Origin of the sequence: Stenotrophomonas sp. NPDC077420 (assembly GCF_044543385.1) — a bacterium.
In the GTDB taxonomy this organism is placed as follows: Bacteria; Pseudomonadota; Gammaproteobacteria; order Xanthomonadales; family Xanthomonadaceae; genus Stenotrophomonas.
The window spans coordinates 170,102-285,444 of record NZ_JBITVZ010000001.1; the positions used below are offsets into that span (position 1 = coordinate 170,102).

General features: G+C 67.5%; 93 protein-coding genes, 1 pseudogene and 1 riboswitch (1 of these 95 cut by a window edge). Of the genes and pseudogenes, 48 read left to right on the forward strand and 46 right to left on the reverse strand.

The window, feature by feature from the left end:
* Positions 1-50 precede the first annotated feature (50 nt).
* The 4 genes from ACIGII_RS00750 to ACIGII_RS00765 form a co-directional block, all read right to left on the reverse strand.
* Positions 51-1,412 carry a hypothetical protein gene (locus tag ACIGII_RS00750; protein WP_399637793.1) on the reverse strand — a complete coding sequence of 454 codons (1,362 nt, stop codon included), beginning with the start codon at positions 1,410-1,412 and terminating at the stop codon, positions 51-53.
* A gap of 49 nt (positions 1,413-1,461) precedes the next feature.
* On the reverse strand, positions 1,462-1,743 hold the full coding sequence (locus ACIGII_RS00755; protein ID WP_399637796.1) for a hypothetical protein: 282 nt from the start codon (positions 1,741-1,743) through the stop codon (positions 1,462-1,464).
* Between the two features lie 217 nt (positions 1,744-1,960).
* Complete coding sequence (locus ACIGII_RS00760) at positions 1,961-2,515, reverse strand: hypothetical protein (RefSeq protein ID WP_399637798.1); 555 nt, start codon at positions 2,513-2,515, stop codon at positions 1,961-1,963.
* A gap of 79 nt (positions 2,516-2,594) precedes the next feature.
* Positions 2,595-3,940, reverse strand: a protein-coding gene (locus tag ACIGII_RS00765; RefSeq protein ID WP_399657368.1) for an IS3 family transposase whose coding sequence is annotated in 2 segments (ribosomal slippage) — positions 2,595-3,481 and positions 3,481-3,940 — 1,347 coding nt in all. Because the reading frame shifts where the segments join, the coding sequence is not laid out codon by codon here.
* Between the two features lie 101 nt (positions 3,941-4,041).
* Between ACIGII_RS00765 and gph the strand changes: the two genes are divergently transcribed.
* A complete protein-coding gene (gene gph / locus ACIGII_RS00770; protein ID WP_399635757.1) occupies positions 4,042-4,692 on the forward strand; it encodes a phosphoglycolate phosphatase in 651 nt (216 codons plus the stop codon).
* Positions 4,693-4,850: 158 nt separating this feature from the next.
* Here the strand turns inward: gph and btuB are convergent, their stop codons facing one another.
* On the reverse strand, positions 4,851-6,692 hold the full coding sequence (gene btuB, locus ACIGII_RS00775) for a TonB-dependent vitamin B12 receptor (RefSeq protein WP_399635755.1): 1,842 nt from the start codon (positions 6,690-6,692) through the stop codon (positions 4,851-4,853).
* Positions 6,693-6,810: 118 nt separating this feature from the next.
* Positions 6,811-7,036: riboswitch (cobalamin riboswitch) on the reverse strand.
* Positions 7,037-7,180: 144 nt separating this feature from the next.
* Between btuB and ACIGII_RS00780 the strand changes: the two genes are divergently transcribed.
* Positions 7,181-7,777 (forward strand): histidine phosphatase family protein, encoded by a 597-nt coding sequence (locus ACIGII_RS00780; RefSeq protein WP_399635752.1) that lies wholly within the window; start codon positions 7,181-7,183, stop codon positions 7,775-7,777.
* Between the two features lie 35 nt (positions 7,778-7,812).
* Here ACIGII_RS00780 and ACIGII_RS00785 read toward each other — a convergent pair whose 3' ends face one another.
* Together ACIGII_RS00785 and ACIGII_RS00790 are read right to left on the reverse strand one after the other, a co-directional pair.
* A complete protein-coding gene (locus tag ACIGII_RS00785) occupies positions 7,813-8,178 on the reverse strand; it encodes a TfoX/Sxy family protein (RefSeq protein ID WP_399635750.1) in 366 nt (121 codons plus the stop codon).
* Positions 8,175-8,657: a GAF domain-containing protein gene (locus ACIGII_RS00790; protein ID WP_399635748.1), complete on the reverse strand. Its 483-nt coding sequence runs from the start codon at positions 8,655-8,657 to the stop codon at positions 8,175-8,177. The genes ACIGII_RS00785 and ACIGII_RS00790 overlap by 4 nt, the downstream gene beginning before the upstream one ends.
* Positions 8,658-8,764: 107 nt before the next feature.
* On the opposite strand from ACIGII_RS00790, the gene bioD reads away from it, so the two are divergent.
* Both bioD and ACIGII_RS00800 read left to right on the forward strand, forming a co-directional pair.
* Positions 8,765-9,460: a dethiobiotin synthase gene (gene bioD, locus ACIGII_RS00795; RefSeq protein WP_399635746.1), complete on the forward strand. Its 696-nt coding sequence runs from the start codon at positions 8,765-8,767 to the stop codon at positions 9,458-9,460.
* A gap of 61 nt (positions 9,461-9,521) precedes the next feature.
* Positions 9,522-11,030, forward strand: a complete 1,509-nt coding sequence (locus tag ACIGII_RS00800; protein WP_399635744.1) for a hypothetical protein — start codon at positions 9,522-9,524, stop codon at positions 11,028-11,030.
* A gap of 23 nt (positions 11,031-11,053) precedes the next feature.
* Here the strand turns inward: ACIGII_RS00800 and msrA are convergent, their stop codons facing one another.
* Genes msrA through msrB form a run of 3 tightly spaced genes read right to left on the reverse strand, consistent with a single transcriptional unit; the run spans position 11,054 to position 14,175 of the window.
* Positions 11,054-11,791, reverse strand: coding sequence for a peptide-methionine (S)-S-oxide reductase MsrA (gene msrA / locus ACIGII_RS00805; protein ID WP_399635741.1), 738 nt, complete (start codon positions 11,789-11,791; stop codon positions 11,054-11,056).
* Between the two features lie 14 nt (positions 11,792-11,805).
* Positions 11,806-13,581 carry a cytochrome c biogenesis protein DipZ gene (locus tag ACIGII_RS00810; protein WP_399635738.1) on the reverse strand — a complete coding sequence of 592 codons (1,776 nt, stop codon included), beginning with the start codon at positions 13,579-13,581 and terminating at the stop codon, positions 11,806-11,808.
* A 54-nt stretch (positions 13,582-13,635) separates the two neighbouring features.
* Entirely contained in the window at positions 13,636-14,175 is a 540-nt protein-coding gene (gene msrB, locus ACIGII_RS00815) for a peptide-methionine (R)-S-oxide reductase MsrB (RefSeq protein WP_399635736.1), read from the reverse strand.
* A 147-nt stretch (positions 14,176-14,322) separates the two neighbouring features.
* Here msrB and ACIGII_RS00820 point away from each other — a divergent pair, with 147 nt between their 5' ends.
* From ACIGII_RS00820 to ACIGII_RS00830, 3 genes are read left to right on the forward strand one after another with little or no spacing between them, the layout of a single operon-like run.
* Complete coding sequence (locus ACIGII_RS00820; RefSeq protein WP_399635733.1) at positions 14,323-15,045, forward strand: response regulator transcription factor; 723 nt, start codon at positions 14,323-14,325, stop codon at positions 15,043-15,045.
* Positions 15,042-16,523 (forward strand): sensor histidine kinase, encoded by a 1,482-nt coding sequence (locus ACIGII_RS00825; RefSeq protein ID WP_399635730.1) that lies wholly within the window; start codon positions 15,042-15,044, stop codon positions 16,521-16,523. Before ACIGII_RS00820 ends, ACIGII_RS00825 begins: the two co-directional genes overlap by 4 nt.
* 32 nt (positions 16,524-16,555) lie before the next feature.
* The gene (locus ACIGII_RS00830; RefSeq protein ID WP_399635727.1) at positions 16,556-17,641 is read left to right on the forward strand and encodes an alpha/beta fold hydrolase; all 1,086 of its coding nucleotides are present in this window, start codon (positions 16,556-16,558) and stop codon (positions 17,639-17,641) included.
* Positions 17,642-18,386: 745 nt separating this feature from the next.
* On the opposite strand, the gene queD is transcribed toward ACIGII_RS00830, so the two are convergent.
* Positions 18,387-18,740, reverse strand: a complete 354-nt coding sequence (gene queD / locus ACIGII_RS00835; RefSeq protein ID WP_399635724.1) for a 6-carboxytetrahydropterin synthase QueD — start codon at positions 18,738-18,740, stop codon at positions 18,387-18,389.
* A gap of 187 nt (positions 18,741-18,927) precedes the next feature.
* On the opposite strand from queD, the gene ACIGII_RS00840 reads away from it, so the two are divergent.
* Together ACIGII_RS00840 and ACIGII_RS00845 are read left to right on the forward strand one after the other, a co-directional pair.
* Positions 18,928-21,594, forward strand: coding sequence for a TonB-dependent receptor (locus ACIGII_RS00840; RefSeq protein WP_399635721.1), 2,667 nt, complete (start codon positions 18,928-18,930; stop codon positions 21,592-21,594).
* Positions 21,595-21,649: 55 nt separating this feature from the next.
* Positions 21,650-24,190 (forward strand): M14 family zinc carboxypeptidase, encoded by a 2,541-nt coding sequence (locus tag ACIGII_RS00845; RefSeq protein WP_399635789.1) that lies wholly within the window; start codon positions 21,650-21,652, stop codon positions 24,188-24,190.
* Between the two features lie 144 nt (positions 24,191-24,334).
* On the opposite strand, the gene ACIGII_RS00850 is transcribed toward ACIGII_RS00845, so the two are convergent.
* On the reverse strand, positions 24,335-25,744 hold the full coding sequence (locus ACIGII_RS00850; protein WP_399635719.1) for a DEAD/DEAH box helicase: 1,410 nt from the start codon (positions 25,742-25,744) through the stop codon (positions 24,335-24,337).
* A 478-nt stretch (positions 25,745-26,222) separates the two neighbouring features.
* On the opposite strand from ACIGII_RS00850, the gene ACIGII_RS00855 reads away from it, so the two are divergent.
* Both ACIGII_RS00855 and maiA read left to right on the forward strand, forming a co-directional pair.
* Positions 26,223-27,212, forward strand: coding sequence for a fumarylacetoacetate hydrolase family protein (locus tag ACIGII_RS00855; protein ID WP_399635716.1), 990 nt, complete (start codon positions 26,223-26,225; stop codon positions 27,210-27,212).
* A complete protein-coding gene (gene maiA / locus ACIGII_RS00860; protein ID WP_399635786.1) occupies positions 27,209-27,874 on the forward strand; it encodes a maleylacetoacetate isomerase in 666 nt (221 codons plus the stop codon). The genes ACIGII_RS00855 and maiA overlap by 4 nt, the downstream gene beginning before the upstream one ends.
* 150 nt (positions 27,875-28,024) lie before the next feature.
* Here maiA and ACIGII_RS00865 read toward each other — a convergent pair whose 3' ends face one another.
* Positions 28,025-29,155: a PilT/PilU family type 4a pilus ATPase gene (locus ACIGII_RS00865; protein WP_399635713.1), complete on the reverse strand. Its 1,131-nt coding sequence runs from the start codon at positions 29,153-29,155 to the stop codon at positions 28,025-28,027.
* A 98-nt stretch (positions 29,156-29,253) separates the two neighbouring features.
* On the opposite strand from ACIGII_RS00865, the gene ACIGII_RS00870 reads away from it, so the two are divergent.
* The 13 genes from ACIGII_RS00870 to ACIGII_RS00930 all read left to right on the forward strand — a co-directional run bounded on the left by ACIGII_RS00870 (position 29,254) and on the right by ACIGII_RS00930 (position 46,374).
* Positions 29,254-29,658 carry a DUF4398 domain-containing protein gene (locus ACIGII_RS00870; protein ID WP_399635710.1) on the forward strand — a complete coding sequence of 135 codons (405 nt, stop codon included), beginning with the start codon at positions 29,254-29,256 and terminating at the stop codon, positions 29,656-29,658.
* Positions 29,655-30,548, forward strand: a complete 894-nt coding sequence (locus ACIGII_RS00875) for a hypothetical protein (RefSeq protein ID WP_399635707.1) — start codon at positions 29,655-29,657, stop codon at positions 30,546-30,548. Before ACIGII_RS00870 ends, ACIGII_RS00875 begins: the two co-directional genes overlap by 4 nt.
* 447 nt (positions 30,549-30,995) lie before the next feature.
* On the forward strand, positions 30,996-31,220 hold the full coding sequence (locus tag ACIGII_RS00880; protein ID WP_399635704.1) for a YdcH family protein: 225 nt from the start codon (positions 30,996-30,998) through the stop codon (positions 31,218-31,220).
* Between the two features lie 190 nt (positions 31,221-31,410).
* Complete coding sequence (locus tag ACIGII_RS00885) at positions 31,411-32,781, forward strand: pyridoxal-phosphate dependent enzyme (RefSeq protein ID WP_399635702.1); 1,371 nt, start codon at positions 31,411-31,413, stop codon at positions 32,779-32,781.
* A gap of 130 nt (positions 32,782-32,911) precedes the next feature.
* A complete protein-coding gene (locus ACIGII_RS00890) occupies positions 32,912-34,105 on the forward strand; it encodes a cystathionine gamma-synthase (protein ID WP_399635700.1) in 1,194 nt (397 codons plus the stop codon).
* A 3-nt stretch (positions 34,106-34,108) separates the two neighbouring features.
* Complete coding sequence (locus ACIGII_RS00895; RefSeq protein ID WP_399635697.1) at positions 34,109-34,891, forward strand: ABC transporter permease; 783 nt, start codon at positions 34,109-34,111, stop codon at positions 34,889-34,891.
* A 47-nt stretch (positions 34,892-34,938) separates the two neighbouring features.
* Complete coding sequence (locus tag ACIGII_RS00900; protein WP_399635783.1) at positions 34,939-36,117, forward strand: ABC transporter ATP-binding protein; 1,179 nt, start codon at positions 34,939-34,941, stop codon at positions 36,115-36,117.
* Positions 36,098-37,465: a methyltransferase domain-containing protein gene (locus tag ACIGII_RS00905; protein ID WP_399635694.1), complete on the forward strand. Its 1,368-nt coding sequence runs from the start codon at positions 36,098-36,100 to the stop codon at positions 37,463-37,465. Before ACIGII_RS00900 ends, ACIGII_RS00905 begins: the two co-directional genes overlap by 20 nt.
* Before the next feature lie 52 nt (positions 37,466-37,517).
* Positions 37,518-39,353, forward strand: a complete 1,836-nt coding sequence (locus tag ACIGII_RS00910; protein WP_399635691.1) for a glycosyltransferase family 2 protein — start codon at positions 37,518-37,520, stop codon at positions 39,351-39,353.
* Between the two features lie 140 nt (positions 39,354-39,493).
* Positions 39,494-40,603 carry a hypothetical protein gene (locus ACIGII_RS00915; RefSeq protein WP_399635780.1) on the forward strand — a complete coding sequence of 370 codons (1,110 nt, stop codon included), beginning with the start codon at positions 39,494-39,496 and terminating at the stop codon, positions 40,601-40,603.
* 21 nt (positions 40,604-40,624) lie between these two features.
* On the forward strand, positions 40,625-42,913 hold the full coding sequence (locus tag ACIGII_RS00920) for a hypothetical protein (protein ID WP_399635688.1): 2,289 nt from the start codon (positions 40,625-40,627) through the stop codon (positions 42,911-42,913).
* A 12-nt stretch (positions 42,914-42,925) separates the two neighbouring features.
* Complete coding sequence (locus ACIGII_RS00925) at positions 42,926-43,951, forward strand: glycosyltransferase family 2 protein (protein ID WP_399635685.1); 1,026 nt, start codon at positions 42,926-42,928, stop codon at positions 43,949-43,951.
* Positions 43,948-46,374: a hypothetical protein gene (locus tag ACIGII_RS00930; RefSeq protein ID WP_399635683.1), complete on the forward strand. Its 2,427-nt coding sequence runs from the start codon at positions 43,948-43,950 to the stop codon at positions 46,372-46,374. The genes ACIGII_RS00925 and ACIGII_RS00930 overlap by 4 nt, the downstream gene beginning before the upstream one ends.
* A 43-nt stretch (positions 46,375-46,417) precedes the next feature.
* Here ACIGII_RS00930 and ACIGII_RS00935 read toward each other — a convergent pair whose 3' ends face one another.
* The 13 genes from ACIGII_RS00935 to ACIGII_RS00995 all read right to left on the reverse strand — a co-directional run bounded on the left by ACIGII_RS00935 (position 46,418) and on the right by ACIGII_RS00995 (position 59,956).
* Positions 46,418-46,822, reverse strand: coding sequence for a GtrA family protein (locus ACIGII_RS00935; protein WP_399635680.1), 405 nt, complete (start codon positions 46,820-46,822; stop codon positions 46,418-46,420).
* A 58-nt stretch (positions 46,823-46,880) separates the two neighbouring features.
* The gene (locus tag ACIGII_RS00940) at positions 46,881-48,164 is read right to left on the reverse strand and encodes a hypothetical protein (RefSeq protein WP_399635678.1); all 1,284 of its coding nucleotides are present in this window, start codon (positions 48,162-48,164) and stop codon (positions 46,881-46,883) included.
* Positions 48,165-48,235: 71 nt separating this feature from the next.
* A complete protein-coding gene (locus ACIGII_RS00945; protein WP_399635675.1) occupies positions 48,236-49,546 on the reverse strand; it encodes an NAD(P)/FAD-dependent oxidoreductase in 1,311 nt (436 codons plus the stop codon).
* Between the two features lie 25 nt (positions 49,547-49,571).
* Positions 49,572-50,516, reverse strand: coding sequence for an NAD-dependent epimerase/dehydratase family protein (locus ACIGII_RS00950; protein ID WP_399635672.1), 945 nt, complete (start codon positions 50,514-50,516; stop codon positions 49,572-49,574).
* Between the two features lie 28 nt (positions 50,517-50,544).
* Positions 50,545-51,216: a class I SAM-dependent methyltransferase gene (locus tag ACIGII_RS00955; protein ID WP_399635670.1), complete on the reverse strand. Its 672-nt coding sequence runs from the start codon at positions 51,214-51,216 to the stop codon at positions 50,545-50,547.
* Positions 51,217-51,241: 25 nt separating this feature from the next.
* On the reverse strand, positions 51,242-51,973 hold the full coding sequence (locus ACIGII_RS00960) for an SDR family oxidoreductase (RefSeq protein ID WP_399635667.1): 732 nt from the start codon (positions 51,971-51,973) through the stop codon (positions 51,242-51,244).
* A 2-nt stretch (positions 51,974-51,975) separates the two neighbouring features.
* Positions 51,976-53,283 (reverse strand): FAD-dependent oxidoreductase, encoded by a 1,308-nt coding sequence (locus tag ACIGII_RS00965; protein ID WP_399635664.1) that lies wholly within the window; start codon positions 53,281-53,283, stop codon positions 51,976-51,978.
* Entirely contained in the window at positions 53,280-54,671 is a 1,392-nt protein-coding gene (locus tag ACIGII_RS00970; RefSeq protein WP_399635778.1) for a UbiA family prenyltransferase, read from the reverse strand. Before ACIGII_RS00970 ends, ACIGII_RS00965 begins: the two co-directional genes overlap by 4 nt.
* Before the next feature lie 111 nt (positions 54,672-54,782).
* Positions 54,783-55,772, reverse strand: a complete 990-nt coding sequence (locus ACIGII_RS00975) for a YbhN family protein (RefSeq protein ID WP_399635662.1) — start codon at positions 55,770-55,772, stop codon at positions 54,783-54,785.
* Between the two features lie 70 nt (positions 55,773-55,842).
* Positions 55,843-57,609, reverse strand: a complete 1,767-nt coding sequence (locus ACIGII_RS00980; protein WP_399635660.1) for an LTA synthase family protein — start codon at positions 57,607-57,609, stop codon at positions 55,843-55,845.
* A 226-nt stretch (positions 57,610-57,835) separates the two neighbouring features.
* Positions 57,836-58,216, reverse strand: coding sequence for a GtrA family protein (locus tag ACIGII_RS00985; RefSeq protein ID WP_399635658.1), 381 nt, complete (start codon positions 58,214-58,216; stop codon positions 57,836-57,838).
* 55 nt (positions 58,217-58,271) lie between these two features.
* The gene (locus tag ACIGII_RS00990; protein WP_399635656.1) at positions 58,272-59,210 is read right to left on the reverse strand and encodes an electron transfer flavoprotein subunit alpha/FixB family protein; all 939 of its coding nucleotides are present in this window, start codon (positions 59,208-59,210) and stop codon (positions 58,272-58,274) included.
* Entirely contained in the window at positions 59,210-59,956 is a 747-nt protein-coding gene (locus ACIGII_RS00995) for an electron transfer flavoprotein subunit beta/FixA family protein (RefSeq protein WP_399635653.1), read from the reverse strand. Before ACIGII_RS00995 ends, ACIGII_RS00990 begins: the two co-directional genes overlap by 1 nt.
* Before the next feature lie 267 nt (positions 59,957-60,223).
* Between ACIGII_RS00995 and rfbB the strand changes: the two genes are divergently transcribed.
* From rfbB to rfbD, 4 genes are read left to right on the forward strand one after another with little or no spacing between them, the layout of a single operon-like run.
* Complete coding sequence (rfbB, locus tag ACIGII_RS01000) at positions 60,224-61,279, forward strand: dTDP-glucose 4,6-dehydratase (protein WP_399635651.1); 1,056 nt, start codon at positions 60,224-60,226, stop codon at positions 61,277-61,279.
* A gap of 10 nt (positions 61,280-61,289) precedes the next feature.
* Positions 61,290-62,177, forward strand: a complete 888-nt coding sequence (gene rfbA, locus ACIGII_RS01005; RefSeq protein ID WP_399635646.1) for a glucose-1-phosphate thymidylyltransferase RfbA — start codon at positions 61,290-61,292, stop codon at positions 62,175-62,177.
* Positions 62,174-62,746, forward strand: coding sequence for a dTDP-4-dehydrorhamnose 3,5-epimerase (rfbC, locus tag ACIGII_RS01010; protein ID WP_399635643.1), 573 nt, complete (start codon positions 62,174-62,176; stop codon positions 62,744-62,746). Before rfbA ends, rfbC begins: the two co-directional genes overlap by 4 nt.
* Positions 62,743-63,633 (forward strand): dTDP-4-dehydrorhamnose reductase, encoded by an 891-nt coding sequence (rfbD, locus tag ACIGII_RS01015; RefSeq protein WP_399635640.1) that lies wholly within the window; start codon positions 62,743-62,745, stop codon positions 63,631-63,633. Before rfbC ends, rfbD begins: the two co-directional genes overlap by 4 nt.
* Before the next feature lie 53 nt (positions 63,634-63,686).
* Here rfbD and ACIGII_RS01020 read toward each other — a convergent pair whose 3' ends face one another.
* Entirely contained in the window at positions 63,687-65,087 is a 1,401-nt protein-coding gene (locus ACIGII_RS01020) for a mannose-1-phosphate guanylyltransferase/mannose-6-phosphate isomerase (protein ID WP_399635638.1), read from the reverse strand.
* A gap of 11 nt (positions 65,088-65,098) precedes the next feature.
* A complete protein-coding gene (locus ACIGII_RS01025; protein ID WP_399635635.1) occupies positions 65,099-66,448 on the reverse strand; it encodes a phosphomannomutase in 1,350 nt (449 codons plus the stop codon).
* Positions 66,449-66,572: 124 nt separating this feature from the next.
* Between ACIGII_RS01025 and ACIGII_RS01030 the strand changes: the two genes are divergently transcribed.
* Both ACIGII_RS01030 and ACIGII_RS01035 read left to right on the forward strand, forming a co-directional pair.
* A complete protein-coding gene (locus ACIGII_RS01030) occupies positions 66,573-67,304 on the forward strand; it encodes a CoA transferase subunit A (protein ID WP_399635633.1) in 732 nt (243 codons plus the stop codon).
* A 1-nt stretch (position 67,305) separates the two neighbouring features.
* Positions 67,306-67,932 carry a CoA transferase subunit B gene (locus ACIGII_RS01035; RefSeq protein WP_399635631.1) on the forward strand — a complete coding sequence of 209 codons (627 nt, stop codon included), beginning with the start codon at positions 67,306-67,308 and terminating at the stop codon, positions 67,930-67,932.
* 43 nt (positions 67,933-67,975) lie between these two features.
* Here ACIGII_RS01035 and ACIGII_RS01040 read toward each other — a convergent pair whose 3' ends face one another.
* Positions 67,976-70,030 (reverse strand): glycoside hydrolase family 99-like domain-containing protein, encoded by a 2,055-nt coding sequence (locus ACIGII_RS01040; RefSeq protein WP_399635628.1) that lies wholly within the window; start codon positions 70,028-70,030, stop codon positions 67,976-67,978.
* A 192-nt stretch (positions 70,031-70,222) separates the two neighbouring features.
* Between ACIGII_RS01040 and ACIGII_RS01045 the strand changes: the two genes are divergently transcribed.
* The 5 genes from ACIGII_RS01045 to ACIGII_RS01065 are packed head-to-tail and all read left to right on the forward strand — an operon-like array spanning position 70,223 to position 73,755.
* Positions 70,223-70,639: a hypothetical protein gene (locus ACIGII_RS01045; RefSeq protein ID WP_399635625.1), complete on the forward strand. Its 417-nt coding sequence runs from the start codon at positions 70,223-70,225 to the stop codon at positions 70,637-70,639.
* On the forward strand, positions 70,617-71,831 hold the full coding sequence (locus ACIGII_RS01050; RefSeq protein WP_399635622.1) for a hypothetical protein: 1,215 nt from the start codon (positions 70,617-70,619) through the stop codon (positions 71,829-71,831). The genes ACIGII_RS01045 and ACIGII_RS01050 overlap by 23 nt, the downstream gene beginning before the upstream one ends.
* Positions 71,824-72,786, forward strand: coding sequence for a glycosyltransferase (locus ACIGII_RS01055; protein ID WP_399635618.1), 963 nt, complete (start codon positions 71,824-71,826; stop codon positions 72,784-72,786). Before ACIGII_RS01050 ends, ACIGII_RS01055 begins: the two co-directional genes overlap by 8 nt.
* Positions 72,770-73,162: a GtrA family protein gene (locus ACIGII_RS01060; protein WP_399635616.1), complete on the forward strand. Its 393-nt coding sequence runs from the start codon at positions 72,770-72,772 to the stop codon at positions 73,160-73,162. Before ACIGII_RS01055 ends, ACIGII_RS01060 begins: the two co-directional genes overlap by 17 nt.
* Positions 73,159-73,755: a hypothetical protein gene (locus ACIGII_RS01065; RefSeq protein WP_399635613.1), complete on the forward strand. Its 597-nt coding sequence runs from the start codon at positions 73,159-73,161 to the stop codon at positions 73,753-73,755. The genes ACIGII_RS01060 and ACIGII_RS01065 overlap by 4 nt, the downstream gene beginning before the upstream one ends.
* Before the next feature lie 322 nt (positions 73,756-74,077).
* Here ACIGII_RS01065 and ACIGII_RS01070 read toward each other — a convergent pair whose 3' ends face one another.
* Both ACIGII_RS01070 and ACIGII_RS01075 read right to left on the reverse strand, forming a co-directional pair.
* A complete protein-coding gene (locus ACIGII_RS01070; protein ID WP_399635611.1) occupies positions 74,078-75,043 on the reverse strand; it encodes a UDP-glucuronic acid decarboxylase family protein in 966 nt (321 codons plus the stop codon).
* Positions 75,044-75,204: 161 nt separating this feature from the next.
* The gene (locus ACIGII_RS01075) at positions 75,205-75,522 is read right to left on the reverse strand and encodes a hypothetical protein (RefSeq protein WP_399635608.1); all 318 of its coding nucleotides are present in this window, start codon (positions 75,520-75,522) and stop codon (positions 75,205-75,207) included.
* Positions 75,523-75,975: 453 nt separating this feature from the next.
* Between ACIGII_RS01075 and ACIGII_RS01080 the strand changes: the two genes are divergently transcribed.
* A complete protein-coding gene (locus ACIGII_RS01080) occupies positions 75,976-76,560 on the forward strand; it encodes an alpha-ketoglutarate-dependent dioxygenase AlkB family protein (RefSeq protein WP_399635607.1) in 585 nt (194 codons plus the stop codon).
* A gap of 271 nt (positions 76,561-76,831) precedes the next feature.
* Positions 76,832-77,032: a helix-turn-helix domain-containing protein gene (locus tag ACIGII_RS01085; protein WP_399635605.1), complete on the forward strand. Its 201-nt coding sequence runs from the start codon at positions 76,832-76,834 to the stop codon at positions 77,030-77,032.
* A 221-nt stretch (positions 77,033-77,253) separates the two neighbouring features.
* Here ACIGII_RS01085 and ACIGII_RS01090 read toward each other — a convergent pair whose 3' ends face one another.
* Genes ACIGII_RS01090 through ACIGII_RS01105 form a run of 4 tightly spaced genes read right to left on the reverse strand, consistent with a single transcriptional unit; the run spans position 77,254 to position 80,800 of the window.
* Entirely contained in the window at positions 77,254-77,931 is a 678-nt protein-coding gene (locus tag ACIGII_RS01090) for an ABC-type transport auxiliary lipoprotein family protein (protein WP_399635602.1), read from the reverse strand.
* The gene (locus ACIGII_RS01095; protein WP_399635599.1) at positions 77,928-78,854 is read right to left on the reverse strand and encodes an MlaD family protein; all 927 of its coding nucleotides are present in this window, start codon (positions 78,852-78,854) and stop codon (positions 77,928-77,930) included. The genes ACIGII_RS01090 and ACIGII_RS01095 overlap by 4 nt, the downstream gene beginning before the upstream one ends.
* A gap of 3 nt (positions 78,855-78,857) precedes the next feature.
* Positions 78,858-79,688, reverse strand: coding sequence for an ABC transporter ATP-binding protein (locus ACIGII_RS01100; RefSeq protein WP_399635596.1), 831 nt, complete (start codon positions 79,686-79,688; stop codon positions 78,858-78,860).
* The gene (locus ACIGII_RS01105; RefSeq protein ID WP_399635595.1) at positions 79,688-80,800 is read right to left on the reverse strand and encodes an MlaE family lipid ABC transporter permease subunit; all 1,113 of its coding nucleotides are present in this window, start codon (positions 80,798-80,800) and stop codon (positions 79,688-79,690) included. Before ACIGII_RS01105 ends, ACIGII_RS01100 begins: the two co-directional genes overlap by 1 nt.
* Before the next feature lie 101 nt (positions 80,801-80,901).
* Here ACIGII_RS01105 and ACIGII_RS01110 point away from each other — a divergent pair, with 101 nt between their 5' ends.
* Entirely contained in the window at positions 80,902-82,161 is a 1,260-nt protein-coding gene (locus ACIGII_RS01110) for a threonine/serine exporter ThrE family protein (RefSeq protein WP_399635592.1), read from the forward strand.
* Positions 82,162-82,361: 200 nt separating this feature from the next.
* Here the strand turns inward: ACIGII_RS01110 and ACIGII_RS01115 are convergent.
* The 3 genes and pseudogenes from ACIGII_RS01115 to ACIGII_RS01125 form a co-directional block, all read right to left on the reverse strand.
* A pseudogene (locus tag ACIGII_RS01115) lies at positions 82,362-82,727 on the reverse strand (H-NS family nucleoid-associated regulatory protein); the annotation flags it as partial.
* Positions 82,728-82,888: 161 nt separating this feature from the next.
* On the reverse strand, positions 82,889-84,583 hold the full coding sequence (locus ACIGII_RS01120; protein WP_399635590.1) for a proline--tRNA ligase: 1,695 nt from the start codon (positions 84,581-84,583) through the stop codon (positions 82,889-82,891).
* 340 nt (positions 84,584-84,923) lie between these two features.
* On the reverse strand, positions 84,924-85,304 hold the full coding sequence (locus ACIGII_RS01125; RefSeq protein WP_399635587.1) for a DUF4124 domain-containing protein: 381 nt from the start codon (positions 85,302-85,304) through the stop codon (positions 84,924-84,926).
* 101 nt (positions 85,305-85,405) lie between these two features.
* Here ACIGII_RS01125 and pssA point away from each other — a divergent pair, with 101 nt between their 5' ends.
* The 3 genes from pssA to rimI are packed head-to-tail and all read left to right on the forward strand — an operon-like array spanning position 85,406 to position 87,170.
* On the forward strand, positions 85,406-86,185 hold the full coding sequence (gene pssA, locus ACIGII_RS01130) for a CDP-diacylglycerol--serine O-phosphatidyltransferase (protein WP_399635586.1): 780 nt from the start codon (positions 85,406-85,408) through the stop codon (positions 86,183-86,185).
* Positions 86,182-86,676, forward strand: coding sequence for a hypothetical protein (locus ACIGII_RS01135; protein ID WP_399635583.1), 495 nt, complete (start codon positions 86,182-86,184; stop codon positions 86,674-86,676). Before pssA ends, ACIGII_RS01135 begins: the two co-directional genes overlap by 4 nt.
* Positions 86,673-87,170: a ribosomal protein S18-alanine N-acetyltransferase gene (gene rimI, locus ACIGII_RS01140; protein ID WP_399635582.1), complete on the forward strand. Its 498-nt coding sequence runs from the start codon at positions 86,673-86,675 to the stop codon at positions 87,168-87,170. Before ACIGII_RS01135 ends, rimI begins: the two co-directional genes overlap by 4 nt.
* A 91-nt stretch (positions 87,171-87,261) precedes the next feature.
* Here rimI and ACIGII_RS01145 read toward each other — a convergent pair whose 3' ends face one another.
* The 3 genes from ACIGII_RS01145 to ACIGII_RS01155 form a co-directional block, all read right to left on the reverse strand.
* A complete protein-coding gene (locus ACIGII_RS01145) occupies positions 87,262-90,087 on the reverse strand; it encodes a valine--tRNA ligase (protein WP_399635579.1) in 2,826 nt (941 codons plus the stop codon).
* A 73-nt stretch (positions 90,088-90,160) separates the two neighbouring features.
* Positions 90,161-90,586: a DNA polymerase III subunit chi gene (locus ACIGII_RS01150; RefSeq protein ID WP_399635576.1), complete on the reverse strand. Its 426-nt coding sequence runs from the start codon at positions 90,584-90,586 to the stop codon at positions 90,161-90,163.
* The gene (locus ACIGII_RS01155) at positions 90,586-92,064 is read right to left on the reverse strand and encodes a leucyl aminopeptidase (RefSeq protein WP_399657371.1); all 1,479 of its coding nucleotides are present in this window, start codon (positions 92,062-92,064) and stop codon (positions 90,586-90,588) included. Before ACIGII_RS01155 ends, ACIGII_RS01150 begins: the two co-directional genes overlap by 1 nt.
* A 104-nt stretch (positions 92,065-92,168) precedes the next feature.
* Between ACIGII_RS01155 and lptF the strand changes: the two genes are divergently transcribed.
* The gene (gene lptF / locus ACIGII_RS01160) at positions 92,169-93,248 is read left to right on the forward strand and encodes an LPS export ABC transporter permease LptF (RefSeq protein WP_399635571.1); all 1,080 of its coding nucleotides are present in this window, start codon (positions 92,169-92,171) and stop codon (positions 93,246-93,248) included.
* Complete coding sequence (lptG, locus tag ACIGII_RS01165; RefSeq protein ID WP_399635568.1) at positions 93,245-94,351, forward strand: LPS export ABC transporter permease LptG; 1,107 nt, start codon at positions 93,245-93,247, stop codon at positions 94,349-94,351. The genes lptF and lptG overlap by 4 nt, the downstream gene beginning before the upstream one ends.
* A 78-nt stretch (positions 94,352-94,429) precedes the next feature.
* Here lptG and ACIGII_RS01170 read toward each other — a convergent pair whose 3' ends face one another.
* Complete coding sequence (locus ACIGII_RS01170) at positions 94,430-94,903, reverse strand: RDD family protein (RefSeq protein ID WP_399635565.1); 474 nt, start codon at positions 94,901-94,903, stop codon at positions 94,430-94,432.
* 70 nt (positions 94,904-94,973) lie between these two features.
* Between ACIGII_RS01170 and xerD the strand changes: the two genes are divergently transcribed.
* Positions 94,974-95,948 (forward strand): site-specific tyrosine recombinase XerD, encoded by a 975-nt coding sequence (xerD, locus tag ACIGII_RS01175; protein ID WP_399635562.1) that lies wholly within the window; start codon positions 94,974-94,976, stop codon positions 95,946-95,948.
* Between the two features lie 19 nt (positions 95,949-95,967).
* Here the strand turns inward: xerD and ACIGII_RS01180 are convergent, their stop codons facing one another.
* A complete protein-coding gene (locus tag ACIGII_RS01180) occupies positions 95,968-96,702 on the reverse strand; it encodes a hypothetical protein (protein ID WP_399657374.1) in 735 nt (244 codons plus the stop codon).
* Positions 96,703-96,936: 234 nt separating this feature from the next.
* On the opposite strand from ACIGII_RS01180, the gene ACIGII_RS01185 reads away from it, so the two are divergent.
* Positions 96,937-97,713, forward strand: coding sequence for a DsbC family protein (locus ACIGII_RS01185; protein WP_399635557.1), 777 nt, complete (start codon positions 96,937-96,939; stop codon positions 97,711-97,713).
* A gap of 43 nt (positions 97,714-97,756) precedes the next feature.
* On the opposite strand, the gene ACIGII_RS01190 is transcribed toward ACIGII_RS01185, so the two are convergent.
* From ACIGII_RS01190 to ACIGII_RS01200, 3 genes are all read right to left on the reverse strand, one after another.
* Positions 97,757-98,971, reverse strand: coding sequence for a hypothetical protein (locus ACIGII_RS01190; protein ID WP_399635554.1), 1,215 nt, complete (start codon positions 98,969-98,971; stop codon positions 97,757-97,759).
* 106 nt (positions 98,972-99,077) lie between these two features.
* Positions 99,078-99,257 carry a hypothetical protein gene (locus tag ACIGII_RS01195; protein ID WP_399635551.1) on the reverse strand — a complete coding sequence of 60 codons (180 nt, stop codon included), beginning with the start codon at positions 99,255-99,257 and terminating at the stop codon, positions 99,078-99,080.
* Between the two features lie 341 nt (positions 99,258-99,598).
* Entirely contained in the window at positions 99,599-101,701 is a 2,103-nt protein-coding gene (locus ACIGII_RS01200) for a glycosyl hydrolase family 18 protein (protein WP_399635548.1), read from the reverse strand.
* Positions 101,702-102,005: 304 nt separating this feature from the next.
* Here ACIGII_RS01200 and purL point away from each other — a divergent pair, with 304 nt between their 5' ends.
* The 3 genes from purL to ACIGII_RS01215 all read left to right on the forward strand — a co-directional run.
* Positions 102,006-105,890 carry a phosphoribosylformylglycinamidine synthase gene (gene purL / locus ACIGII_RS01205; protein ID WP_399635545.1) on the forward strand — a complete coding sequence of 1,295 codons (3,885 nt, stop codon included), beginning with the start codon at positions 102,006-102,008 and terminating at the stop codon, positions 105,888-105,890.
* A gap of 459 nt (positions 105,891-106,349) precedes the next feature.
* Positions 106,350-114,983 (forward strand): ESPR-type extended signal peptide-containing protein, encoded by an 8,634-nt coding sequence (locus ACIGII_RS01210; protein ID WP_399635542.1) that lies wholly within the window; start codon positions 106,350-106,352, stop codon positions 114,981-114,983.
* 126 nt (positions 114,984-115,109) lie between these two features.
* Positions 115,110-115,343, forward strand: the 5' end (the start) of a protein-coding gene (locus tag ACIGII_RS01215; RefSeq protein ID WP_399635539.1) for a S8 family peptidase. The gene runs 1,620 nt beyond the window's last position; 234 of the gene's 1,854 nt are visible here — the first part of the coding sequence; its start codon is at positions 115,110-115,112; the stop codon falls past the right edge of the window.

Consider the following 115,343-nt stretch of genomic DNA (forward strand, 5'->3'; position numbering starts at 1 on the left):
AGTGGGGACACCATTGCACACCCGGCGTGGAGGCAATGCCTTGAGCCGGATCAATCGGGCCGGTCCGGGGGACTGCCGAGTACCGCGCGCGTGGCGCTGGCGACCTCCTGCTGGATCCTCAGCGCGCGATCGGGATCGGCCTGCACCCATCCGGCGATCTGCGCCGGATCGAACCGCGCCAGCAGCGCATCGCGCCGCGCAAGCAGCTGCCCGCTCAGGTCCGCTGCCGTCGGCCACCGCTGCCCCGCCCCGTCCGGCAGCACTGGCCAATGGCGCTGGATCACGGCGCTGATCGCCGACACCGGCAGCCGTCCCAGACGATAGGCCATTTCAGTGAGGGTATCGGCCACGTCCGGGTGCGGTGCGACCGGGGGGCGGAACAGCGCGACAACGCTGTCGGACTGGAAACCATAGGGCCATGGGGTGACATCGTGAAGCTCGCCTGGATCATCGGACATCGCGTCGAATTGACCGACGTTGGCGACATATGCCAAAGGAATCGGGAACAGCGACGGCGGCCGCTGGGCGATGGCCACCCCACCGCTGTACCGCTTGGCGAGCATCGCGCCGCTCTGCGGATCGCGGAATCCCAAGGGGCCGCAGGCGCCGAAATCCAGCGACATGCCCACCCGCTTTCCCTCGCGCAGCGTGTAGCCGAAGTTCTCCAGCCGGTAGTTGAGCTGGTCCCAGTTGCACAACCAGCGTGAAGCGATGAAATGACGCAGCTGTTCGCAGCGCAGGGGGCGCGGCAGCAGGCGGTTCATCGCGTCCAGCGCGTTGAACCGGCGCTGGTCGTTGGCGGCATGCTGTTGCGCGCCCTCGCCGCGCAGTGCCCACCACTCGACCCCGGCGTCGTTCAGCAGCCCGGCGTTGTCGGATACGGCCTGCGCATGGTCGGCCCGTAGCGCCTCGTAGGTGCTGCGCGCTGAAGGGTCCGCTGCCGCGACCAGCGCTGCGGCCGCGTCACTCACCAGGAAATCGCCCAGGTCCTGGAAGTCCGCCTCGAAGCGTGAGCCGACATGCCGGGTACCGGTCGGCAGGCCGTCAACGGCCGCCACCAGCCCGGTGTCGGGCGCGACCAGCCCGGTGAGCTGGAACAGGTTGCCCAGCGTGACTTCCATTGCGCTGCAGGAGGCGTCGGCCGTTGCCTTCACCCGCCAGCGCTCGTCGCCCCGGGTGACGATCATGGCCGACTGGCTGCCCGCTCCCTGCCAGGGCCGGGCTGGACAGTCGGCCAGATCAAGCATCTGCGGCACCCGGGCCGGTGCGTTGTGCAGATGCGACACCACCAACGCCGGCAGCGACCTGCGCGGCGTGCGGGCCGGGTCTGGAATGCCAGCAAGGGAAGGGAGCGAAGAGGTCCGCTGGATCGCGCTGGTGATCAAGGCCGGTGCCACTGCTGGAGTGGGCACGGACACTATCAGTGTTCGGCCCGCCCGCCGCTCGGACTGGTTGCAAAGCTCACTGCGGAAGGGATGAACGTCGGCGCGGAGGACGCGTGCGGGTCAGCGCCAGCGCCACCGCCGCGACCGCCGCGGCAGTCACCCAGAAGGCCCAGCCCTGCAGCAGCAGGTCACGCGTGGCACTGGGCGGCGTGCAGCGCATCCGCAGCAGGTCCAGGCTGCCGCCGCTGTCCAGGCAGGCGGCAGCGTGTTCGAACAGGGCAAGCACCGGTGCCGCCCAGCCCGCCGACAGCGTCAGCGCGACCAGTGCCGCCATCAGGTACGGGATTCCCTTGTTCATGTGCGCGCTCCCAGCAGACAGCGCCAGACTCTGGGCGCACGACCGGGGACCGACAAGCGGCACGCGACGAAGCGGGGGAAAACGGGGATGAGTCGCGTTCGAGCGACGGTAGAGCCGACTGTCAGTCGGCTGCTCTCCCGTCGGATGCGCGGCAACCGGGGCGGTTGTCCCATTGCCCGGTGGCTGCGTGGCCGACCAACGGTCGGCGCTACCGGGATCAGGCGATTTTGACTACGCGTGCGCCCTGGCACAGCGGGTAGCTGGCCAGCAGGTCGGCGATGCGCTCGGCCATGGTGTCGAACGAGGCACCATACAGATACAGCGCGGTCTCACTCGGGCCCTGCCACCAGCTGCAGATCTCGCCGTGGCCGTCGATGCGCTCGACGATCTGGTCGAACACGTAGTTCGAGTCGCACTGCTCGTAGACCTCATCGGGCAGGTCGGTGCCGTTGAGGTACAACGCCAGGCCTTCCGTGGTGCCGAAGGCAAGGTCGGCCTCGCCTTCGCGCTGGATCAGCGAACCCTTGGGGGCGCCAAGCTGTTGGAGGGCTTCGATCAGGTTGGGCAGGGCGGCGGCATCGTGCAGCTGGATCTCCAGGTCACCGTATTCGACCTCGCCTTCCTCCGACAGCGCGGTGCCACCCCCCATGATCTCCCCGATGCCGGCGCCCTCCAGCATGGCGTCGAGCGGATCCTCGAACAGCTGCAGGCGGTGTTCGGGCTGCAGGCGGGCGTTGAGTTTGACGTTGATGGCAACAGGGGAGGTGGACATGGGACACGCCTGGAAAGGTGGGTGGGTCATTGTAGAACCACGCCATTGAGCTGACCCCCAAATGTTGGACAGTTGGGGGCTAGGTTGCGGAGGCTTGGGTCCGATATTGAATCGGACTCATGCCACCCAAGCCGAGCTTGATGCGCTTGTGATTGTAGTACCGGATGTAGCGTTCCAGGCCACTCTCCAGCTCTTCGACGCTGGAGAAGTTCTTCAGTCGGAAGAATTCTTCTTTCAGCGTGCCAAAAAAGCTTTCCATTGCAGCGTTATCGAAACAATTTCCCTTGCGGGACATGCTTTGAGAGATGTTCCGCTCGGCCAACTGGCGCTGGTAGCTCGGATGCTGGTACTGCCAGCCCTGGTCGGAGTGCATCAGCGGTGTCTGGCCCGGTTTGAGCCGCCTGAAGGCCTTGCTGAGCATGCTTGTGATCATGTCCAGGTTGGGGCTTGTGCTGATCTGATAGGCCACGATTTCCGCATTGAATAGATCCATGACTGGCGATAGGTAAAGCCTTTTGTCGGCCACTTTGAACTCAGTGACGTCGGTGACCCACTTCTGATTGGGTTGAGAGGCTTGGAAGTCACGGTCAAGATGATTGGGCGCAACCGTACCCGCCATCCCGCGATAGGACCGGTATTTCTTGACGCGCACCACGGATTTCAGACCCATCAGCCCCATCAACCGCTGCACTGCTTTGCGGTTGATCTGCTCGCCGTTGGCCCGAAGCGTCTCGGCAACCCTACGATATCCGTATCGCCCTTCGTGGCGTTGATAGATCGCTTCAATCGCACGCTTCAGCTTCGCCTTCGCGTCGGGACGCTCAGCGGCCTGCACCTGGTGGTAGAACGTGCTGCGAGGAAGGCTTGCCGCTTTGAGCAATAACGGCAGGCGATGCTGATGCCTCAATCCTTGGACGACTTCTGCCTTGCCAGCTCGGCCGCCTGCTCTTCCCGGATCAAGGCATCCATTTTTTTTAGGAATGCATTCTCCGCGCGGAGGTATTCCAACTCCTTATGCAGCTCCTTTGGAGTCATGTCTTCAGGCCGTTTCGGAACGGCAGGCTTCTTCTTCATGCGGGGTCGGACTCGAGCAGGGGTCAAGGCGATCGTACCTCCGAGATCATACTGATCTCGCCACTTCTTGATCACCGTCGAGCTGCCAATCCCGAACCTGACCATCGCCTGGCGCAGCGACAGACCTTCACAGTCCATCCGCTTGAGAACAGCAGCCTTAAAGCTGGGCGAATAGCGCCGCGCTCGCGATCCCTTGAAGCTCTGCTGGCCGTGCTCACGGTAGGTCTCGATCCAGCGATGGACCATCGACCTCTCTAGCCCATATCGTCGGGCCAACGCGGCCACCGGGAGGGCGCCTGCGGCGCCCTCCCGGGCCACCTTCAACTTGAAACGCCTTTCGTATTGGATCATGAACAAATTCCAGAGGTTGGATGGGCGTCCAACTTCTGGGGGTCAGTTCAAGGGCGTGTCGCTACAATCATTCTCCCCACGACGTACAGGCGATTTTTCCTTTGTCCTATCCCTACCCGCTGGTGATTTTTGATCTGGACGGCACGCTGGTCGACAGCGCGGCCGATATCGCCGAGGCGCTCAACCGTACGCTGGAAGACTGGCAGCTGCCGCGCGTGCCCGAAACCACGGTGCTGACCTGGATCGGTGATGGCGTTCGCCGCCTTGTCGAGCAGGCCTTCACCGCGGCCCGCAGTGACATCGATCTGGATCGCGTGATGCCCGGTTTCATGCGCCACTACGAAGCGTGCCTGCTGCGCAGCCCGCGGCTGTATGACGGCGTGGTGCCGGCGCTGGAGGCATTGCGCGCGCGCAAGGTGACGCTGGCCATCTGCACCAACAAGCCGTCAGCCATGGTCGCGCCGCTGCTGGCCCATCTGGGTGTGCAGGACTTCTTCGAGAAGGTACTGGGTGGCGATTCGCTGCCCGAGCGCAAGCCCAGCGGGGTGCCGCTGCGGCATATCGCCGCTGCGTTCGACGTGGCCCCCACGGCCGCGCTGATGGCCGGCGATTCGATCACCGACTACCGCGCCGCGGTGGATGCGGGCATGCCGGTAGCGCTGGTGCGTTACGGGTATCCGCGCGGGTTGGATCTGGACACGGTGGACGCGGTGGCGGTGGTGGACGACCTGCGGGCGTTACCCGGGTTGTAGGGCGGTCGTGGCGCCGTGCCGACCAACGGTCGGCACCTACCGTGCTCGTGGAGCGGCGGTGATGCCGAGCCGTGCTCGTGGAGCAGCTGTGACGCCGAGCCGTGCACCCGGTAGCGCCGGCCGTTGGCCGGCACCTCGCGATGCCGGCCAATCTCGGTTCACTTCGGCTGGTAACGCACGCTCAGGCGGTACTCGCGGCCCGGCTGGTTGTACCAGGCCACCGTTTCGTAGTCGCGGTCGAACAGGTTGCTGACCCGGCCCAGCACCGACCAGTCGCGGCTGATCGCATATTCCAGGCGCAGGTCCACGGTGCCGTACCCGGCCAGGCGCACGGTGTTGTCGGCATTGTCGTAACGCTCGCCGGCAGCGGTCGCGGTCACGCCGGCGCGGAAGCCGCCGAAGCTGCGGTCGATGTCCAGGCGCGCGGTGTCCTGCGCACGGCGGGCCAGCCAGTTGTCGAACTGCGCACTGCCGTCGGTGCGGTTGCGCGGGTCGGTGTGACTGAGCTGCGCGCTGAGATCGAAACCGGCCACGCTCAGCGCGCCGGTCAGCTCGGCGCCGCGGATGCGCGCCTTCTCCACCTGCGACATCATGAAGGTGGTGGCGTCGTAGGTGATCAGGTCATCGATGCGGGTTTCATACACATCCAGGCCCCAGCGCCAGCTGTCGCCCTGCTGGGCGATGCCAAGGTTCGCGCTCTTGGATTTCTCGGGATCCAGCCCGGGCACGCCGCTCCACGGGTCATACAGGTCACTGAAGGTCGGCGCCTTGAACGCGGTGCCGTAGCTGGCATTGAGGCGGAAGCCGCCGCCCAGTTCCATGCCCCAGCCCAGGCTGCCGGTGGTGTGGTTGCCGAACTGCTCGTTGTCGTCGTTGCGCACGCTGGCCTGCAGGTGGTGCGCGCCGAAGCGGCCCTGGTACTGCACGAACACGCCGGTGTTGTCGCGGCTGTCGACCAGATAGCCCGCGCTGCTGCCGTCCAGGTTGTCCTGGCTCCAGTCCACGCCGGCGCTGAGCAGCTGCCCGTCGGCGATGCCCACGTCGGCCTGCACCGAGGCGCTGTCCCGGTGGGTCTGCGCGGCGCCCAGCCAGGTGCTGTCGTTATAGTTGTCCGACTCGTTGTCGGCGCGGCCGACGTTGGCGGTCAGGGTGAAGCGCTCGCTCGGCGCGTAGCGGACCTTGCCGCCCAGCACCTGCTGCAGGGTTTCGGAGTAGTTGTAGTAGCCGTCGTAGTGGTTCTCGCCTTCGGCGCGCAGCGCGGTACCTTCCACGCTCAGTGCATCGGTCAGCGTGTAGCCGCCGCGCAGGCTCATCGACAGGTTGCGGTAGCCGTCGCGGTCGGGTTCGTTGGCGCCGCAGCCGGCGAAGGTGACCGGATCACCGTTGCAGGCATTGATGCCGTCGGTGTGCTGGTAGGCGATGTCGGTGCCGAACCAGCCGCGCGCGCCGGTGCCGCCGAAGCCACCGCTGGCTTCGCGCAGTCCGTTGCTGCCGCCGCCCAGCTGCAGGTGCGGGGCGAAGTCGCCGGCATTGCGGCGGGTGAAGATCTGGATCACGCCACCGATCGCATCGGCGCCGTACAGGCTGGACTGCGGGCCGCGCACGATTTCCACGCGCTCGATCTGCGCCAGCGGCAGGTCCTGCAGCATGGCCAGGCCGAGGTCGCCGGTGTTGATGCGCACGCCATCCACCAGCACCAGGGTGTGGGCCGAGTTGGTGCCGCGCAGGAACAGCGAGCTCTGCTTGCCCAGCCCGCCGCTGTTGTTGAGGTTGATGCCGGCGCGACCGCGCAGCAGGTCCTGCAGCGACGGCGCCTGGCTGCGCTCGATTTCGGCGCGGTCGATCACCTGCGCCGGCGAGATGCTGTCCTGCAGGGCAATCGGGGTGCGCGTGGCGGTGACCAGGATCGGGTCGAGCGCGCGGGCATCGTCCTGCGCGGCGGCCAGCAGGGGCAGCGCGGTCAGCACGGCCAGGGTAAGCGTTTGGATCTGCAGCTTCATCGGTGACTCCATGCACCGCGCACGCCCGCGCGGCAAAGTGGGGGGCGGTGGTCAACGGAGGCACGCGACGGTGGGCAGCGCGCACGGCACTGCTTGCCGTCGCCATGCCCGCCGCATCGCAACCAGTCGTCTTCCGGGCCGGTCTCCGGGCTTGCGGGCCGATGGCGGACCATCGCACCAGGCGCCTTCCCATGCCTGCGCACAGTGACGTATTGCCTGGCGTTCCACGCTTACCGTTGCGGGGGCAGCGCCGGCCTGGCAGCAGGCAGGACCTGTTGCGTCACCGGCTTCCCGTTTCAACCTGCCGGCATGCGCCGCAGGTCACCTGAAAGTGCGCGCAGTGTAGAGCAAAGCCGGGCAGGCGGCGCAGCGCAGGGCGGGGTGATGCGGCGCGAGCGGTTAGAATGCGCCTCGCTTTACAACGTGGTTCCCATGAAAAAGACGCGGTTGCAGCACCTTGGGCGGCGGATCCATTGCGGGACACCGGCATGATCCTGGATCTGATCCGGCATGCCGCCACCGGCCGCGACGACCACCTGGATGGCCGTACCGATCCCCCCGTCGAGGTGGAGGGCGCCGACCTGATCTGTGCGCGCTACGCGGACGTGCCGTGGCAGCGCGTGGTCAGCTCGCCGCGTCAACGGGCCCTGGCCACCGCTGCTGCGCTGGCGCTGCCGCGCGGGCTGGAGGTGATGGCCGACGAGGAATGGGGAGAACTGGATTTCGGCGACTGGGATGGCCAGCCGCTGGATGCGCTGCCGTTGCAGGCGCTGCAGGCGTTCCACCTGGACCCGCATGCGAACCCGCCGCCACACGGCGAAAGCTGGGGCCATTTCGAGCGCCGCATCGCGCGCGCGCTGCACCGCCTGTTGGATGATCCCGATCCGGTGCCGACCGTCATCGTCAGCCACGGCGGGCCGCTGCGCATGGTGCTGTCGCAGGTGTGCGGGCTGCCGATGGCGATGTGCTGGGCGCTGCGGATCGACCACGGGACGCGGCTGCAGCTGCGGGTGGAGCGGGACGAGGGGGCGCTGTGGGGCGAGCTGCTGGAGCTGCGTAGTGCCACGCCCTGCGTGGCTGACTGAACCTGGCACCACGCGCGGCCCCGCAGCGCGTGGCGCTACGTCCGGTCTTCGTTGTCCAATTCGAAGGGTGCGTCGTCGCCTTCGTCATCGTTGACCACGGTGCGGTCGTAGACCGGGCCGGAGGCGGGCGGGGCCTTCTTCAGCGGGTTGTCGGCGATGATCGCGTCGTACTCGGCGACCAGCTCCGCGCGACGCGCCTCCGGCAGCTCCTGCCAGTGGCAGTCCTGCAGCGCGCCTTCCAGCGAGTACAGCAGGTTGAGGCTGGGCTTGAAACCGGCGCGACGCACTTTCACGAACGCGCCTACCGCGCCGGCGGCGGTGAGGTCCTCGGCCGTGCGCAGACCGACCTGGCGCAGCCAGGCCGCGCTCTTGGGGCCGATGTTGCGCAGCTTGGCGCTCATCCCAGTGCCTCGATGAAGACCGCCGCGATCGCTTCCAGGCCCGCCTGGTCGTCGGCATCGAAGCGGGCCAGCACCGGGCTGTCCAGGTCGAACACGCCGATCAGGGTGTCGCCCTTGACCAGCGGCACCACCAGTTCCGAGCGCGAGGCCGAATCGCAGGCGATGTGGCCGGGGAAGGCCTCCACGTCCTCGATGCGCTGGGTCCTGCGCTGCGACGCGGCCGCACCGCACACGCCCTTGCTGAGCGGAATACGCACGCAGGCGGGCAGGCCCTGGAACGGGCCGACCACCAGTTCGGTGCCGTCGAAGAAGTAGAAGCCCACCCAGTTCAGCTGCGGCAGGGCGTGGTAGACCAGCGCCGACAGGTTGGCGGCATTGGCGATGCGGTCGCGTTCACCGTGCACCAGGGCGCGGGCCTGGGCCAGCAGCTGGCCGTACTGTTCCGGCTTGCTGCCGGTGAGCGTGGAGGTATCGAACATGGCCGAAGTCTAGCAAGTGCGGCCGCTGCCGGACCGCCCGGGCGCGGAACGCTGCGGTGCCGGCGTGCCAGGCCCGATAATGGCCGCCCCTGTTCATCGGTACGGCCATGTCGCTCCCTGCCTTCCCCGCGGCCTTCTACGTCACCGGTACCGACACCGGTATCGGCAAGACCTTCAGCAGCTGCGTCCTGCTGCACGCGCTGCGCCAGCGCGGCCGACGCGCGGTGGGCATGAAGCCGGTCGCCAGTGGCTGCGCGTCGACCCCGCAAGGGCTGCGCAATGAAGACGCCACCGCGCTGCTGGCGGCCAGCGACCCGACCCCGGCCTATGAGGACCTGAACCCCTACGCGCTGCCGCTGCCGCTGGCGCCGGAACTGGCCGCCGCCGCCGCGGGCGTGACCCTGTCGCTGGCACCGATCGACGCCGCGTTCGGCCGCTTGCGTGCACAGGCCGACACCGTGGTGGTGGAAGGCGTGGGCGGCTGGCTGGCGCCGCTGTCCACCCATCTGGATCAATCGCATCTGGTCCAGGCGTTGCAGCTGCCGGTGGTGATGGTGGTCGGGCTGCGGCTGGGGTGCCTGAACCACGCGCGGCTGACCGCGCAGGCCATTGCCGCCAGCGGCGCCCGCTGCATCGGCTGGATCGCCAACGAGGTGGACCCGCAGATGCAGTGCATCGACGACAACGTCGCCCTGCTGAAGGCGCGGCTGCCGATGCCGTGCTGGGGGCGCCTGCCGTATGCACCGGGTGCGGACCCGGCGCTGCTGGCCGCCGCCCTGACGTTGCCCATGCAGGAATTCTGAAGGTCGGGCAGACGATAGGCACCTACTATCGCGGGCCGCACAGCCCTGGTGACCCCCCGCGATGCTACGTTCCACACAGGCGGAGCCGAACCCCGCCCACCGGTTCATCACCTCTCCCCGTGCGCCCGCCGCTCGGGGCAACGCAGACGCCCGCGAGGCGGCACCGGTGTCGCCCCGGCTGGCCCTGGATGGCCTGCGCAATGGGCAGGCACCGCGGGCCCCGCGTGACGCCGCCGGCGGCGAATCCATCAACGCCCGCATCAATGACCTGTTCGCGCGCGTGCGCCAGCAGGAGCGCGGCCTGGACGTGAGCCCGCCCAAGGTCACCTCCTGCATCGCCTTCCCGCCGCGCACGGACGCCAACGGTGCGATGGCGCGGGTCGTGCGCTCCCCGGACAACGCCGTGGACTGCCTGGTCCGCCTGCTGGACACGCCGCTGGCCGGCCGGGTCGCGATCATCAACCCGGCCGACAGCCGCCACCGCGGCGGTGGCCTGGGCGTGGACACGTTCCGCCACCAGCGCATGCCCGCCGAGGAAACCCTGTGCGTGCTGGGGCGCGGGGCCAAGGCCAGCCTCGATGCGGCCACGGGCTATCCGCTGGGTCCGGACAAGGTGGGCCAGCGCCAGCTGTATTCGGCCGGCCTGCAGATGCGGTACGACCGCGCCGTGCTGCAGGCCCTGTGCGACGTGAGTGGAACGCCCGGGGCGCGCCTGGAGGCGCAGCGGGATCTGTTGCTGGACGCGTCATTCGCGACGCCGTCGCGCAACGCGCCGCGTTACGACATGATCTCCATCGCCGCGCTTGATCGTCGTGACCAGCCCCAGATCGATGCGAAGGCGCTGTACACCGGCATGCTGCGCCAGTTCGCGCACGCCATGGTCAATGCCAAAGAGCACAAGGTCGAAACCTTCATCCTGGCGCTGCCTGGCAGCGGGCTGTTCTCCAGGACATCGCGCAGGCATGACGCCCCGGCCGATCCGCTTTACCAGCACGTGCTGGCACGCGCCGCGGTCGACGCGATCCGGTTGTTCAGCAGGGGCCTGCAACGGGTGGTGATTCCCTCGCACGGGAAGGAACTGGACGCGCTGATCGAGCTGTACCGGAAACAGCCCGTGCGGGTTCCGCCCCCGGCTGCCGCCGCGCCCGTCGCGCCGCCGCGGCCTGGCCCGCGCATGCCACCGGTACCGGCGCAGCGGCACGCGCAGCCGCGTGCGCCCTTCTTCCGGTTGAGCCGGCCTGCACAGCTGCCGCGCATCATGGGCGGGCTGCATTACCAGGTCGAGCGGGAAAATCTTTCACAGCAGCTCCATCCGGCAGTGGCCCACGCCCTGCAATCGCTGATCGGCGATGGCAGCAAGGTGACCCTGCGGCGCGTGCATGGCGTGCCGGTGCCCACGCAGGGGCGGCAGCCGTACTGGTTCCTCTGCCGTGATCCGGACCCGAACGCCGGGCGCGCGCTGGTGAGCGTGCAGGTATCGCCCAGGCAGCGCCAGGTGTTCGAAGTGGTGTTCAGTCGCCAGGCGTTGCCGCAGCTGGCCAGCAGGGTCGCGCGCGCACCTGCGGCGTAACACCCCCTCCCGCTGCCCACGCGTCAACGCGCCGACAACGTCGACACCAACCGCGGCTTTTCGCGGTACAGCTGCGGGTACATGCGGTGCAGCGCATCCACCTTCGGCTGGTCGTTGATGCGGATGTACAACGACTCGGGGTGCAGCGTGAGGTAGTTCTGGTGGTAGCCCTCGGCGGCGTGGAACGGTTTGCCGCCATCGACCGTGGTCACCACCGGTGCCGCGTACGCGCGTGCCTGCTGCAGCTGGGCGATGTAGGCGCGGGTGGCGTCGCGCTGCGCGGCGTCGTCGGCGTACACCGCCGAGCGGTACTGGGTGCCGTGGTCGGGACCCTGCCGGTTGAGCTGGGTCGGGTCGTGCACCACCGAGAAGAACACCTGCATCAGCTGGCCGTAGCTCACCTGGCTGGGGTCATAGGTCACCTGCACGGCCTCGGCATGGCCGGTGCCACCCGCGCTGACCCGCCCATAGTTGGCATCGCCGGGGCGTCCGCCGATATAGCCGGACACCGCATTGTCCACCCCCTTGATGTGCTGGAACACACCCTGCACGCCCCAGAAGCAGCCGCCGGCGAACACCACCTGGGCGCGCTTGCCCGGCAGCGTCGGATTGGCCGCGCCGCGCGGTGCGGGCACGGCGACCACGGCGTCGGCCGGCGCGGCATGCGCCGGGCGCTCCAGGCTGAGCACCGCGGTGACGGTCAGGGTGGCGATCACGGCGGCAATGCCGCCGGCTACCAGTTTGTCCACGGAAAGTCGCATGGTCCGCTCCTGTTTCATCCGAAGGTAAAGGCGTAGGCGTGCACGCCCGGGTCGAGGAATTCGATCTCGAAGGTCCGTTCGCGCACCTCACCGGACTGGCGGATCAGCTGGTACAGGCGGTGCCCGTCGACCGTGCCGCTGCCATCGGGGGTGGCATCGCCACCGGCCGCGCCCCCCGGTACCTGCCCATCCAGGCGCACGCGGAAGCGCACGGGCTTGCCGTCCGCGCCGGGCGCCAGCACCAGGTGCAGGTCGCGGGCGTGGAAGCGGAACGCGATGCGTCCACCGGCCTGCTGCAGCTGGGCGTCTTCATCGCCCACGGTCCAGCGCCCGCCCAGCGCCCATTGGTTGAGCTGCAGGCGGGCAGGCACCGCGTAGTCGGCGGCCTGGTCGGCGCGCTGCCCGCCGGGCGAGGCGAAGTTTTCCGCACGCGCGTGGCCCAGGTAGGTTTCCGGCGACTTCAGGTTGCGCATGTCGGCCTGGCGCTCCACGCCCTCGCGCGGGTTGGCCGCCGCCATCGCCATCGCCTGCGGTTCGTCGGGCAGGGTGGCGCCGTTCTCGCGCAGCAGCTGGCGGATGATCTGTTCGGACTGCGCGTAGTTGCCCTCACCGAAATGGTGGGCGCGGATCCGGCCCTTGCCGTCGATGAAGTAGTGCGCCGGCCAGTAGCGGTTGTTGAAGCCGCGCCAGATCGCGAAGTCGTTGTCGATCGCCACCGGGTACTCGATCTTCAGGTCGTCCACCGCGCCCATCACGTTGCGCAGGTTGCGTTCGAAGGCGAACTCCGGCGCATGCACGCCGATCACCACCAGTCCCTGGTCGCGGTAGCGCTGTTCCCACTCGCGCACATAGGGCAGGGCGCGCAGGCAGTTGATGCAGGAGTAGGTCCAGAAATCCACCAGCACCACCTTGCCGCGCAGGCCTTCGGCGCTCAGCGGCGGGCTGTTGAGCCAGCCGGTGGCGCCGGCCAGCGAGGGCAGGGTGCCCTCCACCGGCAGTTCGGTGCCGGCCGGTGCATCGGCTGCGCGCATCATCATCGTGCTGCCAGCCTCCGGGGCCTGGCCGGGCAGGGTATCCAGCAGGCCCTGTTCCAGGCGCGCGGTGCTGACCGTGGACAGCCGGGTCAGCACGCCGGTGTCCCAGCCCAGGGCAATGGCCACCACCGCCAGCAATGCGGCCACGCCCAGGCCGCGGCGGATCCACTCGCCCGCGCCCAGGCGCCGCTTGAGCGCGGTGAACACGCGGCCGCCGATCCAGATCGCCAGTGCCAGCGAGGTTGCCGCGCCCAGCGCATACGCCAGCAGCAGGCCGCTGGTGCCCACGCTGGCGCCCTGCAGCGCCGCGCCGGTCAGGATCAGGCCCAGGATCGGCCCGGCACACGGCGCCCACAGCAGGCCGGTGGCCGCGCCGATCAGCAGCGAGGTGCCCACGCCACCCTGGCCGCGGTCACTGGCCGCGTCGGCCGACGCGCTCAGCCGCGCGCCCAGCCGCTGGAACGGCGCCAGCAGATGGTCGGCCAGGCGAGGCCACAGCAGCGCCAGCGCGAACAACGCCATCACCACCAGCGCGATCCAGCGCCCGAACTGGTTGGCCTGGGCGACCCACTGGCTGCCCACCGCGGCCAGGCTGGCCACCACCGCGAACATCAGCGCCATGCCCACCAGCAGCGGCAGGCCACTGCGCAGGAACGGGCGGTCCGAGCGCGCGAACACGAACGGCAGCACCGGCAGGATGCACGGGCTGAGGATGGTCAGGACACCACCGAGGTAGGCCAGGACAAGCAGGAACATGGGTGAATCCTTATGGAAATCCGGGTTGAAGGCGTTGCCGGGCAGGGCCCGGCACTACGTCCGGCTGGGGACCCGCACGCGGGTTTCTTCGTCGGCGGCGATGAAGTACATCGCCACGCCGTTCATGCAGTACCGCAGCCCGGTCGGCCGCGGCCCGTCGTCGAACACGTGCCCCAGGTGCCCGCCGCAGCGGCGGCAGTGCGCTTCCACCCGCAGCATGCCCAGCGTGGTATCCCGGTCTTCGGCCACCGCGTTGTGCAGCGGCGCCCAGAAGCTCGGCCAGCCGGTGCCGCTGTCGAACTTGGTCGAGGACGAGAACAGCGCCAGCCCGCAGCCGGCACAGCTGAAAGTGCCGCGCCGGTGTTCCTTGTTGAGCGGGCTGCTGAACGGTCGCTCGGTGCTCTGCCGACGCAGCACCGCGTACTGCGCCGGGGTCAGCTGCGCCCGCCACTGGTCGTCGGTACGCATGACTTCGAAGCGGCGCGACGGTGCCGGCGCCGCCGGTGCGGTGCCACTGCAGGCAGTGAGCCCGAACAGCCCGGCGGCGGCGCCGATGGCGCCCATGCCAAGCAGCTTGCGACGGGTACAGCGCATGGCCGATCTCCCACTCTGGAAACGATGCGGCCATGCTGCGCCCGGGCCGGTCAACGAATCCTCACGCAGGGTTAAATTTTCCGTGACACATTCAGGTCCGGATCCGACCACAATGCCCGCACCCGCCACTCACCTCCACGCGTGCCGATGAGCAGTGCAAAACAGGTCCTGATCGTCGAGGACGATGTCCACATCGCCAACCTGCTGCGCATGCACCTGCGCGACGAGGGCTACGAGGTCACCCACGCCGCCACCGGCGATGAGGGCCTGGCCCTGCTGGAAGCGCAACCGTGGAGCGCGCTGGTGCTGGACCTGATGCTGCCCGGGGTGGACGGCCTGGAAATCTGCCGGCGCGCGCGCGGCATGGCCCGTTACACGCCGATCATCATCACCAGCGCCCGTGCCAGCGAAGTGCACCGCATCCTGGGCCTGGAGCTGGGCGCGGATGATTACCTGGCCAAGCCGTTCTCCATGCTGGAACTGGTGGCGCGGGTGAAGGCGCTGCTGCGCCGGGTCGAGGCGATGGCGCAGAACGCGCGCATCGATGCCGGTGAGCTGAACGTAGCCGGGCTGCGCATCGACCCGGTGGCGCGCACCGCGCAGGTGGACGGGCGCGCGCTGGAGCTGACCCCGCGCGAATTCGACCTGCTGTACTTCTTCGCCCGCCACCCCGGCCAGGTGTATTCGCGCATGGACCTGCTCAACCAGGTCTGGGGCTACCAGCATGACGGCTACGAGCACACGGTGAACACCCACATCAACCGGCTGCGCAACAAGATCGAACGCGACCCGGCCTCGCCGCAGCGCATCCAGACGGTGTGGGGCCGCGGCTACAAGCTGGTCGATGGCAGCGAAGGCGCGCCGGCATGATCCGCCTGAGTCTGTCGCAACGGTTGTCGGTGGCGTTCTTCGCGCTGCTGCTGGTGTGCTGCGGCGCGTTGATGTGGATCCAGATGCGCAGCACGGCCGTGCACGAGCAGGAAACCGTGCAGCGCTTGTCGCGCGGGCTGGCCGAGCACATCGCGCGCAGTGGCGAGCTGATGGACGGGGCCGGCATGCGCAACGGCGAAGTGCGCGCCCTGTTCGGCAAGCTGATGGCGGTCAACCCCAGCGTGGAGGTCTACCTGCTGGACGACCAGGGCCGCATCCTCGGCCACGACGCGCCCAGCGGGCATCTCAAGCGCGACCGCGTGGACCTGGCGCCGGTGCAGGCGCTGCTGCGTGACGAACCGCTGCCGATCCTCGGCGATGACCCGCGCAGTGCGACCGGGCGCAAGGTGTTCAACGCCGCGCCGCTGTTCGTGCAGGGCCGACAGGCGGGCTACATCTACGTGGTGCTGGTGGGCGAGCAGCGCGAGGCGCTGGCGGCCAACATCGCGGCCAATGCCTCGCTGCGCACCACGCTGTGGTCGCTGGCGATCGTGGCGGTGATCGGCCTGCTGGCCGGTGCGGTGGCGTTCCGCTGGGTCACCCGCCCGCTGCGCCAGCTGACCCGCCGCGTGCAGTCCTTCGACGTAGACGCCGCAGCGCCGGCCCAGGCGCTGCCGCCCACCCCGCTGCGCGCCGGCGAGCGCGACGAACTGGCGATCCTGCAGCACAGCTTCGGGCACATGGGCCAGCGCCTGGGCGAGCAGTGGCAGCAGCTGCGCCAGCAGGACCTGCAGCGGCGCGAGCTGGTGGCCAATATCTCGCACGACCTGCGCACGCCGTTGTCATCGCTGCACGGGTACCTGGAAACGCTGGCGTTGAAGGACGCCACGCTCGGCCCGGAAGAGCGCCAGCGTTACCTGGCCATCGCCCTGTCGCAGAGCCACAAGGTGGGCCGGCTGGCGCAGGCCCTGTTCGAGCTGGCGCGGCTGGAGCACGGTGGCGTGGTGCTGGACCGGCAGGCGTTCTCGCTGCCGGACCTGGTGCAGGACGTCTTCCAGAAGTTCGAACTGGCCGCGCAGGCACGGCGGCAGACCCTGGCGGCAGAGATTCCGCCGGGCCTGCCGGCGGTGGATGCCGACCTGGGCCTGATCGAGCGGGTGCTGACCAACCTGCTCGACAACGCGATCCGGCATACCCCGGAAGGCGGGCGGATCACGGTGACCCTGCAGGCGGTGCAGGGCGAGGTACAGGTCAGCGTGGCCGACACCGGCCCGGGCATTCCCGAGGCGCGCCGCGAGGACCTGTTCCATACCCCGCCAGCGCTGGGCAGCGACCGCCCGGATAGCGGTGGGCTGGGCCTGCTGATCGTGCACAGGATCCTGCAGCTGCACGGCCGCGAGATCCAGCTGCTGGACAGCCGCGAAGGCGCGCTGTTCGTCTTCACCCTCCCCGCCGCCGCGGCCGCCCGCCACCCGTAGCGTGGCAAGATGCCGCCGACCCCGGAGGTTTCATGCGCGCACTCATCTGCCTGGCCCTGTTGTCCACCACGGCATCCGCGGCCGCTCCATCCTGTCCTGACACATCCGCGCTCGAACCCGCCCGCGCGGTAGTGCGCGACCTGCAGCGGATCACCACGCCCAACGGCATCCAGGAGCAGTACGCCACGCCGATCGGCGGAGTGCGGCAGTGGCTCACGATCCGTGGCGAGGACCGGGCCAATCCGGTGATCCTGTTCGTGCACGGCGGCCCTGCCAGCCCGGTGACGCCGAGCCTGTGGCAGTTCCAGCGCCCGCTGGAGGAATACTTCACGGTGGTGGACTGGGACCAGCGCGGTGCCGGCAAGACCTATGCGGAGGCATCGCCGGAGGTGATCGCGCCGACGCTGACGATCGAGCGTTACGTGGGCGATGCGATCGAGGTGGCCGAGCACCTGCGCGCGCACCTGGGCCAGCGCAGGATGATCCTGATGGCGCACAGCTGGGGCACCATCGTGGCGATGCAGGCGGCGTTGAAGCGCCCGGACCTGTTCCACGCCTACGTGGGCATCGGGCAGATCATCAACCAGGTGGAGAACGAGAAGATCAGCTTCGAGTACGGGCTGGCCCAGGCCAAGGCGCACGGCAACGCCAAGGCGGTCGCGGAACTGGAGGCGATCGCGCCGTATCCGGGCGACACGCCGATCACCCGCGAGCGGATCATCACCGCGCGCACCTGGCCGCAGTACTACGGCGGGTTGACCGCGTACCGCGATGATTCGACGTATTACTTCGGCGCAGCGAAGCTGTCACCGGACTACACCGATGCCGACCGCTGCAACATTGACAGGGGCAGCGTGCTGTCGCTGGGGCCGTTGTTGCCGCAGATGTTGAAGGTGGATTTCACCCCGGTCACGCGCTTCCCGATTCCGGTGGTGATGTTCATGGGTCGCCACGATTACACCACGCCGAACGCGCCTACCGAGCGCTGGTTGAACACCGTGCAGGCGCCTTTCAAGCAGGGCGTATGGTTCGAACATTCCGCGCACATGGTGCCGTGGGAAGAGCCCGGCAAAACGTTGATGACGCTGGTGCAGGTGGTGCGCCCGCTGGCGCGGTGACGCGGGCAAAAAAAAAGACCCGACAGAGGGAGGGTTCTGTCGGGTCTTGGGATTGCGTGGGGGGAGGGACCCACGCAAATTCCGTTTGATGCAATGCAGCATACGCCGATTGTGGTGCATTGCAACAAATAGTTGGTCGCGAACGGTCGAAATTATAAAAAAGCAACAAAATCAATAGTTTGGGGCGCCGAGCATCACGGCTCCGGCAGCCTCCGTACCCACCAACGGTGGGTACCTACCGATCATCGCCCCCCACCGGGCGTCACCGCCACCGGTCGTCGCCGACACCGGCCGCCGCCGCCACCGGGCGTCGCGGATACCGGGCGTCGCGGACACCGGCCGCCGCCACCACCGGGCGTCGCCGCCACCGGCCGTCGCGGACACCGGCCGTCACCGCCACCGGCCGCCACCGCCACCGGCCGCCACCGACACCGGTCGTCGCGGACACCGGCCGCCGCCGCCACCGGCCGTCGCCCCCACCGGCCGCCGCCGCCACCGGCCGACGCCGCCACCGGGCGTCACCGCCACCGGGCGTCGCCGACACCGGGTGCCACCGCCACCGGCCGCCACCGCCACCGGTCGTCGCGGACACCGGGCGTCGCGGACACCCGGCCGCCGCCGCCACCGGGCGTCACCGCCACCGGCCGGCAACGACACCGGCTGGCAATGCCATTGGCCCGGTGTACTCCCACGGGCGGCACACGCGCGGTAGCGCACGACCGTTGGTCGTGCGGCTCGAACGCCCTCAACCCCGGTAACGACACCCGGACGTGCAGGTCTCATGCACCGTCACCTCGCTCAGCGCCGGCAGGGTCGGCTTGAGCGCGTTCCAGATCCAGATCGCCAGGCGTTCGCTGGTCGGGTTCTCCAGACCAGGGATGTCATTGAGGTAGTGGTGATCCAGCCGGTCGTAGATCGGCTGGAAGGCCGCTTTGACGTCGCCGAAATCCATGATCCAGCCGGTGTGTTCGCCCGGCTCGCCCTCGACCTTGAGCTCCACCCGGAACGAGTGGCCGTGCAGCCGCGCGCACTTGTGGCCCGGCGGCACGTTGGGCAGGCGGTGAGCCGCTTCGAGGGTAAAGACTTTGAAGATTTCCATGCCCGCATTGTAAGGCCTGCGGCCGCATCGATCGTTCCGCGCCCGGAATGGTTGCAGACAAAAACATATCCATCCGGATGAAGCGATGTTATGTTTCGTTATATCCGCATGAAGCGATGTTATTGGCCCGTTAACGGCCCGGCATGGATTACTGCGGAACTCGTCGTCCACCACCCCCACTGCCTTCATGCCCAAGCACACCCTTCTCGTGGCGGCCCTTGCCGCCGCCCTGGCTACGCCTTTGCCTGCGTTTGCCCTCGATACCGCCGCGGCCGCCGACGTGGCCAGCCCCGATACCGCTGCCGGCGACAGCAAGACCCTCGCCGCCGTCAGGGTGACCGGTTCCAACATCAAGCGCACCGACACCGAAAGCGCCAACCCGGTGCAGGTGATCGGCCGCCAGGAAATCGAAGCCACCGGCAAGGCCACCGTCGCCGACCTGCTGCGCTCCATCTCGGCCAACACCGGCAACGCCAACAACGAAACCACCAACAACGGCTGGGCCTCCGGTTCGGCCGGCATCGGCCTGCGCGGCCTGTCGCAGAAGAACACGCTGGTGCTGCTCAACGGCCGCCGCCTGGCCAACTACGGCTTCCCCGCCGGCGGCCTGTCCGACACCTTCGTCAACCTCAACGCGCTGCCGATGGTCGCCGTGGAGCGCATCGAAGTACTCAAGGACGGTGCCTCGGCCGTGTACGGCTCCGACGCCGTGGCCGGCGTGGTCAACATCATCACCCGGCAGAACTTCCAGGGCGCCGACCTCGGCGCCAGCGCCGGCACGTCCGACCAGGGCGGGCTGGACGAGCAGAACCTGAAATTCATCGGTGGCATCGGCGACCTGGACACCGACGGCTACAACATCCTGGTCAGCCTGGAGGGCTACAACCGCGAGCGCCTCGACCAGGACCAGCGCGACCTCACCAAGTCCGGCATCTACACCGACAAGCCGGGCGGCCGCTGGAACGGCTGGTCGGCCAAGGGCGCGCGCTTCCTGGTCAACGGCACCTCGGTGCCCATGCTCGACGCCAACGGGCAGTGCCCGGACAACACCACGCTGGTGCCCAGCGCGCCGATCGACGGCCTGCCCGGCAATACCTGCGGCTTCAACCTGGCGCCTTACACCACCCTGATTCCGTCGACCAAACGCTACCAGGCCTACGTCAACGGCACCTTCAAGGTGAATGACAACGTGGAAGCCTTCGGTGAAGTGATCTACAGCGAGATCAAGGGCGTGTCCTGGTTCGGCAGCAGCCCCTTCTTCACCCTGGAAAGCGGCCGCTTCGCGCTCAACGCCGATACCGGCCTGGCCGAGCCGGTGTCGTCCAACCTGCCGGCCAGCAGCCCGTTCAACCCGTACGGCCGCGCCATCCCGATCGAATACACCTTCTTCAACCTCGGCCCGACCATCAAGACCAACCGCTCCACCGCTTACCGCGGCGTGGTCGGCCTGCGCGGCAGCCTGCAGGACTGGGACTGGGAAGTGGGCGCGTTCGGCGCACGCAGCAGCGAGCGCGAAACGGTCTCCGGCGGCTTTGCCAACCGCTACACCCTGGCCGACGCGCTGGCCACCGGCAGCTACAACCTGCTCGATCCGTCGGCCACGCCGCAGTCGGTGATCGATGGCATCAACCTGAGCACGCTGCGTCCGGCCGAGTCGGTGCTGCAGGGCGTGGACGCCAGGATCTCCGGCGGCCTGGGCAACACCTGGGCCGGCCCGATCGGCTTCGCCGCCGGGCTGGAATGGCGCCGCGAGAAACTGGATTCGGAAAACCCGTGGCAGATCGACGCCGGGCTGCAGATCCGCCCGGCCATCGCCGAGGTGCACGGCGAGCGCAAGGTCACCGCCGCGTACGCCGAAGTGAACGTGCCGCTGGCCGAGCGCCTGGAGCTGCAGGCCGCGGCGCGTGCCGACCACTACAGCGACTTCGGCGATGCGTTCTCGCCCAAGCTGAGCCTGCGCTGGCAGCCGTTCGACATCCTGCTGGTGCGTGCCGCGGCGTCCAAGGGCTTCCGCGCGCCGTCGCTGTCGGAGAACTCCAACAGCACCAGCATCGCCTACGGCAGCGTGATCGACCCGCGCGACCCGGACGTGCCCGGCTCCCGCCAGAACCCGACCTTCTTCACCGTCGGCAACAGCGACCTGAAGCCGGAGCGCACCAAGAGCTACAACCTGGGCGTGGTGCTGTCGCCGTGGTCCAACACCAGCCTCAGCGTGGACTACTACCGCATCGAACTGGAAAACCTGGTCGGCACCAACAACACCCAGACCCTGGTCACCAACGATGTGCCCGGCGCGGTCACCCGCGATGAGCGCGGCAAGCTGCTGGCGGTATTCAACCGCTACCAGAACCTGAGCGAGCTCAAGACCTCCGGCTTCGACGTGGAACTGCGCCAGCGCTTCCCGACCGAGGCGGCCGGCGACTTCTCGCTCTCCACCGCCTTCACCCACGTACGCGACTACAGCCGCCCCACCGTGGTCGGCGGTCCGCTGGTGGATTACGCCGGCAGCAACCTCGGCGCCACCCTGCCCAAAAACAAGGCCACCACCACGCTGGACTGGTCCTACGCCGATTTCCGCACCGCGTTGACCTGGTACTACACCAGCGGCTACGACCAGAAGGCCAGTGCCGCGGCAACCGCCGTGCAGGACCGGGTGGATTCCTACAGCCAGTTCGATCTGTACCTGGCCTACACCGGGCTGGAGAAGCTGACCCTGTACGCGAAGATCCAGAACCTGGCCGACGAGGAACCGCCGTACGACGCCTCGTTCCCGGGCATCCGTGCGCCGTACGACTTCAGCCAGTACGACCTGCGTGGCCGCTACTTCACCGTCGGTTTCGATTACCGTTTCTGAGAAAGGGGTTGCCGTGTCCTTGTTCCGTGTTTTCCCGCGCCGCCTCACCTGGCTGGTGGGCGCGCTGTGGCTGCTGGCCGCACCGGCGTTCGCACAGAGCGCGTATTTCTTCCCGAAGGGCGGCGATTTCGATCCGGCCATTCCCACCCCGCAGCAGTTCCTGGGCTACGAGATCGGCAGCCGCTACACCCGGCACGACCAGCTGGTGGCCTACTTCAATGAGCTGGCCAGACACTCCGACAAGATCAAGGTGGAGCAGATCGGCACCAGCTACGAAGGCCGCCCGCTGCTCATCGCCACGGTCACCTCGGCGCAGAACCTGCAGCAGCTGGAGACCCTGCGTCGCCAGCACGTGACCCTGGCCGATCCGGCGCAACCGCTGTCGGCGGCGGGCAACAGCCCGGTGGTGGTATGGCTGGGCTACAGCGTGCACGGCAATGAAACCTCCAGCGGCGAAGCCGCGCTGCTCACCGCTTACTACCTGGTGGCCAACCGCAGCCCGGAAACCGCGCAGTGGCTGCAGCACGCGGTGGTGCTGTTCGACCCGGCGCAGAACCCGGACGGGCGCGACCGCGCGGCCAGCTGGCACAACGCGTATGCGTCCTCGCCGGCCTCGCCCGACCCGGCCGACAAGGAACACGTTGAACCGTTCCCGCAGGGGCGTACCAACCACTACTTCACCGACCTCAACCGCGACTGGCTGGCGCTGACCCAGCAGGACACGCGGCCGAAAATTGCCTACTTCCACCAGTGGTATCCCAACGTCCAGATCGATTTCCACGAGATGGGCAAGGACAGCACCTACTACTTCGAACCGTCACCGGCGAGCATGCACAGCCCGCTGCTGCCGGCTTCGTCGTACGAATGGAACAAGACCCTGGCGAAGTACCACGCGCAGTCGCTGGATGCGCTGGGCTCGCTGTACTACACCGGGGAAAACTTCGACAACTTCTCGCCGGTGTACGGGTCGAGCTACCCGGACTTCCACGGCGCGGTCGGCGTCACGGTGGAACAGGCCAGCTCACGCGGCCGCGTGCAGGAGTCGGTCAATGGCCTGCTCACCTTCCCGTTCACCATCCGCAACCAGGTCGCCACCGGCCTGGGCACCGTGCGCGGGGCGGTTGCCGAACGCGACGGGCTGCTGAAGCTGCAGAAGGAATTCTTCCAGTCCGCCGTGAAGCAGGCCAACCAGCAGCCGGTCAAGGCGTTCGTGTTCGGCGATGCCAACGACCCGGGCCTGACCCGGCGCCTGCTCGACCTGCTGCTGCAGCACCGGATCACCGTGCAGGCGTTGACCGCGCCGGTCACCGTGGACGGCCAGCGCTTCGAGCCGGGCAGCGCCTACGTGGTGCCCACCGCGCAGCCGCAGTTCCGCCTGGTCCATTCGATCTTCGCCGACACCCCGCCGATCAAGGGCGATGTGTTCTACGGCAGCACCTCCTATGCGATCGCACCGGCCTACGGCGTCGCGTTTGCCGGCAGCCGCAGCCGCATCGAGGGCGGCGAGCGCATTGCCAGCCTGCCGCCCACGCGCGGCGGGGTGAGCGGTGGCCAGGCCGGCTATGCCTACGTGTTCGACTGGCGCGACTACAACGCCAGCCGCGCGCTGTATGCCCTGCAGGCCAAGGGCGTGCTGGCGCGCACCGCGTTCCAGCCGTTCACCGCGGCTACCGCGTCGGGTGAGCAGGCGTTCGCGCGCGGCAGCGTGGTGATTCCGGTGGCCGGGCAGGCGTTGTCCGGTGAGGCGCTGCTGGCGGCGGTCGACGAGGCGGCGCGCAGCAGCGGCGTGCAGGTACAGGCCCTGGCCAGCGGCCAGAGCCGCGGCGGCATCGACCTGGGCAGCGACAGCGTCAAATCGCTGCGCAAGCCGGCGGTGGCGCTGGTGATGGGCGAAGGCGTGAGCGCCACCGAGATCGGCTCGGCGTGGTTCGTGCTGGACCAGCAGGTGCAGTTGCCGGCCAGCAAGCTGGACCCGGCGCAGCTGGGCAAGGCCAACCTGGACCGGTACACCACCCTCGTGCTCGCCGGTGGCACCTACACCAGCGTGGATGCCGCGGCGGTGGCCGCGCTCAAGCGCTGGATCAACGCCGGTGGTTCGCTGGTGACCTATGGCACGGCGGCGAAGTGGGCGATCGAGCAGAAGCTCAGCGACGACGTGCTGGGCGCGGAAGAAAAGGAACCGGACGGCGCGCGCCGCGCATTCGGCGACCAGCGCGACATCGCCGCGATCGAGCGGGTCAGCGGCAACATCCTCAGCGCGGAGGTGGACACCAGCCACCCGCTGGGCTTCGGGCTGCCGCGCACCCAGCTGGCGGTGAACAAGGAGAACGGCATCAGCTTCAAGCCGAGCCGCAATGCGTTTTCCACCGTGGTGCGGATCGACGACAGCCCACGCGTGAACGGCTACCTGTCCGAGAACAACCGCAGCCGCGTGGCCGGTGCGGCCTGGCTGCTGGTGTCGCCGCAGGGGCAGGGCAACGTGGTGCTGTTCGCCGATGACCCGGCGCACCGCAAGTACTGGCACGGTACCGAGCGGATCCTGTTGAACGCGGTGTTCTTCGGCAACCTGCTCAACCCGACCAAGGCGAGGGGGTAACGTAGCGACACGCCATGCGTGTCCATCGCACGCCCCGACCGTTACGCAGGACACGCATGGCGTGTCGCTACGTGGGGCGGTCCAACAAAAAAGGGCGACGCAATGCGTCGCCCTTTTCATGTTCCCGGTATCGCAACCGATGGATCAGCTGGCGCGCGCGCCGCCGCCCTGGCCGCGGCCACCGCCACGACGCTGGCCCTGCGGCTGGCCGCCGCGCGGCGCACCGTTGCCGGCGCCACGGCTTGCACCGCGGGCGGCACCGTCACGCTGGCCGCCACCGGTCTTGGCACCGGCATGGGCATGACGCGGCGCATCGCCGTGCGGACGACGCGCGTGCGCGCCGCGGCGCGGTGCGCGATCGCCACCCGGCACTTCAGCCTTGCCCGGCGCGCTGTTGCCCCAGCGGATCGGGGTCTGCGGCTCGAAGCCCGGCACGTCGCGGATGTCCATGTCCTTGTCTAGCAGGCGCACGATCTGGCGCAGCAGCTTGGCCTCGTCCTGCGCCACCAGCGAAATCGCCTGGCCGGTCGAGCCGTTACGGCCGGTACGGCCGATACGGTGCACGTAGTCTTCCGGCACCATCGGCAGGTCGTAATTGATGACCTTCGGCAGCTCGTTGATGTCGATGCCGCGCGCGGCGATGTCGGTGGCCACCAGCACGGTCACCCGGCCGGCCTTGAAATCGCCCAGCGCACGCAGGCGCTGGCCCTGGCTCTTGTTGCCGTGGATCGCCGCGGTCTTGATGCCGGACTTCTCCAGGAACGTGGCCAGCTTGTCGCAGCCGTGCTTGGTACGGCCGAACACCAGGGTCTGCTCACGGCTGTCCTGCGACAGCAGGTGCAGCAGCAGCTCGCGCTTGCGCGCGCCATCGACCGGGTGCACGCGGTGGGTGATGGTTTCGGCCACGGTGTTCTTCGGCGTCACCTGGATCTGCGCCGGATCGCGCATGAACTCCAGCGCCAGCTGCTTGATGCTCTCTTCGAAGGTCGCCGAGAACAGCAGGGTCTGGCGGTTCTGGCGCGGCAGCTTGGCCAGGATCTTCTTGATCGACGGCAGGAAGCCCATGTCCAGCATGCGGTCGGCTTCGTCCAGCACCAGGATCTCGATGCCGGACAGGTCGACGCTGCGACGCTCCAGGTGATCGATCAGGCGGCCCGGGCAGGCCACCAGCAGGTCCACGCCACGGCGCAGTACGTCGAACTGGTTGCCCATGCCGACGCCGCCGTAGATGCAGGCGCTGGGGATGCGCAGGTACTTGCTGTAGCCGCGCAGGCTGTCATGCACCTGGGTGGCCAGTTCGCGGGTCGGGGCCAGCACCAGCGCACGCGGCTTGCGCGGGCCGTTCACGGCCTGCGGGTTGGTGCCCAGGTGCTGCAGCAGCGGCAGGCCGAACGCGGCGGTCTTGCCGGTACCGGTCTGCGCGCCGGCCAGCAGGTCGCGGCCTTCCAGGGCCAGCGGGATCGCCTGTTCCTGGATCGGAGTGGGGGAATCGTAGCCCTGCTCGGACAACGCGCGCAGCAGGAACGGGGCCAGGCCCAGGTTTTCAAAAGACATCGGGTGGAAACTCCAAAGACAAAGTAACGCCAGGCCGACTGGCCGGACGCGAGGCAGATCGAAGAGATCGGCTTGACTCGGAGCGTTCCCGTGAACCGCGCTGCGAGAATTGGGTGCAGCCGGCGCGGTGCGCAGACTGGAATGCATGACGAATGGCGTCGGAGTGGGGGCGGGCGAGGGACGGAAATCCCGATCGCCGGCGATCCCGAAGGGAAACGGACGGCCGCTGCAGACCCCGGCATTGTAGCTGAACTGCGACAGCCATAACAAATGCCCCGTTCAGGTTGGCCAGCCGGCCCCGAACCATGCCGGTGTTCCCGGCGCCCGCAGCAACGCGGGGCGGCCGACGACCTGGGCGAGCGACCACGCCGCCCTCATTCGGATCGTTTATGGTCGCTCTGCGGCACTGCGACTTGGATTGACCGCGCATTTGGTTACACTCGAAACCTATTTTTCTGCGATCCCGGATACCCCACCCATGAAGCTTGGTTCTTTGAAGGAAGGCGGCCGCGACGGCACCCTGATCGTGGTCTCGCGCGACCTGCGCCATGGCGTGCGCGCCACCGGGATCGCCGCCACCCTGCAGCAGGCGCTGGAAGGCTGGAGCCAGCTCGCCCCGCGCCTGAACGCGTTGTCCGAGTCGCTCAACGACGGCAGTGCCGACGGCGTGTTCGACCTTGACCTGCAGGCGCTGGCTGCGCCGCTGCCGCGTGCCTACGAGTTCGTCGATGGCAGCGCCTACCTGCCGCATGTGGAACGGGTGCGCCGTGCACGCGGCGCCGAGGTGCCGGAAAGCTTCTACACCGACCCGTTGATGTACCAGGCCACCAGCGCCGGCTTCTACGGCCCGCGCGACCCGGTCAAGGTGGTCAGCGAGGACCAGGGCATCGACCTGGAAGCCGAGCTGGTGGTCATCACCGACGACGTGCCGATGGCGGTCACCCCGGAACAGGCCGCCGGCCACATCCAGCTGATCGGCCTGGTCAACGACGTCTCGCTGCGCAACCTGATTCCCGGTGAGCTGGCCAAGGGCTTCGGCTTCCTGCAGTCCAAGCCGCGCTCGGCGCTGTCGCCGGTGTTCGTGACCCCCGACGAGCTGGGCGAGGCCTGGCAGGACAGCAAGGTGCACCTGCCGCTGGTGACCCACGTCAACGGTGCCTGGTTCGGCGCGCCCGACGCGGGCGTGGACATGCAGTTCAACTTCGCCCAGCTGGTCGCGCATGCGGCCCGGACCCGTCCGCTGGGCGCCGGCGCCATCGTCGGTTCGGGCACCATCGCCAACGAAGACACCAGCAAGGGCGCGTCCTGCTTCGCCGAACAGCGCACCGTGGAAACCCTGCGCGACGGCAAGCCGAGCACCCCGTTCATGTCCTTTGGCGACGTGGTCCGCATCGAGATGTTCGACGCCGCCGGCGAGAGCATCTTCGGCGCGATCGAACAGCGCATCGAACAGGCGGCACGGCCCTGAACACCTCGGCCGACCGCATCGAGCTGTTCAGCTACTGGCGCTCCAGCGCCGCCTATCGCGTGCGCATCGGCCTGAACCTGAAGGGGCTGGAGCACCAGATCACCCCGGTGCACCTGGTGCGCGACGGCGGCCAGCAGCACAGCGAAGGCTACGCCGCGCTCAATCCGCAGGAGCTGGTGCCCACCCTGCTGCACGGTGAGCGGGTGCTGCACCAGTCGATGGCGATCCTGGAATACCTCGATGAAGTGTTCCTGGAACCGCCGCTGCTGCCCGACGACGCGCCGGGGCGGGCCCGCGTGCGCGGGTTGGCGCAGCTGGTGGCCTGCGACATCCACCCGCTCAACAACCTGCGGGTGATGCAGTTCTTCGCCGACACCTGGAACGTGCCGCAGCCCGAGCGCGACGACTGGACCCGGCACTGGATGCGGGTGGGGTTCGACGCGATGGAGCGCATGCTGGTGGAATCGGTGGAAACCGGTCGCTTCTGCCACGGCGACACCCCGACCCTGGCCGACTGCTGCCTGGTGCCGCAGGTGTTCAACGCGCGGCGATTCCAGGTGGACCTGGCGGCCTATCCGACCCTGGTCCGGATCGAAGAAGAATGCCTGGCCCTGGAGGCGTTTGACGCAGCCCGCCCGGAGAACCAGCCCGACGCCGGGTGACCCGTATCGACCAACGGTCGATACCTACCGGGAGGACATCCGCAGATGGGCGCCGTCGGTGGGACATCGGATGATGGGCGCCATGGGCGGGACACCGTCAATCGGTCCCACCGAGGGTAGGTGCCGACCGTTGGTCAGCACGCTTTCCGGTCAGAATCCGTGCGTGATCGCCGCCGGGGAACCCTGCTGCGAATAATCCGCGTACGGATCATGTTCGGCACCGCCCTCGGAGAGGCGGAACTTCAGCGCCAGGCCATCGCGCGAATCGGCGGCGCGCAGCGCTTCCTCCTGCTCGATGATGCCGTTCTTGGCCATCCGGAACAGGCACTGGTCGAAGCTCTCCATGCCTTCTTCCAGCGACGCTTCCATGGCCGCCTTGATCTCGTGCACCTGGCCGCGGCGCAACAGGTCGCGGATCATCGGCGTATTGATCAACACCTCGGTGGCCGGCAGGCGACGCCCGTCCTGGCCCTTGACCAGGCGCTGGGAAATCACCGCGCGCAGGTTCAGCGAAAGGTTCATCAGCACGTTGCGATGCGCGCTTTCGGGGAAGAAGTTCAGGATGCGCTCGATGGTCTGGTCGGCGTTGTTGGAGTGCAGCGTGGCCAGGCACAGGTGCCCGGTTTCGGCGAAGGCGATCGCCGCCTCCATTGTTTCCGCGTCCAGGATTTCGCCGATCAGGATCACGTCCGGTGCTTCACGCATCGCGTTTTTCAGCGCGTTGTGGAAGGCATGGGTATCCAGCCCGACCTCGCGCTGGTTCACGATCGACATCTTGTGCTTGTGCAGGTATTCGATCGGGTCCTCGATGGTGAGGATGTGCCCGGTGGTGGTGCTGTTGCGGTGGTCGATCATCGACGCCAGCGAGGTCGACTTGCCCGAGCCGGTCGAACCGACCACCAGCACCAGCCCGCGCGGGGTCATGATCACGTCCTTCAGGACCTGCGGCAGGTTCAGCTCTTCAATGCTGGGAATCTTGCTGCGGATGGCACGGATGACCATGCCCACCTCACCGCGCTGCTTGAACACGTTGACGCGGAAGCGCCCGGCGTCGGGCAGGGCGATGGCCATGTTGAGCTCCAGGTCGCGCTCGAACTGCGGCACCTGGCCTTCATCCATCAGCGAGTAGGCGATCTTCTTGACCATCCCGGGCGGCAGCCCGGTATTGCCCAGCGGGTACAGCTTGCCCTCGATCTTGATGTACACCGGGGCCCCGGTGGTCAAGAACATGTCCGAAGCGTTCTTTTCGGTCATCAGCTTCAGGAAATAGCCGATATCCATGCGAAATGTTTCCCCAACAATCGGCGACATGCCATTGCAAGCACGCCGCAGGCTTCCGACAATGGCCGCGCACCTACTTCAGGCGAACGGCACCCCCAATGAATCCTAGCTTCGCACAAATGCGGCGTACCCCGTATGTAGTTTTGACCAGTTGCGTGATGGCGTGCGCATTCGCACTGGCCGGGCCGGCCCTGGCCCAGGACGGCGCGCTGGAGCTGATGCAGGCCCGCCAAGCCGTGGACAAGGCCACCCAGGCCGACGCCGACCAGTACGCCCCGGACCTGATCGCCATTGCGCGCCAAGGCCTGGAGCAGGCCCAGCGCGCCGCCGGCGACCGCCGTGAGCGCAAGAACGCCCCGGCCATGGCCGAGCGTGCCACCGCCGACGCCGACCTGGCCCGCGCCCGCAGCGAAGAAGCCACCGCCACCGCCCAGCTGCAGCTGCGCCGCAACGAGGTGACCCAGCTCGAACGCCAGTTCGCCGACGGGGAGGGCCGCCGATGAAGACCGTCCTGCGCCGTTCCCCGCTGCTGCTGGCCCTCGCCCTGACCCTGTCGGCACCGTCCTTCGCCGCTGAAGACCCGGCCGTGGCCCAGCTCAGCCAGCGCCTGATGGCGATCCAGGCCAACCCGGACGCGTCCGAACTGGCGGCCTACGAGCGCCTGCAGGCCCAGCAGGCCGTTGCCAACCTGGCCAATGCCAAGCGCCGCGACCTCGACCAGGCCCGCTACCTGGCCGATCGCCGGGTCGAAATCGCCGAAACCAGCGTGCGCGCCGCCCTGGCCAAGCGCGAACTGGCCCAGCTTGAGCGCACCCGCAGCGACCTGCTGATCGAAGCCAGCCGCCGCGAGGCCCAGCGCGCCCGCCAGGAAAACGAACGCCTGCGCGTGCAGGCGCAGATCCAGGCCGAAGAGGCCGAGCGCCTGCGCCTGGCCGCCGAAACCGAGGCCCTGGCCCGCCAGGATGCCGAAACCGCTCTGACCAGCGTGGCCGGCAAGCAGACCGCGCGCCTCAGCGCGGCCCAGCAGAACGCAGCCAAGCTGGCCCGCGAGGAAGCCGAGCTGGTCTCGGGCAACAAGCTGCCGGGGTCGAAGTTCGACAGCCGCGGCGAGGTGTTCACCTTCCCGGGCGACGCCTTCGCCAGCGGCAAGGGCACGCTCTCCGGCGGCGCCCAGGGCCAGGCCAAGGCCCTGGCCGAGTACCTGAACATCGGCAAGAAGGGCCGGGTGCGGATCGAGGCCTACGACGCCGCCGCCGGGGTAGGGCAGCAGCGTGCCGAGGCCCTGCGCGATGCCCTGGTGGGCGCCGGCGTCAGCGCCAGCCGCCTGCAGGTGAGCGGCAAGAAGGCCGCGTCCACCAAGGCCCGCTCGGCCGACGTCATCATCGCCCCCTGATCGCGGCGGTCATGACCAACGGTCATGACCTACCCGTCGCAGATGCACAGATGGCTGCGGGTCCGCAGGTAGGTCACGACCGTTGGTCGTGACCCACGCCGAGCCGTGACGCAACCCAATGATTTTGTTTAAATTTTGTTGGATTGCGTGTTCAGGCTGAACCCCGCCTGCGCACCCTCCACGATTTCAGATGAAACCCTTGAACCGGTCCTGTGGCAGGCGTAGGGTCGATTGTCCGGGCCGCCTTCCGCGACCCGGACGATTGGAGGGCCGGGCCGATGTACCGAGGGCACGAACCAGCGCAGTACACCGTCCGGACGTTCCGGGCTGGGCGCATGGTGCTGCCTGCGGTCGCGGTTGACGCCGGTGCTCCACCCGAAGATACGCCCCGTGCCTCACCGGCCGGGGCGTTCTTGTTTGTGTTGTAGACGCGATAGGAGGTTCATCATGTTTGAAGGTCAGCCCCAGAGTGAAATCGACGCCCGCCGCCAGCGGGATCCGGAATTCAAGGCGCTCTACGAACGGCACCAGAAGTTGAACAAGAAGTGTATGGATGCCGAGCTGGGCGTGATTCCGATAGACAGTTACACCCTGGGTCAGATGAAGCGTGAGAAGCTGCTTGCCAAGCAACGACTGCTCCGGCTGTACGAGTCTTCCTCCCCTGCACATTGACGTTCCCCCGGTGCCGGCCTGACGCCGACACCGGATCCCCACCGCCGCGGGCGGTGTCCAGCTCCTCGTCGCCGGGCACCGTCCGCGTCGCTCCTGCGGGAAGCCGACCGGCCACACGCATGGCGTGTCTCTACCATCTGTCGGATAATCGGGGGTCCGGCCGCGTTGCGGCGCGAATCGATGTGACCCGATGGCAATCCACTCCTCCGTACTCGACCTCATTGGCAAGACCCCGATCGTCAAGGCCCAGCGCCTGGATACCGGTGTCTGCGAGCTGTTCCTGAAGCTCGAAAGCGCCAATCCCGGGGGATCCATCAAGGACCGCATCGGCCTGTCGATGATCGAAGCGGCCGAACAGCGCGGCGATCTCAAGCCGGGCGCGACCCTGGTCGAGGGCACCGCCGGCAACACCGGCCTGGGCCTGGCCCTGGTGGCCCAGCAGAAGGGGTACAAGCTCATCCTGGTGGTACCGGACAAGATGAGCCGCGAGAAGATCTTCAACCTCAAGGCGATGGGCGCCGAAGTGCGCCTGACCCGGTCGGACGTGGCCAAGGGCCACCCCGAGTACTACCAGGACATGGCCAAGCGCGTGGCCGAGGAAACTCCCGGCGCGTACTTCATCAACCAGTTCGGCAACCCGGACAACCCCGCCGCCCACGAGTTTGGCACCGGCCCGGAAATCCTCGAGCAGATGGACGGCGACCTGGACGCCATCGTGTTCGGCTGCGGCAGCTCCGGCACCATGACCGGCCTGTCCCGCGCCTTCGCCACCCTGTCGCCGAAGACCGAACTGGTCCTGGCCGACCCGGTCGGCTCGATCCTGGCCGAATACATCAACGACGGCGTGCTCAACGACAAGTCGGGCAGCTGGCTGGTGGAGGGCATCGGCGAAGACTTCCTGCCGTCCATTTCCGATTTCAGCCGGGTCACCAAGGCCTACGCCATCACCGACGCCGAAAGCTTCCACACCGCGCGCGAGCTGCTGGGCAAGGAAGGCGTACTGGGCGGGTCCTCCACCGGCACCCTGCTGGCGGCGGCCTTGAAGTACTGCAGGGAGCAGACCACCCCCAAGAAGGTGCTGGTGCTGGTCTGCGACACCGGCAACAAGTACCTGTCCAAGATGTACAACGACTACTGGATGCTGGACAACGGCTTCCTGGAGCGCCCACAGACCGGCGATCTGCGCGACCTGATCCTGCGCCCGTACGGCCAGCGCGACACGGTGGTGATCGGTCCCAACGACCTGCTGACCACCGCCTACCAGCGCATGAAGCTGTACGACGTGTCGCAGCTGCCGGTGATGGACGGCGACCAGCTGGTCGGCATCGTCGACGAGAGCGACGTCCTGCTGCATGTGTACGGCGACGAGACGCGCTTCCGCGACAAGGTCGCCACCGCCATGGTCAGCAAGCTGGACCGGCTGGACGTGAAATCGCCGATCGAGGCCCTGCTGCCGGTGTTCGACCGCGGCCAGGTGGCCATCATCATGGATGGCGGCAGCTTCCTGGGGCTGATCACCCGGATCGACCTGCTGAACTACCTGCGCCGCCGGGTGCAATGACCGCACATTGGCCGACGTTCAGCCTCCAACCTTCGTTTATCCGCGTCAAAGACTGATTAAGCCTGCGCTGGTAGACTTCCGCTCCATTTAAAGGGCCCCCGCTGGGGGCTCTCACTCGCTGGGAAACTCCATGTCCAACCCTGCATCCCCCGGGCACCCCGACCGTTCGCTTGCTCTGGCCACCCTGGCCATCCACGGCGGGCAGTCGCCCGACCCGAGCACCGGCGCGGTGATGCCGCCGATCTACGCCACCTCCACCTACGCCCAGTCCAGCCCTGGCGAGCACCAGGGCTTCGAGTACTCGCGCACCCACAACCCGACCCGCTTCGCCTACGAGCGCTGCGTGGCCGCGCTGGAGGGCGGCAGCCGCGGCTACGCCTTCGCCTCGGGCATGGCCGCCACCTCCACGGTGATGGAGCTGCTGGACGCCGGCAGCCACGTGGTGGCGATGGATGACATTTACGGCGGCACCTTCCGCCTGTTCGAGCGCGTGCGCAAGCGCACCGCCGGCCTGCAGTTCGGCTTTGTCGACCTGACCGACCTGGCTGCGCTCGAAGCGGCGATTACCCCGCAGACGAAGATGGTCTGGATCGAAACCCCGACCAACCCGATGCTGAAGATCGTCGACATTGCCGCGGTGGCGGCCATCGCCAAGCGCCATGGCCTGATCGTGGTGGTGGACAACACGTTCGCCTCGCCGATGCTGCAGCGGCCGCTGGAACTGGGTGCGGACCTGGTCCTGCACTCGGCCACCAAGTACCTCAATGGTCACTCGGACATGGTCGGCGGCATGGTGGTGGTCGGCGACAACGCCGAGCTGGCCGAGCAGATGGCCTTCCTGCAGAACTCCATCGGCGCCGTGCAGGGGCCGTTCGACAGCTTCCTGGCCCTGCGCGGCCTGAAGACCCTGCCGCTGCGCATGAAGGCGCACTGCGCCAACGCCCTCGCGCTGGCCCAGTGGCTGGACAAGCACCCGGCCATCGAGAAGGTCATCTACCCGGGCCTGACTTCGCACCCGCAGCATGAACTGGCCACGCGCCAGATGAACGGCTACGGCGGCATCGTGTCGATCGTGCTCAAGGGCGGGTATGAGGCGGCGAAGCGGTTCTGCGAGAAGACCGAGCTGTTCACCCTGGCCGAGTCGCTGGGTGGGGTGGAGAGCCTGGTGAACCATCCTGCGGTGATGACCCATGCCTCCATTCCGGTGGAGCGACGCGCGCAGCTGGGCATCAGCGATGCGCTGGTCCGGCTGAGCGTGGGCGTGGAGGAGCTGGGCGATTTGCAGGTGGATCTCGAGCGGGCACTGTCCGCAGGGAACGCCTGATACATGCAGAAGCACGCCAACCTGTTTTTCCTCTTCCGTCAGCTGCTCGGGCGGGAGCTCGCCGCGCGCTATCGCACCACCACCCTTGGCGTGCTGTGGCTCGTGCTGCAGCCGCTGCTGATGCTGGCCGTCTACACGTTGATTTTCAGCGGCATCTTCAAGGCGCGCTGGGCCGGTGCCGAGTCCACCGCCGATTTCGCCTTGATGCTGTTCGCCGGGCTGATTCCGTTCACGTTGTTGTCGGAAGTGCTGATGACGGCGCCGGGCATCATCGCGGGGCAGCCCAACTTCGTGAAGAAGGTGGTCTTCCCCCTGCCGGTGCTGTCGGTGGTGAAGGTGGCTGCGGCCCTGACGACGGCAGGCATCGGGCTGGTGATCCTGCTGATCGCACAGGTGTGGCAATCGGGCACGCCGTCCGCATGGGTGCTTGCCTCGCCGCTGATTCTCCTTGAGATGGTGCCCATGCTGCTGGCCGTGGCCTGGTCGCTGTCCGCGCTGGGTGTCTATCTGCGCGACATCGGCCAGTTCGTCGGCATCCTGAGCAGCATGCTGCTGTTCCTCAGTCCGATCTTCTTCCCGGCCAAGGCCATGCCGGAATCGGTGAAGGGCCTGATCTACTTCAATCCGCTGGTGACGCCGATCGAACAGCTGCGCGCGGTGACCGTGCAGAACCTGCCGCCGGATCCCATGGCCCTGCTTCCGCATTTCACCCTGTCGGTGATCGCGGCGCTGGTTTCCTACGCCCTCTTCCGTCGCCTGTCGCGCGGCTTCTCGGACGTCCTATGAACGGCTCGCACAACGCCACTCGCGCAGATCCCGACGCGGCGATCGAAATGCTTGCGGTGACCAAGGACTACCCGGTCTATTCCAGTCCACGCGAACGGCTGATGTCGTTGCTCAAGCCTTCCGGTGACCGCGCGCGGAGAACCTTCCGTGCCCTGGACGGCGTCAACCTGGTCGTGCCACGCGGGGAGACCGTGGGCATCATTGGACGTAACGGCGCGGGCAAGTCCACGCTGCTGCAGATCCTCTGCGGCACGGTCCAGCCGACCTCGGGTACGGTGGCCATCCGCGGTCGCTTCGCCGCGCTGCTGGAGCTTGGCGCGGGCTTCAACCCCGACTTCTCCGGCCGCGACAACGTGTATCTCAGTGCGTCCCTGCTCGGGCTGGGACGCAAGGAAGTCGATGAGAAGCTGGAGGCGATCATCGCCTTCGCCGACATCGGGGACTTCTTTGATCGCCCGGTGAAGACCTACTCCAGCGGCATGTATGTGCGCCTGGCCTTCTCGGTGGCGATCCATACCGAGCCCGACGTGCTCATCATCGATGAAGCCCTGTCCGTGGGCGATATCCGTTTCCAGATGAAGTGTCTGGCGCGTATCGAGCAGATCCGCGCGCGGGGAGCGACGATCCTGTTCGTCTCCCATTCGCTGGAGCAGGTGAAACGCTTCTGCCAGACCGCACTGTGGCTGGAAGGGGGCAAGGTCAAGCTGCATGGCGAGGCCAGCTTCGTGGCGGACCGGTTCCGCGATTACGAGCTGGGCCGTGAACTGGCGACCGATGCTGCCGTCGTCTGCCGTGAGCTGCCCGACGCCGAACGCCTTCCGGCGCACCTGGAGACGGTGGCGTTGAGTACCGACATGCTGGCGCCCTTCGAGCCGCTCAGCGTGGACATCAGCTATACCGTCACCGACGAGTCCATCCAGGGGCTCCTGCTCGGCGTTGCCATCAAGGGCATGGACGGGTTGCACATCTTCGGACCCAATACCTATCTGGAACGCGTGTCGATCCCCACCTCCCGGGGTTCGCACCGGGTCACGTACCACATTCCGTCGATGCCCCTGCTCACCGGGACGTATCGCGTCGACGTTGGCCTGTTCACCGACAAGGGCCTGGTCTGCCTGGACTACCTGACCGAGGCCAGCGTCTTCACCGTGGCCGCGCCGTATTTCAGCGAAGGCGTTGTCTACATCCCCCATGAGTGGAAGGTCCATGACCCCGACGCTGCTTGACATTCCGTTCGACCATTACCAGCGCTATGCCGCCGCTGCGCACCTGCTCACGTCGCTGGGCCTGCAGAATGCGCGCATCCTGGAAGTGGGGGCCAACCGCCAGCGCCTGCTCGGGCAGTTCCTGCCGTCGGCGTCGTTCCTGTACACCGACCTGCACGTAGAGGGTGACGAAACCGATTTCGTGGTCGCCGATGCGACCGCGTTGCCGTTCGCCGATCAGTCCTTCGATGCGGTCGTGTCCCTGGATGTGATCGAACATATCCCCGCGCATCTGCGTGCGCGTGCGATCTCCGAAATGGGCCGCGTGGCCGGCACTGCCGTGATCGTGGGCTTCCCGCCCGACCGGCCCTGGGTACAGCAGGCCGAAATCGTCGCCAACGAACGCTGGCGCGAATTGTTCGGCGAAGATTACGTGTGGCTGCAGGAGCACAAGGAATTCGGCCTGGTCGATACCGCCGAAGTGGTGCAGGCCTTCGAGGCCAACGGCCTGCAGGTGCAGCACTTTGGCCAGGGCAATGCAACGCTGTGGTCGAGCCTCATGGGCGCCCACTTCATCAAGGTCAAGTTCCCGGAGCTGGAGCCCCTGGTGGGCGCCGCCGACCGCCTGTACAACAGCCGGGTGTTCGCTGGCGACCACAGCGACGAGCCCTATCGTGACTACTACGTGGCCGTGCGCCAGCCCGAAGCGGTTGCCCAGCTGAAGGCGCGTCCGCCGTTCCAGTCGGAGAAAGACGAGGAAGCCACGCGCCTGTTGTCCGGCCTGGCCGAAAGTCTTCGCGAACTGGCGCTGCGCACGCAGAACTCCGAGCGCGAGTGGGATTCCACCGCGCGCATGCTGGACGCCTATATTGCCGACCTGGGCGTGGCCAAGTCGGAGTGGGCCGCGACCGCCGGCATCGTGCAGATGCTGCAGGCGGCGAAGGATGCCGGGGACCAGGCGCATGCGGAATGCCAGCGCGACTGGGAGGCGCGGCATGCCGAACAGCAGCAGGCCATCCTCGGCGGGCAGGCCGAGCGCGAGCGGCTTTCAACGGAGATGGCGGAAGAACGGCACCGGCTGGAACAGCAGCTGCTGGTAGAGGCGCAGGCCGCCGAAGCGCACCGCCTGCAACTGACCCAGGCCATGAACGATGCAGCGCAGGCGGCAGCCGACGAGCGCCTGCGGCTGGAGACGAAGATCGCTGACACCACGCAGATGGCGGCCGATGAGCGCCAGCGCCTGGAGCAGCAGATCGCCGATAACGCTGCGGCGTACCTGCGGTCGCGAAAGAAATGGAAGATGGCCATGGTGGGCCTGGCGGTGTTCGGTAGCGCGGCAGGTTTTATTGTCGCTTGGGTGATCCAGTGATGAATGCCGTCGATACCTGCATGGCGTACCGCATGAGCAAGGAGATTTTTTGATGGTGTCCAAGATTCGCAAGCTGTTCGTCGCCATGTACTGGAGCCTGCGCCGCGCGCAGTCCAATGGCGTGAGTGCGGGAAGCCTGATGTCGGCCGTGATCGCTGCGTCGCGCAAGGGCCCGCGCCACCTGGTCCGCAAGATATTCTCCTACGCCAGCGCGCCCGCCGCGCCGGCACCTGCGGCCACGCCGGACGCCTATGCGGCGTGGCTGGAGCGGCAGCCTGCCGTGGCGGTGCCCGCCAATCTCGGCCTGGTCAGCATCGTGATGCCGGTCTGCAACACGCCGGAAAATTTCCTGCGTGAAGCCATCGAAAGCGTGGCCGCGCAGACCTATCCGCATTGGGAACTCTGCATCCACGACGACGCCTCCGACCAGCCGCAGGTCGCCCGCGTGCTCGACGAGCTGGGCGCCCGGTTGCCGAACCTGCGGGTATCGCGTTCGACCACCCGCCAAGGCATCGCAGCCACCACCAATGCCGCCATCACGCTTGCAAGTGGACGCTGGATCACCTTCCTCGACCACGACGACCTGCTGGAGCCGGATGCGCTGGCGGCCGTGGTCGCATGTCACGCGTCGCAGAACGCCCAGATCGTCTACACCGACCACGATGTGCTGGGCGACGACGGCCGGCTGCGCCACCCGTACTTCAAGCCTGACTGGAACGAAGATCTGTTCCTGTCGCAGATGTACCTGGGGCACCTGGTCAGCTTCGATGCCGACCTGGTCCGCACGATGGGGGGGCTGCGCAGCGACTGCGACGGTTCGCAGGATTACGATCTGGTCCTGCGTTGCGTTGCTACCGGTGCCACTGTGGCCCACGTGCCGCGGGTGCTGTATCACTGGCGCGCGCATGCAGGCTCGACGGCCGCCAATGCGGACTCCAAGCCGTATGCCCACGATGCCGGGAAGCGCGCGCTGCAGGATCACGTGCAGCGACGTCATCCGGGCGCGCACGTGGACGATGGCAGCAACCTGTTCTGCTACGACGTGCGCTATCCCTATGCAGACACCGGTCCTCTGGCGAGCATCATCATTCCGACCCGGGATGGCCTGGATCTCCTGCAGACCTGCGTGGAATCCCTGTATGCGAAGACCAACTACCCGGCGTTCGAGATCATCGTCGTCGACAATGGTTCCAGCAAGCCGGAAACCCTGGCGTGGCTGCGCGACATGTCCCGCCGCGCGAACTTCCGGGTGCTCGCGGCCGATGTGCCGTTCAACTGGTCTGCGTTGAACAACCTCGCTGCCCGCGAAGCGAAGGGCGAGGTCCTGGTATTCCTCAACAACGACACCGAAGTCATCGACGGCGACTGGCTGCAGCGGCTGGCCGAGAACGCGCTTCGCCCCGACGTGGGCGTTTGCGGTCCGTTGCTGCTGTACGGCGACAGGACCATCCAGCACGCCGGTGTCGTTATCGGCATGGGTGGCTGGGCCGACCATGTGTTCAAGGGAGAGGCGCCGGTACACAGCCAGAATCTCTTCGTGTCCCCCGTGCTCCAGCGCCAGGTGCTCGCGGTCACCGGTGCCTGCATGGTGGTGGCGCGGGAAACCTTCGATGCCCTGGGCGGATTCGATGAGACCTTCATCGTGTGCGGAAGCGACGTCGAGCTGTGCCTGCGCGCCCGGCAGCGCGGCCTGTCCACGGTGTACGTGGCCCGTTCGGTGATGATCCACCACGAGTCCAAGACCCGCGACCCGCGCGCCATTCCCGAAAGCGACTTCGTGCGGTCGGCCCAGGCCTATTCGCCGTATCGCCAAGAGGGTGACCCGTTCTACAGCCCCAACCTCGATTACATGAAGTCGTCGCCGAGGCTGGTGGAGATGGGCCAGTGAAGCGGATTGCGCATCTGCTTCGGCGCGTCGCAGCGCGTCTGGATCGCGGCGCCCCGGGCGCTGCGGCCCCGACCACCCACGTCGGTGAAATCACCCCGTGCCTGCCGCGGCACGATCCCTGGGCAGGCAAGCGCCTCAACCTGGTGCTGCCCTCGATCAATCGCCAGCATTACTTTGGCGGTATCCATACGGCCGTGCTCATCTACCAGCAGCTGTCGCGGCACTTTGCCGCGTCGCGGATCGTGCTGGTGGACAGCAGTCCCGACGAAGAGGCGTTGTCCCGGTTCGCCGATCACGTCTGCGTGCCCTCCGACGCCACGTCGGCGGCACCCCGGCAGATCGTGCCGTTCAACGACCGCTACCAGAAGACACTGCCGGTCGCCGCTGAAGACATCTGGTTGGCCACCGCATGGTGGACGGCCTACGCGGCACAGCGCATGTCCACGTGGCAGGGCGAGAACGGCGGCGTGGACCGCCCGCTGGTGTACCTGATCCAGGACTTCGAGCCGGGTTTCTACGCCTGGTCCAGCCAATATGCGCTCGCACTGAGCACCTATCGTCCCGATCGGGACATCGGCGTGTTCAACACCGGTCTGCTCGCGGATTTCTTCGCCCGGCATGACATGCGCTACGTCAATCGCTCCGTGTTCGAACCGGTGCTGCACGACGGCCTGCGACCGGCACTGGCAGCAGCGCGCCAGCGCCTGGAGCCACGTAAACGACGCATCGTGGTCTATGCGCGTCCCGGAACGCCGCGCAATGCCTTCGAGTTGATCTGCGAAGGCCTGCGGCTCTGGGGCTGGAAGGACCCGCGTGCGGCGCAGTGGGAGGTTGCAGCGCCCGGCGAGCTCGAGGCGGATCTGGACCTTGGGCCGTTCTCGCTGAAGGCACTCGGCAAACTCGGCATCGACGCGTATGCGGCGCTGCTGTCCAGTTCCGCGGTTGGCCTGTCGCTCATGGTCTCGCCGCATCCGAGCTACCCGCCGTTGGAAATGGCGGCCTTCGGCATGCGGGTGGTGACCAACCGCTACGACAACAAGCGGCTGGACGACACCACGCCCAACGTGGTGTCGCTGGATGCCATGACGCCGGAGGCGATCTGCTCGGCGCTGGTGGCCCAGGTGGATGCCTGCGAGGGTCAGGGGATGGCGGCCGGTACGATTGCCGGCGAGGCGCACCCGCTGCTGCAGCCTGGCAGTTTTGACCGGGTCGCTGATGACGTCATGGACATGCTGCGCCTGGGGGCGTAAGCAGAAAAAGGAAGCGTAAACGTGGGTCAGTCAATCGCTTGGCCGCTGCGCGGTCAAAAATCGTCGTTGTTCGTGGTGCCGGTGCTGGTCCTGCTGCTGGTGCTGCCGTTCCTGCAGAGCCTGGCGCAGGCGGGGTTTGTTGCCCTGCTGGCGGTTGCCTTCCTGGGAATGGCGTGGGCCGGTGAGCTGTGCGCGCGATGGCTTCGCCTGAACAGCCTGCTCGATTCGCCCGCGTTGTTCACCCGCGCATTGTTGGGGCAGCTGGTATTCGTGCTTGCCTGGCTGTGCGCCTGGCCGCTGACCTGGGCGTGGAGCCAGCTGCTCGGGCTGCCGCATCCGATCTCGTTCCTGGTGCTTGCGGTCCTGGCGGCTTCGCTGTTCTTCAACCGCGCCAGGCTGAGGCAACGCTCCGGTGCGGCCGGCCTGGCTGCCACCGGCGCCTGGCTGCTGGTGGGCGTGCTGGCCCTGATGGTCCTCGCCAAGGCCGCCACCCACTATTCGTTTACGGCCGGTGCACTGGGGCTGGATACCCACCAGCACATCGCTTTCGCGCTGGACATGTTCAACGCCGGCTACCCGAAGCTGACCGCCGGCCACAGCGACTGGGTCGAGAAGTACCCGAAAATGCTCCACGTGATCGCGGCGCTGTGGGCTTGGCCCGGTTTCGGCGCGCACATCGGGCCGTTCCTGAAGATCCAGCCGGTCCTGCAGGCCACGCTGGCGCTGTTCGCGTTCATCGAATGCGTGCTCGTGTGGATGCAGCGGCGGCACCTCTCGCCGCTGTTCCAGCAGCTGTGGGCGGCACTGCTGGTGGTGGCGCTGGGTTACATGATCCTGCGCGGCACCCTGTTCCTGTACCCGACCGATGACCTCAACAGTACCGGACGCCTTGCGGCCATCTCCACCCTGCTGCTGCCGGTACTGGCTGCCATGCTGTGCTGGCAGGAGCCTGCCCGTTCGAGCCGACCCTGGGTGCTGGTGTGGGCCATGCTGCCGCTTGCCGGCGCCATGGCGGCAAAGCTCAATCCTTCGCTGGCCATCGCCTTCGTCAGCTTCACGCTCCCCGCATGGGCGGTGACGGTTGCCGGACTGTGGTGGCGCGCGCCGGGTGCGCGCGGCAAGCTGCTGTTGCCCGCGCTCGGGACGGTCTGTGGCGGCGTGGTCGGAAGCATCCTGCTGTTCAGCGACCCCTATTACCTGCAGCTGTTGGCGGAGACGGTGCCGGCCGTACGGGAGTTCGTGCAGCACACGCTGGGCCTGCAGCTGTTGATCGCGCCCGCTCAGCTTTCGACCTCGATCGGGGTGGGCGAACGGCTCCTGCAGGTCCTGCCCTGGGAGCTGTGGTATGGGCCACAGCCCGGCATGGGCATGCAGATGCTGCCCGAATCGCCGCAGATGCTCGGGCAGCGCCTGCTGCCGGCGACCCGGGTGCTGCTGGGGGCTACCCTGGTGCTGGGTGCCGCGATGGTCACCGTGGCGCCGGAGCGCATCCGCCGCCGCGGTGCCTTCTCGATGCTCCTGGTGATCCAGGTGGCACTGATGATCGCCGTTCCCGTTGCGCTGCGCGTGTCGAACATCGTCACGCTGACCCTGGGCCATGAAACCCTCGAGGCCAGCCTGCTGACCACCTATACGCAGCGCTATATCGGCCTGCTGGTGATGTACGTGCTGATGCTGCACTGGACGCTGATGCTTGGCACCGTCGTGATGGCGGTGGATGCGGTCGTGCAATGGCGGTGGCCGGGCATGCTGCAGCATCGCCGGTGGCCGCGCGTGTCCCGCGTGCTGGTGGGACTGTGCGCGCTGGTGGTGGTGGTCGCATTCGTCCGCGTGGACATCAAGGGCGTCACGCCCGCAGACCAGGGCTGGACCTTCCCGATCAGCGAAGCCGACGTGCGCGCGTTCCAGGCCACAGAGGCCAAGCTTCCCAAGGATGCGGTGGTGCTGGCGCCGGCCTACGCCATCGTGCTCAACGGTCGCGAGGACTGGGTGCTGCCGTCACTTTACGTCACCCCCTATCTGCCCTTCACGCAGCGCGACTACCTGTTCAACATCCGCCTTGGCGCGGGCTACGGGTACTTCGCCAAAGACCTGCGCACCATGTTCTGCCAGTCGCGGCCCGATGAAGCCCGTGCCATCCTCCGGCGCGCCGGCGTCACCCACCTGCTCGCGCATCGTTGGGAAGGGCAGAGTGATGCGGCCGTCCTTGATGGACAATACTGCCTCACGGGGTACCGCAAGCTGGGTGCCGAGGGTGCCGCAGTCGCCCACGGGCCGGACGGTCTGGTCTTCTACCAGCTGGATCCTTGAGGAATCATGGGCATGAGCCTGAAGGAAATCACGATGGACGCTGACGTCGCTGCCAAGTCGAACTCCGCCACGCACAAGATCGCGGTGGTGGTCCCCAGCTACAAGGTCATTCGCCACATCCTGGAGGTCATCGCCTCCATCGGACCGGAGGTCGATGCGATCTACTGTGTCGACGACGCATGCCCGGAGCAGTCCGGTCAGTTCATCGAGCAGAACAACACCGATCCCCGCGTCCGGGTGATCTACAACGCGGTGAACCAGGGCGTGGGCGGGGCGACCATGGCGGGCTATCGCCAGGCGGTTGCCGACGGCATGACGGTGATCGTGAAGATCGACGGCGACGGCCAGATGGACCCCGCACTGCTGCCGATGTTCGTGGCGCCGATTCTGAACGGTGATGCGGACTACACCAAGGGCAACCGCTTCTGGGACCTTTCGCACATCAGCCGCATGCCGCTGCTGCGACGCGTCGGCAACCTCGGGTTGTCCTTCCTGGCCAAGGCATCGACGGGGTACTGGCGGCTGTTTGATCCGACCAACGGGTATACGGCGATCCACGCCTCGGTTGCGCAGCGTTTGCCGATGGAGGCCATCAGCACGCGCTACTTCTTCGAGACCGATCTGTTGTTCCGGCTCAATGCGATGCAGGCGGTGGTCCAGGATGTTCCCATGGATGCGCTTTACGGCGACGAAGTGAGCAACCTGAAGGTAAGCCAGGTGCTGGGTGAATTCGCGCTCAAGCACGCACGCAATTTCTGCAAGCGCATTGCGTACCGCTACTACCTTCGCGACCTGACCATTGCATCGTTCGAGCTGGTGGCAGCGCTCGCGCTGCTGTGCGGCGGTGCGCTTTATGGTGGCTGGCACTGGGTGGCTGCCGCCGATGCGGGTGTTTCCGCGCCGGTCGGCACGGTCGTCCTGCCCTCCATCGCAATCGTGAGCGGACTGCAGTTCCTGCTGGCGTTCCTCAGCTACGACATCGCCAACCAGCCACGGATTCCCATCCACCGTACGTTGCGCGGAGTTCCCCGTCGATGATCCGAGATACAGCCGTTACAGGTCCAGCGGCGGGCGAGCGCGTAGCCGTCCTGGACGATGATGGCGGGTTGCGCAGCCGCACGTCAGCGTTGGGCTGGGCAATGTCGGCGGTCACTGTCGTGCTGCTGGTGCTCCTGCTGACGCCGTTCGCCACGCCCATGCCGAACGCGAGCCTCGATGGCTCGTGGGCACATGCGATGAACATGGCCACCACCGAGCACCTGCGCTTTGGCAAGGACATTGTCTTCACCTTCGGCCCATTGGCAGCGATCTACACCAATGTCTACCACCCGGGTACCGATGTCCTGATGCTGGTGGGATCGTTCCTGCTGGCGCTGGCGTTGTCGGCGGGATTGATTGCCGCCGTCCGTCCCGACAGACGCCCCCTGCTGCTCCTGTTTCCGCTCGCGATCGGTCTGATCTGGCTGCCTTACGGAACCGGTTGGCGGGACGCCACGCTCATGCTGGTGCCGCTCCTGCTGCCGCTGGTGGTTGCCCGCGGCGTAGCGACCGGGCGGTTGAACCATCCGGTGATCTTCCTCCTTGCAGCGACGATCCCGATCCTGCCGCTGGTCAAGGCAAGCTTCAGCCTGACCTCCGCTGTCGCCAGCCTGATCGCGATACTGCTGTGCTGGCGCGCATTTCCCCGCACGGCAATCGCCATTTTCCTCGCTGAGGTGGTGAGCCTGATCCTGGTATGGCTGATCGCAGGTCAGGCACTGCTTGACCTGCCCGGGTATTTCATCGCCCAGGCGCCCATTGTGTCCGGCTATACCAATGCGATGTCCTCGCCCGGTGATCCGCGGCCCATGAACATCGTCTTCTATATCGCGGCGGCAGTGCTCCTGCTTGCAATCTCGTTGAAGGGGGGGCTTCGCAGAAACTGGCACGTGACCCTTCTGATCGCGTTGTACCTGTTCGTGGCCTTCAAGTCGGGATTCGTGCGAGGCGACCAGGCGCATGCCCAAGGCGCGTCGACAGCATTGATGCTGCTGGGTGTCGTGCTGTTCCTTACGCAGGGGCGCGAGTACCGTCGTGGCGTGGCATCACTCAGCGTCGGTCTGGCGGGCTCTGCGCTCATCGTTTTTTCCTATGCATCTCCAGAACCGGTCGCAGCGCTGGCGCGACTTGGCAATGCGGTGAAGATTCCGGCCCAGGGCCTCTGGGTACGCCTGACCGATAACAGCGCCTATCCCGATCTCTATGAGGAGCGCATCAATCAGATTCGCGCGGAGTCGCCCTTCATGGGGGAAACAGGACAGGCCGACCTCTATCCGCACGACCTTGGCCTGCTGCTGGTCACCGGCGCGGAGTGGAAGCCGCGCCCGGTGCTGCAGAGCTACTCTGCGTATACGCCGTCGCTGCTGCGTGCCAATGCCGACCATCTGCGTGAGGCACCTCCGGCACGGATCTACTTCAAGATCGACCCGATCGATGGAAGGTATCCGTCCCTCGACGACGGCGCGAGCTGGCTGGAACTGCTTGGCAAGTACGAACCCAAAGGATTCAAGGGCGGCTATGCGGTGCTGGAACGCCGCACCGGCTCGCCGGCTGCGCTGAAACCGCAGCCCGTACGCTCTGTCGTGGCGAACTTCGACGAGGTCGTTCCCGTGCCGAACGGCGCAGGTCCGGTGTGGGCAACACTGGATATCAAACCCACGTTGCTGGGGAAGCTGTTCAGTGCGGTGTACAAGGCGCCGCAGCTGAAGCTGGAAGTGAAGTATGCCGATGGAGGTGTGTCGTCCTACCGCATGGTGGCCGGCATGGGGGCCACCGGCTTCCTGCTTTCGCCGTCGGTAATCGACGCCAACGGGTTCGTTTCGCTCAGTTCCGTTTACCGTGATGAACTTCCGGGGCAGCGCAAGGTCGTGTCGATGGCGGTGCGGGGTGACCCTGGCTCGGACTGGATGTGGAAACGCGCCTATCAGTTGCAGCTGTCCAGCTTGAATGTACCTTCAAGCAGTGATGCGGACGCCGCGTTGACCGGCGCATGGAAGGACGGGCTGCCGGGGGATGCATACCCGGCCGGCGGCAACTGCAACATTGAAGAGGTGAGCGGCGTGCCCGTGGGCGTGGTTCCACTGGAATTCCCGCCCCGTCTCGTGAAAGTGCGAGGCTGGGCGGCGCTGGACGCGCAGGCAGGCAAGCCGAACCAGGGCGTTTCCCTGCTGGCGGCGTTTGAAGACGGCCGCACCTTCGTCATACCGGCCATTGCGGTTGGCAGGCTGGACGTCGCCTACTACTTCGGGCACCCGGAGCTGGGTGACCATGTGGGCTACGAAGCCTATGTGGATGTCCGCAAGCTCCAGGGACTGGTTCACTTCCGCGTTCTCCAGAACGACGAAGGCGTTCTTCGCGCGTGCCACCCACCGCTCCTGTCCATCCGGCGGCAGGATGCGACCGTGACGCCGACGGTACAGTAGTCGGCACGCCTCGCCCGTGACACGACGGGCGAGGCAACGATCGTCAGGTTCTGAACGACAGGCGCTTGTGCCCGATGTAGCTGGTCACCGCCGGAACCATCACGCCGATGGCGTGCGCGATGGTGTCGTTGTGGAAGTCGATGTGGAGCGCGGGCAGCAGCCACCTGGCGATGACCAGGCTTACCGCTACGGTCTGCGCCACCGCGGCGAGGTTGATCGCCAGGAACCACAGGAACTGGTGGTGCAGCCGATGTCGCGACGCGCTGAACACGAAGATCTTGTTCAGTGTGAACGCCGTGATCAGGCCCAGGCAGAACGCGAGGATGATCGCCGGTACGTAAGGAAGCCAGTGGCTCAGTACGATCCGTGAGCCTACGTTGACGATCGCGGCAAATCCGCTTGCAACAAGGAAACGCAGGAACTGCGTGGAAGGAAGAGGTACGTTCATGCGTTGTCGATTGTGGGCTTTCTGTAAAATGCGCAGTTGCGGGAAGGAATAAAGGCCATCATTTGTCGACGGCCGGGGCGCGGCGCTCCACCTCGACGCGCCAATCGTAGGGATTGATGGGTATCGAATGTTTACCCGGCGTTTCAAGGATTGCCGAATGCCCGTGCCAATCGAAGTCCTTGAACGCCGCGCGACGCATCTGCGGCAGGTTCATGGTGGCGAACAGGCATATCAGTCCAGTGGTAACCAGAGTCGCATTGGCGCGGGTGCGGCGATTCCCTGCGCCCAGGCACATCCACACGGCCCACCACCAGACCACCTTCAACAGGTAGAAATAGCGATCACCGGAGAAGGGGTTCAATCCTTCCGGATCGGTCATGCGAAGCATCGGCAGGAAGCACTCGATCGAGGCGAATCCGAGGAACCCCAGCACCAACAGTCGCGCGCTTCCGTTCGCCGAGCGAAACGCAACCACGCCGAAAAGCAGGAGCGCGTATACGACCAGCCACGAGGTGCCGGTGAGGAAATCGCTGCCGAAGATGTGCGGTGGAACCAGCTCCGTGAACGTGGTCTTCAACACCCAGACCGGCCTGTCCTGGGACACGCCTCCCTGGGACGTCGTGGCGATGACGCACACCTGGACCACGGCGCCGACGGCGGTGGCCGCAATGGAATGCCAGTCGCGGTTGAGGTTGAATCCCGCGAGGGCGCCATCGAAGGGATCGATGTTCGTGCGCCTCGCCAGCCAGCTCAACCCGCACAGGCCTGCAACCACGAACAGCAACAACGCGGAGAATGGCCCGGTCAGCGCGATCAGGAGAACGCCACACGCCCTGATCCACGGGGATGCCGGTGAACGTGACGCAATCGCCGGGGCGAGACAGCACACCGCCATGAAGAACTGCAGGAACCACTGCACGTTGGTGAGGGTGCCGAATATCTCACCATTGGTGGGGACGGCCAGGAAGGACAGCGCGACGATCCAGGGCGGCAGGAAGAACCGCAGCCTCCGGCATGTGAACGTTATCGCGGCCGCGGACAGCAGGATCGCGCCAGCGTTGTAGACCAGTGGCGCCTTTGCAAACGGAAACCAGCTTGCGCACCACGCAATCAGCCTGGGAATGGTAAGCAGGTAGCCGGCATATGACGTGGTCAGTTGCGGCCAGGCATGCCCGAACTGCTCGCTGAAAAACACCCTGCCATCCTCTGCCCAGAACTGCGGATTGGTGAGTGCGTCATTGCTCTTGTAAGCCATGACAAGCAGAACAACCATGAACCATGTGAACCGTTCTCTGGCCGGCGCCTCGTTCGGGCTGGAGCTGGTGCTGGTCAAAAGGAACATGGGAACTCCACCAGGAATAACGCGTTGGGGGCTGTCGAGGGGCGGGACGCCCCCCGGGCGTGGTAATGGGATTACCGAGCCTGGCGCGATTGCCCGGACGCAATCCGGGCCAACGTCTGGCCCACCGCAATACTCTCGTTGATCGACCGGTCCTCGGGGTAGTAATAGGCGGTGTCGGCCATGTAAAACCCCTCCAGCGGCGTCTTCATCGGCGGCAGCATGTCCTGGAAACCGGGCGGGCAGATGGTCTGGGCGTACTCGTAACGATGGCAATGGGTGGCGAGAATCCACTCCGGCTTGAAGTCCGGGTTGATCATCGGCAGGTAGCCGAGCACTTCGTCGATCAGCTGCTGGTTGCTCCACTGCCACTTGGGGTGGGTGGTGGGCATGTAGTACGGCGCATAGACGATATGTTCGCCCGGCCCATTGCCCGGGTTGAGGTTGCTGTACTCAATCAGGCCCGGAATGGCGATCCGGTCGTCGCTGATGTTCATCCAGAAATTCTCGCTGACCGGGCGCGAGAGTTTCAGGATCACGCAGGCCACGGGAATGTTCTCGATGGCGCCAACCTGGGCGGCGAAGGCGGGCGGCAGGCCCGGAACCAGCTTGGGCACGTACTGGATCGGTGCGGTGGACACCACGGCGTCGTACGCGGCGTGCGCGGCCGTGGTGCGGATGCCGGTGACCTTGCCATCCGCCGAGGTGACTTCCTCGATGGGCTGGCCCAGCAGGATCTGGCCGCCCAGGCGCCGGACCTCCGCGGCCATGCGCTCCAGCAGGACGGACGAGCCGCCTTCAAGGTAGCCCATGCTTTCGTTGAACAGGTTGCGCCGCGAAAGCGCCACGCGCTTGATCCGGGTGCCGATCCAGGACGCGGAGAGGTTGTCCTGGTATTCGAAGAACTTCAACGCGAAGGCCTTTTCCCACATCACCTTGTAGGCCTTGGGGCCGATCCAGCGGGTGATCCAATCGCGTGCGTTTTCCTTGTCCAGTGCGGTCCAGTCCTTGATGCCCTTGGTATGCATCACATGCAGCGCGTAGCGGACCTTGTCGACGATGCCCAGGTGCGGGAAACCGAGCAGCGCGAACGGGGTACCCCATTTGTGCAGCTTGCCCTCGTAGTAATACCCCATCTTGGTGTCCGTCCAGTGCAGGCGGTCGGACAACTGCATCTCATCGAGCAGTTTGAACAGCGGGTAATCGGTCTTGCAGATGAAGTGGTAGTAGCGCTCGATGCGAAGGCCATCGAAATCGAACTCCGCCGACATGCCGCCAATGCGGTCATCGCGCTCGTAGACGGTGACCTGATGGCCCTGTTTGAGCAGCTCCAAGGCTGCCATCAGCCCCATGGGGCCGCTGCCGATGATGGCGATATTGCACATTCGAATGATTTCCGTAGGTATTGGGTCAGCGCTGCAGCACGATGTGGCTGTAGCGCGGATCGGTGTAGCTTTCGCGGATGGCGTCTTCGAACGGCGTCTGGCGGACGCCGAACACGGCTTCTGTGTCTACGCCTTTGAAGTCATCGCCGGCACTCAGCGCCGTGAGCTGATCGGCGGTGAAGGGGGGCTTGGCGCTGAACAGCGAGTAGGTGCGCAGCAGGAAGGCAAAGAAGCCGATCGGGATGTGCACGATCACCGTGCGCAGGTTCTTGACCCGCTTGATCGTGCGGATGATGTCCACGTAGTCCACGCGGGTGTCGCCCACGATGTCGAATACCTGTCCATCGGGCTCGGTTTCGATGCACCGGGTGATGCATCGACAGAAGTCACGCTCGTACAGCGGCTGGCGCATGAAGCGTCCGTCGCCAGGAATCGGGAACACCGGCGTTCGTGCCATGAAGCGCGACAGCCAGCCCAGGTGCTTGGGATCGAACCAGCCGAACATCAGGGTGGGTCGCAGCACGCAGTGGCGCTGGCCGCTGGCGACCACCAGGGCTTCCTGCTCGCGCTTGGTATGGGTGTAGTCGTCCTTGGCCACCGAATTCACCACCGACGAACTGATGTGCACCAGGTAGGGCACGCTGGCGGCCCGGCAGGCGGCCAGGACGCGCTCGGTGGCGCTGATGTTGTTGCGCACGAACAGGTCGGTGGTTTTGCCGGTGATCTGTGCGTGCAGCTGCACCACCAAGCGTGCACCTTCGAAAGCGCGGGTCCATTCGCCCGGCTCCGCCAGATCGGCCAGGATCGTTTCCACGTCCGGATGCAGTCCGCGCAGGATCGCCAGATTGTGCTCATGCTTGTCGATGGCCACCAGGTGCGTGTAGCCCTGCTGCTTCATCTCGACGATGAGGTTCTGCCCCACCAGGCCTGCGGCGCCGGTGAGGACGATCTTGTCATTCTTCTGTGCCATGGACGAACTCGGGTACCGATAGGAACGCTCAGCCGCGCTTGTAGGCGACAACCAGGGCCTGCTTGCCCAGGATGTGCCACGCCAGCGGGATGCGCAGGTAAAGGGACACCAGCCAGGGGGCCTGTGGCAGGCGGCTCTTGGTGGTGTAGGGGAGGAAGCGGGGAATCACCACGCGGGGTTCCAGTCCCGCCATCAGCACACCTTCCACCAGGCTGCGGTCGCTCAGCGCGGTGTGGTGGTCGAAGTAGTCCCAGTACTCGTCGTACAGGAAGCGGATGTTGGGCTGCAGGATGATGGCCCGGCCGCCCGGCCTGAGCATGCGGGCGCTCTCGCGCAGGGTCTGCAGCACCAGGTCCTTGCTGGGCAGGTGCTCCAGGAAGTTGCTCATGAAGACGGCATCCACGCTGCCGCTCGGAATCGAGCTTACCGCCGTGCACGACTCATTGATGATTTCGATGCCGTCCGCGGCAAACCTGCGCACGTCCGGGTTCAGGTCCACTGCGATCTTGCGGCCGGCCGGAATGTTGTTGATGAATTCGCAGTACCCGGCGCCGATGTCCACGACCGTGTCGCCGGCATCGACAAACCGGTTGAAGTACTGCGTGCACAGCACGTTCCAGATGCGGTTCTTGTTCGCAAGTTCTTCTTTCGGAAACCGGTGTTGATAGAGGACGTCAAGGTCGTGATCGATATCCGGCATCGCAGGGGTTCCTTTTTCGCGGGGGTCAAAGGGAGATACGGCGGAACACGAATTCGGGGATGTTCTTGATGACCAGCATGATCGCCCACCAGAACCCCGGCAGGTACACCACGGCCCGGCGGCGATCGGAGGCTCGCACGATACCCTGCGCCACCTTGTCGGCCGACGCCCACAGCGCGCCCTTCTTGAAGGCGTGGGTCATGGGAGTATCCACGAAGCCGGGCTTGATGTTCAGTACGTTGATGCCCTTCCTGCGCAGGCGCTGGCCCTGGCCGCTCAGGAATGCGGTCACGGCGGCCTTGGCGCTGCCATAGAGGTAGTTGCTGGCACGGCCACGGTCACCGGCGACCGAGGAGATCACGGCCAGGTTGCTGCCCGGCGCCAGGCGTTGCGCCAGCGCGGTGCACAGGGCGATGGTCGAGGTGCCATTGGTGAGGAACTCGCGCAGGGCCAGGTCCACCGAGGCGTCACAGGCGGCCTGGTCGGGGAGGGTGCCATGGGCGATCAGCACGGTGTCGATGCCGGCGCTGGCCGTCCAGGCGGCGTCGAGCATGCCCGCATGGCTGGCGATGTCATTGACGTCCAGCGGCCATGTCGCGACCTGCTGCGCCCCACGCACCCTCAGGTCGCTGGCGATCGCCTCCAGCCGGCCCGCGTTGCGCCCGACCAGGAACAGCGTCGCCGATCGCGCCGCGTACAGGCGGGCAACCGCCTCGGCGATGGCGGACGTAGCACCGATGATGAGTACTTTCTGCATGCTTACTCCATGACCCGGCGCCAGAAGCCGGATGAAAAACGGGGGTCGATATGGGACGCGAAGGCTTCCCAGGCGGGAAAGGCCTGGCGGAACAGCGCACCGGACATGCGCGCGTCCTTGGCCGGATACACCGCCCCGCCCGCCTCCGCGACGATGCGGTCAAGCCGCTCCAGCATCGTGAACAGGTCCGGCCCGGTATTGGGAAAATCCAGCGCCAGGGTAGTGCCGGGCCGCGGGAAGGACAGCATGCCCGCGGCCGGCGCGGTGCCGAATTCCTTCAATACCGCCAGGAACGAGCCCCGCCCGCTGCGGGAGATTTCCCGCAGCAGCTCGGCGGTGGCGTCGCGGGCGGTGGCCGGCGGCAATACGCACTGATGCTGGAGGAAGCCGGCCGGCCCGTACATCCGGTTCCAGTCGTTGATCCCGTCCAGGGGATAGAAGTAACTCTGGTAGTGCGCGACATGGCGCCTGCTGCGGGCGGGCTGGCGCCAGTAGTACAGGGAGTTGAACGGGCGCAGGGTCAGGCGGTTGACCATCGACACCGGCGGCACCACCGGGATGCTGCGGCGTGGCCGGGTGCTGGGGATGGCGGCCTGCGGATTGCCGCGCGCATGGTCGCCGCGCAGGAAGTGCCCGCGCCCCAGCTGCCTGCCCGTGGCCAGGCAGTCGATCCAGGCCACCGTGTACTCGAAATCCGCAGCGGACTCGCGCGAAAGCGTGAAGAACGCATCCAGCGAGTCGAAGCGGATCGATTCGGTTTCCATCCAGGGCCCGGGCACGCGCCGCAGCTGCAGTTCGGCCCAGGTGATCAGACCGGTGAGGCCCAGCCCGCCCACGGTGGCGCCGAACAGGCTGCTGCGGTCGGTGCCATCCAACGCAATCCGCAGGCCATCGCTGCGCAGCAGCTCGAGGCGGCGGACGTGGTGACCGAAGCTGCCGGCGCGGTGGTGGTTCTTGCCATGCACGTCGTTGGCTATCGCGCCGCCCACCGTGGCGTAGCGGGTGCCGGGCGTCACCGGCAGGAACCAGCCCTGCGGCAGCGCGATGTCGATGATGTCGGCCAGGGTCACCCCGGCCTCGCAGCGGATCACCCCGGTCGACGGGTCGAAGGCAATGAACCGGTCGAGCCCGCCGGCCATGAGCAATGCGCCGCCCGGGTTGAGGCAGCTGTCGCCATAGCTGCGGCCATTTCCGTGGGGCAGCAGCGATGCGCCGGTGTCCGGCAGCGCCGCCGCGCGGTCGATGACCGGCAGCAGCTGCTGTGCCGCCTGCGGGTAGCGACCCCATGACTGGCCACGGCCAGCGCTCATATCGCGGCCAGCACGATCAGGACGCACAGGGCGATGACCACCTGGCTGCCGCGGTCGGTGGCGGCGAACACGATCGGGTCATCGTGCATGTTGCCGCGATGGGCGACGATCCACATGCGGCTGATCCAATAGAGCAGCATCGGGCACAGCAGCCACAGCACTTTCGGGTGCCGATACAGTTCCAGGCTCTCGGGGCTGTTGATGTACAGCGCGAACACCAGGACCCCGATGTAACCGGCTGCCGCGCCAAGCGACTGCACCAGCGGGAGATCGGCCACCGAATAGCCGCGCCCTTGTGCCAGCTGCTTGCCGTTGGCCAGCGCCGAGGCAAGCTCCGTGTACCGCTTCAGCATCGCCAGGCTCAGGAACACGAACATGGAGAATGCCAGCAGCCAGAACGACAGCTCCGACCCGATCGCCACCGTTCCGCCAATGATGCGTACGGTGTACAGCGCGGCCAGCAGGACCACGTCGATCATCACGATCCGCTTGAGCTGCAACGAGTAGCTCAGGGTCATCACGTAGTAACAGAGCAGCACCACGGCGAACTCGACGCTGCACAGCAGCGCGAGTGCGAACCCCATCAAGGTGATCAACGGCGCGACCAGCAGGCCGTGCAGCAGTGGCAGCGTACCGGCCGCGAACGGTCGCCTGCGCTTGCGCGGATGCATCCGGTCCGGGGTCAGGTCGAGCAGGTCGTTGAGCAGGTACACGCCTGATGCGCAGAGGCCGAAGGCCAGGAATGCGATGCCGGCGTCGATCAGCGAGGCGGGGTCCAGGAAACGGTGGGCCGTCAACAGCGGCACCAGCACCAGCAGGTTCTTCAGCCACTGGTAGACACGCACGGCCTTGATCCAGGTCACCAGGCCGCCGTTCTGCGACGGCAGGTGGGCCAGCACCTCGGTCTGCCTGCCGGCGTCGCGGGCAAGCTGCGCCCCGTTGTTGACGACGATGGCGCCACCGGCACGAGCCCACACCAGCAGGTCCACGCGGCCGTTGCCCATGTAGTCGAAGCCCCGTTCGCCGAAACGCTGCGCCAGCGCGTCGCCCTTGTTGCGACCGGACAGGTTGGTCTGGCCATCACTGGCCATGACCTCATCGAACAGCCCCAGGTGATCGGCAATGGGCTGCACCAGGATCTGGTCCGACGCGGTGCACAGCACCCGCGGGCGCTGCGTGGTGCTGCGCAGGATCTCCAGCACGCGCTCGTCATATGGCAGCGTTTCTGCCGGCAGCGTGACACGGGATGCCAGCTGCCGCTTCACGGCGGCCTTGCCGCCCAGCAGCCAGAACGGGATCAGGAACAGATACAGCGGATTGCGGGCGAGCAGCGCCAGCAGGGACTCATACAGGATGTCCGAGCGGAGCAGGGTGCCGTCGAGATCCACGCAGAGGGCACGGGATTCAGGGGTCAAAGCGTGGAGCTCCTGGGCAGAAGGGCGTGGACGACACCGGGTGAACATGGGTCGGCCCGGAATTATGGCAGGAGTTACGTTACGTCACTGACCGCGCTCACGCTGCGCGCCCAGCTCAAGGCTGAGCATCGCCAGCATGCCGATTGCGATGGCGAACCACAGGCTGGCCAGCCGGATGCCGACTGCGACCGCCAGGGAAACGTCCAGCGGCGCGCCGATCGCGCCCAGCATCAGCACGATCGCGGCCTCGGTCGTGCCTACGCCACCGGGAACGAAGGACGCGGCGCCCGCCAGCATGGCAAGGGGATAGATGCCCAGTCCCTGCTGCCAGGTCAGGCTCAGGCCCATGGCCTGGCAGAGGTAGGTGAAGGCTGCTGCGGTCAACAGCCACGCCACGGCGCCCAGCGCCAGGCCCTGGGCGGCCAGCCGCGGGCGCAGGAGCGGGCCTGCCTGGGTCACGCCGTGGACCAGGAAGCCCGCAAGCCGGCGCGGCCGGGATCCCGGCACGCGCGAGGCCAGGGCGGACAAGCGCCGTTGAAGCCAGGGCCAGCAACTGGCCAGGCACAACGCCAGCAGCAGTCCAGACACCAGACCGGCCAACACGCCGAATGCGGGAATCAGCGTGGCTGCCGCGATGCCAAGCAGGGTCAGGATGGCCAGATCAAGGCCACGCTCGAAGATGAAGGCTGCCAGCACCTGGGCCGGTTGCACGCCCATCCGCCCGAAATACCGGATGCGCAGGAGCTCGCCGGCCTTGCCGGGGGACACCGTGAAGGCGAAGCCCGCCAGATAGGCGACAAGCCCCGACCACCAGCCGAGGTGCGGGTGACCCTGCGCAGCCAACGCCAGCCGCCAGCGCTGGTAGCGCACCACGAAGCTGGCCAGGACCAGGGCCACGCAGACGCTCATCGGGCCGGCGTGCGACGCAAGCCGGGCGAGGAGGCCAGTGCCGCGGTCGATGTAGAGAAGCAGGGCCAGGTAGGCCGCTCCGATGACCAGCAGGAAAAGCGGCGATCGCCTGCGCGACCCGGGCGATGCCGGGACAGCGGGGGACGCGGGAGGAAGCGGGCACACGCGGCAGGGCTCCGCTCAGGCAGGCGTAGTAGCGTACCCGAAGCGTGGGCGCTACGGCGCGCAGTGCCCGCTAGTGGACATCAAGCACCACGTCCATCGACTTGTAGCGCTCGATCAGGCGCTTGCCTTCTTCATAGTAGGAGCGCTGCTCCGGCGGCACGTAGTAATCGGAATACGAGCGGTCCGCATCGGTGAGGATGTACTGGCCGCCTATGCTCGAGATCCGGTCGAAGGCGCACGCTTCGAACAGGCTGCAGCCCAGGAACAGGTTGCGGCTCTTGCGCGCCTCCAGCAGGCTGAGCAGCGTTGGCGCCAGGTCCAGGGAGTTCTTGCCGGCCACGTCGACCACGCTGTGTTTTACGCCGGTCCAGTACATCAGCAACGGAATCGTATCCACGAAGTAGTTCTCGATCCGGGGGTCCGCCCTGGTCGCGTTGGGCGAGGGGTAGGTGGAATGATCGCTGGTGATGACCAGTACGGTGTTTTCGTGCAGGCGGCTGGCCTTGAAACGCTCGATGAAACGGCCGATGTCGCGGTCGTACGAGTGGAACCGGTTCAGCAGGGGGTTGCTGCCGTCGCCGTACCTGGCATCGCCGTCAAGAAACGCGTGGGTCTGGAAGTTGTAGGCCGCCGCAAAGAACGGGTGATCGGCCGGTTGCTTTTCCAGCTCGCCCAGCATGGCGCTGAACAGGTCCGCATCGCTCAGGACCTTCGGCCGCGCCCCCGGCGCATTCCCGGTGTAATGCTCGTAAAGGTAATCGCGCCCCAGCGTCCGGTCGAAGCCAAGCGTCTCGATCATGTTGTTGATGTATTCCTGCTGGGACAGGAAGAACATGCTGTGGTAGCGCTGCGACCGCAGCACGTTCGGAATGCTGACCCGGGGCACGGCGTTGATGTCCTGGGATACATCACGCTGGCCGGTACCCGTCCCTTCTTCGTTGTAGCCATCCATTTCCTGGTGGCCCGAGGTCAACTGGCCACGCAGGCCACGGAACGTGGCAGCGGTATGGTTGTAGTAGTTGCGGAAAACCAGCGATTCGCCGGCGAGGCGATCCAGGTTCGGCATCAGGCCGGGATGGGCGCCGCCGTAGGTTTCCATCCACCGCGCGGACATGCCCTCGGTGAAGATCACGATGACATTCGGCCTGTCAGGCAGCCCCTGCCGGTAGGTCGCCGGGAACTCCTCGCCGTAGGTCGTGCGCCGCAGGAACTCGGTTCGCACCTTGAGCAGTTCCGCCGCACTCAACTGCTCGGGTGCGTTCATGCCAAGGTAGGTCGACAGGGTCCGTACGAACGAAGACACCGGCGCCTCGCCCCGGGTGACCACGATACCGCGCGCCAACGGCTGGTTCACCAGCGTGGCTGCGTAAAGCAGCGCAACCGCGCCGATGCCTACGGCGGCAGCAGCCGAACGGCGAGGCGCTGGCTGCGGTCGGTGGAAGACGGCATGGGCGAAAAATGCAGCCAGGAACGCGGCCAGCAACCAGTAAATGCCGGTAAAGGAAATAAGTCCGGTCACTTCCTGGTTGGCCAGTGCGATCGGAGGAATCAGGCCGCCGGAAATCCAGACCGAGTACAGCTGCGCCATGTAGACGCACCCGATCAGCGCAGGGACCAGCAGTGCCGCCAGGCGCAACGGCGCGCTGCGCGGTTTGAGGCAGAGCCGTGTGAGCATCTCCAGCAGCACCAGTTCCAGCGTGCAGGTAACGGCAAATGCCAGCAGGTCGGTGGTAGCGTAGAAAGGCCGCATTCTCAGCAGCAGCGCCAGTGTCACCAGTGCGGCAAGACAAGTTCCCCAGCCCGGCAGGCGACGGAGGAAATTCGAAGATTCGTGCATGATCAGTAACAGTTCTGCTTCGCGCTGCATCCGGTGTTGCGACCTTGGCACGGTCGGGAAACAACGCGAATGGCGCGGCTAATGCGGGAGCGCGATCATACGACGACAGTCATAAAACTGAAATACAAAAAGGTGCAGATAATCCTCCCGCGCCACGAAGGCACTTCGGGGGGTAAGAAAATACCTACAAACGCATCGGGGGCGGCCGGTTCCGGTCCGCCCTCGCTCAGGCTGGCTTCCGGAAAACCAGTCGGGAGAAAATCAGGTAGTTCCATGAGGCGATCATGCCCATGATCAGGAACTTGGCCAGCAGGGGGTGGATGCCGATGCGATCCACCATCAGCAGGATCAGGAGATTGCCTGCCGCCAGGTTGACGGCAGCCACCACGGCGTATTTGGCGAGCTCGCCGCCTGCATTGCCACGGCTCTGGAATACCCAGCGCCGGTTCAACAGGAAACTCACGATAAAGCCGCAGCCGAAGCTGATCGACTGACTTGCCAGCAGCCACGCCGTGCCCAGGGCGAACTGGAGTGCGATGAACGCGGCATATTCCACGGCGGCAGCAGAGCCGCCCGAAACCAGGAAACGCAATACGCGCTGGTTCATGTCGCCGCCGATGCCAAGGCGTCCGAAGACGCCCTGGCAACGAGAGAACCCAAGGTCAAAGCGCTGCTTCCAGCTCGGGCAGCAGGGTGAACAGATCCCCCACCAGGCCGATATCGGCGATCTCGAAGATCGGCGAATCCGGGTCCTTGTTGATCGCCACGATGGTGCCGGCGTCCTTGATCCCGGTCAGGTGCTGGATGGCACCACTGATGCCCACGGCCACGTACAGCTCCGGGGCGATGATCTTGCCGGTCTGGCCGACCTGCAGGTCGCTGGGCACATAACCGGCGTCCACGGCGGCGCGCGAGGCACCCACGGCGGCGCCCAGCTTGTCGGCCAGCTGGAAGATCACCTTGAAGTTCTCCTCCGAGCCCACGCCGCGGCCACCGGAGACCACGCGCTTGGCGCTCTGCAGGTCCGGGCGGTCGGTGGCACCGGCGGCCAGGCCGACGAAGCGGGTGTGCGAGGGCAGGGCGGCGTCCACGCTGGCGGCTTCGACCGGGGCGCTGCCGCCCTTGGCCGCTTCCGGCCAGGAGGCCGCACGCACGGTGGCAACCACGATCTGGTCGGCCGGGACCTCCACGGTGATGATGGCGTTGCCGGCGTAGATCGGGCGCTTGAAGCTGTGGCTGCCTTCAACGGTCATCAGGTCCGAGACCTGGTTGACCCCCAACAGGGCCGCCACGCACGGCATCAGGTCCTTGCCGAAGGTGGTGGAGGGACCGAACACGTGGGTGTAGCCGGTGGCCAGCTGCGCGATCTGCGGGGCCAGCACCTGGGCCAGGGCCTGGGCGTTGGCGGCATTGGCCACCGTCAGGACCTTGGTCACGCCGGCCAGCTCTGCGGCCTGGGCGGCCACGGCGGCCGGGTCGGCGGCCAGCACCAGCACGTCGATGCTGGCGCCGCTGATGGCAGCGGCGGCGCTCACGGTCTTGGCGGTGGCGGCGTTGATCTTGCCGTCGTGGTGCTCGGCAACAACGAGGATCTTGGTCATTACAGCAACCCCTTCTGCTTGAGTGCGGCAACCAGTTCGGCCGCGTCCTTGACCATCACACCCTTGCTGCGCTTGGACGGCGCGGCGTACTGGGTGGTCTTGAAGGTATCGGCGGCGTCAACGCCGAGGTCGGCCAGCTGCAGCGTTTCCAGCGGCTTGGCCTTGGCCTTCATGATGTCGGGCAGCTTGATGAAGCGCGGCTCGTTCAGGCGCAGGTCGGTGGTGACCACCGCCGGCAGGTCCACTTCCAGCGTTTCCAGGCCGGCGTCGACCTCGCGGGTCACCGTGGCCTTGCCATCGGCGATCTCCAGCTTGCTGGCGAAGGTCGCCTGCGGGCGGCCCCACAGCGTGGCCAGCATCTGGCCGGTCTGGTTGGCGTCGTCATCGATGGCCTGCTTGCCCAGGATGACCAGGTCCGGCTGCTCCTTCTCGACCAGCTTGAGCAGGGTGCGCGCGGCGGTCAGCGGCTGGATGGCCTGGTCGGTGACCACGTGGATGGCGCGGTTGGCGCCCATGGCCAGGCCGTTGCGCAGGTGCGCCTGGGCATCGGCCGGGGCGATCGTGGCAACCACGACCTCGGTGGCGATGCCCTTGTCGCGCAGGCGCAGGGCTTCTTCCAGGGCGATTTCATCGAAGGGGTTGGGGGACAGCTTGACGCCGTCGGTGACCACGCCGGAACCGTCCGGCTTGACCTGAATGCGGACGTTGTAGTCCACCACGCGCTTGTACGCGACGAGGATTTTCATCTGGTGCGGGATCCTTCAATAACGGGGAACGTCCGGTCGCGGAACACGGCAACCGGTTCGGGGGTGGGACCGCGATTCTAACTGCCTGCGAGGCACCATGCGAATGCGTATGGTATTTGTGCATCGCAGCAATGAACGCCCTCCCGCTGCGGTTCCCGTTCACTTGGGGAATGAAGTGGTGAAGACACTGCCGTTGTATGCTGTTCCGCTAAATAGGGCCGGTGCCGACGCGCCGCCCGGGACGAATATCAGACAGGAGACGCAGTAGTGCCCACATGGCTTGTCACCGGCGGAGCCGGATTCATTGGCGGAAATTTTGTCCTGGAGGCGGTGTCCAAGGGCAACCGCGTCATCAACCTTGACGCGCTCACCTATGCGGGCAATCTCAAGACCCTGTCCAGCCTGGAAGGCAACCCGAACCACGTCTTCGTCGAGGGCGATATCGGCGACCAGGCCCTGGTGGCCAAGCTGCTCGCCGAGTACCAGCCCGACGCCGTGCTGAACTTCGCCGCCGAAAGCCACGTCGACCGCTCCATCGACGGCCCGGGCGCGTTCATCCAGACCAACGTGGTCGGCACCCTGGGCCTGCTTGAGGCGGTGCGTGACTATTGGAAGGCGCTGCCGGCCGACAAGGGCCAGGCATTCCGCTTCCTGCATGTCTCCACCGACGAGGTGTACGGCACCCTGGGCGAGACCGGCAAGTTCAGCGAAACCACCCCGTATGCGCCCAATTCGCCGTATTCGGCGTCCAAGGCTGCTTCGGACCACCTGGTGCGTGCGTTCCACCACACCTACGGGCTGCCGGTGCTGACCACCAACTGCTCCAACAACTACGGTCCGTACCACTTCCCGGAGAAGCTCATTCCGCTGGTGATCGCCAAGGCACTGGCCGGCGAGCCGCTGCCGGTTTACGGCGACGGCAAGCAGGTGCGCGACTGGCTGTTCGTGAGCGACCACTGCGAAGCCATCCGTACCGTGCTGGCCAAGGGCCAGGTGGGCGAGACCTACAACGTGGGCGGCAACTCGGAAAAGGAGAACATCGAAGTGGTGCACGCGATCTGCGCGCTGCTCGATGCGCGTCGTCCGCGCGAGGATGGCCAGCCGCGCAGCAGCCAGATCACCTATGTCGCCGACCGTCCGGGACACGACCGCCGCTACGCCATCGACGCATCCAAGCTGAAGGACCAGCTGGGCTGGGAGCCGAAGTACACCTTCGACCAGGGCATTGCCTTCACGGTCGACTGGTACCTGGACAACCAGGAATGGGTGAACGGCGTGCTCGACGGCAGCTACCGCCTGCAACGCATCGGCACTACGGCCTGAAGGATTTCCCATGACTCAACGCAAGGGCATCATCCTGGCGGGCGGCTCCGGCACCCGCCTGTATCCGATCACCAAGGGCGTCAGCAAGCAGCTGTTGCCGGTGTACGACAAGCCGATGATCTATTACCCGCTCAGCGTGCTGATGCTCGGTGGCATCCGCGATGTGCTGATCATCAATACCCCTCACGAGCAGGCGCTGTTCCAGGCCATGCTCGGCGATGGTTCGCAGTGGGGCATGAACATCGAGTACGCCGTGCAGCCGAGCCCGGACGGCCTGGCCCAGGCGTACCTGATCGGAAAGGACTTCGTGGACGGCAAGCCGAGCTGCCTGGTGCTGGGCGACAACATCTTCCACGGCCATGGGCTGCGTGAAGTGCTGCGCAGCGCCGACCAGCGCGAAACCGGTGCCACGGTCTTCGGCTACTGGGTGACCGATCCGGAGCGTTACGGCGTGGCCGAGTTCGACGCGTCGGGCAAGGTGATCGACCTGGTCGAGAAGCCGGCCAATCCGCGTTCCAACTATGCGGTTACCGGTCTGTATTTCTACGACGGCAATGCCAGCCACCATGCGGCCGAGCTCAAGCCGTCGCCGCGTGGCGAACTGGAAATCACCGATCTCAACCAGCGCTACCTGCGCGAGGGCAACCTGCACCTGGAAGCCCTGGGGCGCGGTTATGCGTGGCTCGATACCGGTACGCACCAGTCGCTGCTGGAAGCGTCCAACTTCATTGAAACCATCCAGACCCGCCAGGGCCTGCAGATCTGCTGCCCGGAGGAAATCGCCTTCGGCCAGGGCTGGATCAACGCCGAACAGCTGGAAGCGCTCGCCGCGCCGCTGATCAAGAACGGATATGGCCAGTACCTGCATGCGCTGGCCGTGCGTGGAGTCGTGCCATGAAAGTGATTGAAACCAAGCTGCCCGGCTGCGTGGTGATCGAACCGGCGGTGTTCGGCGACGAGCGCGGCTTCTTCTTCGAAACCTGGAACGCCGAACGCTTCGGCCAGCACGGCCTGCCGACGAAGTTCGTGCAGAGCAACGTGTCCACCTCGGCCAAGGGCGTACTGCGTGGCCTGCATTACCAGTGGCCGCGCCCGCAGGGCAAGCTGGTCAGCGTGCTGGAAGGCGAGGTGTACGACGTGGCCGTGGACATCCGCCGTGGCTCGCCGACCTTCGGCCAGTGGGAAGCGGTGGTGCTGAGCGCGGAAAACAAGAAGCAGTTCTGGATTCCGGAAGGCTTCGCCCACGGCTTCGCGGTGCTGTCCGAGCGCGCCGTGTTCAGCTACCTGTGCACCGAGGTCTACCTGAAGGACTTCGACGCCGGCGTGCGCTGGAATGACGCCGACGTGGGCGTGGACTGGCCGATCAGTGGCCCGACCCTGTCGGCCAAGGATGAGGCTGCGCCGTTCCTGAAGGACATCGCCGAAGACCGCCTGCCGGACTACGCCGCGCTGCAGGGTACCCCGTGACGGTGCTGCTGTTTGCCGGCAACGGCCAGCTGGGCCAGGAACTGCTGCGCGCCCTGGCGCCGGTGGGCACGGTGGTGGCCACCACCCGCAGCGGCACCCTTGCCGACGGCACGGCGTGCGAGACGGCGGATTTCAACCAGCCTGAATCGCTGGTGGCGCTGCTCGACCGCGTGCAGCCCGGCATCGTGGTCAATGCGGCGGCCTACACCGCCGTGGATCGCGCCGAGGAAGATCGCGACGCGGCCTGGCGTGCCAATGCGGAGGCGCCTGGCGTCATCGCCCGCTGGTGCGCGGCGGCGGGCGTACCGCTGGTGCATTACTCCACTGACTATGTGTTCGACGGGCAGGGCACGCGCCCGTATCGCGAAGACGACGCCACCGCACCGCTGGGCGTGTACGGGGCCAGCAAGCTGGCCGGTGAAGACGCCATCCGCGCGGCCGGTGGGCGTCACCTGATCTTCCGCACCGCCTGGGTGTATGCCTCGCACAGCGCCAATTTCCTGCGCACCATGCTGCGTGTCGGCGCTGAACGCGATGTCCTGCGCGTGGTCGCCGACCAGGTGGGCACGCCGACGCCGGCGGCATTGATTGCCGACGTGACCGCGCAGGTGGTGCAGCATCCGGCGCAGCTTTCCGGCACCTGGCACCTGACGGCCAACGGCGAAACCAGCTGGCATGGCTTTGCCGAGGCGATCTTTGCCGAGGCAGTCGCGGCGGGCAAACTGGCCCGCGCGCCGAAGGTCGAGGCGATCACCACGGCCGACTACCCGACCCCGGCAAAGCGCCCGGCGTATTCGCACCTGGACGTGGCGAAACTGGAATCGGATTTCGGCATCACCCTGCCGGATTGGCGGACGGGATTGCAGCGCGTGGTTGCAGAGCTCTAGGAAAAAAAGAACCCGGCCAGAAGCCGGGTTTTTTTTTGGAGCAGGCGTCCGATTCAACTCCGCCCGTACGTATCCTCGAACCGCACGATGTCATCCTCGCCAAGATAGCTGCCGGACTGCACTTCGATCAGCTCCAACGGCAGCTTGCCCGGATTGCGCAACCGGTGGGTAACACCCAGCGGAATGTACGTGCTCTGGTTTTCGCCCAGCAGGATGACCTCGTCGCCACGGGTCACCTCCGCCGTGCCACTCACCACCACCCAGTGTTCGGCGCGATGATGGTGCATCTGCAGGCTGAGCGTGCCACCGGGCTTGACCGTGATCCGCTTGACCTGGAAGCGCTCACCGTTGTCGATTGAATCGTAGGCGCCCCACGGGCGGTAGACCTTGCGATGCCAGGTGGCTTCCGGGCGCGCATCGGCCTTGAGCTGGGCCACCACCTGCTTGATCTCCTGCATGCGGTCGCTGCGGCCGACCATCACCGCATCGTCGGTTTCCACCATGATCACATCGTCCAGCCCCACCAGTACGATCAGGCGCTCGCCGTAGGCATAGGTGTTGCGGCAGTCGATGGCGATCACGTCGCCGTGGTGGGCGTTGCCGTCGGCATCCTGCTCGGACACATCGCGCAGTGCCGTCCACGACCCCACGTCGTTCCAGCCGGCGTCCAGCGGCACCACCACGGCGTCGCGGGTCTTTTCCATCACCGCGTAGTCGATGGAGTCGGCGCGGACGGCAGCGAAGGCGTCCTTGTCCAGGCGGGTGAAGTCGGCATCGCGCCGGGCCAGCTGCCAGGCGTTGCGGCTGGCGGCCAGCATGTCCGGCTGCAGCCGTTCCAGTTCGGCCAGGTAGCGCGAGGCGCGGAACAGGAACATGCCGCTGTTCCAGAAGTACTCACCGGACTGCACGTACTGCTGCGCGGTTTCGGCGTCGGGCTTCTCGACGAAGCGGTCCACCGCGCGGACCGCGCCGCCCGGCAACGCCTTGATGTAGCCATACCCGGTTTCAGGTCCGGTGGGGACGATCCCGAACGTGACCAGCTTGCCGTCCTGCGCGGCAGGCAGTGCGCTGAGCACCGCGGCACGGAACGCCGCCTCGTCGGCGATCACATGGTCCGACGGCAGCACCAGCAGCACCGGGTCGCCTTCCAGCGTGGCTTCCAGCGCGGCGATCGCGATCGCCGGCGCGGTATTGCGCCCGACCGGCTCCAGCAGGATCGCCTGCGGCTGCACGCCCAGCTGCTGCAGCTGCTCGGCGGCGACGAAGCGATGCTCCTCGTTGGCCACCACCAGCGGTGCGCGCCCGGCAATGGGCGCCACGCGCTGCCAGGTGGCCTGCAGCATGGTCTGTTCGCCGGCCAGGGCCAGGAACTGCTTGGGGTACGCTTCGCGCGACAGCGGCCACAGCCGCGTGCCGGAACCGCCAGACAGGATGACCGGAAGGATGTCGTTCATCGGGTCGTGCCTCAGGATGCCTTGAGCAGCTGGGAGATCTCATCGGTGCGCTGCTGCAGCAACGCGGCATCGCCGCGCGATTCCACGTTCAACCGCAGCAGCGGTTCGGTGTTGGAGCTGCGCAGGTTGAAGCGCCACTGGCCGAAATCCGCGCTGATGCCGTCGGTGTGGTCCAGGGTCGGGGCATGCGGGGCGAAGTGTTCCATCACCCGCGCCACCGCCAGCTTGGCGTCGCTGACCTTGAAGTTGATCTCGCCGCTGCAGGGGAACTTCTGCATGCGTTCTTCGACCAGGTCGGCCAGCGAAAGCCCGGTTTCGGACACCAGCGCGGCAATCAGCAGCCACGGGATCATGCCGGAGTCGGCGTAGGCGAATTCGCGGAAATAATGGTGCGCGCTCATCTCGCCGCCGTAGACGGCGTCTTCGGCCCGCATCTTTTCTTTGATGAAGGCATGCCCGCTCTTGCACAGCACGGCCTGGCCACCGGCCGCTTCCACCATTTCCACGGTGTTCCACAGCAGGCGCGGGTCGTGGACCACCTTGCCGCCGGGCTGGCGGGCCAGGATGGCCTTGGCCAGCAGGCCGACCAGGTAATAGCCTTCGATGAAGCGGCCGGTATGGTCGAAGAAGAAGCAGCGGTCGAAATCGCCATCCCAGGCGATGCCGAAGTCCGCACCGTGTTCGAGCACGGCCTGTGCGGTCATCTCCCGGTTCTCGATCAGCAGCGGATTGGGAATGCCGTTCGGGAAGCTGCCATCCGGTTCGTGGGCGATGCGCACGAACTCAAACGGGAGGTGCGGGGCCAGCAGGTCGACGATGGTGCCGGCGCCGCCATTGCCGGCGTTGACCACCAGCTTCAGGGGCTTCAGCGCGGCGCGGTCCACGTAGCTCAGCAGGTGCTCGATATACGCGCGCTTGTCCGGATGCGACTGGATGCCGGCCTTGGGCTCGGCGGCCGGTGCGGTATCGGCTTCCACGGCATCGGAGATGGCGAACAGGCCGGTGTCCGAACTGATCGGCCGGGCCTGCTGCTTGACCAGCTTCATGCCGTTGTAGTCCATCGGGTTGTGGCTGGCGGTCACCATCACCCCGCCGGCGGCATTGAGGTGGTCGACCTGGAAGTAGACCTCTTCGGTCCCGCACAGGCCGATGTCCAGCACCTCGCGCCCGGCGCCACGCAGGCCGGCGGCCAGGGCGTCCTGCAGGGCGGGGCTGGTCAGGCGCACGTCATGGCCCACCACCACGGTGCCCGGCTCCAGCTGGGCCGCCAGCGCCACGCCGATCTTCCGCGCCAGGTCTTCGTTCAGCTCGTCCGGCACGCGGCCGCGGATGTCATACGCCTTGAATGCGGGGAGGGTCATCGGGGGTCCTTTCGGTAGTCAGTAGGCGAGTTTAGCCGCTGCGATGTATGGGAAGCGTTTTCAGCCGGGGACGCTACCGGCAATGGCTACAATGGGCCCTTACATCAACGAGGTGAGGGCGTAGATGAGCAAGTCCCCAGACAACGGCCGGCGCGGCAAACGCTACGCCAGCGCTGCCGACGCGCTGCAGGGTGCGGTGGCCGATGGCCAGACCCTGGCCGTCGGCGGCTTCGGCCTGTGCGGCATTCCCGAGGCGCTGATCGCCGCGCTGCGCGACACCGGGGTCAAGGGCCTGACGGTGATTTCCAACAACGCCGGCGTGGACGGGTTCGGCCTGGGCCAGCTGCTGGAAACCCGCCAGATCAAGAAGATGATTTCGTCCTACGTGGGCGAGAACAAGGAATTCGAACGCCAGTACCTGGCCGGTGAGCTGGAGCTGGAGTTCAACCCGCAGGGCACCCTGGCCGAGCGCCTGCGCGCCGGCGGCGCCGGCATCCCGGCCTTCTTCACCGCCACCGGCTACGGCACGGTGGTGGCCGAAGGCAAGGAAACCCGCGAATTCGACGGCAAGCACTACGTGATGGAAACCGCCCTGCGCGCCGACGTGGCGCTGGTCAAGGCGTGGAAGGCCGACGAGGCCGGCAACCTGGTGTTCCGCAAGACCGCGCGCAACTTCAATCCGGCCTGCGCGATGGCCGGCAGGCTGTGCGTGGTGGAGGTGGAAGAGGTGGTGCCGGTCGGCAGCATCGACCCGGACCAGGTGCACCTGCCGGGCATCTACGTGCACCGCATCGTGCACAACCCGACTCCCGAAAAGCGTATCGAACAGCGCACCGTGCGTGCGGAGGGCAACTGAGATGGCCTGGACCCGCGATGAAATGGCGCAGCGCGCCGCCCGCGAGCTCACCGACGGTGCTTACGTGAACCTGGGCATCGGCCTGCCGACGTTGGTGGCCAACCACATTCCCGACGGCGTGGACGTGTGGCTGCAGTCCGAGAACGGCCTGCTCGGCATCGGTCCGTTCCCGACCGAAGCCGAAGTGGATGCGGACCTGATCAACGCCGGCAAGCAGACCGTCACCGCGCGTGCCGGGGCCAGCTATTTCGGCAGCCACGACAGCTTCGCGATGATCCGCGGCGGCCACGTCAACCTGGCCATCCTCGGCGCGATGCAGGTCACCGACAAGGGCGACCTGGCCAACTGGATGGTGCCCGGCAAGATGGTCAAGGGCATGGGCGGCGCGATGGACCTGGTGGCCGGTGTGCAGCGCGTGGTGGTGCTGATGGAGCACACCGCGAAGAATGGCGAGCACAAGATCCTGCCCGAGTGCACCCTGCCGCTGACCGGCGTGGGCGTGGTCGACCGCATCATCACCGACCTGGCGGTGTTCGATGTCACCGACGGCGGGCTGAAGCTGGTGGAAGCCGCACCGGGCGTGGGCGCGGATGAGCTGAAGGAAAAAACCGGGGTCAGCTTCAGCTGAGCCGTCGGGAGGGGAATGACCCGCAGGCCGTCCGGCCTGCGGGTCAGCTGCGTCTGGCGTACGCGTAGCTGGGCGCGGTCGTGGCGCTGCCGAGCGTTTCCACGCGGTAGCCGGCGTCCTCGCACACCGCACCGAGCACGCGTTCCACCGCATGCGCCAGCGTGCCATCGATCTGGCCCTGCTCGTCCTCGAATGCGCCGGGGGCCAGGTGGGCGTCCAGCAGCGGGCGCAGCGCGGACAGGCGCACCCAGAACATGCTGCCGGAGCTGAACATGGCATCCAGCACCTCGGCCTGCAGTCCCAGGCGTACCGAGAGGCGTTGCAGGGCGGCTGCGTTGCCGCCCAGGTAGTCGCGGACGGGCAGCAGGTGCCCGGCCGGTGCCAGCATGCCCAGTTGCCGATCCTGCGTGAACCGGCGCATGGCCTCTTCGCCGCGTCCCTCACCCAGCAACTGCTGCAGCAGCTCCTGCCGCCATTGCACGCCCTGCGGCATGTGGGTGGAGCGCTTGGTATGCAGCTTCAGCACCACGTCCTCGCCCTGGTCGAGCAGCAGGTTGGCCACGTGCAGGAACGGCAGGATGTCGCGGCCGTGGTTGGCGAAGGCGTGTACCTCGCCCTGCAGCGAAGCCGCCTGCAGCAGGGCTTCCACCCGTGCGCGATGCTCCGGCGCGGTGGTGATCACCAGGCGGACCGGCAGCGCGCTCTGGCGCACGTGGGCCAGCAGTTCGACCAGTTCTTCCAGGTACCACGCATGGATCACCACGCACGCCCGCGCCGACGCGGAGGGCGACGAGGGCAGCCGCAATGCCTGCCGGGTCGCCTCGAGGTACCCGTGCCCCAGGCGCACGTCCGGTTCCAGCACGGCGCCCTCCGCCCACTCGTTCCACGCATTGATGAACACCAGCCGTTCGGCCGACGGCACCGTGGCAAGGCGCTGGTGGATCGTGGTCGACAGCCAGTCGCGGTAGCCGCGCGGCGAGGCATGCAGGTACACGCGCCCCTTGCCGGACCGGCGCGCTTCGTTGTCCCAACCGGGGTTCACACCCGGGTACAGGGGATACGCCGGCAGCGTGCGCGCGCCGATCTCGCTGGCCAGCGCGCGCCAGTCGCGCACGTCGCCCTGGAACGCCGGGTTGATCAGATACTGGTCCGCGGTCAATGCGCGCGGGTTGCTCATGTTCGGCGGGAACTCCACGGCGGCATCGAAGCCGATATCGCGTGGGTCCGGGCGCTCGAAGCCCTGTACATAGGCCAGGTGGATCTCGCCGATGTCGTGCTCGCGGCACCACTGCCGCCAGCGCTGCGCGGTGGCGCGTGCATCGGGGAACAGATGCGGGCGGTACACCAGCAGCATCGGTTTGCCGTCCACCTTGAGCGCACGCCGGTCACGCAGGTAGTCGGCGATGTGCGCGATGAAGGCCAGGTCATCTTCGGCACTGTGCTGCTGCCCGATCAGGATGTCGTCGTTGCGTCCGTCCCAGCGCCGCGCCCAGTTCTCGTTGGCCCAGCACAGGCAGAACGGCATGTCGATGCTGTCGTCTGCAAGCCACTGGCGCAGCGGGTCCTCCATCAGGGTGGTACCGCTGAACCAGTAGTAGTAGAAGCAGAACGCGCCGATGCCGTACTCGCGTGCCAGCGTGGCCTGGTCGCGCATCACCTGCGGGCTGCGCAGATCGTAGAAGCCCAGGTCGGCCGGCAGGCGCGGCTGTACGTGGCCCTCGAACTGCGGCAGGGCACGGGTGACATTGCGCCATTCGGTGAAGCCCTTGCCCCACCAGGCATCGTTCTCCGGGAACGGATGGAACTGCGGCAGGTAGAACGCGACCAGCGTGGCCGGCAGCGGCGCAGGCAGCGCGCCGGGGCGCCAGGGTACATGGCCGATGGCGGCTTCGTCGGCACGCAACAGGGGGCGACGCGAAGCGCCGTGCCCGGCATCCTCCACGCGCCCGCGCGCAGGCGGCGGTACCCACGCCGAGTGCCGGTCCAGGAAGCGGGTACGCAGGCGGTCGCGCTGCCCGTCGGAGAGCGGCAGGGCGCGGAAGCCCGCGCGCATCGCCGCATACACCACCGAGCGCAGCCGCGCTTTCAGGGTATCCATGCAGGATGGCGCTCGGTGGGGACGGGTGCGGCGGCAGGCATGCGGGGTCCAGTACGGCAGGGGTGGCGGACATTCTCGGGGTTGGGCCGGGCAGCGGCAAATCGCGACACCTTGGCGGGGTCCCCGCGACGATCCGCGCCGACGGCCTGCTAGACTTTCCGGCTTGGCTTTCGCGAATACTGGAATGTTGTCGTGATCACACCCTGGAAGGGAAAATACCCCGTGGCGCAGCGCTGGCTGGCCGGTCTGCTGATCGGTGCGGCACTGCTGGTGGGCCTGCGGGGCATTGCCAAGGACATCGAATTCGACCGCTCGCTGCTCGGCCAGGCCTTTGTCGCCGACGCCGGGTGGACCCGGTCGGTACCGGTCGAGGCGGTTGAAGCCCGCGAACTGCTCGCCGTCCACGACCCCGACCGCCGCCCGATCGCGCTGGACCGGAGCCTGTGGGAAGACCCGCTGGTGCGCGAGCGCCTGTGGGACGGTCTGTACCCCCGCCGCGTGGTGTGGGGCGAACGCGGCCTCATGCTGTTCCGGGCCGGTGCGCCCGTGCCCGATCGCTGCACGCACATCGCAAGGAGTGAGCGCATTGTTCTCGTTGACTGCCGCTGATACCGGCGCGCGCGCTGCGCTGGCGATGCTCGCCGGCGTGCTGCTCTGCTACGCCTTCGCCGCCCTGGGCTGGATCGGACTGCCCACGCAGCTGGCCTTCATTGCCGTACTCGGCTGCGCGGTGTGGTCGCTGCTGGCCCTGCGCGACGGCCGCATGGCCTGGATGATCGGCATCGTCGCGGTGCTGCTGGTGTTTGCCCTGGGCAGCCCCACCGACGAATGGGACCCGCGCTCGATCTGGCTGTTCCATGCCAAACGCATCTACCTGGACGGGTCGCTGTATACGCAGCTGGACGACTACGCCGTCTTCAGCCACAACGACTACCCGTCGCTGTTCCCGCTGTGGTCGGCCACCGCCGCCAAGCTGGTGGGCCATTGGAATGAGATCTTCCCCAAGGCCGCCGGCACGCTGCTGCTGTTGCCGCCGCTGCTGCTGATCGCGCGCAGCGTGCGCAGCGGGTGGGTGGCCGGGCTGGTCGCGGTGGTGGTGCTGAAGGTGGGCGGACGGTATCTGGTGGACGGCTACATGGACGCCTTCCTGGCGGTCTACGCGGTGGCCGCGCTGGCGATGGCGGTGCAGCCGCGTACGCAGCCCACCGGCGTGGCGTGGTTCACCCTGGCCGCCTACGCAATGGTGTCGGCGGTGCTGACGCTGACCAAGAACGAAGGTGCGGTGCTGGCGATCCTGGTGGCCATCGTCGCAGTGGCCACCTGCCTGCTGCGCGACCGTCGCATGCCGTGGGGCCTGCTGGTCGCCTTCGCCGTGTCGATGCTGCCGCTGCTGGCGTGGAAGCTGGCCGTGGCTGGCGCGGACCTGGGCAACGACCTGGCCCGCAGCGACCTGAAGGGGCAGTTGCTGGCGCGCCTGCCCGACCTCTCGCAGAGCGTGCTGATCCTGAAGGCGCTGCTGCGCAGCGACGCATGGATTCCCCTGGTGCTGCTGCTGGGCCTGTGGACGCGGACCTGGCGCACGCCGGCCGCGCGCGCCGCGCTGCTGGTCGCCGTGGCTTACCTGGGCGTGCTGTTCGCGGTGTACCTGAGCACCCCGCATGATCTGGAATGGCACCTGGCCACCAGCGCCCGCCGCGTCGCGCTGCCGATGCAGCTGCTGTTGATGTATGGGGTGCTGGTGCTGCTGGACCAGTGGAAGTCGGCTGCATCGCCCAAGGCGGCAGGGGAACAGCATGCGTGAGTCCAATGAGTCGTTCGTGGTGGTGACCCCGGTGTACGAGGACCACGTGGCCTCGACCCGGCTGTTCAGCGAGCTGGCGCGCCTGTACGGCGACCGCGTGTACGTGGTGGCGGTGGACGACGGTTCGATCCGCGAACCGGTGCAGCCGGAGCAGCTGTCCGCGTCGGGCGTCAACGGGGTGGTACTGAAGCTGCGCCGCAACGTGGGCCACCAGAAGGCCATCGCGGTCGGGCTGGGCTATGTGGAAGAGAATCTGCCCGACGCGCAGCGCGTGATCGTGATGGATTCGGACGGCGAGGACCTGCCGGAAACCATCGCCGAGCTGCTGGCAGCGACCCGCGACGAGAACGTCGACGTGGCCGTGGCGCGGCGCCGCAGCCGGGTGGAAACGCTGCGCTTCCGTGCGTTCTACGTGGTCTACAAGTTCATTTTCCAGCTGCTCACCGGGCGCACCATCAGCTTCGGCAACTTCATGGCGATCAAGGTCGGTGCGCTGCACCGGCTCAACGCCATGCACGAGGTCTGGACCCATGTGGCGGCCGGCCTGATTGCCAGCAAGCTGCGCCTGGCGGTGTGCCCGATCGACCGTGGCCCGCGCTATGCCGGGCAGAGCAAGATGAACTTCGTAGGGCTGACCCTGCACGGCTTCCGCGCGCTGATGGTGTTCGCCGAGGACGTGCTGGTGCGGGTCGGCCTGATCTGCGTGCTGGTGTCCTCGGCCTCGATCGTGCTGGCGGTGGTGGCCACCCTGCTCAAGCTGGCCGGCTACGCCACCCCGGGCTGGTTCTCGATGGCGCTGGGCGTGCTGTTCCTGGTGTTCCTGCAGACCGGCACGCTGACCCTGATGACGCTGATGCTCAGTGGCATCGTCCGCGGCACCATTCCCAAGCCGGGTGCCTATCGCGAGTACCTGGCCGGGGTGATCGAGGTCACGGCGGATGCAACGCCGCGCTGACCTGCGCCAGCTGGCGCGCTACGTCATCAATGGACTGGTGGCCACCGGCGTGCACTTCCTGGTGCTGACCCTGCTGGTGGAAGTCGCGCACGTGCCGTCCAAGGGCGTGGCCAACCTGCTGGCGGCGGCCGTGGCCATCATCGCCTCGTTCCTGGGCAACCGTTACTTCGTGTTCGCCGCCACCCAGGCCCGCGCCAGCGGGCAGCTGTGGCGGTTCGTGGTGCTGTACGCTGCGATCGCGCTGCTCAACGGCGGCTTGATGGCGCTCTGGTCGGACCTGCTGAGGTTCGATTACCGCGTGGGCTTCGTGCTGATCAGCATCGTGCAGTTCATCCTTTCGTTCCTGGGCAACCGCCTGCTGGTATTCAAGCCATGAAAACCCTCCTCAAGGCGGCACTGCTGACCCTGGTCTACATCGGGCTGCTGCTGGGCATCCACTACCTGCACGTGCGCTTCTTCACCGTGGACGTGGTGTTCTACGCGGCCATTGGCGATGCCCTGCTGGCGGCGGTGCTCACCGGCCTGGTGCTGCTGGCCTCGCCCTTCCGCGCATTCACGCCCGCCGAGCGGGTGCTGCTGGCCCTGGTCTGGCTGCTGGGTGGCTACGCGTTCGCGATCTCGGTGCCGACGGTGATCGACCGTTCGCTGTCGTTCTACATCCTGGAGAAGCTCGACCAGCGCGGCGGCGGCATCCGCCAGGACGCGTTCCAGGACGTGTTCACCAAGGAGTACATGGTCGAACACCGGCTGGTGGACGTGCGCCTGACCGAGCAGGAAAGCTCGGGCACGATCCACATTGAAAACGGCTGCGTGCTGCTGACCGACAAGGGCCGGCGCGTGGCTGGCATGAGTCGTTTCTACCGCCAGCATTTCCTGCCAAAGCAGCGGTTGCTGCTGGGCAAATACTCCGACGACCTGACCGACCCCTTCCGCCACAGCCGCCAGGACGTCACCTACCAGTGCCGGTAACGCCTACGGCTGAAACATCAACGCGGTCGTAGCGCGGACGTAGCGCCGATGGGTAGCGCCGATGGGTAACGCGGACGGGTAGCGCGGACGGGTAACGCGGACGGGTAGCGCCGACGGGTAACGCCGACGGGTAACGCCGACGGGTAACGCGGACCGGTAACGCGGACCGGTAACGCGGACCGGTAACGCGGAGGTAGAGCGGACTGTTAGTCCGCTGCTCTTCGCGCAGAAAGCAGCCGTCTAACAGACGGCTCTACCCCGCAAAAGCAGCCGTCTAACAGACGGCTCTACCGCGCCACATGCAGTCGTCTGACAGACGGCGTTACCGGGATTCGCTCAGCAGGCCGTCAAAGTACGCGATCGTCCGGCGCAACCCTTCTTCCAGCTTCACCTGCGGCTCCCACCCATTGAGCCGGCTCTTGGCCAGCGTGATGTCCGGCTGGCGCTGCATCGGGTCGTCCTGCGGCAACGGCTTGAACACCAGCTTCGACCCGGAATTGGTCAATGCGATCACCGCCTCGGCCAGCTCGCGGATGGTCATTTCCGCCGGATTGCCCAGGTTGCACGGCCCGGTGAAATCCCTGTCGGTGGCCATCAAACGCATGAAGCCCTCGATCAGGTCATCCACGTAGCAGAACGACCGCGTCTGCTGGCCTTCACCGTAAATGGTGATGTCCTCACCCCGCAGCGCCTGCACGATGAAGTTGGACACCACGCGCCCATCATTGGGATGCATGCGCGGGCCGTAGGTGTTGAAGATGCGCGCCACCTTGATATCCAGCCCATGCTGGCGGTGGTAATCGAAGAACAGCGTCTCGGCGCAACGCTTGCCTTCGTCGTAGCACGAGCGCGGACCGATCGGATTCACGTTGCCCCAGTACTCCTCGCGCTGCGGGTGCACGCTCGGGTCGCCATACACCTCGCTGGTGGAGGCCTGGAAGATGCGGCAGTCCAGCCGCTTGGCCAGGCCCAGCAGGTTGATCGCACCATGCACCGAGGTCTTGGTGGTCTGCACCGGGTCGTGGCTGTAATGCACCGGCGACGCCGGGCAGGCCAGGTTCCAGATCTCGTCGACCTCGATATACAGCGGGAAGGTCACATCGTGGCGCAGGAATTCGAAGTGGGGGTTGCCCAGCAGGTGCGCGATGTTGCGCTTGGTGCCGGTGAACAGGTTGTCCGCGCACACCACTTCGTGGCCCTGGTCGAGCAGGCGTTCGATCAGGTGCGAGCCGAGGAATCCGGCGCCACCGGTGACCAGGACGCGCTTGCTGCTGTCGTGACTTCTCATGCAGGAACCTTGTGACAATGCGGCGGGTGGGGGCGCAACGGAAATGCGCCTCAGGCCGCAGATTGTAGTGGACTCCACGGGGAGCTGACGCGTGCCCGGTCCGACCGGCCCGGTAGCGCCGGCCGTTGGCCGGCCCAGGCGGTCCCCGCAACCCCGTACCCTCACGGCATCGGCTGCCGCCGAACTCGCCTGCGCCTCACCGGCCGCAATTCCACCGACACCGGCGGCTCCACCACCCGCAGCAGCACGGCCCCTTCATACACCTCCACCGTCATCCGGGCCCCCGGCTCGATGCCGGCCTCGCACAGCCACATGCCGCGCAGCTTCAGGCAGGGAATCAACAGCGCGCCGGGCTCGGGTCGCTCGCGGCACAGCGTGCCGACCCGCACGCGCTTGGGCTTGTGCCAGTGCAGGCGGGTGCGGGGAGCGGAGGCGGTGGAAGTCGGGGTGGAGGGTGTTTCGACATCGTGGGAATGCATGGTGGCGCTCTCCAGGAAATCTCCCTCGCCGGAATGGCGAGGGAGTCGGGAGGCTGAAAACCGTGCAAAGATCCGGTGCGACGTATTCCCCGTTAGGGTGTTGTATTAGCCACCCTCCCGACGCAGAACGTCCAACTTTTCTTTACGGAGTTTTCAGACTCCAGGGCGAACCATGCGGCACCTGCAACGATACCTACAGTAGATTTTTTCTGTTGATTCGCGCGTGTTGGAAGGCAGTGTGAATAGTAGTGACGTAATGCGCTCGATCTCTGGCGTGGCGCCTTGCGGCGCAAGGCACACCACGGAATGCGACGTAGTTGGCAGTGTGGGCCGACATGGCATTTTTTCACGGTGGGAACGCCACACGCCCAGGTGGCGCTTTCAGCACCACGTCGCGACACGCGGTGGGCGCCGGCAGCCCGTTGGCCAGCGGCGGCGTGCTAGCGTTCCGCCATGGACCTGCATTTGCCCGACGCTTCCGTTCACTGGCATCGCCACTGGTTGCCGGCCGCCGAGGCCGACGCGCTGCAGCGCCAGCTGCGCGGCGAGGTGCCGTGGGAGGTGCACCGGATCCGCATGTTCGGCCGGTCCGTCGACTCACCCCGGCTGAGCTGCTGGATGGGCGACCCGGCCGCGCGGTACCGCTATTCGGGGACCGATTTCGTGCCGCACCCCTGGCACCCGGCCCTGGTGCCGCTGCGCGAGGCGTTGGGCAGGTTCTGCGGCCAGCCGTTCAACAGCGTGCTGCTCAACTGCTACCGCGACAACGACGACGGCATGGGCTGGCACAGCGACAACGAACCCGAACTGGGACCCACGCCGGTGATCGCCTCGCTCAGCCTCGGCGCCGCCCGGCGGTTCCTGCTGCGCCGGCGCGATGACCACGCGCGCAAGGCCGAGGTCACCCTGGGTCATGGGGACCTGCTGGTGATGGGCGGGCGCACGCAGACCTTCTACCAGCACGCCCTGCCGAAGAGCGCACGGCCCTTGGCCGAACGCATCAATCTCACCTTCCGCTGGATAGAAAACCCGGCGTAGAGCCACGCCGCGCCCCATGACCGGCGGGCGCCATTTCGATGAACGGATCGCCACGCGCCCGTAGCAATTTGCCATGGCACGGGAGGTGGCTCTGTTGCGTGGCTTCGTGGTGCCGGACGGGCTCAGCCACGCAGGGCGTGGCTCTACGATGGGTCGCCGGTTCGGCCAGGAGGGCCCTTCCGCTTGATGGGTTCACGGCGGATCTGGACCATGATGTGCGGCATATCGAACATTTTTTGAATTCATAGTAAAAATGTTCGATATGGCTCACATGGACACGCTCGCATCCCTCAATCCGCTCATGCTTGGTCGGGCCTATCGGGCAGAGCGCAGGGCGCTGGGCCAGACCCAACAAGAGGTTGCCGACGCGGCAGGGTTGCACCGTCGGGTCATCCTGGACCTTGAAGCGGGTCGGATTGTTTCCTTGCACACGGTCTTCTCTGCCGTGGCAGCGCTGGCAAAGGCTTGCTGATTGCTGATTGCTGATTGCGGATGCCCGCCCGCAGCTGGGGCGTCCTCGGGTGCTCGCGGACCCAGAGGATGAAAGTCAAGCATCCTGCAGACTGCAACCATGGCTGACCGGACAGGGGCGATGCTGCACGGAGCGCAGTACCTGTTCAATTACACCGGTAAGGGTGCCTGGTCAGCCGTCCCCGAGACGTCAGTGAGCTACGCAGGGCGTGGGCGCATGGGTCAGCGCAGCCTGGTGGGGATGACCTTGGCGGTCTGGCTGTCGGCCTGGCCGGTGGTGAGGGTCCAGCCCACCAGTTCGGTGGTGATCGCCTGCAGACCCTGCTCGAGCGCCCGGGCAACGTCGCCGGTGGCGGTGCTGCCTACCGGCTGCTCCTGGCGGAAGGTGCGGTCGGCGACCACGCGCTGGTCGATCACGTGGATCAGCTTGGCGTTGATTTCGATGACGGCGGTCGGGGTGGGCTGGCCGCGGTAGTCGGATTCGAAACGGCGCACATCCAGCGCAAGCTTGTAGTCGGCGCGGATGCCGGTGGTGGCACGCGCCACGCCGGTGATGCGGCCTGAATCCTCGAAGGCGCGGATCAGGGCGTCGTCGACCATGTCGGTGGCCGGCTGCGCCCAGCTCACGCCCTTGTAGACCTCAAGCTCGCCCGGGTTCGGCCGCACGTTGATGCGCGGGCTGTCGACCACGCGCGCGGCGGTCGGCTTGACCAGCACCAGCGCCCAGTCAACCTTCGGCCAGGACGGGTCGGGCTGGATCTTGACCACGGGTGAGTAGATGGTGACCTGGCTGCGTTCGCCGCCGCCCAGCAACGAAGAGCAGGCGCCGAGGGCGATCATAAGGGCGGCCGGCAGCAGCAGGCGGGGCAGGGCGGCGGGCAGGAGAGGGATGCGGCTCATTTGGGTTCGAACTCCTTCGGCGCGTCACGGCCCAGCAGGTAGCGGGCCGGGTTGTTGTCCAGTTTGTCGCTGACCCGGCGCAGGTCGCGGATCAGCCCGCGCAGTTCGGTCAGGGTCGGGCCCAGCTGGGCCAGGCCGTCGTTGGCGAAGCTGTTGATCGCCGCACGGTTCTCGCCGAGGATCGAATCGGCACTGCCGGCCGCCGAATCGAGCTTGGTCAGCGTGGTTTCCAGCTTGTCCAGGATCGGCGGCAGCTGCTGCACCAGGTTGGTGTCCAGGCGCTGGATGGTGCCGTTGGTGGTCTTCAGCGTGGCGTCCAGGCTGCGCGCGGCGTCGCGCGCGCTCAGCAGCAGCGCCTGCGTGCCCTGGTCGCGGTCGGCCAGGCCACCGCTGATGGTTTCCAGGTTGGCCAGGGTGGCGTTGATGCTGGCCACGTTGCGGTCGCTCAGCACCTGGTCCATGCGCTCGACGATGCGGTTGGCCACGTCGGTGATGTTCTGCAGCGCCGACGGCGTGGTCGGGATGATCGGGGCCGGGTCCTTGTTCACTGCGGTCAGCGCCTGCGCCTGCGGCGTACCGCCGCTGAGCTGGATGATCGACGGGCCGGTCAGGCTGGTGATGGCCAGCTTGGCGCGGGTGTCGGTCTTGACCGGGGTGTTGGAGTTCAGGCGGATCCGCGCGACCACCTGGCGCGGGTCGTCCGGGACCAGGTTCAGTTCGGTGATCGAGCCGACCGCGATGCCGTTGTATTGCACCGGGCTGCCCACCGACAGGCCGGTGACCGCCTCGCGGAACACCACCCGGTATTCGGTCCAGGTGCGGTCGGAGGAGTACTTGGCCGCCCACAGCCCGAACGCCAGCAGGGCCAGCCCCACGATCAGGGTGAACGCGCCGATCAATACGTAATTGGCTTTGGTTTCCATGGTCTATTCGCTCTTCTGCTTGGCGTCGCGTGCAGCGCGTGCGCGCGGTCCGTGGAAATATTCCTGGATCCACGGATGATCCAGTTGTTCGATCTCGTGCAGCGGGGCGGTGGCGATCACTTTCCTGTCGGCCAGCACCGCCACCCGGTCGCAGATGGCGTACAGCGTGTCCAGGTCATGGGTGATCAGCAGCACGGTCAGCCCCAGCGCTTCCTGCAGGGTCTTGATCAGGCGGTCGAAGGCGGCCGCGCCGATCGGGTCCAGCCCGGCGGTGGGTTCGTCCAGGAACAGCAGCGGCGGGTCCAGCGCCAGCGCGCGTGCCAGGCCGGCGCGCTTGCGCATGCCCCCGGACAGCTGCGACGGCAGTTTGTTGATCGCGTCGGCCGGCAGGCCGGCCAGCTTCACCTTGAGCAGGGCCAGTTCGTAATGCCAGCGCTCGGGCAGCTCGCCGTGGTGTTCCTTCAGCGGCACCTGCACGTTTTCGCCCACGGTCATGGACGAGAACAGCGCCCCATCCTGGAACAGCACGCCGGTATTGCGTTCGATGTGCAGGCGGTCGGCGCGGTTGTCCGAGCGCGCATCCACGCCCAGCACTTCGATCTCGCCTTCATCCGGATGGCGCAGGCCCAGGATGCTGCGCATCAGCACCGATTTGCCGGTACCCGAGCCGCCGACCACGCCGAGGATCTCGCCACGGCGCACGTCCAGGTCGAGGCGGTCATGCACGGTCTGGCTGCCGAAGCGGTTGGTCAGCCCGCGCACGCGGATGGCCAGGCCGTCTTCGTCGGCCCGCTCCGCACGGGTGTCCTGGTCAGGGGCGGCTACGGTCGTCATCACCAATCCATGTGCATGAACCACAACGCGGCGAACGCGTCGATGATGATCACCAGCGAGATGGTCTGCACCACGCTGGACGTGGTGCGCTCGCCCACCGACTGCGCGGTGCCCTGCACCTTCAGCCCTTCCAGGCAGCCGATCAGGCCGATCACCGCGGCGAATACCGGCGCCTTGGACAGGCCGACCAGCATGTGCCGCACCTCGATGGTGTCGTGCAGGCGCGCCAGGTACATCTGCGGGGGAATATCCAGGTCGAACGCGCCCACGGTGACGCCACCGGCCAAGCCGGCGACCATCGCAATGAAGGTCAGCAGGGGCAGGGTGACCAGCAGCGCGATCAGGCGCGGCAGCACCAGCAGGTCGACCGGGTCCAGGCCGAGGGTCTGGATGGCGTCGATTTCCTCGCGCGCCTTCATCGAACCGATCTGCGCGGTGAATGCACTGGCGGTGCGGCCGGCCAGCACGATCGCGGTCAGCAGCACGGCGAATTCGCGCAGGAAGGCGATGCTGACCAGTTCGACCACGTAAATTTCAGCGCCGAAGTCGCGCAGGATGGTGGAGCCGAGGAAGGCGATCACCGCGCCGACCAGGTAGGACAGCAGCGCTACCAGCGGCACCGCGTCCAGTCCGACCTGCTCCATGTGGTGCACGGTGGCGGTGAGCCGGAAGCGGCGCGGCTCGCGGACCAGGCGCCCGGCCTTGACCAGGTTCTCGCCCAGGAAGCTGGCCAGCGCCACGATGTTGTGGCCGGTGGCATGCACGCTGACGCCCAGCCGCTCCAGCGCGGCCAGCACGCCGAAGTCGCGCTTGGCCTTGGGGCGGTCGTCGGCGACCTCTTCGATGGTGCAGACCAGCGCGCGGTGTTCTTCGCGGAAGGTCAGCGCGTCTTCGCCCAGATCGGCGCGATGGGCCACGCGCAGCACCTGCAGCACGCCGGCCGAGTCCAGCTGGCTGATGCCGCTGGCATCGATGCCGGTCACCTTCTCCGGCGCAGCGCGCAGCACTTCGGCCGCGTCCAGCGCGGTGCGCAGCGTCCACTGACCGGACAACCGGATCTTGCCGGGGTCCTGTGGATCGTGTTCGAGGTGGGGGGCTTGGTCTGGCGTCATGGGCGTCCTGCGCAGCATAACCTGTCTGCGTGGAGGCCAAGTATGCGCAGTCGGCAACAGCGCTGTTCAGCCGGGGTGGGCTTCGGGTAATACTACCGCGCATGTCTGCCGACGCACCCGCCATCGCAACCCCTCCGGCCACCTACGCACAGCGGGTGGCCTTCGTATCCGAAATCGCCGGTCGGCTGCACAGCTATGGCACCACCGCCCAGCGGCTGGAGGCGGCGGTGGTGGCGCTGGCGCAGCGGCTGGACCTGGACTGCGAGCCCTGGTCGAACCCGACCGGGTTGATCCTGAGCTTCAGCGACCCGACCAAGGCGATCGGTTCGTCGGACATCACTCGCGTGATCCGGCTGGCACCGGGCGAAAACGACCTGCACAAACTCAGCATCGCCGACCAGATCACCGACGCGGTCGCCAACGGCACCATGAGCATCGCCCAGGGGCATACCGCGCTGCGGCAGCTGGACAAGGATCCGGGCCGGCGCGGCAAGATCCGCATGATCCTGTCCTACAGCCTGGGCGCGGCCGGCGTGGCCGGGTTGTGGAAGCTGCCGTGGCTGGACATCGCCACGGCCGGGGCGATCGGGTTGCTGATCGGCCTGATGACGCTGCTTACCGACCGTCGCCCGGCCAGCCGCGAAGCCAGCGAGGCACTGGCGGCCCTGCTGGCCGGTACCGTGGCGGCGCTGGTGGCCTCGTTCGTGGGCGCGCTCAACCTCAACACGGTAATCATCGCCTCGCTGGTGGTGATGCTGCCTGGCATGTCGCTGACCAATGCGGTCAACGAACTGGCCAGCCAGCACTGGGTATCGGGCACGGCGCGTTTTGCCGGTGCGATCACCACCATTCTCAAACTGACCGTGGGTGCGGTGATCGCGGTGACGTTGTCGGGCATTCTCGGCCTGGACCCGCTGGTGCGCGCGTCACGACCGCAGGCGGACTGGGTGGAATGGAGTGCATTGCTGCTGGCGGCGTTCGCCTTCGCGATGCTGTTCAAGGCCAGCCGTCGCGATTACCCGTGGGTGATCGCCGCATCGGTGGCCGGGTATGCCATTTCCAAGTTTGCCGGCCAGGCGTGGGGCATGCCGGCCGGCATTTTCATGTCGGCGATGGTGATGACGGCGGCAGGCAATCTGTTCGGCCGCCTGGTGCAGCGTCCCGGCGCGATCATCCGCCTGCCGGGCATCATCATGCTGGTGCCGGGCAGCACCAGCCTGCGCGGGGTGTTGACCCTGGTCCAGCAGCAGGACATGAGTGCGGGGCAGGTCGTGCTGATGACCGTGCTCAACGTGGTGATGGCACTGGTGGCAGGCCTGCTGTTCGGCAACCTGCTGGTGCCGGCGCGAAAGAATCTGTGAGTTTCTGAAAGTTTCAGCGCGACCCGCACCGCGCCTCCCAACCCAACACATTGCGCAGAATCCCCCAAACCCAATCGACCAAGGATCGTAGTGACACGCCACGCGTGTCAAAACCATGATCCCGCGCACATAACCCCAAAAAAAAAACGCCAGCCATCCCGGCCGGCGTTTCAAAACGCGCGCCATCGGCGCATCGCTTACTTCTTGATCAGGAAATCTTCCAGCTTCTTGCCCTTGCCGGTGTGCGCGGCCAGCCAGCGCGGCTGCTTGCCACGGCCGGTCCAGGTTTCCTTCGGGTTGGCCGGATTGCGGTACTTCGGGGCCACCTTGCCGAGCTTGCGCACTGCCTTCTTTGCCGGCGCCGCCTTGCTGGCGCGGCCGCGGGCGGGGGCCTCAACGCCCGCCACTTCTTCCAGGGTGTATCCGTTGGCTTTGGCCAGCTTGGCCAGCTGGGCGCGGACCTTGGTGATGGCCGGGCGCTTGGCGACGATCGTCTGCTGCTTCTTGGCGTTCTTGATCAGGGCGCCCAACTCTTTGGCGGACAGACCACTCAAATCAATACTCATCAACTACTCCGGAATCTAAAAAAGAAGGACGGGGTGTGGGCCGGTCCCTGGCATCGGGCAACAGCATACATTCTCATTTGCCCCATGCACAGCTTGTCGGAATAATCAATGGAAATGGGATAATTAAATGCCGGGGTATTTCACCCGGCATCCGTCATCCGTCATTCTTTCGTCAGCCTGGCGACCAGCGCGTCGCGGTCCAGGTTTTCGGCCTCGCTGGCCGTGCGCGCGCGGTACTCGAACGTGCCGGCGGCCAGGCCGCGTTCGGACACCACCACCCGGTGCGGCACGCCGATCAGTTCGATGTCGGCGAACATGTTGCCCGGGCGCAGGCCACGGTCGTCCAGCGCCGCATCCAGTCCCAGTGCCTGCAGCTGCGCCAACAGCTCGGCGGCGGCAGCGGAAACGGTTTCGTCCTGCTTCGGGTTGATCACGCACACCACCACCTGCCACGGCGCCATGGCGTCGGGCCAGATAATGCCGGCGTCGTCATGGTTCTGTTCGATCGCGGCGGCCACGATGCGCGAAATGCCGATGCCATAGCAGCCCATCGCCATGACCTGGGCCTTGCCGTTTTCGTCGAGCACGGTGGCATTGAGCGCCTGCGCATACTGGCGGCCCAGCTGGAACACATGGCCCACTTCGATGCCGCGCGCCACGCGTAGTTCGCCGCCGTCGGCGGCGCGGTCGCCTTCCTTCGCATTGCGGAGGTCGGCCACGTCCGGTTCGGCCAGGTCGCGACCCCAGTTGACGCCGGCAAGGTGGGCGCCGACCTCATTGGCGCCGACGACGAAATCGGCCATCGCCGCTACGTCGCGATCGGCCACGATGCGGATCGGCTGCGCCGGATTGACCGGGCCAAGGAAGCCCGGTTCGCTGCCCAGGTGGGTGGCGATCTCCGCTTCGCTGGCCATGCGGTACCCCTGCAGGCCCGGCACCTTGCCCAGCTTGATTTCATTCACGTCATGGTCGCCACGCACCAGCGCCAGCACGAAGCCGGCCTCGGTCATCACCGCGACCGACTTGACCGTGCGGTCCAGGCCGATGCCCAGCAGGGCGGCTACCGCCTCGCAGGTCTTCTGGGTGGGGGTATCGACCTTGCGCAGGGCTTCGCTGGCGGCCGGGCGCGGGCCGGGTGCGGCGGCAACCGCCGCTTCCATGTTGGCCGCGTAGTCCGAGCCGGTGGAGAACACCAGTGCGTCTTCGCCCGAGTCGGCGATCACATGGAATTCCTGCGAGGCGTCGCCGCCGATCGCGCCGGAGTCGGCCTGCACCATGCGGAAATCCAGGCCCAGGCGGGTGAACACGCGGGCGTAGGCGGCCTTCATGTTTTCGTACTCGCGCACCAGGCAGGCATCATCCAGATGGAAGGAGTAGGCGTCCTTCATCAGGAACTCGCGCGCGCGCATCACACCGAAGCGCGGGCGGATTTCATCGCGGAACTTGGTCTGGATCTGGAAGAAGTTCACCGGCAGCTGCTTGTAGCTGGACAGCTCCTGGCGTGCGAAGTCGGCCGCGGCCTCTTCGGCGGTGGGGCTGTAGCAGAACACCTGCTCCTTGCGGTCCTTGATCTTGAGCAGCTGCGGGCCGAACTTTTCCCAACGCCCGGTGGCTTCCCACAGTTCCTTTGGCTGGATGGTCGGGACCTGGAATTCGACCGCGCCGGCGCGCTCCATTTCCTCACGCACGATGCGTTCGACCTTGCGCAGCACGCGCAGGCCCAGTGGCGACCACGTGTAGAGCCCCGAGGCCAGCTTGCGGATCATGCCCGCGCGCAGCATCAGCCGGTGGCTGGTGAGCTCGGCATCGCTGGGGGTTTCCTTGGTGGTACGCAGGTGGAACTGGGAGAGGCGCATCGTCGGCTTCGCTGAACGGCGGAAAGGGAATATTCTGCCAGCCCGGCCGCCCACGTGCCCAATCCTGGCGCGAACGGCGTATCGACCAACGGTCGATACCTACCGGCGATGCGTGGAAAATCCCCCCGGCAATGGCACCACACCCGATCCCACGGGCAAGGGCGCCACGCCCGATCCCACGGGCAAGGGCGCCACACCCGATCCCACGGGCAATGGCACCACACTCGATCCCACGGGCAAGGGCACCACACTCGATCCCACGGGCAAGGGCACCACACTCGATCCCACGGGCAAGGGCGCCACACCCGGTAGCCCCCGACCGTTGGTCGGGGGAGGCCGCTCAGGCGGCTGGCGGGCAGTACGCCTTGATCGCCGCTTCCGCCAGCGCTTTCTGCGCCTGGCGCTGGTTGTCGTCCAGCGCCGTGTCGGGCTTGCCGTCGCCATTGGTGTCCTGCATCACCGCGCCCTTGCCGTTCAGCAGGGTCAGGTTGGCGCGGGAGGTGGTGCAGTCGGCCGATTCGGCCGGGGCCGCGGCGACGGTGGCCTTGGGCGCGGCCGGGTCGCGGTTCTGCACCTGGCGCTGTTCGGCCTGCTGCCCGGTGGGCGGCTTCTCCGAATACTGGGTCACCCCGTTGGCGTCCTTCCACTTGTAGACGGTTCCGGCGCTGGCCGAAGCGCTGGCGAGCAGCAGCAGGCAGCACACGAGGGGCAGGGCACGCATGGCAACTCCGGGTAGCAGGGGACAGTGCGCGATTGCAGCATCCCGGCCCGGCGCTGGCAAGCCTCCCCCCAAACGGGGTCGCAGCCACTAAACTGGCCGGCATGGATCAGATGAAACCCCCGCCGCGCTCGCGCAGCATTTACCTGTTGCCCAACCTGTTCACCACCGCCGGGCTGTTCGCGGGGTTCTACGCGATCATCGCCGCCGCCAACGGGGATTTCGTCAATGCCGCCATCGCCGTGTTCGTGGCCGCGGTCATGGACGGCCTGGACGGGCGGGTGGCGCGGTTGACCGGCACCAGCAGCGAATTCGGCGTGCAGTACGACTCGCTGGCCGACCTGGTCAGCTTCGGCATGGCCCCGGCGCTGGTGATGTACCACTGGTCGCTGTCGTGGCTGAAGTTCGACGACCCGGTCATGGGCCGGGTCGGCTGGGCGGTCGCCTTCCTGTATGCGGCGTGCGCCGCACTGCGCTTGGCCCGCTTCAACACCCAGGTCAGCGTGGTCGACAAGCGCTGGTTCATCGGCCTGGCCAGCCCGGCCGCGGCCGGGCTGATGATGTCCTTCGTGTGGGCCTTTGCCGATGGCCAGCTGGGCTGGGATGGCAATGAGCTGCGCTACGTGGCGCTGGCGGTGACGCTGGTGGCGGCCCTGCTGATGGTGAGCCGGATCCGCTTCTGGAGCTTCAAGGGCAGCGGTGAAAAGGGCCCGCGCGCGGATCGCGTGCCGTTCCTGGCGCTGGCGCTGGTGCCGATCGCCATTGCGATCATGGTCATCGACCTGCCGCGGGTGCTGTTCGCGGTGGGCGTGATCTACGCGCTGTCCGGGCCGGTCAGCTGGCTGTGGCAGCGCACCCGCAAGTCGGCCGGACCTGCGGCGTGAGCACGCCGGCTGCCCCGTCGCTGTGGACCCCGGCCCAGCAGTCCTGGCTGCAGGCGATGGGGTATACGGTGTTCGTGGACGGCAGCGTCGAACCGGCGCCGGCATCGCAGATCGACCTGGGCGCGGTACCGGCCCCCGACCGGCAGGACACCCCGGCCCCAGGGCGCGACGCACCGTCCCGCAGGGAAGACGCTTCGCTGCCAATGCGCGGCAACGCGCCCAGCGATGATGCTCCCGCCCCGCAGCGCCGCACTGCACCCGCTGCCGAAACGCCTGCCGCACCGGCACGCCCCGGGGCCCGTCGCCCGGCCGTACGCATGCCGCCGCCGCTGCAGATCGCGCTGCTGCGCGCCTCCGGCTGCAATCCGAATGATCCGGAGACCCAGGCGCTGATGGCCGGCTGGAAGCTGGACGAACTGCGCGGCAACGCCGCCGCCAAGCGCGCGCTGTGGCCGCAGTTGAGGGCACTGCGCAAGCGGGGCCGGGCATGAGCGCGGTCAGCGCGCCGCGCCCGATGACGCTGCGCGCGTTGCGCGAAAGCGACCTGGACGCGGTGATGGAGATCGAGCTGCGCGGGTATCCGTTCCCATGGACGCGCGGCATCTTCGTCGATTGCCTGCGTGCCGGTTATCCGGCGCTGGCGCTCGAAGATGACGGTGTGCTGGTGGGGTATGGGGTGCTGAGCATCGCCGCCGACGAAGCGCACGTATTGAATGTCTGCATCGATCCGGCCTGCCAGACCCGCGGGCTGGGCAGGATGTTGTTCCGTGCGCTGGTGAAGCTGGCGCGCGAACATGGCGCGCAGCGGGTGTTCCTGGAAGTGCGGCCGTCCAACACGCCGGCGGTGGCGCTGTATCACAGTGAAGGCTTCAACGAGATCGGCCGGCGCCCACGCTATTACCCGGCCCGTGATGGGCGCGAAGATGCGCTGGTGATGGCGATCGAACTGGTCGACGACGACATCCAGACGATGCCGCCGTTGTAGGGGGCAGCCACGCAGGGCGTGGCTCTACCCACGCAATCGAATCGTGCGAACCCCGGCAGGTGGCGACCGTTGGTCGCCACGCGCCGTCCGCTTACAGCTTCGCGCGCTGCGCGACCAAACCATCCAGCTGCGCGGTCCAGTCGACCAGGCGCACGCGCTCCTGCTCGATCACCGCTGCCGGTACCTTGTCGGTGAACCTGGACAGCTTCACCGCGCTCTTTTCCTTCTCCGCTTCCACCCGCGCGATTTCCTTGTCCAACCGGGCGCGCTCGGCGCCCAGGTCGACCAGGCCTTCCAGCGGGACCAGCAGCCTCAGCTCGCCCACGATGGCGGTCGCGGCCGGCGGGGTGTCCGCATCGCCGGCCAGCCATTCAATGCGCTCCAGCTTGAGCAGGAACGACAGCGACGAGGTGAAGCGCGCAACGCGGTTGCGGTCGTCCTCGCTGCCGCCCTGCAGCAGCAGGCCCACCTGCTTGGCCGGCGGCACGTTCAGTTCGCTGCGCACGCGGCGCAGTGCACTGACCATCGACTTCAGCCACTCCACGTCGGCCTCGGCGCGCACGAAATCGCCGGCGAACTCCTCCGCGGTGGGATAGGGGCGCAGCGAAATGGTGTCGCCGTCCAGGCCCAGGCGCGGCGCCACCTGGCGCCACAGCTGTTCGGTCACGAACGGGGTGAGCGGGTGCAGCAGGCGCAGCAGCGCTTCCAGCACGTACAGCAGGGTGTGGCGGGTGCTGGTGGCGTCCTCGGCGTTGTCGCCGTTGAGCGCCGGCTTGGTCAGCTCCAGGAACCAATCGCAGAACTCGTTCCAGGCGAACTCGTACAGCGCCTGCGCCAGCAGGTCGAAGCGGTAGTTGGCGTAGTGGGCCTGCGCCTCGGCCGACACCGCCGCCAGGCGCGCCAGGATCCAGCGCTCGGCGTCGGTGCGCGGCTGCGGCACGCCGGTGAACTGCGCGCCTTCGGTGTTCATCAGGGTGAAGCGGCTGGCGTTCCACAGCTTGTTGCAGAAGTTCTTGTAGCCTTCGGCGCGGCTCATGTCGAACTTGATGTCGCGACCGTGGGTGGCCAGCGCGGCGATGGTGAAGCGCAGCGCGTCGGCACCGTGGGCGATGATGCCGTCCGGGAAATCCTTGCGGGTCTGCTTCTCGATCTTCGGCGCGTCCTTGGGCTTCATCAGCCCGGTGGTGCGCTTGGCGACCAGGTCGTCGATGGAGATGCCGTCGATGATGTCCAGCGGATCGAGCACGTTGCCCTTGGACTTGGACATCTTCTGGCCCTGCGCATCGCGGATCAGGCCGGTGATGTAGACGTCCTTGAACGGAATCTTCCCGGTGAAGCTGTCGGTGGCCATGATCATGCGGGCCACCCAGAAGAAGATGATGTCGAAGCCGGTGATCAGCACCGACGACGGCAGGTAGCGCTCGAAACCGCGCTCGGCCATCGCCTGTTCGTTCGGCCAGCCCAGCGTGGAGAACGGCCACAGCTGCGAGGAGAACCAGGTTTCCAGCACGTCGCTGTCCTGGGTGAGCACCACATCGGTACCCAGCCCGGCGCGGGCGCGCGCATCGGCTTCATCGCGGCCCACGTAGCAGGTGCCGGCGGCGTCGAACCACGCCGGAATGCGGTGGCCCCACCACAGCTGGCGGCTGATGCACCAGTCCTGGATGTTTTCCATCCAGTGGCGGTAGGTGTTGATCCAGTTGGCCGGGACGAACTGGATGGACCCGTTTTCGACCAGTTCCAGGCCGCGCTGGGCCAGCGCGTCCATCTTCACGAACCACTGGTCGGTCAGGTAGGGCTCGATCACCTGCTGGGTGCGGTCGCCGCGCGGCACCTGCAGCTTGTGCGCCTTGGTCTCGACCAGGATGCCCAGGTCTTCCAGCTCGGCCAGGATCACCTTGCGCGCTTCGTAGCGGTCCAGCCCGCGGTACTTTTCCGGGGCGTTGTCGTTGATTGCCGCCACCGGAGTGAACAGGTTGATCATCGGCAGGTTGTGGCGCAGGCCGACCTGGTAGTCGTTGAAGTCGTGCGCCGGGGTGACCTTGACCACGCCGGTGCCGAACGCACGGTCGACGTACTCGTCGGCGATCACCGGCACGCTGCGCCCGGTCAGCGGCAGGGTCATGCTGCGGCCGATCAGGTGCGCGTAGCGCTCGTCTTCCGGGTGCACCATCACCGCCGTGTCGCCCAGCAGGGTTTCCGGGCGGGTGGTGGCCACCACCAGATACGCGCGGGTTTCGCGCAGGGTCTCAACGCCGTCGGCGTCGCGCTCGACATGCTCGTAGCTGGCACCGTCTTCCAGCGCGTAGGCGATCGACCACAGGAAGCCGTCTTCCTCCACGCTTTCCACTTCCAGGTCGGAAATGGCGGTCTTCAGCACCGGGTCCCAGTTGACCAGGCGCTGGCCACGGTAGATCAGGCCCTGCTCATGCCAGCGCAGGAACGCCTCGACCACGGCTTCGGACGGCTGTGGGTCCATGGTGAAGGTGCTGCGCGACCAGTCGGCCGAGGTGCCCATCCGGCGCATCTGCCGCTCGATGATGTCACCCGACTGCGCCTTCCATTCCCACACCTTTTCGATGAACCCCTCGCGGCCCAGCGAATCGCGGCTCTCGCCGGTGCCGGCCAGCGCCAGGTTGCGCGACACCACCATTTCGGTGGCGATGCCGGCGTGGTCGGTTCCCACCTGCCACAAGGTGTCGTAGCCGCGCATGCGGTGGTAGCGCACCAGCGCGTCCATCAGGGTCTGCTGGAACGCGTGGCCCATGTGCAGGGTGCCGGTCACGTTCGGTGGCGGCAGCAGGATGGTGTACGGCTCGCCCTTGCCGGACGGCTTGAAGTGCCCGGCCTTCTCCCAGGCGTCGTACAGCGCCGTTTCGAAGGTCTTGGGGTCGTAGCTGGAGGCAAGTTGGGTCATGCGGGGGCAACCAGGAGGCAATCGGTAAAGGATCAGGGCGGCGGCGGGCCCGATCAAGGGCGCCGCCGCGGGCTTACATGTCGTACTTGTTCAGCACGAAGTCCAGCGCCTTGTACTGGCGCCAGCGTTCGCGCAGCGGTTCGCGCGCGGCCGGGTCGGCCGGCACCACTTCCAGCACCCGGTCGCAGGCGCCCAGGTAGGGATCGTCGCGCAGGTTGATCACCAGCGGCCGGCTCGGCGCCTGCGCGCCGGGCACCGCGATCAGCACCAGCGCTTCGTCCTCGTCGGCATCTTCCCCGGCGATCTGGTGCGGAATGTAGGCATCGTCGTCGAACGACCAGAGCAGCTCGTCCAGTTCTTCGGCCTGCGCCTGGTCGCGGGCCAGCACCAGGGTCTGCAGGCCGGCGTCGTTGGCCTTGCGGGCCAGTTCGCAGACCAGGCGCAGCGGCTCGGTGAGGAAGCGCGGCTTGGCGATCAGGTAGAAGTCGGCGCGGGACATCAGCTGCGCGCGACCTGGTCCAGCAGCCACTGGGTCAGCAGGCCGACCGGACGCCCGGTGGCCATGCCACGCTTGCCTTCGTCGCTGGCCACGCCGGCGATGTCCAGGTGCGCCCAGCGCTGGCCTTCGGTGAAGCGCGACAGGAAGCAGCCGGCGGTGATCGCGCCGGCCCAGCGGCCGCCGATGTTGTAGACGTCGGCGAAGCTGGAATCCAGCATCGGCTGGTACTCGTCCCACAGCGGCAGGCGCCAGGCGCGGTCGAACACGTGTTCGCCGGCGGCCAGCAGTTCATTGGCCAGGTCGTCGTGCTTGGTCATCAGGCCAGCGGTCTGGTGGCCCAGCGCGACCATGCAGGCACCGGTCAGGGTGGCCACGTCGACCAGCGCGGCCGGCTCGAAGCGCTGCGCGTAGGTCAGCGCGTCGCACAGGATCAGGCGGCCTTCGGCGTCGGTGTTGCCCACTTCGATGGTCTTTCCCGACATCGAGGTGATCACGTCGGACGGGCGGTAGGCATTGCCGTCGATGGCGTTCTCCACCGCCGGCACCACCACCACCAGGTTCAGCGGCAGCCGGGCGGTGACCGCGGCGACGAAGGTGCCGATGACGTTGGCGCCACCGCACATGTCGTACTTCATTTCTTCGATGCCGCCCTGGGTCTTCAGGTTCACGCCACCGGTGTCGAAGGTGATGCCCTTGCCGACCAGCACGTACGGCTTGGCGCTGCCGCCGTTGTTCCACTTCAGCACCACCAGGCGCGGGCGGTTGGCCGAACCGCGGGCCACGGCCAGCAGCGAGCCCATGCCCAGCGCTTCCATCTGGGTTTCGTCCAGGATCTCGGCCTCGGCGCCGGCGTGGGCCTGGGCGAAGGCCACCGAGGACTCGGCCAGGTAGGCCGGGGTGCACAGGTTCGGCGGCAGGTTGCCCAGCTCGCGGGCGTGCTGCACGCCGGCGGCGATGGCCTGGCCCTGCAGCAGCGCCTGGGTGTCGGTGCCGGCGATGGCCAGGCGGGCCAGGCCCGCGGCCTCGGGCTTCCGGGTGCCCAGGGTGGCGGTGTAGCGGTAGCTGGCGTGGTCGGCGGCGATCACTGCCTGGCGGATGTTCCAGGCCGCATCGCGGCCCTTGATCTCCAGCTCGGACAGGGTGAACAGCGCGTGGCGGTTGACCCCGCTCTTCAGCGCGCGGCTGGCGTCGCCCACCGCCTTGATGTACTGCGGCACGCCGAACTTGGCCGGCTCGCCCAGCCCGACCACCAGCACGCGGGGGGCCGACACGCCGGGCAGGTCATGCAGCAGGGTGGTGGCGCCGGTCTTGCCGCTGACATCGCCGCGGGCGACCAGGGCGGTCAGGCGACCGCCGGACGCGGCGTCCAAGGCCTGCGCCGCCGGGCTCAGGGTCTGGTCAGCGTAGGCGCCGACGATGACGCAGTCGACCTCGGCCGAGGCCGGGGCAGCGTGGTTCAGGGTAAATTCGAGGGCCATTGATCAGATTCCGTTGGCAAATCCGTACAATCGCGAGCTGTTTACGTCCCGTCAGTAGACTGGGCAGCCACGCGAACGAATCCGAGAGTTTAAACCACCGCCCCATGTCGAAGCTCGATCGCTACCTCCTGCGTGATTTCGTCCAGAGTTTCCTGGCCACCCTGATCGTGCTGCTGGTGGTGAGCGTGGGCGGGGTGCTGGTGGATATCCTGGGCAACATCGCCGACGGCCGCCTGCCGGCCCGGCTGCTGTTCTCCCAGCTGGGCCTGCAGTTCATCGTCTACATGCCGCTGATCCTGCCGCTGGCGCTGATGCTGGGCCTGCTGCTGGCCACGGCGCGGCTGTACCGGGACTCGGAAATGGCGGTGCTGACCGCCATCGGGGTGGGGCCCAGGCGGCTGCTGCGGCCGGTGCTGATGCTGGTGCTGCCGGTGGTGGTGCTGGTGGCGCTGTGCTCGATGTGGCTGGGGCCCTGGGCCGATCGCACCAGTGAACGGCTGATCGCCGAGGCCAACCGCAGCCTGGTGATGGCCGGGCTGGAATCGGGCAAGTTCACCATTCTCCCCAACGGCGGGGTGGTCTACCTGTCCTCGGTGAGCGCCGACGGCAGCCGCCTGGGCCGGGTGTTCCTGCAGCGCACCCGCGGCGACCGGATCGAGGTGGCTTCGGCCGAGAGCGGCAGGATGTTCTTCGAAGGGGACCGCCAGCGCTACCTGCAGCTGGAAGACGGCCACCAGATCGAGGGCCCGGCCAACGGCGGGCTGGACTACCGGCTGATGACCTTCGCCCGCAACGACGTGGCCCTGCCCGACGGGGCCGACACCCGCGACGACAATGATCCCGAACTGCTGCCGACCAGCCGCCTGTTCGGCGACGCGCGGCCCGAGGCGCAGGCGCAGCTGCACTCGCGCCTGACCCCACCGCTGATCGCGCTGGCCTTCGCGCTGATGACCGTGCCGCTGGCACGCAGTTCGCCCCGCCAGCAGCGCTACGGGCGCATGATGCTGGCCTTCCTCGCTTACATGGTCGGCACCAACCTGATGTTCATCGGTACCCGCTGGATCGCCGACGGCAAGCTGCCGACCTACGTGGGCCTGTGGTGGCTGAGCCTGCCGTTGCTGGCGCTGGCGATCTGGATGTACCTGCGCGATGGCCGGCTGTCGCGCCCCCGGAGGACCGCATGAGGCTGCTCCCGATGCGGTTCGACGTGTACCTGGGCCGGGCGGTGTTCGGCACCGTGCTGCTGACCTGGGCGGTGCTGGTGGGCCTGGACGTGGTGATGGCGCTGTCCGGCGAGTTCAAGGACGTGGGCAAGGGCAGCTACACCCTGGGGCATGCAGTGGCCTGGGTGCTGTACACGGTGCCGCGCCGCGCCTACACGTTCTTCCCGACGGCGGCGGTCATCGGTTCGCTGATGGGGCTGGGCCAGATGGCCGCCACCTCGGAACTGACCGCGCTGCGTGCGTTGGGCCTGTCGCGCAAGCGACTGAGCGCCTCGGTGGCGATCGCGCTGTCGTTGATGACCGCGGTGATGGTGCTGACCGGTGAAACCCTGGCGCCGTGGGCGCAGGACCGCGCCGACAACATCAAGGCCAGCGCCAAATCGGGGCAGAGCCTGTCCGCGTCCCGCTATTCGGGGGTGTGGGTGCGCGAGGGCGACACCTTCCTCAGCGCGGGCAGCGGTGAAGAACAGCTGTTGCCCGGCGGGGGCACCCAGCTGACCCTCAATGACGTTCGGCTGTACCAGATCGCGGCCGACGGCGGCATTGCGACACTGACCCACGCCGCCACGGTGGTGCACGGCGCGGACGGCTGGACCCTGAACCAGGTGCGCCGCGATACCTTCGGCGAACGCTCGGCCACCCGCACCACCGCGGCGTCGGAGAAATGGGATTCGCAGCTGGACGCCGGCGCGCTGGCGACCGGCTTCTCCAAGCCGCGCAACCTGGCCGCGCGCGACCTGCGCACCAGTATCGAGTACCGCAAGCGCAACGGGCTGGACGCGCGCGATTACGAAGACATCTACTGGAGCCGCTGGTTCTACCCGGTCAACGTGCTGGCGCTGTGCCTGGCGGCGGTGCCGTTCGCGTTCGGTTCCCTGCGCAGCGGCGGCATGGGCAAGCGCCTGTTCCTGGGCATCCTGTTCGCGCTGGGCTTCTGGCTGCTGCAGCTGTTCTTCGGGCGCATGGCCGGTGCGCTGAAGTTCGATTACCGCATCGCGTACGCGCTGCCGCCGATCGTGATGCTGGTGGTGTCGGGCATGCTGTTCCGGCGCAAATCCGGCTGACCTGGGCCGGGTCCGTCCGACGGTAGGCAACGACCGTTGGTCGTTGCGCCCTAGTTCGTACCGACCAACGGTCGGTACCTACCGCTTGGGCAATCGCAACAACCGGGTGCCGCTTGCCCGGTCGTGCCACGTCAGCCGTTGCCGATCCACCAACGCCCACCACAGCCCAAGCCCGGCCAGCAGCACCGACACGGTTCCTACCGCATAACGCACCCACAACTGCCCCAGCGTAGGCGCACCCCCATCGGCCCTCACCACCTGCAACCGCCACGGCCGCATGCCCAGCGTCTGGCCGCCGCGCCGCCAGCTGAGCGTGGCGTACAGCCCGGTCACCCCCCAGCAGCACCCCCACAGCAGCCACTGCAGCGCACTGAACGGCGCGATGTTGTCGCGCGCGGCGTGGCCCGTGGCGTAGCCGGCAGTGAACAGCGCGCCGACCAGCATCCACAGCGCCAGCGCCGGGAAAAAGTCGTACAGCAGCGACAGCAGCCGCCACACCAGCAGCGAGGCAGGGCGGGCGGTATCCGTGGCGACAGCGGTAGGTGCGCTCATGCGCCGAGCATACCCGCGCCGGCGTTCGCTGTGGATGGCCGGCGCGGTCCCGTCTCCGTATCCTGTGGGCATGTCCGACACCGCCACCCCCGCCGCACGCCGCCAGCTGGTGCAGCACCTGCCCGAACTGCGCGCCGACGACGCCGCGCTGATCCGCCGCTTCCTCGACGCGATCTGGGCCGAGCAGGGGCTGGCCCGGGCCAGCCTGGACAGCTACCGGCGCGACCTGGAAGGACTGGCACGCTGGCGCAACGGTGCCGGCGGTGGCCTGGCCGGCATCGACCGCGCCGGTCTGTTCGATTACCTGGCCTGGCGCGCGACGCATGGCTGGTCGCCGCGCAGCAACGCGCGGCTGCTGTCGGCGCTGCGTGCCTTCTTCGGTGACGCGCTGCGCCGCGGCCAGCGCAGCGAAGACCCCAGCGCGCTGCTGGACCCGCCGCGGCTGCCACGGTTGCTGCCCAAGGCCCTGGCCGAAAGCCAGATCGACGCGCTGCTGGCAGCACCGGACGTGGCGCAGCCGCTGGGCCTGCGCGACCGCGCCATGCTTGAACTCATGTACGCCGCCGGCCTGCGCGTGAGCGAGCTGGTGGACCTGCCGGCCAATGCGGTCAACCTGCGCCAGGGCGTGCTGCGGGTCACCGGCAAGGGCAGCAAGGAACGGCTGGTGCCGCTGGGCGAGGAATCGCAGCACTGGCTGGAACGCTACCTGCGCGAAGCGCGGCCGCAGCTGGTCGGCACGCGCACGGTGCCGGCGCGCGATGGGGAGGTGCCGCTGTTCCTGGAACCCTCGCTGCAGCCGCTGAGCCGCCAGCAGTTCTGGACGCTGGTGAAGAAGTACGCCGCGCTGGCGGGGATCGATCCGGTGCGGATCAGCCCGCATGGGCTGCGCCACAGCTTCGCCACCCACCTGCTCAACCGCGGCGCCGACCTGCGCGCGCTGCAGATGCTGCTGGGCCACAGCTCGCTGTCCACCACCCAGATCTACACCCTGGTGGCTCGAGAACACCTGCAGAAACTGCACGCACGGCACCACCCCAGAGGGTAGTGGCGCACGGCGCTGCCGCTCAGGCGTAGCTTTCCCGGGGCGCGCCGATCGCCACCCAGGCGGTGGAGGCGGTGCTGCAGCTGCCCGCGTCGGATTCCGCGTCGCTGTCCGAACCAGTGGGCGCGTCGGACAGCATCGCGGTAGTCCACCACGCGTTTACCGCGTCGCTGCGTGATCCACGGCTGGGCGACAGCGATGCAACCGAAGGACGGTGCTGGGGTGCCACGCGGGCGCCGAACGCGAACAGCAGCGCCTTTTGGCCGCTGTGTTCAACCGCCGGGGCCTTCGCGTAGAGATGTTCCATGGCCGCCCGGTGCAGGTCTGCGGCACGGTCCGGGTCATTGATGTCCGGTGGATTGGCATGCAGGTAAGCCGCTTTGAAGTCAGCGGCCGTGGTCAGTTCACCTTGCCAGAACAGGGTCGCCAGCGCAGCGCGCGCCCGCGCGAGCACCGCGTCGGGCGCAACCAGCGCCTGCATGCTCTGCGCGCGGGGCCCGGTATTGCACACCCAGCGCGGCCGGCATTCGCCACATCTCTCCAGGACCTGCTCCAGGTGCAGGATGCGGTCGGCGACATGTCCGGACGGCATGAGCCGTTCACGCAGCCGGGCCAGGTGGGCGGCGCGGTCCACCAGCTTCGGCGCACTCAACGCGCCGCTCCAGAAGCGCCGGGACAACCGGTCTTCGCTGTTGTGAATGCTGTCCATGGCACGGAAGAAGCGTTTGCCGTCCTCGGAATCGGCCGCCAGCGCCACGCGGGCGGAGGTGCGGCGGAGGACATGGGCCTTGAACGAAAGCGCGATCGATGAAAGGGAATGCACGGGAAGGCGGGACGGGCGGGCGGAGGGGCGACGAGCGTGCACGTGCCGGTGAGCGATCGCTTCCAGGATTCGCTCGCCGCCATCGCAGGCGTGCCCATCGCGACCGCCGTGACATCCCGGCACGGGCGGCTGTGCGAGAATCGGGCACCTTTTACCGTGGAACTGCAGATGCTTCGAGTCCTTACCGTGGCCCTGTGCGGTGCGCTCAGCCTGACCGCCTGCGCCCAGCCGGCGCCGCCGGCCGCCAAGCCGGCCGCCACGCCGGCCAGCAGCGCCGCCCCGGCCAATGCCAACGCCGACCAGACCGTGCGCAGCGCGCTGGCCGGCCTGGACCCGAAGTTCAAGCCGGACTACATCGGCGCGGCCCCGTTCCCGGGCTTCCGCGAAGTGCTGGTGGGCGGGCAGGTGCTGTATGTGTCCGACGATGGCCGCTACCTCATGCAGTCGCAGCCGTACGACATCCAGAACCGCGCCCCGGCCAGCAGCGCCGGCCTGCTGGCCTACCGCAGGCAGCTGCTGGACAAGGTGCCGCGCGGTGAGCGCATCGTGTTCGCCGCAGCCAATCCCAAGCACACCCTCACCGTGTTCACCGACATCGAGTGCGGCTACTGCCGCAAGCTGCACCAGGACCTTCCCGAGTTGAACCGCATGGGCATCACCGTGGAGTACCTGGCCTTCCCGCGCATGGGCCCGGGCAGCAAGGACTTCACCGACATGATCTCGGTCTGGTGCGCGAGCGACCGCCGCAAGGCGCTGACCAGCGCCAAGCAGGGCCAGCCGGTCGCGCCGAAGAACTGCACCAGCCCGGTGGCCATGCAGTACAACCTCGGCCAGCAGGTGGGGGTCAGTGGCACGCCGGCGGTGTTCGCCGCCGACGGGACCCAGCTGGGCGGCTACGTGCCGCCGGCGCAGCTGCTCAAGGCGCTGGAGCGCCAGGCCAACTGAGTCGGCGCCGCTCCGGGTCGCAGCATCCGGAGCGGCAGCTCTATCACGCGGTGGAATCGCCCCATTCGTCGTCGGCGACGACGTGGTCAGCGCCTGCCTCGCGTATGACCAGTCCAGGGGACGCTGCCGTAGTGAACTCCAGGATGCCGCTCCCGCGTCCGGAGTCGCCAGAGATGGAATCGGAATCGGAAGCGTCGGCATCGGCGTCTTTGGCCTTGGTGAGCTCGAACCTGCGGTCCATCTGGGCGAAGGCACCGAGGAAGGCGGCTTCCACGTCGGAGCGCACCGCCTTCTGCGTCTGCGCAACCGGGCTGAGCGGCTGACGTTGCGAGAGTGCTGCAAGAAGTTCCGCCATCAGGTCGGCGTGTGCCGGTCGGGAAGGAGAAACATTTCCCGGGCTGAATGGCGATGTCGGCGGTGAGGACGGCGTAGAGCGAGTCGAAGGCGACACGCTGCGGCTGTGTGTTTCAGGCATCGCGGGTGGCATCGGCGGCGGCGGCGGGGTGCTGTCGCCAGTCGCAGCCACGTCCTCACTGTAGTCGCTCAGCATGGCATCGAAGGCGTCGATCTCGCGCGTTTCCATGTCAAACCACGGGTCTGATGCCGCCACCGGTTCCTGCGTCAGCGCGTCCGACACCACCTCGACATCACTATCGCGCGGTGACGTTGTCGGTTCGCTGTCACTGGCGCATGGGTCATCACGCATCAGGGTGTCGGTCTGGCGGGCCATCAGAACGTTATGCGCGGTATGAATCGCCTCCGCTGGGCGCTCGCCCACGTCGCCGAAGAAGCTGTGCGGATCTTTCTCTGCCTGGATCAGCGACATGGCCTGGCGGTCCAGCGTATCCATCGGTCCCGGTGCTTCCCGGGCAGCGGATGGCCGATGCAGGCCCAGCGGATGCAGCTCCCTGCCGTTCTGCGCCACCGGAATGCGCGCGCCCGGCCCGTGATGCAACCAGCTGGTGTCCTTGCTGTCGACAACGGAGGCCAGGCGGTTTGATACCGACGTTGGAATGCACGGGGGCGGCGCGGCCGCAGGCAACCCGGGATGCAGCGGCAGCGCTGCCAGCTTGGCGCGGGGAATGTTGACCACAACGTCGGGATCGATGCGGGGTGGGCGCGACCACCCGGTGGGCAGGTGGTTGCGGATCTCTTTGAGCGTGATTGGCTTGAGCTGATCCCGGATCGAGACCTTTTCTTTGGCGTTCTGGTTGCCGAGAAAAGCGCAGATGCGCAGCAGGGCGGTAGGAGTCCGCATGGAATGCAAGCGCCATAAGGGAAAGGACCGCCATTATTGAGTGGCAGTCCCCGGCAGCTTTCATAAAATGCTCAGACCGTTGCGGGTGTGCACGGCTGCGTCGCGCTCAGTCGCGATTGACCCTTTCCTGCGAAGGTGGCGCAAACCAATCGCGTTGCGCGTTGGCAATCTCCAGCGCTTCGTGCGCAAAGCGGACATCGAATTCCGCCTGTTCCACCTCGGTGTAGGCCCCATCTTCGAAGTCGCTGCCCCAGACGTCGTGATCAAGGATGGCGTCGGGTGACATGGCGATGGTGTTCGTCAGATCACGCAGTGGCGTCGGCTGGTTCGCCACCGTCGCGGGCGAAGTAGCGGCCCACTGCGCGTTCGACGCTGTCGGTCGCGGTGGTACCCGTGGCGGGGTACTGGAGAACGTGCGAAGCCATGGAGCGGCAGCGGCGGTGCTGGCAACGGTGGCAGGCGGGCTGGGCATGCGGGACGTCCCGAGGTGGGTCGAGTCATTGACCGCATCATTCTGTCTACTGCACCCGCTCACCACTTTCAAAAACGGCTCACTTCAAGGCGTTTGCGACTTGGCCGTCGCACAAAGAAGCGCCCGGAGCGTCATCACTCCGGGCGCATCATTTCTTACTTCAACCCATTGCTGATCGTGTTCACCAGCGTGCCCTGGGTGTCATCGCCGCTGAACTCCCAGAAGAACGCACCGCCCAGTCCCTGGCTTTTCACGTAGCCCATCTTCTCGGTCACCATCGCCGGGGTGTCGAAGCTCCAGAAGGTGGCGCCGTTGTAGCTCCAGGTGGCCCGCGCGGTGGTATCGGTGAAGACCGGATGGTTGAGGGTCTTCAATACCTTCCAGTCTTCGATGCCCGCCTCGTAGGTACCCGGTGCGGCCGTGCCGGTCTGGTACAGCCCGTTGTTGACGTTGGGCACGTTGGTCCAGCCGCGGCCGTAGAAGCCGATGCCCAGGTTGAGCTTGCTGGCCGGCACCCCGCGGGCGAGGAAGGCCTCCATCGCATCGTTGCTGTTGTACAGCTTCACGTCACCGGTGGACGGGTCGGCCGGCGAATCGAACAGCGCCGAATGGTGCCCGGTCTTCGGATCGAACGCGCCGTGGAAGTCGTACGTCATCACGTTGATGAAATCCAGGTACGGGTGGTACGCCGCCGGATCCGTCACGCGGATCTTGTCGATGCCCGCACCCACCGCCACGGTCAGCAACAGGCCCGGCCGCACCGCATCGAGCTGGCGGCGGAATTCAGCCATCAGCGCGGTGAAGTTGGCATTGTCGGCCGCGGTCCCGCAGGCGATGCCGCACGCCACCGGGTATTCCCAGTCGATGTCGATGCCGTCGAACACGCCGGCCGCCGCGCCCACGCCACCGGCCCCGTCGGTCACCGGCAGGTTTCCCTTGATGTAGGCGTCGATGCACGAGGCCACGAAGGCCTGGCGGTTGGCCGGCTGCGCCGCGCTGGAGAAGCCGCGCGACCAGGTCCAGCCGCCGAGCGAGATCAGCACCTTCACGTTCGGGTGCTTGGCCTTGAGCTGCTTGAGCTGGTTCCAGTTGCCGCGCAGCGGCTGGTCCCAGGTGTCGGCGCTGCCACTGACGCTTTCGCCGGCCTGGAAGGCCTTGGTGTAATCGGCGAACGCGTCGCCGCCGGCACCGGTGTTCGGGTCGGAGGGCTGGGTGACGCCCACTTCGCAGCGGTTGTTGCGCACGTTGCCGAAGGCGTAGTTGATATGGGTCAGCTTGCTGGCAGACCCGCTGGTGTCGATGTTCTTGACCCGGTAGTTGCGTCCGTAGATGCCCCACTGGGTGAAGTAACCGATCACCCGCTTGTTGCCGCCACTGCCGCCACCGGCACTGGTGGTCACGCTGATCGTGGCGCTGCGGGCCGAGGCGTTGCCGGCGTTGTCGCGGGCCCGCACGGCGTAGGTGTAGGCGGTGCTGGCGGTGAGACCGCCGTCGGTGTACTGGGTCGCGCTGGGCGAGCCGACCAGGGCGCCGTTGCGATACACGTCATAGCCGGCCACGCCGCTGCCACCGCTGTTGTCGGTGGCCGCGTTCCAGGCCAGGTTGACCGTGGTCGCGGTCTTCGACGGCGAGGCGAGGCCGCCGGGCACGCTGGGCGCGGTGGTGTCGTTGCTGGCCGCATTCACCGTGACCGTGACCGTGGCCGACGAGGTCACCGCGTTGGTGTTGTCGGTGGCGACGGCCTTGAAGGTATGGCTGCCGGCGGCGGCATTGGCCCAGCTCACGCTGTAGGGCGCGCTGGTGTCGACGCCGAGCGAGGTGCCGCCACGGAAGAATTCGACCTTGCTGACGCTGCCGTCGGCATCGCTGGCATTGGCGCTGACGGTGATGGTGCTGCCGGCGCTGAAGCTGGCGCCGTTGGTCGGCGAAGTGAGGCTGACGCTGGGGGCCTGGTTGCTGCCGCCGTTGTCGCAGGCGCCCAGGTTGGTGTAGTACGGCGCGCCGGCCGGGTGGTCGGGCGGGGCGTTCCAGATGTCCTGGTTGGCCCGGTACAGCACGCCGCCCTTCTGGAGGGTGGTGCCCTGTCTGTAGATCACGTTGCCGTCCCAGACCGGCACGCCGGTACAGCTGGCGGCCTGCGCCAGGCTGGGCGCCAGCGCCGCCGAGGACAGGGCCAGGGCCAGCAGCCAGCGTCGGTGCCGGGCGGAACGGAGGGGGGATAACGATGTCACCTTACTGCGCGCAATCGGGTCAGCCATGGTCGTACTCCGATCAGGGTGATGGGCACTGGGCGACGGGGTGCCGCCCAGCGTTGCAGCAGGTCCGGGGCCGGTGAGAGAGGCCGGCGACAGCTCAGGGGGCGGACATGGGACCCCGCCGGCAAGCTCTGCCGGCGGGTCGTGGCAACGTTGTCATGGATTGCCGTGGCATTCCGTGCGCCAGCGCAAGGTTCCGAACGCCCGATCCGAGCCGTCCGGGGCGGAGCGGGGTCCGGGCGGCGACCACCGGCGGGCGCGGACCGGTACAATAGTGGGCCCCGTTCCCAACCACGGTTCCCCGGACATGATGGTCCTCGAGGGCGCATCCGCCCTTTCGCCGTTCCGCCGCGAACGTCTTGAATCCCGCCTCCAGTCCCTGGCCGCCGATCTGCGCATTACCGGTGCCTGGCATGTGTATTTCATCCAGACCGAGGGCGACGCCGCCCCGGACCCGGTGGTCCTGACCCGGATCCTGGAAGCCGAGCCGGCCCCGGCAGTGCGCGAGGACGGGGCCATCACCCGTTTCGTGGTGCCGCGCCTGGGCACGCTGTCGCCGTGGTCGAGCAAGGCCACCGAACTGGTGCGTGGCGCCGGGCAGCCGATCCGGCGGGTGGAACGCGGCCTGCGCATCGACCTGGCCGGCTGGCCGACCGACGCCGCCGCGGTGGAGGCGGTGGTGCGTGCGCTGCACGACCCGATGACCCAGTCGGTGCTGGACGACGCCGCCCAGGCCCAGGCGCTGTTCACCGCGCCGGCCCGCGGCGAGCTGGAGCGGGTGGCGCTGGACGACCTGGAAGCGGCCAACCGCCGCCTGGGCCTGGCCATGGCCCAGGACGAGATCGACTACCTGCGCCAGCGCTTCGGCGAGCTGGGCCGCACGCCGTCGGACGTGGAACTGATGATGTTCGCGCAGGCGAACTCGGAACACTGCCGGCACAAGATCTTCAATGCCAGCTGGACCATCGATGGCGCCGACCAGGCCCATTCGCTGTTCCGGATGATCAAGAACACCCACCAGCAGACCCCGCAGCACACGCTGAGCGCGTACAGCGACAACGCCGCGGTGGTGGCCGGCTTCCCGGCCGCGCGCTACCGTCCGGACCCGGCCACGGGCGAGTACCGCAGCGAGGCGGTGGTCGATTCGGCGTTCTGCATCAAGGTGGAAACGCACAACCACCCGACCGCGATCGCGCCATTCCCGGGCGCCTCGACCGGTGCCGGCGGCGAGATCCGCGACGAAGGCGCCACCGGCCGTGGCGGCAAGCCCAAGGCCGGCCTGACCGGCTTCTCGGTCTCGCACCTGCGCATCCCGACCCTGCCGCAGCCGTGGGAAGCGCCGCGCGCGCTGAACCCGCGCATGGCGCCGGCGCTGGACATCATGCTGGAGGGCCCGCTCGGCGGCGCCGCGTTCAACAATGAGTTCGGCCGACCCAACCTGCTGGGTTACTTCCGCAGCTTCGAGCTGCCCGAAGGCGAGGGCCTGACCCGCGCCTACGACAAGCCGATCATGCTGGCCGGCGGCCTCGGTGCGATCGACCAGGTGCAGGTCGAGAAGCTGAAGCTGCAGCCGGGCGATGCGGTGATCGTGCTCGGCGGCCCGGCCATGCTGATCGGCCTGGGCGGCGGTGCCGCCAGTTCGGTGGCGTCCGGCGAAAGCGCCGAGGACCTGGATTTCGCCAGCGTGCAGCGCGACAACCCGGAAATGGAACGCCGTTGCCAGGAAGTGATCGACCGTTGCGTCGCACTGGGCCTGGACAACCCGATCCGCTGGTTCCATGACGTCGGCGCCGGCGGCCTGTCCAATGCCATTCCGGAGCTGCTGCACGACTCCGGCGTGGGCGGTGTGATCGACCTGGGCAAGGTGCCCACCGATGACCCGTCGCTGTCGCCGATGCAGCTGTGGTGCAACGAATCGCAGGAGCGCTATGTGCTCGGCGTGCCGCAGGCGCGCCTGGCCGAGTTTGCCGCGCTGTGCGCGCGCGAGCGCTGCCCGTTTGCCGCGGTCGGCGTGGCCACGGCCGAAGAACGCCTGGTGGTCGCCTATGGTGCGACGGTCGGCAACATTCCGGCCGACGCCCCGATCGACCTGCCGATGGACGTGCTGTTCGGCAAGCCGCCGAAGATGCACCGCGACACCGCGCACCCGTCGGCGCCGCGCTGGCCGGCGCTGAAGACCGGCGGGCTGGACCTGCACGAGGCCGGCCTGCGCGTGCTGGCGCACCCGTCGGTGGCGTCGAAGAATTTCCTGGTCACCATCGGCGACCGCAGCGTGGGCGGCCTCACCGCGCGCGAACAGATGATCGGTCCGTGGCAGCTGCCGCTGGCCAACGTCGCCATCACCCTGGCCGGGTTCGACACCCTGGCCGGTGAAGCCATGGCGATCGGCGAACGCACCCCGCTGGCGCTGCTTGATGCCGCGGCATCGGCGCGCATGGCGGTGGGCGAAGCCATCACCAACCTGTGCGCGGCCCCGGTCGACGCACTGGACACGGTGAAGCTGTCGGCCAACTGGATGGCCGCCGCCGGCCACGACGGCGAAGACGCGCTGCTGTACGACGCGGTGCGCGCGGTGGGCATGGAACTGTGCCCGCAGCTGGACCTGAGCATTCCGGTCGGCAAGGACTCGCTGTCGATGCAGGCGCAGTGGCATGACGCCGGGCAGGCGCACAAGTCGGTGTCGCCGGTGTCGCTGGTGATCAGCGCGTTCGCCCCGGTGGCCGACGCCAGCACCCAGCTGACCCCGCTGCTGGACCGCGAGACCGACAGCGAGCTGTGGCTGATCGGCCTGGGCGCCGGCAAGCAGCGCCTGGGCGGCTCGATCCTGGCCCAGGTGCATGCCGACCACAGCGCGCTGCCGGCCTTCGCCGGCGCGGTGCCGGACCTGGACGATCCGCAGCGCCTGCGTGCGTTCTTCGAACTGATCCGCGACGCACGCCAGGCCGGCCTGCTGCTGGCCTACCACGACCGCAGCGATGGCGGCGCGTTCGCCGCGCTGTGCGAAATGGCGTTCGCCTCGCGCCAGGGCCTGGACATCACCCTGGATGCATGGGGCGATGACCCGTTCCGCAGCCTGTTCAATGAAGAGCTGGGTGCGGTGGTGCAGATCGCCCGCGAAGACCGCGCGGCCTTCGCCGACCTGGTCGAGCGTCACGCCCTGACCGAATGCGCCCAGCGCATCGCCCGCCCGACCACCGCCCCGGTGGTGCGCGTGTCGCTGCAGGGCGAAAGCCTGGTCGAGTGGCGCTGGGAAGCGCTGTTCGACGCCTGGTGGTCGGTCACCCACGCCATGCAGACGCTGCGCGACAACCCGGACAGCGCCGACCAGGAACGCGCCATCGCGCGCAGCTTCACCGCGCCGGGCCTGAAGCCGAAGCTCAGCTTCGACCTCAATGAGGATGTGGCAGCGCCGTTCATCAACACCGGCGCACGTCCGCGCGTGGCGGTGCTGCGCGAGCAGGGCGTCAACGGCCAGATCGAAATGGCCAACATCTTCGAACGTGCCGGCTTCCGCAGCGTTGACGTGCACATGAGCGACCTGATCGAAGGCCGCGTGGACCTGGCCGATTTCACCGGCCTGGCCGCCTGTGGCGGCTTCAGCTACGGCGACGTGCTGGGCGCGGGCCGTGGCTGGGCGACCTCGGTGCTGGAGCGCGGCGCGCTCCGCGATGCCTTCGCGGCCTTCTTCGCGCGCCAGGACAGCTTTGCGCTGGGCGTGTGCAATGGCTGCCAGATGATGAGCCAGCTCAAGGACATCATCCCCGGGGCCGAGCACTGGCCGCAGTTCCGCCGCAACCGCAGCGAGCAGTTCGAAGCCCGCACCGCGTTGCTGGAAATCGTGGAATCGCCGTCGATCCTGCTGCGTGGCATGGCCGGTTCGCGCCTGCCGGTGGCGGTGGCGCACGGCGAAGGCCAGGCCGTGTTCGCCAACGCGGTCGACCAGGCTGCGGCGCGGGTGTCGCTGCGTTACGTGGACGGCGACGGCCACGTGGCCACCCAGTACCCGCTCAACCCGAACGGGTCGCCCGACGGCATCACCGGCCTGACCACCACCGACGGCCGGGTGACGATCATGATGCCGCACCCGGAGCGCACCCCGCGCGCGGTGAACCTGAGCTGGCGTCCTGCGGACTGGAACGGCGACTCGCCGTGGCTGCGCATGTTCCGCAACGCAAGAGTATGGTGCGGCTGAACGTCGGTGCACGCCACGTGAAAGACGAGTGAAAGAGAAGTGAAAAAAACCGCCGACCTGTTCGGCGGTTTTTTTTTCGCCTGCATCAAGTCCAACGCCGCCAACGAGTTACAGGACGTTACATGCGTGAACGCGCGTGATGGCGAACGCTCACATCGATCTAACAAAATGGCGTGATGAATAGTCGAATGTGTGACGCCTTGCGCGTTCAAACACTTTCGACTGTCAAAGTCTTGACGCCATGGAAACCGTGCGTTAACACTGAGTTCTCAGTTTGCAATCGTTCAGTTCGGAATCAACCGCAAGGATGGCGAGTTCTCTGTTCGTCGATCGCGCCGATAGCGCGCCATCCGGCACAACGCAGTAAATCAAGCGGAAAACGCCCCCAGGGGACGTTGGACCATGCGGTCCGACGTTGGCGTCGCTTTGCCTAAAACCAGCCAACCAGGAGTCGCATCGATGAATCGGATTTATCGCAAGGTCTGGAACAAAGCACTGGGGCAGATGGTCGTTGCCTCCGAACTCGCCAGCAGCCAGACCCCGGGCGTGGTCATCGACCAGCGACGATCTTCCGACACGCGCGGGGGTGCCGTGCTCTCGGCCGCCATTGCGTTGACGCTTGGGTTGGGCATGGCCGGCGCGCCCGCCAGTGCGCAGGCGCAGTCGGTGGAAGTGGGGGGCAACGCCAACTGCGTGGTGCTCAACAGCAACGTGATCGACAGCTGCGTGGTGGACGGCAACGCGACCGCATCGGGCGCGAACGCCGTGGCCATCGGCAGCAACAGCACCGCCTCGGCGGCCAACAGCGTGGCGCTCGGCGCCGGCTCGCGCGCTGCACGCGCCAATACGGTGTCGGTCGGTGATGCCGGCAAGGAACGCCAGGTCACCAACGTGGCCGCCGGTACTGCGGCCACCGATGCGGTGAACAAGGCGCAGCTGGACACCGTCGCGGCAACGGCCGCCAGCGCCACGCGCTACTTCAAGGCGGATGGCGAAGGCAACGACAGCGATGCAGCGCGCATCGAGGGCGAAGGCGCACTCGCTGCCGGCGCCAGTGCCAACGCCGACGGCGACGGTGCGACCGCACTGGGCCGCAACAGCCAGGCGCTGGCCAACGCCACCACGGCGGTAGGCAGCGATGCCGTGGCCGCCGGCCTGGGCGGCAGCGCATTCGGCCAGAACAGCCTGGCCATCGGCGACGCCACCGTTGCGGTGGGCCAGAGCGCGGCGGCGTTCGGACTGGGTGACGTGGCGCTGGGCGCATCCGCGTTTGCCGCCAGCGAAAATGGCGCCGCCACCGCGATTGGCGGGCTGGCCGAAGCCAGCGCCGATGGCGCTACCGCCATAGGTGGCGGCGCATTGGCGATCGGCGCGGGCAGCACCTCGCTCGGCCGCGGCGCCGGCAGCGGCGGCGAAGCCTCGATCGCGGTGGGTGCGTTCAGCACGGCGGTGGCCGAGTTCAGTGCGGCGTTGGGCTCCAACTCCGCAGCGGTGGCGGTCGGCAGCGTCGCGCTGGGCGCAGGCTCCTACGCCGACCGCGTGGACACCGTGTCGGTCGGCAACAACAACGGCCTGCAACGGCAGATCACCCACGTCGCCGCCGGCACCGAAGCCGATGATGCGGTGAACAAGGCCCAGCTCGACGAAGTGGGCGAGGTGGCAGGCACCACCGCGAAGTACGTGCAGGTTACCGGCAGCGCCGACAGCGACGCAGGCGCCTTTGCCGACGGCGACAACGCCACGGCGGTGGGCGAAGCCACCAATGCGCTCGGCACCGGCACCACCGCGCTCGGCAGTGGCGCCACGGCGGTTGCGCAGAACGCCACCGCCGTGGGCTACAACGCGCTGGCCAGTGGCCAGAACAGCGCCGCGTTCGGTACCAACGCGCAGGCCAACGGCCCGGGCAGCGTGGCCGTGGGCGGCACTGCCGTGGATGAGGACGGCAACCCGCTGATCACCAACGGCGGCGTGCCGGTCGATACCGGTGCCACCAGCGCCGGCGTCGGTGGCACCGCCGTCGGTGCCAGCGCGGAAGCGGCGGGCTTTGCTGCCTCCTCGTACGGTGTTGGCGCCTACGCGGCCGGCGCGCAGTCGTCGGCGTTCGGCGCGGTGGCCAATGCCACCGGCGACTACGCCACGGCGGTGGGCACGCAGAGCGCGGCCAGCGGCACCAGCAGCACCGCCATTGGCGGTCCGGCCGACCTGATTCCGGGACTGGGCTTCTTCGTCGACACCCAGGCCAGTGGCGAGGCCGCCACCGCGGTCGGCGCCGGTGCCATTGCCAGCGGCGACTACGCCGTGGCCAACGGCACGCTCAGCGAAGCCTCCGGCACCGAAGCAACCGCACTCGGCTACTTCGCCTATGCACCGGGCGAAGGCGCGTCCGCACTCGGTGCGGAAAGCTGGGCCAGTGGCGAACTGAGTACCGCCGTCGGTTTCTACAGCACCGCGCGCGGCGCCAACAGCGTCGCCCTGGGCGCCAACTCCACCGCCGTGCGCGACAACACGGTGTCGGTCGGCGATGTCGGCAACGAACGCCAGATCGCCCATGTCGCCGCCGGCACCGAAGACACCGATGCCGTGAACAAGGCGCAGCTGGACGCTGTCGCCGACACGGCCGACGGCACCGCGTACCGCTTCAAGGCCAACGCGTCGCAGGACAGCGACGTGGGAGCCTTCGCCGATGGCGATGGCGCGCTGGCTGCAGGCGAGGCCAGCAATGCCATCGGCGCAGGCGCCACCTCGGTGGGCAACGGTGCGTCCGCAGTGGGCGATGACACGGTGGCCGTGGGCCGCAATGTCGCCGCCACCGGCAACGGCAGCGTCGCCATCGGTGGCGTCGGCCAGGCCTACGACCAGTACAACGCGCCGATCGTGGATGCCGATGGCAACGCGGTGACGGTGGGCACCACCGCCGCGCAGGATGCGGTCGCCGTCGGTGCAGGCGCACAGGCCACCGGCGCGCAGAGCAACGCGTACGGCAGCGGCGCACAGGCCACCGGCGACAACAGCCTGGCGCAGGGCTACAAGTCGCGCGCCACCGGCGAATACAGCGTGGCGCAGGGCGACAATGCCTTCGCCAGCGGCAGCGAAAGCACCGCCACCGGCGCCTATGCGTGGGCCACCAGCGATGGTGCCACCGCGTTCGGTTCCAGCGCGTGGGCCACCGACGCCAACGCCACCGCCGTCGGCTATGCGGCCTGGGCGGACGGCAGCGGCGCCACCTCGATCGGCTACAACAGCTGGGCGCGCGGCAACAGCGCCACCGCGCTCGGCCGAGGTGCGTTCGGCTATGGCGACAACAGCGTGGCCGTGGGCTACCAGGCGCTGGGCAACAGCATCAACACCATCGCCATCGGCACGAATGTCGTCGCCGGCGGTGAAAGCGCGATCGGCATCGGTGCGGGCAGCAACGCCAGTGCCGCCAACGCGGTGGCGCTGGGTGCCGGCGCGCGTGCCGACCGTGCCTACACGGTGTCGGTCGGCAATGACGACCAGCAGCGCCAGATCACCCAGGTCGCGGCGGGCACCGAGGGTACCGACGCGGTAAACGTCGACCAGCTCACTGCCGCCACTGACAAATTCCAGGCCAGCGGCGATGGCGTGGCGGTCGTCGGCGGAGCGGAAAGCGTGGCGGCCGGTTCCAACGCCGCCACCGATGGCGACTACGCCACGGCGGTGGGTTCCAGCAGCTTCGCCAGCGGCACCGGCGCCTCGGCCGTCGGTAGCGGTGCGTTCGCACTCGCTGACGGCGCCACCGCGGTTGGCCTGAATGCACTTGCCAGCGCGGGCAATGCCACGGCCAGTGGTGCCGATGCACAGGCCACCGCCGAATACGCCACCGCCAATGGTGCCGAAAGCCTCGCCTCGGGCGAGCAGAGCACCGCCAACGGCGCGGCCAGCATCGCCTCGGGCGCGGGCAGCCTCGCCAGCGGCGCGCTGTCCGAAGCGGCCGGTGAGGAGTCGGTGGCACTCGGTTACTACAGCACCGCCAGCGGCTCGGGCGCCACTGCGGTCGGCGCCGAAAGCGTGGTCAGCGGCACTCTGTCGGCAGGCTACGGCTTCGCCTCGGAAGCGACCGCCGGCTACACCACCGCCATCGGTGGCTATGCCGCGGCCACCGCGTTCAACGCCACCGCGCTGGGCAGCTTCGCGCAGGCCACCGGTTCCAACAGCGTGGCGCTCGGTGGCGATGCCGAAGCGACCGGCGCGTACAGCACCGCCACCGGCCAGGGCAGCCTGGCCAGCGGCACCAACAGCGTCGCCATCGGCGGTGCGCTGTTCGGCCTGCTGCCGACCGAGGCCTCGGGCAACTACTCCACCGCCGTGGGCGGCGGTGCATGGTCGCCCGGCCTGAACAGCACCGCGCTCGGCAACGCCGCGACCTCCGAAGGCGAAAACAGCGTGGCGCTCGGTGCGGATTCGATCGCAGACCGCGATGACAGCGTGTCGGTCGGCAGCGCCGGCAGCGAGCGCCAGGTCACCAACGTGGCCGCCGGTACCGAAGGCACCGATGCGGTGAACCTGGACCAGCTCAACGCGGTGGCCGATACGGCCGCCACCACCAGCAAGTACTTCCAGGCCAGCGGCAGCGATGCCAGCGATGCCGGTGCCTTCGTCGACGGCGACGATGCGCTGGCGGCCGGTGAGGCCAGCAATGCCATCGGCAACGGCGCCACTGCGCTGGGCGCCGGCAGCACCGTGGTGGCCAACGAGGCCACCGCAGTGGGCGTCAATGCCACCGCGACCGAGGACTATGCGGTGGCGATCGGCAGCAACGCGGCCAGCAGCGGGCAGGGCGCGGTCGCCCTCGGTGACCTGAGCACGGCCAGTGGCGGTGCCGCCATCGCCATCGGCGGCGGCGCGCTGTCGCAGGGCTTCGGCTCGGTGGCGGTCGGTGCGGGCGCCGAATCCAGTGGCCTGGCTTCCACCGCAGTGGGTTACGGCGCGTGGGCGCTGGGCCGCGAAACCACGGCGATCGGCAACTTCGCCACCGCCGACGGCTGGGCCGCCAGTGCGTTCGGCGCGGGCGCCACGGCTGCCTTCTTCGGCACCGCGATCGGTACCTACAGCTACGCGGATGAAGTAGCCACCGCAGTGGGCCAAGGCACGCGTGCCAACGTGGCCGGTGCGGCGTTCGGCGTGCAGGCCAATGCCGGCGAGTACGGCGTGGCGCTGGGCAACAACGCCGCCACCGCACAGAACGGCGTGGCAGTCGGCTTCAACGCCCTGGCCGGCGCCGATGCCAACAGCAGCACCCAGGGCATCCAGACCACGGCGGTCGGCAGCGAAGCCTGGGCCACCGAAGACGGCGCCACCGTGGTCGGCTACAACAGCTACGCGCAGGCGCTGGACTCGACCGTGGTGGGCAGCAACACCTGGACCACCAAGGACGCCGACAACAGTGTCGCGCTCGGCGCCGGCACGCTGGCCGACCGTGCCAACACGGTGTCGGTCGGCGCGGCCGAAGCGTGGACCGATGCGGCCGGCGTGGTGCACGACGCCATCGACCGCCAGATCACCAACGTCGGTGCCGGTACCGAAGACACCGACGCGGTGAACGTGGCGCAGCTGAAGGAAGTGGCTGCGGTCGCTGAAACCACCAGCAAGTACTTCCAGGCCAGCGGCAGCGACGACAGCGACGCCGGTGCCTACGTCGAAGGCGACAACGCCTTGGCGGCGGGTGAAGCGGCCAATGCGATCGGCGATGGCGCCACTGCGCTGGGCAGCGGTGCCAATGCGCTGGCCAACACGGCCACCGCCATCGGCTTCAACGCGCTGGCGACGGCCGAAGGCGCGGCGGCCCTGGGCAGCGAGGCCCAGGCCACCGGTGAGAACAGCGTGGCGGTGGGTACGGGCGCGGCGGCCAGCGAGATCGGTGCCAGCGCCCTCGGTGCCGGCGCGCAGGCCTCCGGTGCCTACAGCACCGCCAACGGCAGCGAAGCCATCGCGTCGGGCCAGCAGGCCACCGCGAACGGCTTCCGTTCGAGCGCTTCCGAAGCTGGCGCGTCGTCGTTCGGCAGCTACAGCGAAGCCACCGGCGAGCTGTCCTCGGCACTGGGTTATGGCGCAGTCGCCTCCAATGCCTATGCAACCGCGGTGGGTGCGGCCGCCACGGCCTCCGGTGCCAGCGCGGTTGCGGTGGGTGAGTTCAGCGAGGCCACCGGCGATGAAAGCGTCGCGGTCGGCGGCAGTACGTTCTTCGGCTTCATTCCGGCGCGTGCATCGGGGACCGGCGCCTCGGCCTTCGGTGCCGGTGCGTGGGCCACCGATGACTACGCCACTGCGGTCGGCTGGAATTCGTGGGCCGATGCGGCCAGCGCCACCGCGCTGGGCGAAAGCGCCACCGCCACCGGGGTGAACAGCGTTGCGCTCGGCGCCGGTTCCAGCGCCGACCGCGACAACAGCGTCTCGGTGGGCACGACCTCGTCGCAGCGGCAGATCACCAACGTTGCGGCGGGTACCGAAGGCACCGACGCGGTCAACCTCGACCAGCTCAACGCCGTGGCCGATACTGCCGAGGAAACCAACCGCTACTTCAAGGCTTCCGGCAGCGGCAATGGCGATGACGTGGGCAGCTATGTCGATGGCACCTATGCCACGGCGGCAGGCGAAGCGTCCAACGCGTTCGGCACCGGTGCATCGGCCTACGGCAGCGGTTCGCTGGCGTCGGGTCGCTATGCGTCGGCATCGGGCTACAACGCCTCGGCCACCGCCGATTCGGCCACCGCCATCGGTGGTTCGCTGTACTACGAAGATGCCAACGGCAACGTGCTGCTCGACAAGGCCACCAGTGCCAGCGGCACCGGCGCTACCGCACTGGGTGCCGGCGCACAGGCCACCGGGGTGTTCAGCACCGCCAGCGGTGCCGGCGCCACCTCGGCCGGGCTGCAGTCGTCCGCCGTCGGCTACAGCGCCGAAGCAGGCAGCGACTACAGCACGGCGGTGGGTGCGTTCAGTGCTGCCAGCGGGCTGCGCACCACCGCGCTCGGCTACGGTGCCGAAGCCAGCGGCGACTACGCCTCCGCGTTCGGTTGGGGCAGCACCGCCTCCGGCGCGTACGCCATCGCCATCGGCAACAGCGCGCAGGCCAGCGGCGCCAACAGCTTCGCCGGCGGCGCCAGCGCCTGGGCCACCGCGGCACAGACCACCGCCGTGGGCCAGTTGGCCTGGGCGACCTCGGCCGGCTCCACCGCGATCGGCCAGGACAGCTACGCCTACAGCGGCATCAACGCCACCGCACTGGGCAAGAGCGCCTGGGCCAACGGCACCGGCAGCGTGGCACTGGGTGCAGGCTCGCGTGCCACGGAAGCCAACGTGGTCTCGGTCGGGGGCGGCAACGGCACCACCGGTCCGGCCACGCGCCGCATCACCAATGTCGGTGCGGCGGTGAATGCCAACGACGCGGTCAACAAGGCGCAGCTGGACAGCGTCGCGGCGACCGCCGATGCCGTGGGCCAGCACTTCGACGCCAGCGGCAGCGGCGTGGCCAACGCCAGCGGCACCGATGCGCTGGCTGCCGGGTCGGGCGCCACCGCCAGCGGCACCCGCAGCAGCGCGGTGGGTACCGCGGCCACCGCGTCGGCCACCGGCGCCACGGCGCTCGGTGCGGATGCCTCGGCACGCGGCGACAACAGCACCGTGGTCGGCCGCCTGGCCTCGACCAACGCCACCAACGGCGTGGCCGTGGGCAACGGTGCCTTCGTCAGCAACGGCGCCAACGGCATCGCCATCGGCTCCGCTGCCGGTGCGTCCGGTGCCAACTCGGTGGCGCTGGGTGCAGGGTCGCGTGCGGTGGAGGCCAACGTGGTCTCGGTCGGTGGCGGCAACGGTACCGATTCGCCGGCCACCCGCCGCATCGTCAACGTCGCGGCCGGTCGTGTCGCCGCAGGCAGCACCGACGCGGTCACCGGCGGCCAGCTCAACACCACCAACCAGCGCGTGGGCGCGGTGGAAACGCGGGTCGGCGATATCGACGACCGGATCGGCTCGGTGGAAACCGCGACGGTCAACGCGCTGAGCTACGACGACAGCAGCCGCGGCACCCTGACCTTGTCCGGGCTGGACGGGACCACGGTGGACAACGTCGCCACCGGATCGATCGCCAGCGGCAGCCGCCAGGCGATCAACGGCGGCCAGCTGTTCCAGGCGCTGGCCGATACCGCCAGCTTCCTTGGCGGCGGCGCCAGCGTCGGCATGCAGGGCGTGTTCGTGGCACCGAACTACGTGATCCAGGGCAGCACCTACAGCAACGTGGGTGACGCGCTCGGGGCGCTGGATGCCAAGGTCAGCGAGATCGACCAGCGCGTGGCCGGTGGCGGCAGCAACGTGGCGCGTGCGCGCTCCGCGTCGGTGTCCACTGCCAGCGTGGCCGCCACGCCCGAGGCGGCTGATACGGCGGCGACCACGGCCGCCAGCGCCGACACGGCCCGCGTGGCCAGTGCCGACGCCCCGGTCGTGCAGGGCACGCCGACCGCGGCCAGTGTCGGTGCGCCGCAGCCGGTGGCGGCCGTGGTCCCGCCGGTCACCTCGGTGGCGATGGGCGACGGTGCCGTGGCCAGCGGCACGTCGGCGACCGCGATCGGGCAGGGGGCCAGCGCCACGGCCGCCAACTCGGTGGCACTGGGCCAGGGCTCGGTCGCCGATCGCGCCGATACGGTGTCGGTGGGTGCGGTGGGGGCCGAACGCCAGGTCACCAATGTCGCCGCCGGCAGCGCCGCCACCGACGCGGTCAACAAGGGCCAGCTGGACGGTGGCATCGCCACCGCCAACGGCTACACCGACCAGCGCTTCAACGCGATGGCCGATACCTTCGACATGTACAAGGGCGAAGTGGACGACCGCCTGCGTCGCCAGGATCGCCGCATCGACCGCCAGGGCGCGATGAACGCGGCCATGCTCAACATGGCCACCAGTGCCGCCGGCATCCGCACGCAGAACCGCGTCGGCGTCGGCGTCGGATTCCAGAGTGGCGAGTCGGCGCTGTCGCTGGGGTACCAGCGCGCCGTGAGCGACCGCGCCACGATCACCTTCGGTGGCGCGTTCAGCAGCGATGACAGCTCGGTGGGCGTGGGTGCCGGCTTCGGCTGGTAACCGCGGATGGAATGCAAGGCCTGAGGGGGCGGGTCACGGGAACCCTGGCCAGGGCCGGCCGGGGTGACCGCATGGAGTGTTGGCCTGAACAGTCGTTTGATCCATGACCTTGATGAGGATTTCAACGTGACCAATAAGCAGAACCTTCGCATCAACGTGCTGGCAGCCGCCGTGCTGTCGCTGTCCGTGGGCGCCAGCGCCTATGCTGCCGGCTTGCCGGTCAAGGAACCGGCGCGCCAGGCCAGTACCGCGCAGCAGAGTTCCGAACGCATCATCGTCAAGTACCGCACCGGCACCGCTGCTGCCAGCGACCGCTCGGCCAAGCTGGCGGCGGTGACCTCGGCGGTGTCGCGCGCCAGC

What these genes read in the sequence shown, in the direction of transcription:
- ACIGII_RS00825 (WP_399635730.1), top strand. Translation starts at nt 15,042, where the DNA reads ATGATCCGCCTGAGTCTGTCGCAACGGTTGTCGGTGGCGTTCTTCGCG.
- ACIGII_RS00930 (WP_399635683.1), top strand. Translation starts at nt 43,948, where the DNA reads ATGATCCGAGATACAGCCGTTACAGGTCCAGCGGCGGGCGAGCGCGTA.
- purL (WP_399635545.1), top strand. Translation starts at nt 102,006, where the DNA reads ATGATGGTCCTCGAGGGCGCATCCGCCCTTTCGCCGTTCCGCCGCGAA.
- ACIGII_RS01065 (WP_399635613.1), top strand. Translation starts at nt 73,159, where the DNA reads ATGAAAACCCTCCTCAAGGCGGCACTGCTGACCCTGGTCTACATCGGG.
- ACIGII_RS00905 (WP_399635694.1), top strand. Translation starts at nt 36,098, where the DNA reads ATGACCCCGACGCTGCTTGACATTCCGTTCGACCATTACCAGCGCTAT.
- ACIGII_RS00870 (WP_399635710.1), top strand. Translation starts at nt 29,254, where the DNA reads ATGAATCCTAGCTTCGCACAAATGCGGCGTACCCCGTATGTAGTTTTG.
- ACIGII_RS00790 (WP_399635748.1), bottom strand. Translation starts at nt 8,657, where the DNA reads ATGTTCGATACCTCCACGCTCACCGGCAGCAAGCCGGAACAGTACGGC.
- msrA (WP_399635741.1), bottom strand. Translation starts at nt 11,791, where the DNA reads ATGCGACTTTCCGTGGACAAACTGGTAGCCGGCGGCATTGCCGCCGTG.
- ACIGII_RS00830 (WP_399635727.1), top strand. Translation starts at nt 16,556, where the DNA reads ATGCGCGCACTCATCTGCCTGGCCCTGTTGTCCACCACGGCATCCGCG.
- ACIGII_RS00820 (WP_399635733.1), top strand. Translation starts at nt 14,323, where the DNA reads ATGAGCAGTGCAAAACAGGTCCTGATCGTCGAGGACGATGTCCACATC.
- ACIGII_RS00780 (WP_399635752.1), top strand. Translation starts at nt 7,181, where the DNA reads ATGATCCTGGATCTGATCCGGCATGCCGCCACCGGCCGCGACGACCAC.
- ACIGII_RS00955 (WP_399635670.1), bottom strand. Translation starts at nt 51,216, where the DNA reads ATGCCGGATATCGATCACGACCTTGACGTCCTCTATCAACACCGGTTT.
- ACIGII_RS00960 (WP_399635667.1), bottom strand. Translation starts at nt 51,973, where the DNA reads ATGCAGAAAGTACTCATCATCGGTGCTACGTCCGCCATCGCCGAGGCG.
- ACIGII_RS01025 (WP_399635635.1), bottom strand. Translation starts at nt 66,448, where the DNA reads ATGACCCTCCCCGCATTCAAGGCGTATGACATCCGCGGCCGCGTGCCG.
- ACIGII_RS01090 (WP_399635602.1), bottom strand. Translation starts at nt 77,931, where the DNA reads ATGAGCCGCATCCCTCTCCTGCCCGCCGCCCTGCCCCGCCTGCTGCTG.
- ACIGII_RS00935 (WP_399635680.1), bottom strand. Translation starts at nt 46,822, where the DNA reads ATGAACGTACCTCTTCCTTCCACGCAGTTCCTGCGTTTCCTTGTTGCA.
- ACIGII_RS01020 (WP_399635638.1), bottom strand. Translation starts at nt 65,087, where the DNA reads ATGAACGACATCCTTCCGGTCATCCTGTCTGGCGGTTCCGGCACGCGG.
- ACIGII_RS01170 (WP_399635565.1), bottom strand. Translation starts at nt 94,903, where the DNA reads ATGAGCGCACCTACCGCTGTCGCCACGGATACCGCCCGCCCTGCCTCG.
- ACIGII_RS01035 (WP_399635631.1), top strand. Translation starts at nt 67,306, where the DNA reads ATGGCCTGGACCCGCGATGAAATGGCGCAGCGCGCCGCCCGCGAGCTC.
- ACIGII_RS00910 (WP_399635691.1), top strand. Translation starts at nt 37,518, where the DNA reads ATGGTGTCCAAGATTCGCAAGCTGTTCGTCGCCATGTACTGGAGCCTG.
- ACIGII_RS00800 (WP_399635744.1), top strand. Translation starts at nt 9,522, where the DNA reads ATGCTACGTTCCACACAGGCGGAGCCGAACCCCGCCCACCGGTTCATC.
- ACIGII_RS00945 (WP_399635675.1), bottom strand. Translation starts at nt 49,546, where the DNA reads ATGTGCAATATCGCCATCATCGGCAGCGGCCCCATGGGGCTGATGGCA.
- ACIGII_RS00950 (WP_399635672.1), bottom strand. Translation starts at nt 50,516, where the DNA reads ATGGCACAGAAGAATGACAAGATCGTCCTCACCGGCGCCGCAGGCCTG.
- ACIGII_RS01120 (WP_399635590.1), bottom strand. Translation starts at nt 84,583, where the DNA reads ATGCGCCTCTCCCAGTTCCACCTGCGTACCACCAAGGAAACCCCCAGC.
- ACIGII_RS00755 (WP_399637796.1), bottom strand. Translation starts at nt 1,743, where the DNA reads ATGAACAAGGGAATCCCGTACCTGATGGCGGCACTGGTCGCGCTGACG.
- rimI (WP_399635582.1), top strand. Translation starts at nt 86,673, where the DNA reads ATGAGCGCGGTCAGCGCGCCGCGCCCGATGACGCTGCGCGCGTTGCGC.
- ACIGII_RS01125 (WP_399635587.1), bottom strand. Translation starts at nt 85,304, where the DNA reads ATGCGTGCCCTGCCCCTCGTGTGCTGCCTGCTGCTGCTCGCCAGCGCT.
- ACIGII_RS01085 (WP_399635605.1), top strand. Translation starts at nt 76,832, where the DNA reads ATGGACACGCTCGCATCCCTCAATCCGCTCATGCTTGGTCGGGCCTAT.
- ACIGII_RS00785 (WP_399635750.1), bottom strand. Translation starts at nt 8,178, where the DNA reads ATGAGCGCCAAGCTGCGCAACATCGGCCCCAAGAGCGCGGCCTGGCTG.
- ACIGII_RS01070 (WP_399635611.1), bottom strand. Translation starts at nt 75,043, where the DNA reads ATGAGAAGTCACGACAGCAGCAAGCGCGTCCTGGTCACCGGTGGCGCC.
- pssA (WP_399635586.1), top strand. Translation starts at nt 85,406, where the DNA reads ATGGATCAGATGAAACCCCCGCCGCGCTCGCGCAGCATTTACCTGTTG.
- ACIGII_RS00855 (WP_399635716.1), top strand. Translation starts at nt 26,223, where the DNA reads ATGAAGCTTGGTTCTTTGAAGGAAGGCGGCCGCGACGGCACCCTGATC.
- ACIGII_RS01110 (WP_399635592.1), top strand. Translation starts at nt 80,902, where the DNA reads ATGTCTGCCGACGCACCCGCCATCGCAACCCCTCCGGCCACCTACGCA.
- btuB (WP_399635755.1), bottom strand. Translation starts at nt 6,692, where the DNA reads ATGAAGCTGCAGATCCAAACGCTTACCCTGGCCGTGCTGACCGCGCTG.
- ACIGII_RS00895 (WP_399635697.1), top strand. Translation starts at nt 34,109, where the DNA reads ATGCAGAAGCACGCCAACCTGTTTTTCCTCTTCCGTCAGCTGCTCGGG.
- ACIGII_RS01190 (WP_399635554.1), bottom strand. Translation starts at nt 98,971, where the DNA reads ATGCGGACTCCTACCGCCCTGCTGCGCATCTGCGCTTTTCTCGGCAAC.
- lptG (WP_399635568.1), top strand. Translation starts at nt 93,245, where the DNA reads ATGAGGCTGCTCCCGATGCGGTTCGACGTGTACCTGGGCCGGGCGGTG.
- ACIGII_RS00840 (WP_399635721.1), top strand. Translation starts at nt 18,928, where the DNA reads ATGCCCAAGCACACCCTTCTCGTGGCGGCCCTTGCCGCCGCCCTGGCT.
- ACIGII_RS01055 (WP_399635618.1), top strand. Translation starts at nt 71,824, where the DNA reads ATGCGTGAGTCCAATGAGTCGTTCGTGGTGGTGACCCCGGTGTACGAG.
- ACIGII_RS00890 (WP_399635700.1), top strand. Translation starts at nt 32,912, where the DNA reads ATGTCCAACCCTGCATCCCCCGGGCACCCCGACCGTTCGCTTGCTCTG.
- ACIGII_RS00985 (WP_399635658.1), bottom strand. Translation starts at nt 58,216, where the DNA reads ATGAACCAGCGCGTATTGCGTTTCCTGGTTTCGGGCGGCTCTGCTGCC.
- ACIGII_RS01195 (WP_399635551.1), bottom strand. Translation starts at nt 99,257, where the DNA reads ATGTCACCCGACGCCATCCTTGATCACGACGTCTGGGGCAGCGACTTC.
- ACIGII_RS01095 (WP_399635599.1), bottom strand. Translation starts at nt 78,854, where the DNA reads ATGGAAACCAAAGCCAATTACGTATTGATCGGCGCGTTCACCCTGATC.
- bioD (WP_399635746.1), top strand. Translation starts at nt 8,765, where the DNA reads ATGTCGCTCCCTGCCTTCCCCGCGGCCTTCTACGTCACCGGTACCGAC.
- ACIGII_RS00810 (WP_399635738.1), bottom strand. Translation starts at nt 13,581, where the DNA reads ATGTTCCTGCTTGTCCTGGCCTACCTCGGTGGTGTCCTGACCATCCTC.
- ACIGII_RS00995 (WP_399635653.1), bottom strand. Translation starts at nt 59,956, where the DNA reads ATGAAAATCCTCGTCGCGTACAAGCGCGTGGTGGACTACAACGTCCGC.
- ACIGII_RS01075 (WP_399635608.1), bottom strand. Translation starts at nt 75,522, where the DNA reads ATGCATTCCCACGATGTCGAAACACCCTCCACCCCGACTTCCACCGCC.
- ACIGII_RS00980 (WP_399635660.1), bottom strand. Translation starts at nt 57,609, where the DNA reads ATGCACGAATCTTCGAATTTCCTCCGTCGCCTGCCGGGCTGGGGAACT.
- ACIGII_RS01145 (WP_399635579.1), bottom strand. Translation starts at nt 90,087, where the DNA reads ATGACCCAACTTGCCTCCAGCTACGACCCCAAGACCTTCGAAACGGCG.
- ACIGII_RS00990 (WP_399635656.1), bottom strand. Translation starts at nt 59,210, where the DNA reads ATGACCAAGATCCTCGTTGTTGCCGAGCACCACGACGGCAAGATCAAC.
- ACIGII_RS00885 (WP_399635702.1), top strand. Translation starts at nt 31,411, where the DNA reads ATGGCAATCCACTCCTCCGTACTCGACCTCATTGGCAAGACCCCGATC.
- ACIGII_RS00865 (WP_399635713.1), bottom strand. Translation starts at nt 29,155, where the DNA reads ATGGATATCGGCTATTTCCTGAAGCTGATGACCGAAAAGAACGCTTCG.
- ACIGII_RS01155 (WP_399657371.1), bottom strand. Translation starts at nt 92,064, where the DNA reads ATGGCCCTCGAATTTACCCTGAACCACGCTGCCCCGGCCTCGGCCGAG.
- ACIGII_RS00875 (WP_399635707.1), top strand. Translation starts at nt 29,655, where the DNA reads ATGAAGACCGTCCTGCGCCGTTCCCCGCTGCTGCTGGCCCTCGCCCTG.
- ACIGII_RS01105 (WP_399635595.1), bottom strand. Translation starts at nt 80,800, where the DNA reads ATGACGCCAGACCAAGCCCCCCACCTCGAACACGATCCACAGGACCCC.
- ACIGII_RS00880 (WP_399635704.1), top strand. Translation starts at nt 30,996, where the DNA reads ATGTTTGAAGGTCAGCCCCAGAGTGAAATCGACGCCCGCCGCCAGCGG.
- queD (WP_399635724.1), bottom strand. Translation starts at nt 18,740, where the DNA reads ATGGAAATCTTCAAAGTCTTTACCCTCGAAGCGGCTCACCGCCTGCCC.
- ACIGII_RS01200 (WP_399635548.1), bottom strand. Translation starts at nt 101,701, where the DNA reads ATGGCTGACCCGATTGCGCGCAGTAAGGTGACATCGTTATCCCCCCTC.
- ACIGII_RS00940 (WP_399635678.1), bottom strand. Translation starts at nt 48,164, where the DNA reads ATGTTCCTTTTGACCAGCACCAGCTCCAGCCCGAACGAGGCGCCGGCC.
- ACIGII_RS01030 (WP_399635633.1), top strand. Translation starts at nt 66,573, where the DNA reads ATGAGCAAGTCCCCAGACAACGGCCGGCGCGGCAAACGCTACGCCAGC.
- ACIGII_RS00900 (WP_399635783.1), top strand. Translation starts at nt 34,939, where the DNA reads ATGCTTGCGGTGACCAAGGACTACCCGGTCTATTCCAGTCCACGCGAA.
- ACIGII_RS00925 (WP_399635685.1), top strand. Translation starts at nt 42,926, where the DNA reads ATGAGCCTGAAGGAAATCACGATGGACGCTGACGTCGCTGCCAAGTCG.
- xerD (WP_399635562.1), top strand. Translation starts at nt 94,974, where the DNA reads ATGTCCGACACCGCCACCCCCGCCGCACGCCGCCAGCTGGTGCAGCAC.
- ACIGII_RS01080 (WP_399635607.1), top strand. Translation starts at nt 75,976, where the DNA reads ATGGACCTGCATTTGCCCGACGCTTCCGTTCACTGGCATCGCCACTGG.
- ACIGII_RS01210 (WP_399635542.1), top strand. Translation starts at nt 106,350, where the DNA reads ATGAATCGGATTTATCGCAAGGTCTGGAACAAAGCACTGGGGCAGATG.
- ACIGII_RS01150 (WP_399635576.1), bottom strand. Translation starts at nt 90,586, where the DNA reads ATGTCCCGCGCCGACTTCTACCTGATCGCCAAGCCGCGCTTCCTCACC.
- ACIGII_RS01060 (WP_399635616.1), top strand. Translation starts at nt 72,770, where the DNA reads ATGCAACGCCGCGCTGACCTGCGCCAGCTGGCGCGCTACGTCATCAAT.
- ACIGII_RS01040 (WP_399635628.1), bottom strand. Translation starts at nt 70,030, where the DNA reads ATGGATACCCTGAAAGCGCGGCTGCGCTCGGTGGTGTATGCGGCGATG.
- ACIGII_RS01100 (WP_399635596.1), bottom strand. Translation starts at nt 79,688, where the DNA reads ATGACGACCGTAGCCGCCCCTGACCAGGACACCCGTGCGGAGCGGGCC.
- lptF (WP_399635571.1), top strand. Translation starts at nt 92,169, where the DNA reads ATGTCGAAGCTCGATCGCTACCTCCTGCGTGATTTCGTCCAGAGTTTC.
- msrB (WP_399635736.1), bottom strand. Translation starts at nt 14,175, where the DNA reads ATGCGCTGTACCCGTCGCAAGCTGCTTGGCATGGGCGCCATCGGCGCC.
- ACIGII_RS00965 (WP_399635664.1), bottom strand. Translation starts at nt 53,283, where the DNA reads ATGAGCGCTGGCCGTGGCCAGTCATGGGGTCGCTACCCGCAGGCGGCA.
- ACIGII_RS01185 (WP_399635557.1), top strand. Translation starts at nt 96,937, where the DNA reads ATGCTTCGAGTCCTTACCGTGGCCCTGTGCGGTGCGCTCAGCCTGACC.
- rfbA (WP_399635646.1), top strand. Translation starts at nt 61,290, where the DNA reads ATGACTCAACGCAAGGGCATCATCCTGGCGGGCGGCTCCGGCACCCGC.
- ACIGII_RS00850 (WP_399635719.1), bottom strand. Translation starts at nt 25,744, where the DNA reads ATGTCTTTTGAAAACCTGGGCCTGGCCCCGTTCCTGCTGCGCGCGTTG.
- rfbC (WP_399635643.1), top strand. Translation starts at nt 62,174, where the DNA reads ATGAAAGTGATTGAAACCAAGCTGCCCGGCTGCGTGGTGATCGAACCG.
- ACIGII_RS00760 (WP_399637798.1), bottom strand. Translation starts at nt 2,515, where the DNA reads ATGTCCACCTCCCCTGTTGCCATCAACGTCAAACTCAACGCCCGCCTG.